This is a genomic window from Kingella bonacorsii, from assembly GCF_016623605.1.
GTDB lineage: Bacteria > Pseudomonadota > Gammaproteobacteria > Burkholderiales > Neisseriaceae > Kingella_B > Kingella_B oralis.
Genome location: NZ_JAEHNZ010000001.1, coordinates 728,969 through 841,735, shown reverse-complemented (window position 1 = coordinate 841,735; position 112,767 = coordinate 728,969). Strand labels below are relative to the sequence as shown.

Here is a 112,767-nt window from a genome sequence, read left to right as displayed (position 1 = left end):
AGGAAGTTTTAATGAAACCAAGCAAAACCTTAACCGCTCTTTTGCTTTCCACCGCCCTATTGTCGGGTTGCGGGGAAAATTCGGGTACAAGCTATGTTATCCGCGTTATGAATTTATTCTTCCCCAAAACGCCAAATATTGCCAAAGAAACCACTTGGAAAGAAGAAGTGCAGTTGCAGGATGGAACAAGAATTTGGGTGCGCCGAACGGTTGTCGGCAAAGCGCATCAGGATATGATGAACGGACCGGGCAGGGGCGAATACAGAGTTAGTGCATATAGATTGGAGGTGATTGATTCGGCGGGGCTTCCGCCGCCACCCGTATGGGAGAGCAAATGGTTTCATATAATTATTGACCGTGATAAGGAAGGTACATGGTATGTGGTTGTTACCCCCGTCAATACGAAAGGATGGTATGATATTAGCCCAAAATATCGTTACGCTCAATTTAAATCTAAAAATGGAAGGTGGTATCAAGTAGATATTGATAAAAATTTAGATGCACGGAACTCTAACTTATCTCCATATATCCGAATAGGAAAAATGCCGGAAAGTGTTTCACTTTACGATAAACCCCTATCTAAACTATGGGGATATGATACGCCACAAGTGAACTCGCAATATAAATATGTGAATTTAGATTTACGTTAGAATACATCTACACCTTTATAGTAGATTCTATTTCTTAACTTACCTTTAAATAAAGGAAACCAACATGAAACTTAATGAAAAAATCTACGCGCAACTAGCTAATCGCGTTTATGACCGTAAAGAAATTGTGAATAAAATGACACTTCCAGAAGGTATTACCGAGTTAAAATGGATGGATGATAATCCTTCAACCGGTTTTTCCGCAGGCGTTTATCGTGCGGAAGGCAATAAAATCATTATATCATTTACTGGTTCTAATATAGGAGATCACTCTTTGGGAATGGCGGGAGATTTTGCCGTTGCCAATGTTCCGTTGGGCTTGGGTCTTAACAGCCCGCAAATGATTCAGGCTGTTTCATTGGTGCTGGAAACCATACGCCAATATCCTGATGCGGAAATTTCGTTTACGGGGCATTCTCTCGGCGGTGGTTTGGCTTCCATTATGGCAATTCTTTTTGATAAAAAGGCGGTGGTGTTTGACCCTGCGCCGTTTAAGGCGGCTGTTTTGAACCCGTTCAGATTAAGGAGATTAAACGGATTTCTCATAAAAAACGGCTGGCAAAATTCTTTCAGGCTGCCTTACGATTGTGTTCCCGTTGTGGAAAACATCCGTAAGGCAGCCTGAAAGTTATATAACGGTAGGGTGGGCACTCGCTGCCCACGCGTTCCGAATCCTAAGGCAGCCTGAAAACGCGTGGGCAGCAAGTGCCCACCCTACCAATCTATCCTAACCGGAAGGAAGGAAGTTTTAATGAAACCAAGCAAAACCCTAACCGCTCTTTTGCTTTCCACCGCCTTATTGTCGGGATGTGGGGAAAATTCGGGTACAAGTTATGTTATCCGTGTTATGAATTTATTCTTCCCCAAAACGCCAGATATTGCTAAAGAAACCACTTGGAAAGAAGAAGTGCAATTGCAAGATGGAACAAGAATTTGGGTACGCCGAACGGTTGTCGGCAAAGCGCATCAGGATATGATGAACGGACCGGGCAGGGGCGAATACAGAGTTAGCGCATATAGATTGGAGGTGATTGATTCGGCGGGGCTTCCGCCGCCGCCCGTATGGGAGAGCAAATGGCTTGATATAGTTATCGATCGTGATAAAGACGGCACATGGTATGTGGTTGTTACTCCTGTCAATATTAAAGAGTGGTATGATATTAGTCCAAAATATCTCTATGCCCAATTCAAAGCAATAAATGGAAAATGGCAACAGGTAGAAATCGATCCAGCTTTGGATGCACGAACAGCCAATCTAGAACCTAGATTTCGGGCAGGAAAAATGCCAGAAAGTGTCCCTCTTTATGATAAACCCTTGTCTAAGATATGGGGGTACGATTCTCCAGTTGTTGATGCACAGTATCGTTATATAAATCTAGATTTACGTTAGAATCTAGCTACACCTTGTATAGCAAATTCTATTTTTTACACTTACCTTTAAATAAAGGAAATCAATATGAAACTTAATGAAAAAATCTACGCCCAATTAGCTAACCGTGTTTATGACCGTGAAGACATCCGCAACAAAATGACGCTGCCCGAAGGCGTTACCGAATTGGAATGGTATGATGACGACCCGGAGAGCGGTTTTTCCGCCGGTGTTTACCAAAACGGCAATCAGGCGGATATTTTGCTTTTCAGGCTGCCTTACGGATGCGTTCCCGCTGCGGAAAACAACCGTAAGGCAGCCTGAAAGCTATCCGAACTGATTTTTTTAACCAAGCAAGGAAACCAAAAAGTGGAAAGAACAGAAAGCAGAAGAATCCGAATCGAAAGAAAAGAACGGAAAACGAAACCGGCCCAATCCGCAAACGGTTTTCTGTTTTCCACCTTATCGGCAATATGGTTTTGTGTCCGTATCATATGGTTTTTTTTCCGTATCATTTTTGTGGGTATAATTCTAATGGTCGGCTATCTTGTTTATTCGTCTGGCGGCAATTCCGTTCCGAAAGAAACAACATGGAAAGAAGAAGTACTGTTGTCGGACGGAACAAGGATATGGGTTCGGCGCACCGTGGTGGGCGAGGCATATACCGAATTGGGCGGTTATGGCGAATATCAGGTATCAAAAGAAGTATTGGAAGTGATAAACGCCCCGGGGCTAGGGAAACCGCCCGTGTGGTCGGCAAAATGGAGTTTGCTGGTTTTGGACAGGGACAAGGACGGGGTTTGGTATATCGTGGTAACCCCGCTGGATGCGGAGGGGTGGACAAAGCTGGAACCCAAGCTGCTCTATGCCCAGTTTAAGGCAATCGACGGCCAGTGGCGGCAGGTGGAGATTGATCCCAAACTGGATGCACGAACGGCCAATTTGGAGCCGCGTTTCCGCGCGGGGAAAATGCCCGAAGCGGTTTCTTTAGACGACAAGCCCCTGTCCAAATTGTGGGGGTATGATTCGCCGGTAGTTGCCCCGCAGTATAAATACATTAATTTGGATTTGAGGTACTGATTCAAAACATTAACCTGTGTCAAAAAACCCTGTTCCCGCACGGGTTAGAATTTTTCCGAAAATTTATCGATTCATATGATTAGGAGACTGAAAATGACCGCCATTGATCCCAAAACCTATGCCCAACTGGCTTCCCGCACATACGACCGCAAAGACATCCGCAACAAGATGACGCTGCCTCAAGATTTTACCGAATTGGGCTGGCAGGACGATGACCCGTTGACGGGTTTTTCGGCAAATACAGATTCAGGCTGCCTTACGCATGTTTTTCCAAAAGGGAAAGCGTCCGTAAGGCAGCCTGAAAAATATTAAACCCAATCTAACCGACAGAAAGGAAACCTGAAATGAAATCCTCCCCAACTCTGACCGCCATGCTGCTGTCCGCCGCCCTATTGTCGGGTTGCGGGGAATCCGTTCCCACCGAAACCTCTTGGAAAGAAGAAGTACTGTTGTCGGACGGAACAAGGATATGGGTTCGGCGCACCGTGGTGGGCGAGGCATATACCGAATTGGGCGGGATTTCGGCATACGAAGTATCCAACCGCACGGTGGAAGTGATAAACGCCCCGGGGCTGGGGAAGCCGCCCCTGTGGTCGGCAAAATGGCGCACGCTGGTTTTGGACAGGGACAAGGACGGAGTTTGGTATATCGTGGTAACCCCGCAGGATGCGGAGGGGTGGACAAAGCTGGAACCCAAGCTGCTCTATGCCCAGTTTAAGGCAATCGACGGCCAGTGGCGGCAGGTGGAGATTGATCCCACATTGCATGCTCGGGATGCCAATTTGGAGCCGCGTTTCCGCGCGGGGAAAATGCCCGAAGCGGTTTCTTTGGACGACAAGCCCCTGTCCAAGATATGGGGGTATGATTCGCCGGTAGTTGCCCCGCAATATGAATATATCAATTTAAAACTGAGATACTGATTCAAAACATTAACCTGTGTCAAAAAACCCTGTTCCCGCACGGGTTAGAATTTTTCCGAAAATTTATCGATTCATATGATTAGGAGACTGAAAATGACCGCCATTGATCCCAAAACCTATGCCCAACTGGCTTCCCGCACATACGACCGCAAAGACATCCGCAACAAGATGACGCTGCCTCAAGATTTTACCGAATTGGGCTGGCAGGACGATGACCCGTTGACGGGTTTTTCGGCAGGGGTGTATCAAAACGGAAACCAAATAGTGATTTCCTTTACGGGGACAAACGAAAAGCAGCTGAAAGACTTTGTTGTCGCCAATATTCCTTCGGGCGCGGGGTTTGGCAGCGCGCAAATTACGCGGGCTGCCGAATTGGTATTGGAAACCATGCGGCAACATCCCGATGCGGAAATCAGCTTTACGGGGCATTCGCTGGGCGGCGGTTTGGCTTCGGTGATGGCGGTGCTGTTCGACAAAAAGGCGGTGGTGTTCGATCCCGCGCCGTTTCAGGCTTCGGCACTGAATCCCGTAACGCTGGCAATGCTCTATCTTTATCTGACACACAACGGTTATGAAAATGAGGCTTTGCGCCGCTATGTGCTGCCCACGGAAAAACCGCCCCTCATTCCGAACGTGAATAATTTGTCCGGTTATTTTGCCGAGAATATAGTGAAAATAGGCCAATTGTTTCAGCAACGGGAACAAAACGTGTCCAGTTGGCATGTCCGTGGCGAGGTGTTGCAGCTTACCCGAGATTATGCGGTGGAAATTGGCACGGTGGCGGCATTGCTCAGCAAGGGGATGTTGGGCATCAATTTTGGCGCGATTATCGGCGAAGGGCAGGCGCACGAACTGGACGTAGGCAAGGATTTGATACAAGGTTTCGGTGTCGGTTCGACAAGCGAAGAACGCTACCTTCGGGCAGTGCGGCAGGCCGTGGAACAGGAATCAACGTTAAGGGAGATGTACGGCGACAAGCAGGAGGGTTTGTGGGCCAAGGCATCCACTGCCTTTAACAAAGCCGTGGATCTGCATTCCATTGTGTTGTTGCAGGGGCTGATGGACAGCGAACACTTCCGCCAAAGCCTGCAAGCCATGCCGGACGCGCTGGATATCCTGTTCGACCGACAGATGTATGCCTTGGAAAGTACGGAAACAGAAGAGGGTGCGGATTTCTTTGCCCGCCTGATCAAGCAGCAGATCGGCGGGGTGGATAAGCGGCCTTCCGACACCTAAGGCAAACTGATTGAGAAAAAGCCGATTCTGGACAAATTTGCCGAAGCCTTGGACAGGGTTGCGCCCTTGGCCGACCCGGCCGCTCGGCAGGCATTGGTGGCACAGATGGCGGAATGGTTTTATTTCCAGGCCAAAGACTATCAATATAACGAAACCCCGTTTTTCAAAAACACCGCAAACGGCGTGCTGCAATACACCGCCGCATGGGGTGAGAATTATGACGGCCAGAAAGAAGCCAATACGGATGCTGAAGGAAAAGTCTTAGTAAAAGACCGCAAATCCGACAAATACACCGAAGCCTGGATAAAACAGATATTCGCCGCCAACGGCCTTTCGGGGCAGCCTGTAAGCTGGCGCGGCTGGCAGCAGTGGACGCTGGCCACAAACGGCATTGCTTCGTCGGCCGCCGCCTTGGATGCGGACAAATCGCAAATCATGGTTGGCGCGGACGGCAACGATGTGTTTTCGGGCGGCAACGGCGATGATTTGCTGATTGGCGGCGCGGGCAACGACACGCTTTCGGGCGAGAGCGGGCACAATGTGCTGGCCGGCGGCGCGGGAGAAGACACTTACTTTATCACTGCGGGCAGCAGCAACACGATTATCGATGCAGACGGCGCGGGCAGCATTGTGTGGAACGGCATGCGCCTGACTGGGGAATCCAAGGCAGACGGGGAAAACAGATGGGTGGACGCGGGGCGGAACATCACCTATTACATGGTGGGCAATGATTTGTATATCAGCCATTTTTCGCTGAAAGAGGCTTTCGGCATCCGCATCCGCAACTGGCAGAACGGAATGCTGGGGCTGAACTTGGGCAGCGAGCCTGCTTCGCAGTCGCACTACACGCGCATTTTAGGCGACTGGCGGCCGCGCCTTATCGGCACGGAAATCCAAACCAATGTGGGCAGGGACGACCCGCGCTACGGCACTTATGAATCGGGCGGCCGTTATCTGCCCGACGGGCGTTTGGAAAACGGTGTTTATGAAAAAGAGGGTTTTGACGATGTGATTAATATGTCGGGCGGCAGCGGCCACTACCATATTGAGGGCGGCAGGGGCGACGATGCGCTGGGCGGCGGTGCCGGCGGGGACTTGATTGAAGGCGGCGAAGGGCGAGACCTGATTGCGGGCGGCGGCGGTCCGGATATTTTGAAAGGCGGCGCGGGCGGCGATTTTATTTTTGCCGACAGCCGGCTTGCCGACGGGCAAGAGCGCGGCAGGCCCGACGAACGCTGGAAACAGACGGGCGGGAAAACGGGCAAACTTGAATTTGCCGGGCGCACCTGGGGTGCGGTTGTCCGGACTGGGGAGCAAGACAGCAAGGATTTTCGGGTCCACGGTGTGTCGGCGGTAGCCAATACAGGCGAAAGCAGGGAGGGTGCCCAAATTTACGGCGGCGACGGCGGCGACTGGATTACCGGAGACGATGCCGACAACTATATTGAAGCCGACGGTGCGGTTATGGAGAAGGGCAAAATCGTTTACGGCACGGGCGACGACATGGTGTGGGGCATGGGCGGAAACGATACGATATCCGGCGGCGCGGGCGACGACTTTATCTACGGCGACTCGCTTAAAACCGAGGCAGAACTGCACGGCCGCGACGTGATTGACGGCGGGGAGGGAGACGACCGGATTATGGGCGGCGGCGGCAGCGATGTGCTTTACGGCGGGGAAGGAAACGATGTGCTGGTTGGCGATATCGGATTTGTGCCCGGCTTCGACGAAGAAGCCTTACTGCCTGCCGTTTACCACGGTTCGGACGAAATTTACGGCGGTGTGGGAAACGACATTGTTGTAGGCGGGGGCGGGGGAGATTTTCTTTACGGCGGAGAGGGTAACGACCAGATATTCGGCGATGCCGAAGATGGGAAACTCCATCCCGCACTGAACGGTTGGGACTATATCGAAGGCGGCGCGGGAGACGATGTTGTTTCCGGCGGTTACGGCTGGGATGAAATTCATGGCGGCACGGGCAACGACTATATGTTCGGCGATGCCGGCAGCGATTTTATTTACGGAGACGAAGGCGATGATCAGATTCGCGGGGATAGTACCGAAACCCCTTATGCCGACCAAGGGGCAGACACCCTGCACGGCGGCAGCGGAAACGACCTGGTCATCGGCGACGGCGGCAGCGACCGGCTTTACGGTGATGACGGCGACGATACGCTTCACGGCGGTGCGGGCAGCGATATCGTTTACGGCGGAACGGGCAGCGATATATTGGTTGGCGATACTGATGCGATGGGAACGGGGGACTTGCAGCTTCCCGTGGACGAACTGCACAACGATATTCTTTACGGAGAAGAAGGCGACGATCAGCTGGCCGGCGGCATCGGCAACGATACGCTTTACGGCGGGGAGGGGAACGACCGTTTGTGGGGCGATTTGGGCGTATCCGACGACAGAGTTTCGGATATCGTCGGCGACGACACGCTTTACGGCGGTGCGGGCAACGACTATTTGGACGGCGGCATGGGCAATGATTTTTTGGACGGCGGCGAGGGCATGGATTCCCTGATTGGGGGATTCGGCAACGATACGCTTTACGGCGGGGACAACAGCGATGTTCTGAACGGGGGTGACGGAGACGACTATCTTTACGGCGGAAACGGCAACGATTCTTTGTCCGGCGGAACGGGGCAGGATTATTTGGACGGCGGTGCGGGCAACGATGTCTATTATTACCGCCGCCGCGACGGCATCACGACCGTCAACGACCAAGACGGCCCAACCGCCCTTGTGCTGGATTCTCTGGAAGGCCTTCTGTTTGAAGAATATGAAGAAGGCATTGCCATCCGCAACGGCGTGGAAGGCGATGTGCTTTATCTGGCGGGATACCACACCGCCCAAAGCGGCAAAGCCTCTGCCGACTGGAATAACGTGTTTCTGTTTGAAGGCAGTTTGGACGGAACTATGATTCCGCTTTCCGCTTTTGCAGACAGAGTGCGCGGCAGACACGCAGCGGCCGCCAATACCGCACCGTTTGTCCTACAGCCTGCCGAATCTTATACCGTCCGTCCGGCAGAACCGTTCCGCTACACGCTGCCTGAAAACTGGTTTGCCGACAGGGAAGATACTTCGCTGGCATACGGTTTGGCTTTGGCAGACGGTTCGCCCCTGCCCGAATGGCTGCAATATGACGGCAGCACGCGCACGTTAAGCGGCACGCCGCCCGCAGGTTTTTCAGGCAGCCTGAAATTTACCGTAACCGCCACAGACAGCGGCGGATTGAAGGCACGGCAGGAATGGCTGTTGTCCGTTTCGCCCCAAAATACCGTTTTAAACGGCAGCAGCGGCGACGACAGGATTGAAGGCACGCAAGCCGGCGAGACGTTGAACGGTTTGGACGGGGACGATGTGCTGCTGGGTTACGGCGGCAACGACACCTTGAACGGCGGCGAAGGCGACGATATTCTGGCAGGCGGCGAAGGTGCGGATACCTACGTGTTCTCCGGCCAGTTCGGTTCGGACAGGATTTATGCAGACGGGCAGGACAGCATGGTTTTTGAAGATGCCCGAATCGATGACCTGATCTTCGGACGGGAAGGCGACAATATGCTGATTATCCGTAACGGAACCGGCGACATTATGCGGATAATGGATCATTTTGCCTCCACCGACACCGTCAGAAACTGGACTTTTGCTGATGGGCAGACGCTGACCACGCCGGAACTTTACGAAGCGGCCGGAATGCTGGGAATGGCACAGCAGCACTATGCTGCAATGGTTCAGGCCATGGCTTCTTTCGGCGCACCTGCCGCCGCCGTGTCCGATACGGCTGCCGCAGCTCCTGCCGCTCCCCTGAATCCGCAGTTGGCGGCAGGCGTGCTTCCGTAACAGGAACGGACAGGCAGCCTGAAACCGCAAAATTCTCCCATAAAAGCAGGCGGACACCCGTTGCCCGCCTGCCTTGTTTTTCAGGCTGCCTGAAATTCCTTGCAGCCTTTATAATCTATAATCCGATTGTGCCGGAACGAAACTTTTGCAAACCCGTTTTGGGTACATTTTTTCGTGCCGCGCTTTCCGAATGCTTGAAAATATTTCAATATTCTCTCTATGTTTTGCGGTGCTGCCGCTTTGCACCGCACCCAAATCCGGAACGGAATTTCTGCGGCACGGCCTGCTTTCAGGCAGCCGGAGAACCGGACCGCGCCGAAAACAATATTAAAGAACGCACACCATGACCCCGCTTACCGATTCCTTCAACCGCCGCCTCAGCTATCTGCGCCTGTCCGTAACCGACCTGTGCAATTACCGCTGTTCCTACTGCCTGCCGCACGGCTATCAGGGCAAGGCATCGCCGGACGAGCTTTCGCTGTCCGAAATCGAAACTCTGGTTGCCGCCTTTGCTCAAAGCGGCACGCGCAAAGTGCGCCTGACAGGCGGCGAAGCCACGCTGCGTCGCGACTTGCCCGATATTATTGCCGCCTGCCGCGCCCAACCCGAAATCGAACACATCGCGCTCACCACCAATGCCTACCGTTTGGACAAGCTGTTTCCCGCCTACCGCGCTGCCGGGCTGGACAAAATCAACATCAGCATCGACAGCTTCCATCCCGAAACCTTCCGCAAAATCACGGGCAAAGACGAATGCCTCAACATTTTGCGCGATGTGGACGGCATTCTTACCACGGGTTTCCAAGTCAAAATCAACACCCTGCTGCTGCGCTAACATGCCGAAGCCACGCTGCCCGATGCGTTGGCATATATCAAAACCCACCCTGTTACCCTGCGCTTTATCGAACTGATGCAGACGGGCGACAATTTGGGCTATTTCAACCGCCAGCATCTTTCTGCCGCCGCCATAGAACGGCGTATTGCGGACGAGGGCTGGCAGTTGCGCCCGCGCAGCCCGCACGCGGGGCCGGCACGGGAATACACCCATCCCGATTTCTCAGGCAGCATCGGCTTTATCGCGCCGTATGGCAAAGATTTCTGCACCGCCTGCAACCGCCTGCGCGTTACTTCGCAAGGCAAAATGCACCTGTGCCTGTTCGGCGGCGTGTCGCACGATTTGCGCCCGTTTCTGCGTTCGGGCGATACGGAAGGTTTGAAAAAGCATCTGCGCGAACTGGTTATGCAAAAACCCGAACACCATTATCTGCACGACAAAAAAGTGGGGCTGATTACCAATCTTTCCATAGCGGGCGGATAAGGCGTTTCAGGCAGCCTGAAAGCACGGTCTGTCCTGTGTTTGCGGAATATGTCGCCAAATGATGGCGAATATAGTAAAATAAAATAGAAACCACCCGTACAACCTATCATAACCACACCCATCTTATCTTCCACCTATGGCCTACCCCACCGTCCTACGTCAAAAAGCCCTCGATTACTATCAGGAATGTAAAAATCTCAGCCAAGTGTCAAGAGTCTTCGGCATCAGCCTCTTTGCACTAAAACAATGGGTCAAACTCCAAAAGCAGACAGGCTCACTTGAACATCGGATCAAAGGCGGCAATGCCACCAAAGTAGATAAAGAAAAGCTGTTGCAATATCTAGCCGAGCATCCCGATGCCTACCAATACGAAATAGCCGAATACTTGGGTTGTACAGCCTCCAATTTCTGCTATCTGCTCAAGACACTGGGCATCACACGTAAAAAAAGACCACAAGCTACAAAGAGCAAGACCCAGTCAAAGTAAGCACATACCAGCAACAGCTAGAACAGCGTGCAGAAATGTCGAAAGTTTATTTGGACGAAACTGGCTTTGACACCTTTTTCTATCGACCCTATGCCTACGCTCATAAAGGCGTATCTGTAAAAGAGAGAATCAGCGGCCGTCGTTATCAAAGACTTTCTCTAGTTGCTGCTCAAACAAAAGAAGGGCTGATTGCCCCGATGGTCTACGAAAACACGATGGACAGTGCATTATTTGAGACATGGTTTGAACGGTTTTTGCTGCCAGCATTAAAACAGCCATCGGTGATTATCATGGACAATGCTCGCTTTCACAGGATGGCGGTATTACGCGAGATGGCAGAGAAAGAAAAACACATTGTTTTACCACTTCCTCCGTATTCGCCTGAGCTCAATCCGATTGAAAAGGTGTGGGCGAATATTAAACGGGCGTTACGGAAAATTGCGTCGGGACACTCTTGCTTGTTGGAAATGTTATTGGGTGTTTCTTATTTTGTTTAACTATAAAAATGCGAAAGGCACAAGGCAACAGCGTCTTTATTCACCCTATTTCGGACATCCATGCAGCTCCAGACACGACAAAGGATACGGCTTGCCGTCTATCGTAACCGTGTCTTTTTTTAGGCTGCTTTGGGGAGCGGTTTCCAGTTGCCGCTTTGCCCAATCGGGAAGGTCATACCATTTGAAGTCCTCCAGCCTGAGTTTGTTGTCTGACAGGACAACCCCGCCCAGGTCTTGTTGTTTTTCTCCATGCAACGGCTTTCCCGACAGATAAGGCACACACCGGATGCTTGGTGTTTTATATCCGGCAATCTGCTGTCCGTCGCTGCATTGCCATTCAATGCTGTTGATTGCCGCATCGGTTAAGCCCGAGTACCAGCCAGAGTGGGCGGTAAATCTGGATACCGTGTTGAGCAGCATCATATTTTCAGGCTGCGTTCCGTTGGCAGTGGCAGAGAATAAGGCGTTTTTGGGTGCGGCATCGGTCAGCACGATAGCGTTAAACTGCTTTTCAGGCTGCCTGAAAAACCATTCGCCGAAATCCTTACCCTCATAATCGGGCGGATAGATGTCGTAGCGGTTTAGCCGCACGCAGTCGTCGTGCAGTTCCTGTATATCGGCAAACGGTGTGAATGTGTCTTTATCGTCAGTGTAATTCGGCAAACCGAAAATCCGTATTTCTTTTTCGGACGATTCGGAATGCCAGCCGACAATCTGTTTGATTGTTGTGTGTCGCAGATTGCCCAAATACCAATTGGTCGGTTTTTCAGACAACAAAATCAAGCTGACAGACGGCGGTGCGCCGGCAAAATCCAAATACACGTTTTCGGCAGAGGTCTGGTTGCTTATGCGGTAAATATATTCGTTTTCTTGGGATGTCCACACAATTTTTTTGCGGACGCAATCTGCCGCTTTCTGCCGGAAAACCTGCCTGTGGTCCTCCATGGTCAGTCCTTTGACAACCTCCCTGTCGCTGCATTCGGCAATCTGCACAGACGGCTTTACGCCTGCAAAGCACCGCCAGCGTCCGTTTTCCGCTTTAAACCAAATACTGCGGCGCTCCAGTAAATCGGGAATGTAGCCTGATGTCGCACCGGTGGGGATGCCCCTGTCGTTATATTCATACCGTGGCAGAAACGTGTATTTATAGGCATTTAAACGCGGATAGTACAATACCTGCCGACGCAGATACGGGCTGAAATCCTGCGGCATTTTATCCGTCAAATCCGGAGATTCGGGGGGCGGCAGGCGTTCTTTCAGTGCGGCAACCGTTTGCGCCAACAAACTCTGTGCCTGCCGCCGCCGCTCTTCTGCTTTGTATTTTTGATACTGTTTTACAATTAAATCCGTGGCGTAAACCGCAATAGCGATGCCCGCCGCAAATACCGCTGTCCGCACTATTCTCGAAACGGTTGGATGGGTTTTCTCTGACATTTCTCAATCTTCCTGAAAATAGAAAGGTGCATTCCTTCACTGTAATAAGAAAGCCATTATGGGGAATGAATGTAAAGATGCGGTAAAATTGTTGTAAATATTTGATGAAGATTTTCAGGCAGGCTGAAAAGTGGGAAAGCCGTCCGCGGTTGGGGTGGCGGGCGGCTTTCAGGCTGTGTTGGTTGGGTGGCGGGGGGCTCTGCCACGCACGTGGTTTTGGGTGATTGGGGACGGCGTGCGTGGTGGAGCCGCACATATTGCATTTGCTTACATTAAGCCATAATATTTTGAAATCGCATTAGTTAATATTCCTGCAATAGTACCTACTGAAACATCAATCACACCGTTAGAAGCCTTTGTAACAATATTGCCAATCCATGCACTTACTTTTGAGCCGAATTTTTTATCTGTGGGCTGACCATCTTCTATCAGTGCATTTCGTAAATCTTCTAATTCGGCAGATGGAATCCCGTTTTTTGCTAAAAAGTTAGCCAGTTCATTGAAATTTTCTTTTTCAATATGAATACCGTCTTGAATATTTTGCTGAACATTACCGCCAAAAACATCCCCAATAAACCCTTGCATATTCTGAATATTGAATTGGTTTGACATTGCTTTCTCCTGTTCTGATTTTGTAAATTGGATACCGTCTCCTAAAATGCCTTCCTCTTCCAGTCGTAATGCCCAATCTAAAATTAGTTGTCTTACTTTTGATTGAATATTCATTAAGTTAACTGGATCAATAATTATTTTAGGTTCAAGTGGAAATGGAGTATCTTGTAAATTCATTAAAAACTGTTTTTCTTTACTAGATAGAATTCGTATAAATTCATTATTTTTTGTTTTTAGTAAGTTTCTTATTTCGCTAATTGATGAGGTATATTCAACTCTTGTTACTCGTTCTCTCAATTCATCAGGAAGCATAAATGGAACATCGCCACGATAAGGGTTAAAAGCTTTTAACTCTCCATAAAATATTCTATATTTTGGTAAATTTTCTGATGAATAACCTTGTAATTCATTATTACACCATTCAGTTAATTCATTAATTTTTAATTTTCTTGCAACCATTAATGTTTTACTCACTAACTCTTCTACATCACTATTTGGATTGGCAGCTAGGCTTTGTAGTTCTAAAATAATAGAAGTCATTTAATTCAATCTCCATGTTAAATAAAATTATTCCGCTCCAAACAACAGATTTTCCTTAATCCCTCGAATTCTATCCCGCAACACAGCCGCTTCTTCAAACTGCAAATCCCTAGCTGCCTGCTGCATGGCTTTTTCCAGTTTGGCAATTTCTTTAATCGCGTCTTCTTCGTTGTGGATTTCACCGACTTTAACCTTGTTCTTACCTTTACCTTTCAGACGGCCTTTGCCGCTGTCTTCTTCGTGGTACACGCCGTCGATGATGTCTTTGACCTGTTTTTTAATCTGCTGCGGTACGATGCCGTGTTCTTCGTTGAATTTCATCTGTTTTTCGCGGCGGCGTTCGGTTTCGTCGATGGCGGCTTTCATGGAGTCGGTGATTTTGTCGGCGTACAGGATGGCGACGCCGTTCACGTTGCGCGCGGCGCGGCCTATGGTTTGAATCAGGCTGCGGTGGGAGCGCAGGAAGCCTTCTTTGTCGGCGTCGAGGATGGCGACGAGGGAGACTTCGGGGATGTCGAGGCCTTCGCGCAAGAGGTTGATGCCGACGAGTACGTCGAACAGTCCGAGCCGTAAATCTCTAATGATTTCAACGCGCTCTACAGTGTCGATGTCGCTGTGCAGGTAGCGCACTTTGATGCCGAGTTCGCTGTAATAGTCGGTGAGTTGCTCCGCCATGCGTTTGGTGAGGGTGGTAACGAGCACGCGTTCGCCTTTTTGGATGCGGTCGTTGATTTCACTCATTAAATCATCGACTTGTGTAGCGACAGGGCGGATGATGATTTGGGGGTCGACCAGCCCTGTGGGACGGACGACTTGTTCGACCACTTGTCCGGCGTGTTCTTCTTCGTATTTGGCGGGGGTGGCGGAAACGAAGACGGTTTGCGGCATGACTTTTTCAAATTCGTGGAATTTGAGCGGGCGGTTGTCGCGGGCGGAAGGCAGGCGGAAGCCGTAGTCGACGAGGTTTTGCTTGCGCGAGGCGTCGCCTTTGTACATGCCGCCGATTTGGGTAACGGTAACGTGGCTTTCGTCGATGAACATGATGGCGTTGTCGGGCAGGTAGTCCATCAGCGTGGGCGGCGGTTCGCCTTCTTTTTTGCCGGAGAAGTGGCGGGAGTAGTTTTCGATGCCTTTGCAGAAGCCCATTTCGTAGAGCATTTCGAGGTCGAAGCGGGTGCGCTGTTCGATGCGTTGTTGCTCGACGGGGCGTTGTTCGCGGGCGAAAAACTCAATGCGTTCGCGCAATTCTTCTTTGATGGACTCGCAGGCGCGCAAGACGGTATCGCGCGGGGTAACGTAATGGCTGGACGGGAAGACGGTGTAGCGGCCGACGCGTTGGTGCAGGCTGCCTGAAAGCGGGTCGAACATATCAAGGCGGTCGATTTCGTCGTCAAACAGGCTGATGCGCAAGGCGTTTTCGGAGCTTTCGGCGGGGTACACGTCAATCACGTCGCCGCGCACGCGGAAGCTGCCGCGTTTGAAGTCCAAGTCGCCGCGTTCGTACTGCATGGAAACGAGCGTGGCGATGATGTCGCGCTGCTCGATGGTGTCGCCTTCTTTGACGGACAACACCATTTGTTGATACTCGGTCGGGTCGCCGATACCGTAAATGGCGGACACGGTGGCGACAATAATCACGTCGTCGCGCGTCATCAGGTTTTTGGTGGCGGAAAGGCGCATCTGCTCGATGTGTTCGTTGATCGCACTGTCTTTCTCGATGAACAAATCGCGGCTGGGCACATAGGCTTCGGGTTGGTAATAGTCGTAGTAGGAGACGAAATATTCCACCGCGTTTTCAGGGAAAAACTCGCGCATTTCAGCGTAGAGCTGGGCGGCAAGGGTTTTGTTGTGCGCCATGATGATGGCGGGGCGGCCGCTTTGGGCGATGACGTTCGCCATGGTGTAGGTTTTGCCCGAACCGGTTACGCCGAGCAGGGTTTGGAACGACAAACCGTCGTTTAAGCCTTCCAATAAGCCTGCGATGGCGGTGGGCTGGTCGCCGGCGGGGGGGAAGGGTTGGTTTAATTTGAAGGGGGAGTTGGGGTATTGGATAAAGGGCATTTTCAGGCTGCCTTGGGTGATGAAAAATAGCCGTGCATTATAGTGCATTGGTCTTTTTCAGGCTGCCTTTAAGCGGGGTAGGTATTTGCCGGCGCAGGCGTTTCGCCGCCTACCACGAGCAGGGCGGGGCTGTTTATATTGGGTTTGCGAAGCGGATTTTGTGCCAGAAAGCAGGCTATGCAAGGCGCAAACCGCAGCAAGGTTGAATACCTTGCGAGGATTGGCAACGCAGCAGAGACTGTTTTATGGTGCAAAATCCGCCGCAATACCCAATATAAACAGCCCCGTAGCCCCTGCACCCCACCGTAGCCTCACCCTTTCCAATAGCCCCAAAGGCAGCCTGAAAAACAAAACCGCTTGGTGTTAAACCAAACAATTTTTTACTGGATAGATTGACTTTCAGGCTGCCTATTCTCCCGCGTCTGTTTGATGCTAAGGAAGTCGCTGTGCCGCGATAAGGCACAAAGATAAGCACATCAGAAATATTAACGAAGCACAGCCAAACCCATTTTCAGGCTGCCTCTGCTGGCGACGGTGTGTTACGCCTTGCAAGGCTGCGTGGTCGCATCCGCCGTAGATTTGGCGGCAACCGCAGTCGTGCAAACGGGCAAAATCGCCGTTAAAGGCACAAGCGCGGCGGTGCGGGCAGTGATTCCCGATGGCAATGATGACGACAAGAAAGCCAAAAAAGAACAAAAACAGCGCGAACAAGCAGCGTGTGAGCAAGCGCAACAGCCGACTGCGCCCGATTTCAGGCTGCCCGAGATCATACAGCGCCCCATGCAGCAACCGATGCAGCCTGAAAACGACTAGGGTCTGCTGATAGCCGACAGCCCCTAAACCCCACAGAACCCAGCCAAAATAAGCTATAATCCGCCCGTTTCATTTTTCGTAAATCTCATCCTCAACCCAGACAAACGGAGTAACACCATGAGCGCAATCGTAGATATTTTTGCCCGCGAGATTTTGGATTCACGCGGCAACCCCACCGTAGAATGCGATGTTTTGCTGGAAAGCGGCGTAATGGGGCGCGCAGCCGTGCCCAGCGGCGCATCCACAGGTCAAAAAGAAGCCCTAGAACTGCGCGATGGCGATAAATCCCGCTACTTGGGCAAAGGTGTGCTCAAAGCCGTAGAACACGTTAACAACGAAATCGCCCAAGCCATCATCGGCATTGATGCCACCGAGCAAGCCTATATCGACCAAATCATGCTGGAACTGGACGGCACGGAAAACAAAGGCAATTTGGGCGCAAACGCCACCCTAGCCGTATCGCTCGCCGTTGCCCGCGCCGCCGCCGAAGACGCAGGCTTACCGCTGTACCGCTATTTGGGCGGCGCAGGCCCGATGGCGTTGCCCGTTCCCATGATGAACGTGATTAACGGCGGCGAACACGCCAACAACAGCCTGAATATTCAAGAATTTATGATTATGCCCGTGGGCGCAGAATCGTTCCGCGAAGCCTTGCGTTGCGGCGCAGAAATTTTCCACCATCTGAAAAAACTGTGCGATGCCAAAGGCTTCCCCACCACCGTGGGCGACGAAGGCGGCTTTGCGCCCAACTTGGGTAGCCATGAAGAAGCCTTGCAACTGATGGTGGAAGCCACCGAAAAAGCGGGTTACAAAGCAGGCGAAGACGTTTTGTTTGCGATGGATTGCGCATCCAGCGAGTTCTACCAAGACGGCAAATACCACTTGGAAGCCGAAGGCAAAGCCTACACCAGCGAAGAGTTCGCGCAATATTTGGCGGATTTGGTGGTCAAATATCCCATCATCTCCATTGAAGATGGCATGGACGAAAACGACTGGGCAGGCTGGAAACACCTTACCGAAAAATTGGGCGACAAAGTGCAATTGGTGGGCGACGATTTATTCGTAACCAACCCCAAAATCTTGGCAGAAGGCATTGAAAAAGGCGTGGCGAACGCGCTGCTGGTGAAAGTGAACCAAATCGGCACGTTGAGCGAAACCTTGGCGGCAGTGGACTTGGCAAAACGCAATCGCTATACCAGCGTGATGAGCCACCGCTCGGGCGAAACCGAAGATAGCACCATCGCCGATTTGGCCGTTGCCACCAACTGCATGCAAATCAAAACCGGCTCGCTCAGCCGCTCCGACCGCATGGCAAAATACAATCAGCTTTTGCGCATTGAAGAAGAACTCGGCTCAGCGGCTTACTATCCGGGTAAAAAAGCGTTTTATCAGTTGAAAAAATAATCGCTTTCCGCCGTGAATGGTTTTCAGGCTGCCTTAATCACACATCAATAGGCAGCCTGAAAACACAAAATGGAATCAAAACAATGAAATGGATAACATGGGGCTTGCTCATCACGCTGGCAGGCTTGCAATACAAAATCTGGCTACACAACGGCGGCTTGCGCAGCCAATACGCCCAAATGCAGCAGCAAGCCGAAAGCATCAAGCGCGAAAACGCCGTCATCCGCCACGACAACGCCATGCTGCGCGCCCAAGTGGACGACCTGCAAAACGGCTACGAAGCCCTATCCGAACTGGCCCGCAGCGAGCTAGGCTATATTGAAGAGGGCGAAACCTACTATAACCTTAAACGCGAATAACCACCGTGCCGTTGCCAGACCGCACGGTTTTCACATCTTGCCAACCGCGCCTAAAACCGCGCCCAAAAAGTACCCACCATGAGCCCAAAATTTCCCCCAGACGAAACCGAAAACGATCCCCGCTACAAAGCCTTTGTGCAACAAGTGGTGCAATACCGCACCGTTTACACCCTGCAAGACAGCGAAGACTATTTCGCCGAATGCCCATCCGAAGTGTATGACGACAACCTCGGCGAGCCCGAAGCCGTGTATTGCTTTTGGGACAACCTAGAAGACACCCAATCCTGCCAACACGACGAATGGCAAGACTACGAAATCGTGGAAATCCCGCTGGTGGATTTTATGGAAGACATCCTTATCGGCATGGACGAAGACGCGCATTTGGTGGGCGTGGCGTTTGATGAAGAGTTATACGGCACAGAAGTTGAACCCGTTGAGCTGCTGCGCGATTTGCTCAACGAAATCCGCGTGCAAAACCAATCGCACGAATACGAAAACTACGGCAAGCTGCGCCATTATTGCGACCTTTGGGAACAAGAAATCGCCGCGCAAAACGCCCCCATCATTCATTAGGCAGCCTGAAAACCATTAGGCAGCCTGAAACCATCCCTACAACCCTTTTCAGGCTGCCTCATCTTGATAGGCAGCCTGAAAACCCCGCAAGGAACATCATGGAAACCGAACACATCAACCAACTGCAAAACCAGCTCACCGACCTATCCCAGCGCAACAGCGACATCCGCGTGTATATGGACTACCAAGGCAAAAAAGAGCGGCTAGAAGAAGTTATCGGGCTATCCGAAGACCCCGAGCTTTGGAACGACCCCAAGCGCGCCCAAGAAATCGGCAAAGAGCGCAAAATCTTGGAAGGCATCGTGCTCACGCTGGACAACATTGAAAACGGCATCGCCGACAACCGCGAGCTGATTGACATGGTGGTAGAAGAAAACGATGCCGACGGCTTTGCCGCCATCGTTGCCGACGTTGCCGCGTTGGAACAGCAAATGGCGGATTTAGAGTTCAAACGAATGTTCAACCAGCCTGCTGACCCCAACAACTGCTTTGTGGACATCACCGCAGGCGCAGGCGGCACCGAAGCCGAAGACTGGGCAGGCATGCTGCTGCGGATGTACACCCGCTACGCCGAGCGCAAAGGCTTCAAAGTGGAAGTGATTGAGCAAGACGACGGCGAAATCGCAGGCATCAACAACGCCACCTTGCGCATCGAAGGCGAATACGCCTACGGCTTGCTGCGCACCGAAACAGGCGTGCACCGCCTTGTTCGCTATTCGCCGTTTGATTCCAACAACAAACGCCACACCTCGTTCGCCTCCGTGTTCGTGTATCCCGAAGTGGACGACAGCTTTGAAATTGAAATCAACCCCGCCGATTTGCGCACCGACACCTACCGCGCATCGGGCGCAGGCGGTCAGCACATCAACAAAACCGACTCCGCCGTGCGCATCACGCACTTGCCAACAGGCATCGTTGTCCAATCGCAATCCAGCCGCTCGCAACACGAAAACCGCCGCATCGTGATGGAAATGCTGCGCGCCAAACTGTTTGAACTGGAAATGCGCAAACGCAACGAAGAAAAACAAGCCTTAGAAGAAGGCAAATCAGATGTGGGCTGGGGCAGCCAAATCCGCTCTTATGTGCTGGATTCTTCGCGCATCAAAGACTTGCGCACCGGCTATGAAGTGGGCAACACCAAAGCCGTGTTAGACGGCGATTTAGACGGCTTTATTGAAGCGAGCTTGAAACAGGGCGTGTAGTCCAAAATCCAAAGGCAGCCTGAAAACGGGTTTAAAGCGTTTTCAGGCTGCCTTTTGGTTGGCGTTTAGATTAAACGCGGATTACAACACCGCCAGCGCGGCATCGTAATCAGGCTCTTGCGTGATTTCGGGCACCAAGCCAACGTGCAACACTTTATCGTTTTCATCCAGCACCACCACGGCGCGGGCGGTTAAGCCACGCAATGCGCCATCGGCAAGGGCAACACCGTAATCTTGTGCAAAGCTGCTGCGGAAGCTAGACAGCGTTACCACGTTATCCAAGCCTTCTGCGCCGCAAAAACGCGCTTGGGCAAAGGGCAAATCGGCAGAAATGCACAGCACCACGGTGTTGTTAAGCGCAGAGGCGCGTTGGTTAAACGTACGCACCGATTGTTGGCACACGCCTGTGTCAATGCTGGGGAAAATGTTGAGCACTTTGCGTTTGCCCGCAAAATCTGCCAGCGTTTTGTCGGATAAATCGGCAGCGGTGAGCGTAAACGCGGGGGCGGCTGCGCCTACGGTGGGCAATGCGCCTTTCAGTTGCACTGGGTTTCCTGAGAATGTAACGGTTGTCATCGTGTTTTCCTTGTGGGGTGTGGGTTAAATGTATTTCAGGCTGCCTCACATAGCCGCCTAAAACCAAATGCTTTTAGCGAGCCGTGTACAGCAAAATGGGCAGCCAAAAGCAGGCGAATAGTAGCGCAACGGCGTTGCCGGTTGCAAGCAGGCAAGGCAGCGGCAGCCTGAAAAGGCGGTTTTCTGTTTTCGGATGCGGAAAAGACCGACGAAAGGAAAAGGGCGTTTCAGGCTGCCCGAGCGCGGGCGCAAAAATGGGCAGTCTGAAAAGGCTGATTCGCGTTCCTACGGCTTGCTGGCAAGCCGTGCGCCGATTTTCCAATATTGCTGCTGAGGCGTTTCAGGCTGCCTCACACAGCGGCGGCAGCCTGAAAACAAATGATGCCGTTGCCATGTCATTAGGTTTTCAGGCTGCCGCAATGCGCTTACTCCACCACGCTCACGCCTGCCTGCGGCGTGCACACGAACACTTCTTCCTGCAAGCCCGTGCGCGTTTGGTAATGCGCGGCGATATGCGTTTTCACCGCATCCACCAAATCATGCGGCACAAGGGCGACGATGCAGCCGCCGAAGCCGCCGCCTGTCATGCGTGCGCCGCCGCGCTCGCCGATTATTTCGCTGGCAAGTTCCACCAGCGTGTCCACGGCGGGGTGGGTGATTTCAAATTCGTCGCGCATGCCCGCGTGGCTTTCTGCCATCAGGCGGCTGAGTGCGGGGATGTCGTTGCGGCGCATGGCTTCGGCGGCATCCAGCGTGCGTTGGTTTTCTTGGATGATGTAGCGGGCGCGGCGGGCGGCGGTTGCGTCCAAGCCTTGTTTGCCCGCTTCAAATTGCGCCAGCGACACATCGCGCAGGGCTTTCACGCCAAAATGGGCGGCAGCGGTTTCGCATTGGGCGCGGCGCGTGTTGTATTCGCTGCCCACTAAGCCGCGCTGTACATGGCTGTGGATTATCATAATCGCCAAGCCTGCGGGAATGGGCACGGCTTGGGCGTTCAGGCTGCGGCAGTCAATTAACACGGCGTGTCCTGCTTGCCCGCGCGCGCTGGTAAGTTGGTCCATGATGCCGCAGTTGCAGCCAACAAAGCGGTTTTCGGCGTATTGCCCGATTTGGGCGATTTCGGTCGCGCTCAAAGGCAGCCTGAAAACGTGTTGCACGGCTTTGCCGATGGCAACTTCCAGCGCGGCAGACGAGCTTAACCCCGCGCCTTGCGGCACATTGCCGCTCACGGCGATGTCCGCGCCTTCGGGCAGCCTGAAACCGTGTTCTGCCAACGCCCAAACCACGCCGCGAATGTAGTTTGCCCATTGTTTGTCGGATGGGGCGATGGGCGCGTCTAGCGAAAATTCGTCGCGCTCGCGGTAATCGGCGGCATACACGCGCACGCTGCGGCTGCCGTTGGGGGCGATGGCGACGTGGGTGGCGAAGTCTATGGCGCAGGGCAGCACGAAGCCGTCGTTGTAGTCGGTGTGTTCGCCAATCAGGTTTACGCGACCAGGGGCGCGAATGAGCGCGGTGTGGGGGCGGGCGAATTGTTGCTGGAAGGTTTGGGTGAGTTGTTCAGGAGTCATGGGGTTTCCTTTGAAGTAGTTTTCAGGCTGCCTGAAAACAGAGATACAAATCAATGGTGGGTTATTAAAGTTTCAGGCTGCCGTTTCAGACCAAAATTTCTTTACTCGGCGGTCGCTACAACACCAACGGCAATCGGTCTGCCGTTTTGTTGCAGCAGAAAACGCTGACCTTCGAATACTGCCAGTGGTTTTTCGGCTTCCAGCAACACTTCGGGGGTTTCGCCAGCTGCCACGGTTTGGGGCGAAACAAGTTTGCAGTGCACCGTTTGCCCGCCTATCCATATATCCATGCTGTCGCCTGCCGACATGGTATGACCGCCTTCTTCGCGGCTTAGGTTGTAGATATAGCTGTGCAGACGGCGGCTGTTTACTGTCAGCATGGTGGACGGCTGCTGCCGTGGTGTCAGCGTGGCAGCATCAGCAAGCAGCTGCTGCAAGCCCTGATAGCCGACATAAATGCGGGCGTGCTTGCCGTCCATATCATAGCTGTCAAGTAAATCGCGCATTTCCGTAATTTCAAGTTCCAGCAGGTCTTTCAGGTCTTTATTGGTCAGTACCTCGCTTTGGGTAAGAAAAACAGCCAGCGGCAGATAAGCCTGTCGCGCTATCAGTGTGTGTTCACGAATAATAGGTAGCGGTCCAGTTGCGGAATCAAGAACCAACACGCCAAGCGCAGCTTGGTGCGCCATATCAGCAGTTTGAGCGGCAGTGGCGTGCGGTGGCGGCACTAGAAATAACGCTTCGCTGCCGTCTGGGCAGATGTTTTGGGCGATGCAGTCGGGCAAAATATTTTTGCGCATTTCATCGCCCAGTAAAACGATGCGGCTGCTATTTGGCGCGGTGGTGGGGGGCGTATTAGCTGTTTTTTCACTGCTTGCTTTGTTTGGATAGCAGGCGACCAGCAGCAGAGAGAGTAGGGCAATACACAGAAAAGATATTTGAGACATAACGGTTTTTTAATCGGTTTAAGGCAGCCTGAAAATGGGTTTGGTGGTTTGCATTATGGTGGGCAACCAGTTGCCCACCCTACGCTTATTAAGGCAGCCTGAAAATCACCGCTCCAAATAATGCACCAACGACAACGCCGCCAGCTTCTCCGCCGCTTGCTCCGCCGTTAAATCGCGTTGCGCTTCGGCAAGCATTTCATAGCCCACCATAAACTTGCGCACCGTCGCCGAGCGCAGCAGCGGCGGATAAAAATGTGCGTGCAGCGTCCATTCGGGGTGGTCTTCGCCGTCAAATGGCGCGCCGTGCCAGCCCATTGAATAGGGGAAGCTGGTTTCAAACAAATTGTCATAACGCGTGGTGAGCTGTTTCAATGCCAACGCCAAATCGGCGCGTTCGGCGGCGGATAAATCGGTGATGCGCTGGGCGGGGAATTTGGGCAACAGCAGCGTTTCAAACGGCCACGCCGCCCAATAGGGCACCACCGCCAGCCAATGCGCGGTTTCCACCACAATGCGCTCGCGGCGGCGCAATTCTTCGGTGGCATAATCTTGCAGCAAATTGCTGCCATGCAGCCTGAAATAGTTTTGCTGCGCGGCGTGCGCTTTGGCGGGCAGGTCGGGCAGGAAATCGCTTGCCCAAATTTGCCCGTGCGGGTGTGGATTGGAGCAGCCCATCACCGCGCCTTTGTTTTCAAAAATTTGCACCCAGCGGTAGGTTGCGCCCAATTCCGCCGCCTGCGCTTGCCACACGGCTATCACGCGCTCAATTTCAGGCTGCGTGAGCTGCGGCAGCGTTTTGCTGTGGTCGGGCGAAAAGCAGATGACTCGGCTGATGCCGCGCACGCTTTGGCTTTGAAACAGGGGATTGGCGGTGTCGCTAAACGCGGGCGTGTCGGGCAGTAGCGCGGAAAAATCGTTGGTGAACACAAAGGGTTCGCTGTAATTGGGGTTGGTTTCGCCGCTGATGCGCGTGTTGCGTGGGCAAAGGTAGCAAGCGGGGTCGTGGGCGGGCTTGGGTGCGGTGTCGGCTTTTTCCTGCTGCCCTTGCCACGGGCGTTTGGCGCGGTGGGGGGAGACTAAAACCCAGCTTTCGGTGAGCGGGTTGTAGCGGCGGTGAGGGTGGTCGGTGGGGGAGAACATGGGACGGATACTCGTGTGTAGTGCTGTGAAACAGAATCTAGGCTCTGTTGATAATCAATATTTTGGCGGCTTTTTCGCCCTAAAACGGCATCTGCGGCGTTAAAAATACTCGCCAATGGACGGCATAGGCTCGCATTTTTGCCTTGTCTCTGCCCTTTTAGGACGCAAAATCCGCTGCAAAATTTGAATGGCAATAGACCTTAGGCTATTTTATGGCGAATTTTTACGAAAACATACATTTTTTTTCAATTTAAATTCAAATTGTTTGCAAAAAGGGGGAAATTTTTGGGTTTACAAAGTTTTTTGTTTGGGCGAAACTCGCCTGCTGTAATTTTGTGTAATTTGGTTGTTAACCAGCTAAATTCGTTCAATCAAACGTTTTCAGGCTGCCTTTGCCGGGCAGTAGGCAGCCTGAAAACGGTGCAAACCCACTTTTGGAGAGGTCATCATGCAATTCAAACCAACATTTTTGGCTACGGTTTTATGTGCAACTTTGGGCTTGGCGGCTTGCGGCAACGGCAACGGCAGCGCGCCTGCGGGCAACGCTTCGGGCGCACAAGCGCAGCAAAGCAGCGGCGCGGCAGCCGTGGGCGAGGGGGCAAAAGTCGGGGTTACGATTTATAAATACGACGATAACTTTATGTCGTTGATGCGCAAGGCTTTGGAAGCGGAAGCGGCAACGCAAAAAACCGCCGAGCTGCTGCTTAACGATTCGCAAAACAGCCAATCTACGCAAAACGACCAAGTGGACGTGTTGCTGTCCAAAGGCGTGAAAGTGTTGGCGATTAACTTGGTGGACCCCGCCGCTGCGCCCACCATCATCAGCAAAACCAAAGCGGCGGATGTGCCCGTGATTTTCTTTAACAAAGACCCCGGCGAAGCGGCGTTGAAAACCTACGATAAAGCCTATTTTATCGGCACGAACCCGCAAGAATCGGGCGAAATCCAAGGCAAATTGGTGGGCGATTCTTGGAAAGCGCACCCTGAATGGGATTTGAACAAAGACGGCGTGATTGATTATGTGTTGCTCAAAGGCGAGCCCGGCCATCCCGATGCGGAAGCGCGCACCAAATATGTGGTAGAAAAACTGAAAGCCGATGGCTACAAAGTGAAACAGCTGCAATTGGACACCGGTATGTGGGATGCCGCCAAAGCCAAAGACATTATGCAGGCTTGGCTGGCAGGGCCTAGCGGCAAGCAAATTGAAGTGGTGTTGTCTAATAACGATGCCATGGCGATGGGCGCGGTGGAAGCGATGAAAGCGCAAGGCAAAGTGTTGCCCACCTTCGGCGTGGACGCGCTGCCTGAGGCATTGCAAATGATTAAAGCCGACACGCTGGCGGGCACAGTGTTGAACGACGGCGACACGCAAGCCAAAGCGATTTACGCGCTGGCGGTGGATTTGGCAAACGGCAAAGACCCGAAACAAAACCCTGCCTTGAAGCTGGAAAACAGCATCATCCGCGTGCCTTATGTGGGCGTGGACAAAACCAATTTGGATAAATTCGTGAAATAAACGCTTACTGCGTATTAAATAGGCAGCCTGAAAACGGGGAGACGGATGCAATGTCTTTGCAAACCGTTTTCAGGCTGCCTTAAATAACGGCAACAATCAGGCAGCCTGAAACGCCCGACCCAACCGCACACCAATCAACGAGACCGAAAACATGACCGCTTCGCCTCAACCCCAAACGCAGCCTGAAAACGAAATCCTGCTCACCATGAGCGATGTGCACAAAGCCTTTCCCGGCGTGAAAGCGCTCGATGGCGTGAACCTCACCGTAAAAGCCCATTCGGTGCACGCGCTGATGGGCGAAAACGGCGCAGGCAAATCCACGCTGCTCAAATGCCTGTTCGGCATTTACGCCAAAGATTCGGGCAGCATTCAATTTTTGGGCAAGGAAGTCAATTTCAGCAGCGCAAAAGAAGCCTTGGAAAACGGCATTTCCATGGTGCATCAAGAGCTGAATTTGGTGAAACAGCTTACCGTGATGGACAATTTATGGCTGGGGCGTTATCCCACCAAAGGCTTGTTTGTAGACACAGCCAAAATGTTTGCCGACACCAAAGCGATTTTTGACGAGCTGGACATCCAAATCAACCCGCGCGAAAAAGTGGCAAAGCTATCCGTTTCCGAAATGCAGATGATAGAAATCGCCAAGGCTTTTTCGTATAACGCCAAAATCGTCATCATGGACGAGCCGACTTCATCGCTGTCAGAAAAAGAAGTCGCCCATCTATTTAAAATCATTGAAAAACTGAAACAACGCGGCTGCGGCATCATCTATATTTCGCACAAAATGGAAGAAATTTTCAAAATTTGCGATGAAATCACCATTTTGCGCGACGGCAAATGGATAGACACACTCGCCGTGGCGCAAACCAATATGGACGAACTGGTCGCCAAAATGGTGGGGCGCAGCTTAACGCAACGCTTCCCCGAAAAAACCAACACGCCCGGTGAAGTGGTGTTGCAAGTGAGCCATTTAACCGCGAAAAACCAGCCTTCCATCCAAGATGTGAGCTTTGAATTGCGCCAAGGCGAAGTGCTGGGCATTGGCGGCTTGGTGGGCGCAAAACGCACCGATATTGTGGAAACGCTGTTTGGCATCCGCGAAAAACAAGGCGGCGAAGTGCGCGTGCATGGCAAGCTGGTGGACAACCATTCGCCCGTGGATGCGATTAAAAACGGCTTTGCGCTGGTAACCGAAGAACGGCGCAGCACGGGCATTTTTGGCGGGCTAGACATCAGCTTCAATTCGTTGATTTCCAACATTCGCGGCTACGAAAAATCGGGCTTTTTAAACAATAAAAAAATGAAAGAAGACACGCAATGGGTGATTGATGCCATGCGCGTGAAAACCCCCGCGCACAAAACGCGCATCGGCTCGCTATCGGGCGGCAATCAGCAAAAAGTGATTTTGGGGCGTTGGCTGCTCACCAGCCCCGAGATTTTGATGCTAGACGAGCCCACTCGCGGCATTGACATCGGCGCGAAATTTGAAATTTATCAACTGATTAACGATTTGGCGGCGCGGGGCAAAGCGGTGATTATGATTTCATCCGAAATGCCCGAATTGCTTGGCATCACCGACCGCATTCTTGTGATGAGCGCGGGGCGCGTGGCGGGTATTGTGGAAACCGCCCAAACCAGCCAAGAAGAGATTTTGCAGCTATCGGCGAAGTATCTGTAAACCGTTTTTCAGGCTGCCTTAATCAGGCGATGGCAGAGCCGATAGGCAGCCTGAAAAAGCCAAATGAGCAGTTGCCCGCATCGCTGTTTAGATAGTCGTTCAACCTAATTAAAACTTCACAGGCAGCCTGAAACCCCGCGATACCGCGCAAGGCAGCCTGAAAAACCATCCCCCAAAGGAAACCCAATATGAGTACCGCTTCCAACCAAGCCTTTGAGCTATTTAAAAACTATGCGCTGTATTTTGTGCTGCTGATTTTGCTGGCTGTGATTGTCTCCAAAGACACCAGCTTTTTAAGCCTCACCAATTTCAGCAATATTCTCACCCAGTCTTCCGTGCGCGTGATTATCGCGCTGGGCGTGGCGGGGCTGATTGTTACGCAAGGCACGGATTTATCCGTGGGGCGGCAAGTGGGGCTGGCGGCGGTGGTTTCCGCCACGCTGCTGCAATCGGTGGACAATGTCAACAAAGTGTTCCCCAATTTGGGCGAAGTGCCGATTCCGCTGGTGATTTTGCTGGTGGCCGCCATTGGCGCGGTGATTGGCTTAGTGAACGGCATCATCGTAACCGTGTTGAACGTAACGCCGTTTATCGCCACGCTGGGCACCATGCTGATTATCTACGGCATCAACTCGCTGTATTACGACCACGTTGGCTCTGCGCCGATTGCGGGTTTTACCGAAAGCTATTCGCAGTTCACGCAAGGCTTTTTCCGCCTCGGTGGCTTTCGCTTGTCGTATATTACGGTGTATGCGCTGGTGGCGATTGGCTTGATGTGGGTTATTTGGAACAAAACCCGCTTTGGTAAAAACCTGTTTGCCATCGGTGGCAACCCCGAAGCGGCGCGGGTGTCAGGCGTGAACGTAACGCTCAATTTACTTGGCGTTTACACGCTGTCGGGCGTGTTCTACGCATTCGGCGGCTTGCTGGAAGCGGGGCGCATCGGCTCGGCAACCAACAACTTGGGTTTTATGTATGAAATGGACGCGATTGCCGCGTGTGTGATCGGCGGCGTGTCGTTTAGCGGCGGCGTGGGCACGGTGATTGGCGTGGTGATGGGCGTGGTGATTTTCACGCTGATTAACTACGGTTTGAGCTACATCGGCGTGAGCCCCTATTGGCAATACATCATAAAAGGCGCGATTATCGTGATGGCGGTGGCGATTGACTCGCTGAAACACGCCAAGAAAAAATAGGCGGCCTGAAAACGCAAAAACAGCACGCGCAAAACGTGCTGTTTTTTGTTTGCCACATGGCGGGCGGTGCGCAGAACGGCTAAACGCCGTTTCAGGCTGCCGATTGTCGTTTACCGTTTCAACATCATAATCACGTTAAACAAGCTGGCGCACAGCAAAAAGATAATGGAAATTTTCAGCAGATTACCGCGCAAAATGCTGGTGTGTTTCAGGTTTTCGCGCTTGTGGTTCAGATTGCTAATCAGCGATTCTTGCTGCCCATTGGCGCGGGGTTTGGGTTTAGTTGCCATCGTTTTGTCCTTTGAAAAGAAAGGATTATAACACAACCGCGTTTTCAGGCTGCCTTTGTATCTTTAAACACACAGAAACGCGCCAAGGCTGCCCGAAAATAGGGGCATCTGAAAAGATATGTTAAAATGCTGCGCGTTCAATTCATTAGAAACAGAAGGAATACATTATGGCAGCAAACGATTCAGGCAAAACCATTGCCGTTCTCGCCCTTGTGGGCATTTTGGGCGCGGGCGCGTTTATGGGCAATTCGTGGCTGAACGCGCAACACGCTGATTACAACATCTTGCTCAATGATTTTGGCGCGTTCCAAAGCGCGTTGTCGGGCGATGCCGAAGCGCAATACACCGTGGGCAAGTTTTATGCCGATGCGGGCGAGTGGCAAAACGCCATTTTTTGGCTCAACAAATCCGCCGACCAAAACAACGCCCAAGCCCTGAGCGAAGCCGCGATGGCGTATTTGGACGGCAGAGACGGCGTGCCCAAAGATGCCAACCATGCCTGCCGCAATCTGGAAAAAGTGTACGGCTTGCATAAAGATGCCGCCAACGCCGCCAACGCGGGCTTCTGCTACGACGAAAGCATGCAGGCCTTCGCCCAAGCCTTGCCGTATTACCAAATCGCCGCTAAAGCGGGCAACAACGCCGTGCGCTACAAACTCGGTCGTTTATATGATTTAGGGCAGGGCACCGACCAAAACTACGACACCGCCGCTTATTGGTACCGCCAAGCCGCCAAGGGCAACAACGCGCCTGCTTTGTATTCGCTCGCGCTGATGTATATGCAAGGGCATGGCGTGCCCAAAAGCCCATTTGCGGCTTATGTGCTCGCCAAATCCGCGCAAGCCAAGCAAAGCGGCAACGATGCCAACGAGCTGACCCGCCGCAATTTTGACGGCAAACTATCCGAGATTGAAACCGCCTATCTGCCCAACGCGCCCAAAGCCAAAGCCGAAGTGGAGCAATATGTGAAATCGCACAGCGGCGAGGAAACGCTGGCATTGATTGACAGCCGCGTGCCTTACACCGAAACCGTTCCCGAATAACTTGCGGCATCACTGAGGCAGCCTGAAAACCGTTTTGCCCTTTCAGGCTGCCTGGGGTAACACATCAAAGGCAGCCTGAAAAGCCCGAAGTGGTGGTTTTCAGGCTGCCGCTTCGTTTACAATCAGACCGTTTGCCAACCATTTTGCAGGAGAAAACTGTGAATACCCCCGCCCCTAAACCCGCCGTAAGCTCCGCCAAAGCAGGAAAAGCCCTGTTGCTCGGCACCATTGCGCTGATTGCCGTGCTGCTGCTGATTTTCATCCGCCCCTTCGCCCGCATTGACACAGGGCAGGTGGGCGTGGTGCGCACCTTCAACGGTAAAATCAACGACGAGCCCGCCAATGTGGGCTGGCACACCACCTTCACCAGCCGCATCGACAAATACACCGTCAAAGAAATCCCCGTGCAGCTGCAAGATTTGCGCCCCACCACCAAAGAAAACATCTCCCTGCGCGATTTGGATTTTGAAATCCAATATTCCGTCAACCCGATGAAAGTGCCGATGATTGCCGCCAAATATTCCAATATGAACGGCTACGAGCAAAACAGCAAAATCTACATCCCCGCCTATATGCTGGTGGAAAAACAGGCAAAATCCGTTTCCGCCGACGCAGTTTCCCGCTTTGAAGCGCTCGCCATCAATTCCAAACGCAACGAATTGGAAAACATCATCCGCACCAATCTGCAAAAAGACTTGGATGCCAACGACCCCGACACCTTTATCGTGAGCCGTGTAACCATTTCCAACCTGCTGCCCGACGAGAAAATCCAAGAATCCATCCGCATGATTGCCGATTCGGAAAACCGCAAGCAGGTTGCCATCAACAAGCTGGAAATCGCCAAAACCGAAGCCGAAGAAAACCGCGTGCGCTCGCAGTCGCTGGACGACAAAATCCTCGCCGAGAAAACGCTGGAAGCGCTGATTAGAATGGGCGAAAAAGGCAACGTGGTCGTGGTGCCGCTGGATTTTAAAGGCACGATTATGACCGGCACGGGCGGCGCCCATGCGCCAAACAGCCCCGCGCGTTCGCAATAGGCGGGGCGGCGTTTCAGGCTGCCTTGCAGACGGCATCAGAGGCAGCCTGAAAACGTTGCCAAACCTGCAAACGATGGCGCGTCGTCGGCTCGCCGACAGCATGCCAAGCGGCAACACCTTATTGAATACGCCAGCCGTTGCCGCGCCATTTCGGTTTTCAGGCTGCCTTGGGGCTGCAAAGGTTTCAGCCTGAACGCCCTGTCAATCACCCAAAGGCAGCCTGAAACCGCCCCCAACCCTTTTCAGGCTGCCTATCCGCCCGCCCCCCAAGGCAGCCTAAAACCCAAAAAACAAGGAATCTCCATGGCAAAAGCCCCCAAAACCCTTTACCGCTGCACCGAATGCGGCGGCACCGTGCCCAAATGGCAGGGCAAATGCCCGCATTGCGGCGAGTGGAACACCCTGCAAGAAGACATCGCCGCGCCCGAGCCGAAAAACGCCCGTTTCCAATCGTGGGCGGCAGACAGCGCGCAAGTGGTGGATTTGTCGCAAGTGAGCGCGGTGGAAGTGCCGCGCCAGCCCACCGGCATGGGCGAGCTGGACCGCGTGCTCGGCGGCGGGCTGGTGGACGGCGCGGTGATTCTGCTGGGCGGCGACCCCGGCATCGGCAAATCCACCCTGCTGCTGCAAACCGTTGCCAAAATGGCGCAGAGCCGCAAGGTGCTGTATGTGTCGGGCGAGGAATCGGCGCAGCAGGTCGCCCTGCGCGCGCAGCGGCTGGGGCTGCACAGCGAGGGCATCAACCTGCTGGCGGAAATCCGCTTGGAGGCGGTTCAGGCTGCCTTAAAGCAGCACCAGCCCGCGCTGGTGGTCATCGATTCCATCCAAACCATGTATTCCGACCAAATCACGTCCGCGCCCGGCAGCGTGTCGCAGGTGCGCGAGTGCGCCGCACAGTTCACCCGCATCGCCAAGCAGATGGGTATCGCCATGATTTTCGTCGGCCACGTTACCAAAGACGGCGCCATCGCCGGCCCGCGCGTGCTGGAACACATGGTGGACACCGTGCTCTATTTTGAGGGCGACCAGCATTCCAACTACCGCATGATACGCGCCATCAAAAACCGCTTCGGCGCGGCGAACGAGCTGGGCGTGTTCGCCATGACCGAGCAGGGCCTGAAAGGCGTGTCCAACCCCTCCGCCATCTTTCTGGCGAGCTACCGCGACGACGTGGCCGGCTCCTGCGTGCTGGTAACGCAGGAAGGCAGCCGCCCGCTTCTGGTGGAAATCCAAGCGCTGGTGGACGATGCGCACGGCTTCACGCCCAAGCGTTTGAGCGTCGGCTTGGAGCAAAACCGCCTTGCCATGCTGCTGGCGGTGCTCAACCGCCATGCCGGCATCGCCTGCTTTGACCAAGACGTGTTCCTCAACGCCGTCGGCGGCGTGAAAATCGGCGAGCCGGCCTCCGATTTGGCGGTGATACTGGCGATGGTATCGAGCTTCCGCAACAAACCGCTGCCCGAGAAAATGGTGGTGTTCGGTGAGATTGGTCTCAGCGGCGAAGTGCGCCCCGTCTCGCGCGGGCAGGAGCGGCTGAAAGAGGCGGAAAAGCTCGGCTTCCAACGCGCCATCGTGCCCAAAGCCAACCTGCCGCGCAACGCCAAAGAGTTTCCCAATCTGCAGATTTACGGCGTGGAGCGGCTGGATGAAGCGGTGCAGCTGTGTCGGGATTTGGCGGAATAAACGTTTAAAAGGCAGCCTGAAAAGGGGGGATTTTCCTGTTTCAGGCTGCCTTTTAGCCGTAGGTCGGGCATTGATGCCCGACAACCCCGCTCGCAATGTCGGGCATCAATGCCCGACCTACTGCTATTCCTGTGGTACATTAGGTAGTGAAGAATTACGAATGTCACTAAATGGATTAATATGACGTTATCAGGTGAGCGCAGCTCGTCTTGCCCACCTCAACAAAAAGCAGCAAGCGTAGCCTGCATGGGGTAGCGGGCTAGCTTACATGCCGTAGTATCGGCGAAATCCTTTAACAACTTCAAGGCGGATGCCTTGAAAAACAATCTTTCGGGAGATGCAATGCACGAATTTATCTACAAACAGGCCAAAGAAAACGCCCTGTCCTCCGGCATGGGCTGCTTTATGAAGGGCACCTTGGTGGAAACGGAAGAAGGCTGGACGCCGATAGACGAACTGAAGGTAGGCGATTGGGTGATGTCGCGGCCGGAAAACGGCATCGGCGAGGCCGTGCCCAAACGGGTGGTGAACACCTTCCGCTACGAAGACAAGGAAGTGGTAATGTTGAATTTTTCTTGTTTTCCTAACCGAAATGGGAGGGGGGCAACCCTGGTCGCTACTCCGAACCACCCGTTCTGCGTGTACGGCGTGGTTACCAACCTGATTCTTGAGCATCCCAAATTCGGTAAGCTCGGTGCCTATTGGAAGGGCTGCGATTACGACGACGGCGAAGACGTGTTTGCCGGGGATGAAGGCAGGGCGAGATACGAAGCCCTGTGGGCATTTAAGCACACGCCCTACGAAATGCGGCTGTACGAACAGCCGGTGTGGAAGCGCGCCGACCAGCTTGAGCGCGGCGATGTAGTTCTGGGTCTTGAAAACGATTATTGCGTGGTGGAGGATTACCGCCCGCTGTATGCCTACCGCGATACCGACCAGGCTTGGATACAGCAGACCAATCTGGCTTACGGCTGGGAGCAGTCGGATCAGGGAGAAAATTATGATATGGTGCTGAATGAAGAATCGCGGCATAGTCCGACATGGGATTTGATGGATATGCCGAACGACGAGAACCTGCTGTATGTGGATGAGGACGGACAACGGCATTACCGCCGCTACCGCACCACGGTCTACAACATTGAGGTTGAGGATTACCACACCTATTGCGTTGGTTATCAATGTATCCTGGTGCATAACTAGAATTTATGTCGCCCTGCGACGCACGCAGTTTCTGAACTCAAAAGCAAGCGTAGGTTGGGTTGCAAAACCCGACAAAATGCAGCCTGAAAACCCCATCCCGTTTCAGGCTGCCGCCTCCTTTTTTTACCACACGGAGTTCCCATCATGAAACGCACGCTTATCAGCCTGAACATCGCCGCCGCCCTGTTACTCACCGCCTGCGGCACGCATCCGCCCGCCGCGCACAAAACCGCCGCGCGTCCCGCCATTTCATACGAAACCCCCGCCGACAAATTCATCATGTTTGAACGCAGCAATGCCGCCGCGGTGAAAGAATACGCAGGCGCGCCCGCCTATGCCGCGCTGGAAAAAACCGCCCGCATCGCACCCGCCCCGAGCCTGCCGCAAAACACCGAAAAATACGGCAAGATTGAATCCAACCCCGTGCAAGCCGTTGCCCGAAACCCCGTGTCCACATTCAGCATCGATGTAGACACCGGCAGCTATGCCAATGCGCGCCGCTTTTTAAACGACAACCGCCTGCCGCCCGCCCATGCCGTGCGGATTGAAGAGCTGATTAACTATTTTGACTACGGCTACGCCCCGCCCAGCGACGGCAAACCCTTTGCCGTGTACACCGAAACCATCGATTCGCCGTGGCAAGCCGATGCCAAGCTCATCAAAATCGCCATTAAAGCCAAAGAAATCCGCAGCAGCGCATTGCCGCCCGCCAACCTGGTGTTTCTGGTGGACGTTTCAGGCAGCATGCAGGCGCAAGACAAGCTGCCGCTGGTGAAAAAAACGCTGCGCATCCTGACCAAGCGCCTGCGCGCCGAAGACAAAGTTACCCTGATTACCTATGCCAGCAACGAAAAACTGGTGCTGCCGCCCACATCGGGCAAAGACAAAGACACCATCCTGCAAGCCATCAACCAACTGGAAGCAGGCGGCTCAACCGCGGGCGAACAAGCCCTGCAAATGGCATACGCCCAAGCGCAAAAAGCCTACATTAAAAACGGCATCAACCGCATCCTGCTGGCAACCGACGGCGATTTCAACGTCGGCATCACCGATTTCAATACTCTGAAAGACACCGTTGCCGAAAAACGCAAGGCAGGCATCTCGCTCACCACGCTGGGCTTTGGCACGGGCAATTACAACGAGCAGCTGATGGAACAGCTTGCCGATGCGGGCGATGGCAATTACAGCTACATCGACAACGAAACCGAAGCCAAAAAAGTGTTGCAGCGCCAGCTCTCGTCCACCCTGGCCACCGTTGCCCAAGACGTGAAAATCCAAGTGGAATTCAACCCCGCCACCGTGAAAGAATACCGCTTGGTGGGCTATGAAAACCGCATGCTCAAACAAGAAGACTTCAACAACGACAAAGTGGACGCGGGCGACATCGGCGCAGGGCACAGCGTAACCGCCCTTTACGAAATCATCCCCGCCGGCAAACAAGGCTGGCTCGACGAATCGCGCTACCAAGCCGCCCCGCCCCGTTCGGACAGCCTGAAAGAATACGCATTCGTGAAACTGCGCTATAAAAACCCCAACGGCAAACACAGCATCCTGCTGCAACAGCCCGTCGCCGCGCAAAGCCAGCCCCTCGCCCAAGCCTCTTCCGCCACACGCCTTGCCGTTGCCGCGGCCGCCTACGGGCAACAGCTGCACGGCGGCCAATACAACGGCAAAATGGGCTGGCAAGACATCATCGCCCTTGCCCGAACCGTTAAAAAAGACGAATACGGCACGGTGAACGAATTTGTCGATTTGCTCAACGAAGCCGCCGATTTGAGCGCGAAAGAACCCGCGGGCAAAGCGAAATAACATTTGCGCCCAGCCAAAGAAAGGCAGCCTGAAACCTGCTTTGCCCGTTTTCAGGCTGCCTTTGGATTGAATTTCAGGCTGCCTTAGGTTAAGGAAACCCGCTATGGAAGACATCAAACGGCAATATAAAGAAGCCGCCGCCGTGTTTCGCCGCCGCCCCAATCAGCATAATCGCGAAGGCATCGCCCGCCTGTATGACCTGAAAGCTGCATAGGGCAGGGCAGCCTGAAACCCCATCCATCCAACAGAAAACCGTTTGGCGCGACCGCAAACGGTTTTTGTTTTTCAGGCTGCCGTTGGGGCTTGGCAAAGGTTGCAACCCAAGCAGGTCGGGCATCCTGCCCGGTCTGCCGGTAAACGACAGCTTGTTTTTCCGATATAAAAAGGCAGCCTGAAAACGGAGAAATCCATTTTCAGGCTGCCTTGTTTATTGGCTGTCAGCTATGGTTAGAACTTCAAGCCCACGCCGAAGTTGGCTTGCCAGTCGCTGCGCGATTTGCGGATGCTGTCGGCAAGACCGGCGCGAAGCACCAAGCCGCCCACCGATTCGTATTCCGCGCCCACGCCCGCGCGCACAGTGGATTTGTTTTTCGCGGTGCGAATCGCAAAGCCGTTTTGTGCACCGTTAAAGCGTGCGGTCAAGTCTTTCTGACCGGAGGTGTGGATGTAGTCCAGCGACACTTTGGCAGACAATTTGCCCGCCGGCAGCTGGTGGGTGAAGCGCAAATCTTGGCCGATGCCCGCATCAACGGTGTTGAAGCTGCGGCCGGACACTTGCAAGCCGCCCACGCCGTTTTCAGACACGCTGTCGGTGCGCACGCGGTTGTATGCCAGCATCACTTTGGGTTCGTAGCTAATCGCGTCGTTCAAGCGGAAGGCGTATTTTCCTTCGGCAAACACGCTGGCGACCGAGGGTTTGATACGCGCATCGTATGAGCCGCTGTCATAGCCGTTGCTGATGTTGCGGCTACCTTTCAGGCTGCTTCTGCCATAAGCCGCGCCGCCTGTGAGCGTGAAATCGCCAAAGCCTTTCACCGCAAACACGCTGCCGAACACCGCGTTGCCTTTGAGCTTGCTGTTGAGCTCGCCGTCCAATTTTTCACGGCCGCCGCTCACGGCTGCGCCAACGGTGAAGCTGTCGGTAACGCCGTAGCTTACGCCTGCGCCCAAGGTGGTATCACGCGCGTGGTCGGCAATGCCGTTTAACGCGTTGTTTTGCGTGGCGCGACCGGACACGCTGGTATACACCGTGCCGCGCGGCAGCAGGCGCGCGTTGTTGTCCAACACTTCGCTGCGCGTGTCTTGGTGGTTTGCCAAGGCGGCGGCAGGCACCGCGCCGTAGATGTTTTTGTCCACGGCTTGCACCAAGTAATCGCGGATTGCCAAGGCTTGCGTTTGCGCCGTGCCTTGCGCCACGGTGTTGGCAAACGGGTCTTTGCCGTTTAACGCCGCGTTGTCCGCGCTGTTGAACGCATCTCTGTACGCGCTGATGTATGCCAGCGCGTTCACGCGGTCAAACGCAGTTTGTGATGGCTGCGGAACGGGTGTGGGCGTTGGAGTGGGGGTTGGCGTTGGGGTAGGCACAACGGGAACAGGTGTCGGCGCTGGTGTCGGAGTAGGGGTTGGAGTGGGCGTTGGTGTTGGTGTTGGTGTTGGTGTCGCAGGTTTGCGAATCAAACGCTCAATCACAGGGTTGGGGTTACGCACATCGCTGCTCACCACATTGGGGCTGGTGGTGGCGGGCGCGTTGGGGTCTTCCGACAAACCGTCGTCCACATCGCGGCCAAAGCTCAATTTGCTCGGCGTATCGCTGCGGCCCGACGAAGCCACTTGCACTTTGCCTTGCACATCCAGCGTGAGCGTGCCGCCGTTGGCGTTGTACAGCGCGTGTTGCGTTTCGCCGTCTGCTTGGTAGGTCAGCTGCGCATTGCTTGCCACCGCCAGTTTGTTGGTGTCGCGCATGTTCACGTCAGACGCAATCAGCGCATTGCGGTTCACGTTTACATTGGTCGCGCCCAGCACATCGTAATTCACCACAATCGCTCCCGCAGGGGTTTCCCGTTTGCCGCGGTTAGAGCGGCCTGCGTTGTTGGCGCGACCCAAGTTAAACGTGTTTTCGCCCGCGCCCAAATCAACGGTGCGGCCGTTCATGCGAACGTGTTCGTCGGCAATTGTCAGGCTGTCGTCGCCGTCGCCAAAGTTCATGTTGCCGTTGATAACGCTGCTGCCTGAAATATCCAGCACGTTTTTGCCCGTATCGCCGCGCACCGCCAAGGGGTTGCGGTTAACGCGGAAGCCGTTGGCGTTGAACGTGGTGTCGTTGGCGTTCACGGCCGCGCCGTCCGCCAGATACAGCGCATGGGCATAGCCGTTCACAATGCTGTTGTCCAGTTTGATGTTTTGGTTGGCAACCAACGCGCCTTTATCCACGCCCGCGCCGTTGACGATTTTGCCTGCCAAATCGTTCGTTGCGGTGTAGCTGCTGTCTTTGCCTGAGGCATCTACTGCGCCGTTGATAATGTCAAACTCTTTGGTATGGCCGTCGGCGGGAATGGACACTTTGCCGCCCGCGCCCACTTCAACGCGTTCAATCAGCTCTTCTTTGCCGTTGCGGACGGGGACGAGTTTTTTGCGTTTGCCGCTGACCAGCCATGGGTCTGCCACTTCAATTTCCTGATAGTCGTAACCTCGGTTCAGGTAAACCTTGGTGCCCAAGTTTTCCAGCGGGTCTTTTTGGTTGTATTGCGTAACCAGCGACGAATCGAAGTAGCCATAAGTCGGCGTTTGGCTGTTGCCGCCTTCGGAGCGGTACACGCCTGCAATCAGGGTGCCCGCCATCAAGCCGTAGTTTTTCAGCTTGTCGGTGCCGTAAGTGTGCACCGGCAACGGGTTGCGGTAGCTATACGCATCGTTTTTGCCGCCCGGGGTCAGAATCGCGGCGTGGCTGCCTGAAATCACCCCTGTGTTGGTGATGCTGTGCGACAGTTTGGTATCGGTGAAGATACCTGTGCCTGCGCCGACCACGTTGTAGCCGTTACTGTATCCGCTGTCGTTTTCATAGCCGTGGTAAATTTTGGCGTAACCGCTCACCACGCCTTGGTTGTAAACCGTGCCGAGCTGTTGCGGCAATTCGTCCGGTTTTCTGGCTTCCAAATCCAAAATATGACCGTTGGAGCTGAACACGGAAATGCCGCTGCCGCTGCCGCGCACATCCAAGCCTGCGCGGTGGTTGTTGCTGTTCAAAATGCCGCCGTAGCCGCTGTTTTGCGCGTTATCGGGTTTGGCGGGGGTGGTGTTGCCTTTGTCGGTTAATTGAACGTTGTCTTTGTCGGTCAACAGCGGCACCACGGGCATATCGGGGATTTCCGTGCCGCGTTTGGCGGCGTTGTATAACACGCCGGGTTGCGCTTCCAGATTGCCGGTAATCATGCCCATGTTGTTCACGCCATACAGGCGCAGCTGGGTGGCAAGCGGTTTTTGACCCCAGCCCGACCAGCTAACGGGGCCGGATACTTTGCGGTTGTTGTGCAACGACACGCCGTTGCCTGTGGCGGCGATATTGATGCTGCGGTCGCCCGCGCCGTCGCTCGCGCGAATGTGGGCTTCGCCCGAAATGCGCCCGGTGTTGTTCAAGCCGGTGATGGTGTTGCCGTTGGCTTCGCCCAAAGAGGCGTAGATTTTGGGGATTTGCGCGTTTTCGGCATACGCCAACACCGAAATGCCGTTGCCGCTGGATAGGGCTTCGGCGGTGCCTTGGATGAACACGGAATTGTTGCTGGACGTGTTGCCGGAAACCTGTTTCAGGCTGCCTGAAATGCGTCCGCTGTTTTCTACCGCGCCCAAGGTAACGGTGGTGCCGTGTTTGGCGTTGCGGCCCGAGTCTGCCATCAGCGACACGCCGTTGCCCACGGCTTTGGTTTTGGTGTAGGTGTGCGTTACGTTCGCGCCGCCGCGCACTTCCGCTTCGCCGCTGATGTCGCCGCTGTTTTTCAGGCTGCCCATATACAGCGTGTTTTCTTTCTCTTGCGAGAAGGTGTAGCGGTCGGGTGTGTCCACATAAGTCGCCAGCGACACGCCGTTGCCCGAGGCAACGGGCGTTACATCGTAGAACATGGGCACGAATTTATTCGGCTGGCGGTTTTTAATGCCTTGGAATGCCTGCGCGTTCAGGCTGCCTGAAAGCGTGCCGGTGTTTTCCACTTTGGCGATGCGCACATTCAGGTCTTTGCCATACATATCGGTTTGGCTGGTGTCTTTGGGCGGACGGGGCGTGCTGCCGTCGTCAATCAGCAAATCGTCCAAATCGTCGTCGTCCAGCTCGTCGTCGTTGTTATTGATGGCTGCGCTGCCGGATGATTTGCTACCTGACGCGCCGCTTGCGCCGCCGATGCTGTCTTTGCCGAAATCGGTGATAGTGGCCAGCAAAATGTCGTTGGCGGTGGCAAAACTTTGCACTTTGCCGTGCACGCCGCCCAAGCCGCCTTGCAGCTTGGCTTCGCCCTCGGCGATGCCGTTGTTCACAATGCCGCCAGTGAGCGAATATTCCACGCTGTTGGGGTTGGTGTGCGGTGTCCAGCCCAAAGCGTCAATCGCGTTTGCCATGCCGTTGGCATCAATGGTTGAGCCTTTTTCGCTTTTGCTGGTGGTACGGGTGGCTTCCACGTTTACTTTGCCGTGGATAAAGCCGTTGTTCAGCGCGCCGGTTTGCGCGATTTTGCTGTCGTTATCTTTCGGGTTGCCATACCAGATAATCCGCACGGGATTGCCGGCGCGGTTGAAATCGGTTTCGGATGAGCCGACAGCGGGTTTTTTGTTGATGGAGCCGTCGCGCTTTTTCGCGGCGGTGATGTCGGTGGTTTTTTTCCACGCGCTCGCCCGCATCAACGGTGGCGATGGCGCTGGAACCTTGTTGGTAAGGCACGGCGTGGGCAGACATAGCAAAAAGTGCCGCAGCAGTGTGCAGCACCAATGCCTTCTGGCTGAATTTTTTGGTGTTACTCATATATTTCCTTATTAAATAAAAGGTTATTGGCGTTAATAAAAACGGCGCGCATTATAAATTATCATTTCTTTACAATAAATGAAAATTATTCGTACAATCGTTAATTTGTTAAATAGAAATTGTTTTTATTTGTTTTGGTGTGGAATTGGCGCAACAAAAAGCCCTGCGCGTCGGCAGGGCTGATGGGGTAAGTGTTTATTTTGGCTGGATAAACGCTGCGAATTCGTCTGTGTAGGCCGTGTGCAGCGCGCCGTCCCGCCGCTCAATGATGCAAACGGCCAAATGCTCTTGCCGCGCCAAAGCCAATGCGTCTGCCGCGCCCAATGTGGTCAGGCCCGTTGCCAAGCCGTCTGCTTCCATGCTGGTGCGGGCAATCACCGACAGCGAGGCGATGCTGTTGTGCACGGGTTTCAGCGTGCGCGGGTTGATTAAATGCGTGTGCGTGTCGCCGTTTTCGTCTTGGCGGAAATTGCGGTAGCCGCCCGATGTTGCCAAGCCGTGATGCGGCAGGGCGATGATTAGATGCGGATGGTGCGGCGGCTCGGGGTGTTCAATGGCGATGCGCCACGGCTCGCCCGCGGGGCTTTTGCCTGCGCTGCGTATTTCGCCGCCGATTTCCACCAAATAATCAGGGATGCCTGCGTCTTCCAACACTTGCGCCACGGCATCCACGCCAAAGCCTTTGGCGATGGACGATAAATCCAGATACAAATCGGGGTGTTTTTTGCGCAGCAGCGTTGCATCGCCTTGCTGTTGCAGTTCAAATTTATCCATGCCCACGGCGGCGGCGCGGCGGGCGGTTTCTTCTGCGTCGGGTAATGCGCCGCGCGGCTCAGGCCCGAAGCCCCATGCGTTCACCAGAGCGCCTAGGGTAACGTCCAGCCCGCCTTGCGTGATGCGGTTGATGCGTAGGGCAGCCTGAAAAACATGGGCGAAGTCGCGCGGCAGGGGGGTGTAGCTTTCGGTGTCGCGCAGTTGGTTGATGCGGCTGATGTGGGAGCTGGGGATGTAGGTGGACATTTCGTCATTGACTTGCTGCAAGCGGGCATCAATGGCGGCTTTGAGCGTTTCGGGCGCGGGCTGGGGCGTGCAGTCTGCCTAGTTGATGTATTTGATGGTGTAGTCCGAACCCATGGTGTGCCCGCTGAGGGTGATTTGCACGGGGTCTTTGCCGATGGTGAGTGTGGTCATGATGATTGAGAATGGTTATTGAAAACGGGCGGATTGTAAATGAATTGGGGGATAAAGGCAGCCTGAAAATGGGGGGAGGGACTTCAGGCTGCCTCAGTTACGCTTTAATCACAAAATCATCATACGGCAGCGCTTCATACGTTGCCAAATCGCCCACATCACACGCTTCGCCGTGAAACAAATCTGCCCAAATTTGCTGATAAATTTCCCGCGCTGTGATGCCGCGTGGCAAGGCGAAGGTGCAATTGGTTTGCAGGAAGCAATTTTGCAATGTTGCTTCCGACTACATCACCATGCCGTAGCGCAAACTTTCTTTCACGCGAAATTGCTCGCCGGGCGAAAGCTCATCAAAGCGCGGTATTTAAATAGCCATTGACCAGTTGCCGCACGCTGGCGCGATTAGCCAGATTGAGCCCTTCAAATTGCGCCAAATCGGGGTGCATGGCTTCCATAAGCCAGCTTAAAAATTGTTCTAGGTAATGCGTGCTGATTTTTTTCTTTTTCATACGAGATTCCTTTTTCAGGCTGCCTCATTTGTTTTATTTTCGCATTAAAGGCAGCCTGAAAACGTCTTTTCATGCTGTTTTCACTTCGCAAGTTGTCTCAACCCTGCGTGCAGTGGCTAGGAAAAGCGGCTAAATAAACCCTCATACGCCATCCCCCTTGACTTTACCACGGGGTAAACCGTTATATTGCGCACTTTCCAACTCATCCACGAAAGGATAAATCATGGCAACCACCACCCTAAACATTCAAGGCATGACGTGCAACGGCTGTGTGAACAGCGTAACCCGCGTGTTAACGGGCATTGCGGGCGTGAGCCGCGCTGATGTGGATTTGGCGGGCGCAAAAGCCGTTGTGGAATACGATGCCGCGCAAACCAACCCCGCCGCGCTGGCGGAAGCGGTGGACGATGCGGGGTTTGACGCGCAAGTGGCGTAATCCTGTAAACAACAATAGGCAGCCTGAAAACGTGTGGAATGCGTTTTCAGGCTGCCTTTGTGTTGTGCGGCAGGGCGTATGCAGTTTTCAGGCTGCCTATTCTTTGGCGCGCTGCAAATAAACGGTGGCTTCTTTTTGGTTGTCGGATAGGGCGATGGTTTCGCTGGTAACGGTTTCGCCGGTGTCCAGCTGCACATAGCGGATGGTGTAGCTGCCTGCTTCCAGCGCGGTGAGCGGGAGCTGGCTGCGCTCTTCAATAAAGAAGGTGCGCAGGGGTTGGGGGGCGTTGGCTTGGTGTAGCTCGGCGAATACGTCGGAGGTGTTGCGGATGTTGTCCACGAAGATGGTGAGCTGCTTGGTGGTGCTGCGGGTGTAGGGGTAGTTTTTCACATAGCCTGATGTGCTGGGGAAGGGCTCGCCGTTGGGCGCGGTGCTGGGGCGAACGTAGTTGCTGGGGGTGGCTTCGTTGGCCGGTGCCGGCAGGGGGGCGGCAACGGCGGGCGCTTCGTTTTCAGGCTGCGTTGCATCGGCTGGGGCGGTGCCGGCGGTTTCAGGCTGCGTTGCGTGGGTTTCTTCTTCGGCGGCTTGGGTTTTGAGGTAGCTGTTCAGTTGCCAAAAAAACAGGGCGACAAGGGCGCAGCAGGCGATGATGAAGAGGGGCTGCCACAGTTTTTGCTTGGATGTTTTGGGTGCGGGGGCGGCGGTGTTGGACGCGCTGCATTCGTTTTCAGGCTGCCTTTGGGGTTGCGGGGCAGATTGCCACCGCAGCGTGGGCTGTTGGGGGATGCGGAGAGTTTCCTGCTGTTGTATCCAGCGGTCGTGTTCGGCGCGTTGTTCGGGGTCGGACAGGACTGCGTAGGCGCGGTTGATGAGCTGCATGATGCGGCTGGCATCTTCGCTGGGGTTTAAATCGGGGTGGTATTGCTTGGATAGGCGGCGATAGGCTTGGCGGATGGTTTGCTCATCGGCATCGCGGGGGATTTGCAGGTTGTCGTAATGGGTTCGCATAGTGGGGTGGGGCGGTGTTTTGAGTCGTATTGGTTTTCAGGCTGCCTGTTGTGCGTCAAAACACAATCAGTTTTAAGGCTCAACGCTGGCTACGCCTTGGTTGGCAAGCGCATCGGCGCGTTCGTTTTCGGCGTGCCCTGCGTGTCCGCGCACCCATTGCCATTGGATTTGGTGTTGCGCGGCGAGCCGGTCTAGCTGTTGCCAAAGGTCTTCGTTTTTAACGGGTTGCTTGGATGCGGTTTTCCAGCCGTTTTTTTTCCAGCCGTGTATCCATTTTTCCATGCCGTTTTTCACATATTGCGAGTCGGTGTAAATGACCACGGCGCAGGGGCGTTTGAGCGCGGCAAGCCCTTGGATGATGGCGGTGAGCTCCATGCGGTTGTTGGTGGTGTGCGCTTCGCCGCCGAACAATTCTTTTTCGTGGCTGCCATAGCGCATCAGCACGCCCCAGCCGCCTTTGCCGGGGTTGCCTTTGCATGCGCCGTCGGTGTAGAGCGATACGGTTTTGTCTTGGGTCATAAATTTTTTAGCTTCGCTAAATTATTGTGTTTTTAGCCTTGCGCGTTGCGCTGCGGCATACCCCTTTGTTCCCCAATCAAAGATTTGGACAAAGGGGCAAGACTGCCTCAGGCTGATGAAAGCCAACAGCCGTTTGGCAAAATCGGGTAAAATTTGCCGTCTTAACTACCGCTTATCGCGGAAAAACGCATCCACCGCTTCTTGAAACAAATCGGCGTGAACGCTGTTGCTGTAACCCAACTCCGCCACTTCGTCTTCAAAAGCAGCCTGAACGGATTCCACGATGTTTTCCGCCATCTCCGGCGGCATGGCACGCAAAAAGCCCTGCAACGCCGCCGCCAACACACGATTTTGCATCAGCAGCATATCATTGGTTTCTTCCAAATAATCCAAACGCTGTTCCAAATCTTCCATTTTGTCTCGCTTTTCGGCAAAAAAGCGGTATTGTAGCAAAACCCCTTTTTATGGACACGCCCAGAATGAATCAAAACAACCCGTTTGCTTCCGACATGGTTTTCACATTAAGCGAAGACAACGATTTTCGCCCCGCCCCCGCGCCGCAAACGCCCGCCCTGAGCGACAACGATTGGGAGCGCAATCTCAACGCGCTGCGCAGTCGCCAAGAAACCGACCATGCCAACGATCGCGCCTCGTTCCCCGACATCACCATCACGCTGCCCAGCGAGCGCGAGCACAACCTGCGCGATTTGTCCGACATCTATCCCAACACCAACGAGCTGCGCCCCTTTGGCGACAAAGAGCTGGATGCCGCCTACCGCGAATATTTGAGCCAAAGCGTAGCGGAGCACAACTGGCGCGACAGCATCACCGACACCGAAGTGGACGTGCTGATTCAAGAAGACTGGCTTGCCGCGCAAACCGCGCTGCAAAGCGAGCGCACGCGCCGCTACGCGCACGAAACCAAAACCGTGCTGCTCAAAAGCACAGCCGGCGAATCCGCCGCCGAAGCCGCCTCCGCCAGTTTAGGCAGCCTGAAAAACGATGCGCCCGTTGCGCTGCCCGATGTGGCGGTGCATGTGTACGAATTGCCCGATTTGCCTTCCACCCGCCGCGTGCGCGTGCTATCCGAGCAAGAATTGATGCAAGGCATCCGCGATAAGCTGCTGCCGCATTTAAGCAACGCCGTGGCGGGCATGGTGCGCCAAGCCTTGCAGAAAAAACTCGCCATGCTGTCGTATGATTTGCAAACCATGCTCAACGAAGAAACCCCGCAGCTGGTGGAAGATGTGCTAGACCACAATTTGAACGCGATTTTCCGCTCGGTGAAGGATGCGGCGGCGTTTAAGAAATAATGCTGATTGATGGGAAGAGGCAGTCTGAAAAATCCGAAGTGGTGGTTTTCAGGCTGCCTAAACTATTCCCCTGCCCCAAAAGGCAGCCTGAAAACGACCTCCCGCCCAGCCCAAACGGAGTTCCCATGCGCCACTTATTTCCGCTAATTTGCCTGCTCGCCCTCCCGCTTACCGCTCACGCAGGTGGCGACTACACCCCCGCGCAAATCAGCCAGTTTTCAGGCAGCGGCGGGCATTACCAATTTATTGTAACCCAGCAGGGCGACCGCCTGCTCTACAACGACTACTGCCGCAGCTATCGCGTTCTGATTGAGCCGCGCAAACGCACCCTGCGCGACATCATGCTGCCGTTTCTTTCGTCTAACGACCACCCCGAGCCGCACGAAACCGAAGCCGCTGCGCAAGCGTTGCAAAACGCCGCCGCGCACAAACGCACCGTTCACTTTGGCTACATGGGCGGTGGGCTGTTCCCCGACAAACGGCAAAAATGCCTGTATCACGGCATGGGCATGGAGCTGCACCACGGGGATATTTTTGTGCATCAAGATGCGCGCGAGGGGTTGTATCCTTATTTGGATGGGGGATAGGTAGCCTGAAAGTTCTATTTTGCCCTGTTGTTTTGGTTTCGCAGAAACCCACTTCATTCGTTTTCAGGCTGCTTCATCCCACCGCGTAACCCGCCCCCAAAGGCAGCCTGAAAACAATCCCCAACCCGCGTATAATCCCGCCCCTTCCCCGTTCCCCAATACCCCCACCATGCAACTTTCCGATTTTGACTTCATCCTCCCCGAGCATCTGATTGCGCAAAACCCACCCGCCACGCGTGGCAACAGCCGCCTACTGGTCGCGCTGCCCGATGCGCCATTTGCCGACAAACAATTCGCCGATTTGCCCGCCTACATCAACGCAGGCGATGTGCTGGTGTTCAACAATACCAAAGTGATGCGCGCGCGGCTGTTTGGGCAAAAAGCCAGCGGCGGCAAAATTGAAGCGCTGATTGAGCGCGTGTTGGACGCGCATACTGCGCTGGCGCACATTCGTTCGTCCAAATCGCCCAAGGCAGGCGCGGAGTTGATTTTTGACGGCAGCATCCACGCCACCATGCTGGAACGCGCCGATGAGCTGTTCAAAATCCAGTTTGCGGGCGAGCAAACCGTGTATGAGCTGTTGGAACAGCACGGCAAATTGCCGCTGCCGCCGTATATCGTGCGCGCGGCTGATGCGGCGGACGACGAGCGTTATCAAACCGTGTACGCCAAATTTCAAGGCGCAGTCGCCGCGCCCACCGCAGGTTTGCACTTTACCGACGCGCTGTTGGGCAGCCTGAAAGCCAAGGGCGTGGAGTTTGCCGAGGTAACGCTGCACGTGGGCGCGGGCACATTCCAGCCCGTGCGCGTGGACAACATCGCCGAACACAAAATGCACAGCGAATGGTTTGACGTGCCCGCCGACACGGTTGCCAAAATCGCCGCTGCCAAACAGCGCGGCAGCAAAGTGTGGTCGGTGGGCACCACTTCGCTGCGGGCGATTGAATCCGCCGCGCGTTCAGGCAGCCTGAAAGCGGGGCAGGACGACACGGATATTTTTATCACCCCCGGTTTTCAATTCCGAGTGATTGACCGCTTGATTACCAATTTCCACCTGCCCAAATCCACGCTGCTGATGCTGGTGTCGGCGTTTTCAGGCTGCGATAAAATCCGCGCGGTGTATCGCCATGCGGTTGCGCAGGAATATCGTTTTTTTAGCTACGGCGATGCAATGATTTTGGCGCGCGAAACGGCAGCCTGAAACGCCGTTTTGCCTATTGATAAGGAAGCACTCATGTTGCGTATTGCTTTATTTTTCGCGCTGGCAACCAGCTTGGCGGCGTGTTCGTTTAACAAAGCCGCGCCCACTTGGGCAGAAAAAGCGCCCTTTATCAACCGCATGGAAATTCACTCGGTGGACAAAGAAGCCAACGAATTGCTACACAAAACCAGCCATCTCACGCTGGGCGCAAGCGCCAGCCATAATGTGAAACTGGCGGCGGGCAAGCACTACGCCTTTTTTGCCGACTGCGCGGATGAATGCAGCAATTTGGATTTGTCGTTGCAGCAAGACGGCGCAACGCTCAAAGCCGATACGGCGGAAGATGCTTCGCCGATGTTTGGCTTTTATGCCGCGCAGGCGGGCAACTATCAGCTTGTGCCGCTGATGACTTCGTGCGTGAGCGCGGATAAAAAGGGCTGCAAATACACGGTGCAGGTGTTTGAAAGCGAACGGCAGTTGATTGCGGATTAAGCCGCGCGGGGAATGAAGGCAGCCTGAAACTGGGTTTGAGCGTTTTCAGGCTGCCTCAAAAGGAGAACCAACATGAACAGCAAAACTTTTTACAAACACATCGCTGCGGCGGTGAACACCACCATGAGCGAGCGCGGCTTTGAGCGCAACAAACGCTCCTATCCTTGCTGACAGCAGCGCATCGGCAGCCAAGTGCTGCATTTGATGATTAAAACGGACAAATATCCGTGGCAGGACTACATTGGCGGCAATTTTTCGCTATACGCCTTTTTGCGCGCGCCCGATGCCGAGTTGCCACAAGCGGGCGAATGGGGCGCGTTGTATGTGTTTGATTATGCCGATGAGCCGTTGCAACAGTGCATTTTGGCGCAAAACCGCACGGCGTATAAAAAGGCGGTGGCGTGGGATATGAACCAATTGAGCCATTTGAGCGACTCGGAGCAGCAACTGGCGCGTTCGCAGCGGGCGTTGTTTTTGCCAATTTGGCGCGATGAAGTGGAAAGCGATCGCCCGTGGATGGTGGTGAACAAGCAATTGCTTTATACCGATGAAGCGGATATTCAGGCGTGGGGCGAGATTGTGCTGGCGGTGTTTGCGCGGGTGGCGGAGCAAGTGCGCGGCGGGGTGGTGTTGGGGGGATGATGGCGAATAATAAGGCAGCCTGAAACGATGGTTTTAGCGTTTCAGGCTGCCTTATTTGCATTCCCTTTTCCCCACCCTTATAATCGCGCGGCAAACCGCAAATAACTGAAAAATAGGATAAAAATGACTGATATTCAATCTCAAAAAGTAACCGATGAACCGAACGAAAACACCATTTTTATGGTGTGGAATTTCAAAGACGGCATGGATGTTGCCCCTGCATTCAAACGCTTGTGCGCGCTGGTGGGCAATTTAAACAATTCCGCCACCAACCGTTTCCCGCAGCAAAAAGCCAGCGTGGTGCTGGGCATCAGCCACGGCGCATGGCAACGCTTGGATTTGCCCAAGCCGCTGCCGCGCGAATTAGCCGAGTTCGCCCCGATTAAAGGCGCGAAACACACCGCCGTTGCCACGCGCGGCGATGTGCATCTGCATTTGCGCGCCGAGCAGCAAAGCGTGTTATACGATATGGCGGCGGTGCTCACCGATTTGCTCACACCTGCGGCGGACTGCGCGGAAGAAGTGCACGGCTTTCGCTATTGGGATGGGCGTTCCATCTTGGGCTTTGTAGATGGCACGGAAAACCCGCACGACCCCGCCGAGCGCGCGCATTTTGCAATTATTGGCGAGGAAGACGCCGCCTATCAGGGCGGCAGCTATTTGTTTGTGCAAAAATACCTGCACGATATGAACGCATGGCGCAAGCTGCCTGTTGCCGAGCAAGAGAAAGTGATTGGGCGCAGCAAGCAAGACGATATTGAAATGGACGATGATGCCAAGCCCGCCAATTCGCATATTGCGCTGGCGAATGTGGGCGATGAGTTTAAGGTGGTGCGCGACAATATGCCGTTTGGACGTGCGGGGGCAAACGAAATGGGCACATATTTTATCGCCTACGCCCGCACGTTTAGCACGGTGAAAAAGATGCTGGACAATATGTTTATCGGCAACCCAGAGAGCAATTATGACCGTATTTTGGATTTCAGCACCGCGCACACGGGCACGCTGTTTTTTGTGCCGAGTATGGATATGTTGGATGAGTTTGCTGAGTAGAGAGTAAGCAAAATGGACAGCCGCTGATTGTTGAGCGGCTGTTTTTTGTGGAGCAGGGTTGGGCAAGAGTGAGGCAGCCTGAAACTCAAAATGGCGCGTTGGCAGTTCGCCGACATTTGGCGGACAAACCCCGCGCTACTGGCTTGTACCAAGTTTTCAGGCTGCCTCTGTTTACTGCGTAAGGTGCATTAAGCCAAAGGTTAAAACCGCCAGCACGCCGCTGATGGCGCTCATGGCAATGCAGCCTTTTACAAAGCCGACAAAGTGGAAACGAAAATCGCGCCTGCCCGCGCAATGCGTGGTGTTGGGGAAAATAAACAGCGGCGAGGCGAGCGTGCAAATCAGCAGCCAGTCCACCAGCAGCAAATCCACCGCATTCCACGCCATGCCCATTAGCCACAGATGGCAAAGCACGGTGGCAAACGATGCGCTGCGCTCTGCGTAAGCCAGCAGCGTGGTGGCGATGACAAAGGCAAACAGCAGCGTGAACGCCAGCGCGGTAAATAGCGCGGCGTGCCTTTTTTGCGCGGGGCAGGGCGCGGGCAGGGCGGTGGCTTGTTGCATATCGGGCGGGTAGTCGTGTGCCATCGTCCACGGGAAATGGCGCACGCTGATTGCGACAAAAATCATCCACAGCAGCGACCAAATGATGCTGGATAGGAGTAGGGCGGAGGTGTTGAGCATGGGGTGGTATTCTTTTGAACAAGGGGGTGATTTGGGGTAGAGGCAGCCTGAAAATGGGTTTGCGATGCGATGGCTTAGGGGCAAAAGCAGGCAGAGGGCAGCTAAATCATTGAAAAAGCCCTATAATGCCCACGGAGTATTCCATTTGTTCAACCTCATAGGAGATTGCCATGTTGTTTCCCAATCCATTTGTTTATCAGCGCACACTTGAAGCCGACATCAAAAGCGCCACCATTCCTTCCATGCTGGAACAGCATTACGGGCAATGTGGCGAAGATTTAATCATTTTTTCTATCGCCCGCGTCCTGCAAACACAAGGGCATATCGGGAATTGGGCGGATTATGTGTATGTTGAAATCGGTGGGAATCACGCCTTTGCGGGCAATAACACCTATTTGCTGCATATTTGCACGGGCATGACGGGTATTTTGGTTGAAGCCAATCCTGCGTTGCTGCCCGATTTGCAAAAAGGCCGCCCCGCTGACCAGATTATCCACGCCGCCATCACCAACGAAGACGTGGAAACGGTGGAATTATTCGTTTCCAATCATCACGAGCTTTCATCGCTGCACAAAGAATTTATTGAAATTTGGCATGGCGGGCAGGTGGGGATTAAAAACAGCGTGCAAGTGGCGGCGATGCGCCCCAATCGCTTGTTTGAAAACCATATTCCAGCGGACAAAAAGATTTTGCTGTTGTCGATTGATGTGGAAGGCAAAGATTTGGATATTGCCAAAGATATTGATTTTGCGCGCTGGCGACCGTTGTTTGTGCAGCTTGAACCATCGGAGCATTTTGCTTCGGGCGAGGGCGAGCGCATGACGGCGTTTATGCAGCAGCAAGGCTATGTGTTGATTGCGCGCACCAATGTGAATTTGATTTATATTGACCAAGCGATGCTGACAAAATTGGCAAGTGGCAATCGTTAAGCCAATGCAATATAGGCTGGGCAAATAGGCAGCCTGAAAATCGCCAAGCAAGGGATAAGCCTGATGGGTTTATCCCTTTTGTTGTCTAGTTTGTAGATGCGCCAGCAGTTTTTCACCATCGGCAAGGCGGATGAGGGTTTGCACGAAGGCGATGGAACGTCCGAGCGCGGCTTTGATTTCGCTGGCGGGTAGGGGGATGTGTTCTAGGATGAAAAAGGGGGCTAATTTTTGGTAGTACGTTTGGTTGGAGATGCCGAGGTGGTCGGTTTGTTGTACGTTGCCGTCGGCGCGTCCGTAGGCGACGATGCCGCACTTTGATGCGTAGAGGAAGACGTAATCGCCTTGGCTGATGCGGGTGATTTTTTCTTTGTAGCCGTCTTCAAAGGCGGCGGCGACGTGGTTGTCTAGCATAAAGCGGTGGTCTTGGGGGTGGTGGGCAAGGTTGGTGTTGAGCAGGAAGTATTGGGTCATGGTTGGGGCTGAGGGTTGGTTTTGCTGCGGATGATTTGACGAATAATTAGGCGGTTGGGGTTGAGGGCTTGGCGTAGGCGTTCGGAGAGGGGGCGGGGGGTGTGGCAGATTTGGGCGGCGATTTCGGCGGCGCAAAGGGGGGTGGCGAGCCCACGGCTGCCGTGTGCGGTGTTGGCGTAGGCGTTGGGCAGATAGGGGCAGGGGGTGGCGATGCGGTAGTTTTTGTCTAGGGCGTAGGCGGCGTAGGTGGTGCGTAGGGCGGTGGGGTTGCTGATTGCGCCGACGGCGGGGAGGTGGTCGTGGCAGTCGCAGCGGGTAGCGGTGTGTCCTTTTTGTGGGAACTCGTTGCGTTCGTTTTCAGGCTGCCTTAATAGCTGGGCTTGGGCTTGATTGGGTTTACATGGGGTTTGATTGCGTGGAAATTTGTTGTACTCGTTTTCAGGCTGCCTTTGGGTTTTCAGGCTGCCTAAATAGTCGTGGCTTGGTTCGTTTACGTTTTGCCGAAACTCGCTGCATTCGTTTTCAGGCTGCCTAATGGGATGGGCGGCGTAGTAATCGGCAAACTGTTGGGCGAGGTAGGGGGAAAGTTGGGCGAGGGCTTGGCGGTTGCGGGCTTCGTCTTCGGCGTGCCAATCTCGGCTGGGGTTGTTGGGGGCGAAGGTGGCGCCGTAGCAGTGTTCGCCTTGCCATGCGGGGGAGATGTAGGAGGCGGCGGATAGGGCGGTTTTCAGTTTCAGGCTGCCTTTTGTGGCGGGGGCGATGCTGGTTTGCCCGCGGATGATTTGGAAGGGATAGTGTTGGATGATGGGGGTGTGGGCGTTGTCTGCGCCTGTGCAGAAGACGATGTGGCTGCCTGAAAAGATGCCGTTGGGGGTGTGGACGTGCCATTGGTTGCCGCTGTGGTGGATGCTTTGGGCTTTGGTGTGGGGGTGGAGGGTGATGTTGGGGTGGCGCAGTAGGGCGTGGATAAGCGCGGGCGGGTTGAGCCATGCGCCGTGTTGCCAATATAAGCCACTTTGGGCGATGGGGATGCCTGCGATTTGGCTGGCTTGGGCGGGGGAGACGGGGCGGTAGAGGTGTTGATAATGCTGGTTTTGGGCGAGCTGCGCGTTGCGCTGGGTTTCGCTTGGGTTGTGGTTGAGATGCAGCACGCCGCTTGCTCCCCAGCTTTGCTGCATGGGGAGCAGGCGTTGCAGCAGGCGGCGGGTGTAGCCGTAGCCTGCGAGCAGGAGCTCGGTTTGGGCGGTGGGGTGGGGGGAGATTTTGGCGTAGAGCAGCCCTTGCCGGTTGCCTGATGCGGCTTGGGCAGGGGCGTGGGCTTCTAGCACGGTTACGCGCGCGCCGCGGGTGGCGCATTCGTGGGCGGTGGCTGCGCCTGCGATGCCTGCGCCGATGATGAGAACGTGGGGCTGGGCGGTTGTATTTGTTTCAGACTGCCTTGTGGGGGGCTGTTGCCATGCTTGGCGCGGCGGCGCGGGCTGTTGGGCGACGGGCGGAGTGTGCCAGATGATGTTTTCGGGCTGGGGGAAGTGTTCGTGCAGATGGCGGGCGGCGTAGGGCGGCAGCAGCCACAGGTCGGTTTCAGGCTGCCATTGGCGGATGTAGTTCACGGCATCGTGCGCCAAGCAGCGGGTGGCTTCTTGCCATGCTTGGGCGAGGGCGTGTTGCGATGGAGCCGCTGCCTGCCATTGGGGGATAACGTGGTTGGCGGGCAGGCAGAAGATAAGGTGTCGGCTATCGGGATGCGCGGCAAGGTGGCTTTGGATTTGGGCAAGGGTGGGGATGTTTGCCCATGCGTGGGTGTGGTGTGTCATGTCATGGTGTGTGCGGTGGGGGCGCATGGAATGTTTGCGGTCTACTCCATGCAATCATGGGAATAAAAAGGCAGCCTGAAAACGAGAAATACCGTTTTCAGGCTGCCTTTTGATTATTGGGCGGGGGCGGGAGATGCGTCGCCTTTTTCAGGCTGCCCTTGCAAATATTTCAACGCTTTTTCGGTGTCGGTGGCGGTGTGCAACACCGAGGTTTCATCGGCTAGGGTAAACATATCGTGTGCTTTCATTGCGTCGCTGTATTGCACGATGGCTTTGGCGTAAACGCGGTTGGCTTCTGCCATTTGCGCGGCGGCGGGCGCGAGTTTTTTCGCAAATTCGGCTGTGCCGCAAGCGTCCCAATCCAGCAGCACCATTTGGTCGGAAGCATCGGCGATTTTTTCCAGCGCAGGGGCAAGGGTTTCCACCAAGCCTTTACCCAAAGCGGTTTGCAATTTTAAGGCTTGGATTTGCGGGGCGGTGTCTGCATACAGCAGGCGTTGGGAATTGTAAAACGATTGGTAGGCGCTGCAACTGGGTTCAAAGCCTGCTTTGTAGCTCCAATTTTTAGCGTTTTGGCGCACTTCCATGTTGCTGATGTTGGAAGCGGCGAAAATATCTTGAATGGCTTGCAAATCGGCGTTTTCCAGGTCGTCCAATTTGGCTTTTTTGTTGGCTTTTTTATAGCCTTGGTTGGCGGCGGAATGACCGCTGCTGTCCCCGCCGCTTGATGTCGGCACGTCTTCCGATTGACCGCACGCTGCCAGCAGCCCCGCTAATACCAAAGCAGAAAGAGTTCGCAAGCTGTTCATAAATTTTCCTTATTCTTTAGAGTGTAAAAGGCAATAAACATTGTAGAGAAAAAAAGCAATCTTTACAAACGAATAGATAATCAACTTGATACGCAAAACCGTTGGGCAGCCTGAAAACACGGGTTTGCGAGAAACCGTGTTAAAACGTGTAAAATAACCTTTTTTACCCAAACGAGGCCGCGCCATGAACCCTTTGATGACCGATTACCCGCTTTCCACCCAGCCCACGCCTGTGATTGTGGCGCTGGATTTTGCTAACGAAGCCGAAACCTTGGCGTTTGTGCGCCGCTTGTCGCCCGAATTGTGCCAGTTAAAAATCGGCAAGGAATTGTTTACCGCAACGGGGCGTTCGCTGGCAGAAAAGCTCATCAACCAAGGCTTTAAGCTGTTTTTGGATTTGAAATACCATGATATTCCCAACACGGTGGCCCATGCGTGCAAAGTGGCGGCGGAGATGGGCGTGTGGCTGGTGGATATGCACGCTTCGGGCGGGCGGCGCATGATGGAAGCGGCGGCAGAGGCGGTGGCAAATTGCGCGTATCGCCCGAAACTGATTGGCGTAACGGTGCTCACCAGCATGACGGCGGAGGATTTGCGCGAGATTGGTTTGAATCGGCAGCCTGAAACGCTGGTGTTGCAATGGGCGCAGCTGGCGCAGTCGTCGGGGCTGGATGGCGTGGTGTGCTCGGCGCAAGAGGCGCGCCTGCTGCGGCAGCAGTTGGGCGACGCGTTTTTGCTGGTTACGCCGGGGATTCGCTTGGACACGGCGCATAATCGGGACGACCAGCGGCGCATCATGACCCCGCTGGATGCGTTGAACGCAGGCGCGAGCTATTTGGTGATGGGGCGGCCGATTACGCAGGCGGCCGACCCTGCGGCGGTGTTGCGCGGGATTAACGCGGATGCGGCGCAGCTGATGCGCGGCGAAAGCTAAACGGCAGAAAACGCTGGTTGTGCGCCAGCGTTTTTTTATAGCGGATTAAAAATTGTTGCCTTGCGGCAGCCTGAAAAAGCACAAACCGTTTTGGCTCCGCCACTACGCTGCGCTGCGCAGGCTGCCTTGGCGCCTTATTCGGGCAGCCCGTCCCACGCCGACACCGCCGCTGCGTCTTGCCGCAGCGTGCGGTGTCCGCGCTCGGCGCCCTTGCCGAGGGCAATCAGCATCACGTCCAGATAACGTTCGGACAGGTTCAGCACGCGGTGCAGGCCGTCGCGGCGGTAGCCGGTCATCGGCACGGTTTGCCAGCCGGCTGCTTCGGCGGCGAGCATAAACGCCATCGCCCACAGCCCGCAGTCGAGCGCGAGGCTGCGCTGGGTGTTGGTTTCATCGAAGGGTTGGTAAAACTGCACGGCAGCCTGAATCAGGAAATCGCGCACGTTTGCATCGAAGCAGCCGTCTGCAAACTCCTGCTGGTGGATGCGGCGCAGGTTCGGCTCGCGGTAGGCTGTGCGGTCGCCCAACAGCACCAGCACGGCGGAGGCGGTGATGATTTGCTCCTGCCCGTAGGCTTCGGGCAGCAGGCGCTGGCGCAGGACGGGGTCGGTCAGTACCATAATGCGCCACGGCTGGGCGTTGTTGCTGCTGGGGGCGCGGTTAGCTTGGCTGATGAGCGCGTTTAATTCGGCGCGGTCGATGGGGGCGTCGGGGCGGAAACGGCGGGTGGAGCGGCGGTTTTGCAGCAGGTCGTTAAGCGGCATCATGGCTTCCTTCTGAGTGGAAAACCGTTATACTAACGCTTTTAAAATCAAATAAAAACAACGCACTAAAAGGTGCTCTACGCACTTTTTGGTAAGTTTTCCAACAAAATAGGAGCTTAACGGAGCATGCTTTCGGCAATTGAACTGACGATGAAACTGGTGGGCGGCAAATGGAAATGCCTGATTCTTTACCATTTGGGCGGCGGGGCGCGGCGCACGCGCGATTTGCTGGAACGGCTCGGCGGCATCAGCCCGAAGGTGCTCACCGAGCAGCTGCGCCAGCTGGAAGCGGACGGCCTGGTGGCGCGCGAAGTGTTCGCCGAAGTGCCGCCGCGCGTGGAATACCGCCTGAGCGAGGAGGACAAAACCTTTCTGCCCGCGCTCTATACGCTGTGCGACTGGGGCAAGGCATACGGCCTGCGCCACGGAACGGCAACCAGCCCCTGCCCGCCGCCTGCCGAGTGAGACAGTTGAAATTGAGGCAGCCTGAAACAAAGGCAGCCTGAAAACCCCTTGTTTGACGAAAGGAAGACACATGAAACCCATCTTAACCGTTCTGATGCCGCTGCTGCTGGCCGCCTGCGGCGTTTACCTGCCCGAGCAGATAACGATAGACACGCGTGGGCCAAGCCATCGCAGCCCCCGCACCGAGCGCGATGCCGACGGGCTGATTCGCACCCAGCGCGGCGAATGCCTTGACATCCACGGCAACGACCGCCGCAGCCTGATTCGCCACCGCTGCCACGGGCAGGCGAACCAGTTGTTCCGCTTGGATGCGAAGAGCGGCACCATCCGCCAAAACGAGCGCTGCCTCGACGTGGCCGGCGGCGAAACCCGCGACGGCAGCCGCGTCATCCTGTTTTCCTGCAACGGCCGGGACAATCAGCGCTGGTATCGCGACGGCGCGCGCATCCGCAGCGCCGATTCGGGCAAATGCTTGGATGCGTCCGAAAGCTATCTCGCCATCCGCACCTGCAACGGCAGCCGCGAGCAGCAGTTTGAGTGGGGCGGACGTTAGGACGTGGGCGCGGCATTCGTTTGAGTTTAGTGAAAACGGCAGCCTGAAAATCAAAAAACGGTTTTCAGGCTGCCGATTGGTTTTCAGTTTGTAGGTCGGGCATTCATGCCCGACAAACGCTGACCTACTTATCTTTAAGATACACCAAAAATTTAAAACGTCGGGCATGAATGCCCGACCTACTGAGGCTTTACCAAGGTTTCAGGCTGCCTTGTGTGGGAAGGCAGCCTGAAAGCTAGTCGGGCAGGGCGATGGTTTCGCCGCCGTGTTTGGGCTGTTTGCCGGTGAGCAGGTCCAGATACATTTTCATGCGCGCGCCGTATTCGCGCACGCGGGTTTTGAAGCCGCCGGCGTAGAGGTGTACGTCGGCGGCGTTGTAGCCGACGGCGCGGATGCCGTGGGCGCGGGCGAGGTACACGGCGCGTTCGTTGTGGAATTTTTGCGAGACGACGATGTAGCTTGGCTGCCCAAAAATGCTGCGGGCGCGCAGCACGGAGTCTAGCGTGCGGATGCCTGCGTAGTCGGGGATGATGCGCTCGGCGGGGATGCCTTGGGCAATCAGGGCGGCTTTCATGGCTTCGGGTTCGTTGTAGCCGTGTTTGCGGTTGTCGCCGCTGGCGATGATGTAGCGCACTTTGCCTGCGCGGTAGAGTTCGGCGGCGGCGCGGATGCGGTAGGTGAAGTAGAGGTTGCTGCGCCCGTCGGCGAGGGTGGGGGATGTGCCCAGCAGTAGGGCGGCTTTTTGCGCGGGGATTTGCGCGGCGTTGTCGTAGAGATAGGCGGCGGTTTGGCGTTGGGTGTGCCAGTTGGCGAGCAGGGCGATGGCGGTGAGCAGGGCGAATAGGGCGATGGCGAGAATAAGCGGGGTTTTCATGGGGCGGGTTGGGTTTTGTGGGGTGAATGGGGCAGGGCAGCCTGAAAACCGTTTTTTGTTTTCAGGCTGCCTATTGGTTTTCAGGCTGCCTTATCCTACTCGCCAATGCAATACTCCACTTCGTGCGCTTCGTCGTAAAACGGGATTTCCAGTTTGCTGAGCAGACGGCGGATAACGGTTTCGGGGACGCTGTGTTCGCGCTGTTTGTTTTGGCGCAGGAGCTGTTGCCACGGCACTTCTAGGTAGCTGATGCAGATGCGGGCGCGGTAGTCGGCGAAAAGTTGCGTCCATTTGCCGCGCAACTCGCGGGTGAGGTTGGTGGCGTTGAACACGAAGTCTTGTTGGTCGCGCAGGTATTGGCGGGCTTGTTCTTTGCCAAGCTGTATCACGCGCCCTGCGGTTTTTTTGTCGGCGGGGTCGATGCGGTGGGCGCGGCGGATGTCGTCGAGCGAGAGCACGGGCAAATCGGGGAAATGGCGGGCGATGTGGGTGTCTTTGCCGCTGCCGGGCAGCGCGCTCATCATGTGGACGGTGCAGGAAAAATCGTCGTAGGGCTGGTAATCGGGGCTGCTTTCGGGGTGGTTGAGATAGTGGTAGCGGGCGTGGCAGCCTGAAAAGGGGTAGGTGGTGCCCCAGCTTTGGTTTTCTTCGCACAGGGCTTGGAATAGGGCGATTTTGTCCAGCAGCTCGGCGGTGTCGGGGCAGATGCGCCCGAGTGCGTCGGCTTTGGCGAGGATGGCGAGCCATTGGGTGTTCACTTGCAGGGCGGCGGCGATGGCGGCGTGTTCGGGCTGGGGTTTGTTGATTGCCTACAGCGGCAGCCCGTGCCAGCGCACCAGTTTGGCGACGGCTTCGCGCACGGCAAAGGGGGCGGCTAGGTCGCAGTAGAGGATTTGGCGGGCGGTGTGCTCGCCTTTTTTGGCGTGGCGGGGGGAGACAATGCGGATGCGCCCATCGCGCTCTTTGGTTGTGGTGGTGCTGCGTTTTTCCACGTCGTGCAGCAGGGCGGCGGCGAAGAGGATGTGTTGGGCTTGCGCGTCTAGGGCTTGGTATTCGGGCAGCCTGAAAAGCGCGTCGGCAACCATTTTGGTGTGGGTGAGCACATCGCCTTCGCCGTGCCATTCGGCATCTTGCGGCACGGCAGCCATGTCGGCAAGCCAGTCAAAACGGGCGGTGAGCGCGTGCCAGTCGGGGTCGTGGTTGGGGGTGAAATGGGGGAATGTCCACATGGTTGTTTCCTGATGGATGATTTGGATTGGGGCTGGTGTGATTGGGATGGGCAGCCTGAAAGATGATTTTCAGGCTGCCTTTACGTTTGCTGCATCGGTTGGTAAGGATGGCGGATAAACACCCACAGGAAAAGCAGCCACACCGCCAACAAGATGGCGCAAAAAACGGTGCTAATCCACGCCATGTTGTCTTGCCCTGCTTTCCAAAAGCGGAACACATCGGGGTTGTCGGGCAGATATTGCACGGGGATGGTTTTGCCTGCGTTCAGTTGGTCGCGCTCCATCGGGCTGACGGGATAATCGGCGATGGTGATGGTTTTGCCGTTTTGGGTAGTGAAGCGCAAATCTACGGCGTAGGTTTTCAGGCTGCCTTGGCGAAATGCGCCGTGTGGCGCGGCGTGGGCGATGGGCGCATGTTGAAAGGTTTGTTTTTCCTGCCATGTGGTCAGGGCGAGAAAGCCAGATATGCTGCCCAGCGCAAGGGCTGCCAGCGTTACGCCCAGCAGGGTAATGATGTTGCCCCGCAGCACGCGGCGCGGGTTTTCTGCGGATTGCAGCGGGTATCGGGCGGCTGGGGGCATATCGTTGGAGGCGATGGGCGCGGGCAATACGCGGGTTTTTATGTGGATAACCAGCGCAACGGGCAGCAGGGCAATCATCAGCCAGTCTGTTATGTCTAGGGTTTCTGCGGCTTTGTCGCGCAGGATTTCGCTATGGTCTTGGGTAATCAGAAATTCGCGGGTGATGGGAATATGGCGGCGCATTTGCGCCTGTTCGTCGGCAGAAACGCGGGCTTGGGCAGTGTGGGTTTTGCCTTGCACGTCTTGAAAAATCACAAGGGTGTTGCTATCCGTGCTTCCTCGGATGCTTTGGTAGTTTTCCGAATAGGGCATTGCCTGCACGGTTTCGTGGTGGGCGGCGGTGCTTACTAAATGCTGCTGGTTGATAACGGGCAGCAGCCTGAAAACGGCAAACGCGCCAAAGACGATGATGAGGAATAGGTTATTGAGCAGGGAGCGCAGTTTCATTTTCAGGCTGCCTTTATGGTTTGCTTTGGTATTGGTAGCCGTGCCAGCCGTATTTGTCGTAGTCAATCAGCGTGGCGGGCTGCCATGTTTTTGTCCAATGCACATCGGTTTTGACGTGTTTGGCGCGCACGAGTTTGAACAGGTTGTCAAATTCGTTGGGCTGCACGGGCAAGTTGCCGTTGTTGGTGGCAAAGCCGTCGCGGTTGCGGATGACCAAGCCTTCGCAGCAGGGCGCGCCTGTTTTTGGGTCGTAGCCGCCGAGTGCGCCTGCGGTTTCCACATAATCCAGCTAGCTCATGCCGAGGTTGGCGGCGAGCCAGTCGGCAAGCTGGCGGTCTTCGTTGGCATCGGCGCGGTACACATCGCGCAGCGGCTGGGTAATCGGCAGCTCGGGCACGGTGGGGAGGTCAAACAGGGCGGCGTAGAACTGCACTTCGTCCCAGCCGAGCCAGCGTCCGCCTTGGCGCACGGCGAATAGGTAGAAGTAGGATTCGAGGCGGCGGTAGGCGATGGAGTGGATGCCGTAGAGGTTTTCGCCAAAGAGTTCTAGGTCGCCGAGGTCGTGTTTGATGCGCTGCCAGCGGTCAAGCAGGGGTTTGTCCCACGGATGCTGGGTGGGCGCGGCGTGGGAGCGGGCGAATACGCCGTGGCGGCTGAGGCAGTTGTTTTGCCCGTCCAGCTTTTCGGTGAGCACCAGCGCGTCTTTGGCGGCGAAGGCGGCAAGGTAGCCTTTGGGCATAAAGCGGTCGTCGGAGGTGGTGCCGAGGCTGATGGGGGCGTGTAGGCTGCGGCTGTATTTGGTGGAGTAGGGCATGGTGTTTGGGGGATGGTTAGAGGCAGCCTGAAAATTGGGTTGGATGGGTTTTCAGGCTGCCTCTGTTGCGGCTTGTAGTAGGCAGCCTGAAACCGTTGTGAAATCTGCAACCGATGGTGCGTTGGCGGTTTGCGGGCATCTTGGCAAGCAGTCAAACTATTTTGCATACCAGTTGGCGACGAGCCGTTGCCGCTTCATATTGCGTTTCAGGCTGCCGATTGTGTTTATCCATAATGAGGCAGCCTGAAAATAGCTTGAACCATCGCAATAGCAATATGTATGCACTTGCGCTTGCCCTGCCAAATACATTTTCAGGCTGCCTCTGTTTACAGGCTGTGGCGCATCACAACGCGCGGTCAAAGTAAGTATTGATTTGGCTGCGCTGCGCCATATTGACGATGTAGTCTTGCACGGCGGCGGGGAACTGGATGCCGCGCACCATAGTGAGATTGCGCAGTATGGGGAAGATCAGGATGTCTTCCATGCTGAGATCGCTGCCGTTAAGGGTGTCGCCGTGGATTTGGCTGGCGAGCGTTTGCAAATCGTTGTGGATTTGGGCGAGCAGCTCGGGCGTTTTGTCCAGCATTTGGGCGATGCCTGTGCCGATTTGGGCTTCTTTTTTGCGGATGAAATACACCACGGCGGATGGGGTGGCAAATTCGGGCAAGCCAAGCTGGATGCTGCGGGGGAACAGCAGCTGGTTGTAATACTCGCCCACTTTGTCTGCCCATGCTTGGATGCTGGGGCGGATGGTTTCGTTGATGGGCGCGTTGGCTTGGGCGGCGATGTAGCGCACGATGTCTAGGCTTTCGCCCATGTGGCTGCCGTCGGATTTTTGCAGGATGGGCACTTGTTTTGCGCCGATTAAGCCGATGGGGGTGGTTTCGTCGTCGTTGGCTAGGGGGATGAGTTCCACGGGGATTTGGGTGAGCCCGAATGCCATACGGGCGCGTACGCAAAAGGGGCAATGGTCGTAGATGTAGAGTTTCATGGGGTGTCCTTTGTGGGTGGATGTTTATGGGATAGAAGGGGTTTTCAGGCTGCCTATTGGTGTGGATTCAATAGGCAGCCTGAAAACGTATTTACCGCGCGGGAATCATACCCAGCCGTTGTTTCAACGATGTTTTGGGTTCGCCCAAGATGCTGGCGTAGTAAACCGAATTGGTGAGCACTTTTTTCACATAATCGCGCGTTTCGTTAAACGGGATGGTTTCGGCGTAGATGGCGCCTTCCATGCTGGCGCCTTGCCATTTGCGCGCGCGCCCAGGGCCGGCGTTGTAGCCTGCGGTGGCGAGCACGTCGCTGTTGCCCAGGCTGTTGCGCGCGTCTGCCATATACCATGTGCCCATGCGGATGTTGCCGTTCATGGTGTATAGCTCGCTGTTGTCCATGCCGATTTTGCGGGCAATCATGCTGGCGGTGGCGGGCATCACTTGCATCAAGCCTTGCGCGCCTACGCTGGATTGCGCGCCCATCACAAAACGGCTTTCTTGGCGGATTAAGCCGTAAACCCATGCAGGGTCCACGCCGTTTTCGTTGCCGTATTGGGTAACCAGTTCGCGGAAGGGCGTGGGATAGCGCAGGTTGTAGTTGAGCAGGTTGTGGGTTTTATCCGCGCTGTGGATGGACATTTCGTAAAACTGGTGGTTGGACGCGAGCTGGGCAGCGGTTAAGAGCGTGCCTTCGTTCATGCCGCGCGTGGCGTATTTCCATTCGTTTTGCGCTTGACGGCGCATTTTCCAGTTGCCCGATTGTTGGCTGGTGTGGAAAAGATGCAAGGCGCGTTGGATTGCACCGTCTTTGCCCAGCTGGGCGATGTGGTTGTCTTGCGCGGCGGGGGCGTTGTTTTGCGCATTAACGCGGCCGCCCAGTTCTTCGGTCGCCAGCACGGCATAGAAATTGCGTCCGCTGGTGGCGGCTTTTTGATAGAGGGCTTGCGCTTCGCTGCGTTTGCCTTGCGCGGCTAGGGCGCGGGCGAGCCAGTATTGCCATGTGGGGTCGTTTTGCAATTTGGGCGGCATGGTTTGGATGATGTTGGCAAGCTCCGTCCAATTTTGCTGGCGCAGCGCGGCACGGGCAAACCATTCAAATTGTTCGCTGTTAAGCTGGTTGCGGTCGGCGTTGCGGTAGTAGCTCAATGCGCCGCCCATATTGAGATTTTTGGCGTGCACCAAACCGAGTACGCCCCATGCGAAGCCCGATTGCTCGCTGTTCAGGCTGCCTGAAAGCTGTTGCAGGCGGGCGGCGGCGGTGTCGGGCGATTTTTGCGCGTTTGTGCCGATGACATCGCGCAGGGAATTTTCTTGCGCACCAAAGCCTGTGGGGCTGTCCAGCGGGCTGCCAAGCGCGGCGGCGAGGTTGGCGGCATCGGTGGTTTGCCCTGCGCTAATCAGCCCGCGCACGCGTCGCCATGCGCGGCTGGGGTTAAGCTGGCTGGCGCGCGCTTGCAATAAGCTGTTGCAGCCTGCGGGCAGTTTGCCTGTTTCTTCAACCAGCTCGTTGATGAATTTGCTGTCGTTTTCCATGCCCAGCAGGTTGGCATAACAGCGCGTTTCTTGGCTGCGCCCTGCGGGGTCTAGCTGGGCGTATTGCTGCTGAAATTGCGCGGTTTGCCCGCGTTTGGCAAGGTTTTTGAGCCATTCGTTGCGCACGCTCTCGCCCATCGCGCTTTGCCCTTGTTGGGCGAGAAATTGGGCGGGCTGGATGTCGTCGCCATTTTTGGCGGCGGCTAACACACTTTCATACACGCCGTAGGTTTGCAGGGCTTGGTCTGCCGACTGCGCGGGGCGCATATTGGGATGCGAAAACGCCGCTTCGCCTGACACGGGCGGCAGGGGCTGCTCTTGCACGGTGGGCGCGATGTGATGCGAGGCGCAGGCGGCTAAAAAGGCAACGGCAAGACCGCTGACGCTTTGAGAAAGAAAACGCAGAGCTGTCATTATTATTTCCATCATGGGCTTGATTTTTCGGGGGAATTGAAAGGGGCGTATCATAGCATTTTTTGCGCTTTCAGGCTGCCTTTGGGGTGCGGGGCGGATGGAGGCAGCCTGAAAAATGAGAGTGGTTTTATTTGGGTGGAATGGGGTTTCAGGCTGTCTTTGGTAAGGCGCAATTCTTGTTTACAAGCGATGGCATGGTTTGCGAAATCTAGCTAATCGTTTAACGCTTTTCAGGCTGCCTCTGCGTCATAGGGCAGCCTGAAAAAATAAAATGGCTTGGTGTTGAGCCAAACGATTTTTTTTGCTGGATAGATTGGGTTTCAGGCTGCCTCAACGCGGGCGGGATGGTTGGGCAGCCTGAAACGCTACCCCGCGTCCCTACGGCTTGCTTGCAAGCCGTGCGCTGGTTTGAAAATGGGTTTTAGGCTGCCTTTGGCGGAGCGCAATTCCTGTTTACAAGTGATGGCGCAGTTTGCAAAGCCTAGCTAACCGCTCAACCCATTTTCAGACTGCCTCAAAGCATAAGGCAGCCTGAAACTGCTATACTCCCCGCATCTCACGTTTCACTAACCCCTACCAAAGGAAATGCTATGAGCAAACTGTTCCCCACCGCCACCCCGCGCACCCGCGCCCCCTATCGTTTTGACATCGTCGGCAGCTTTTTACGCCCCGAAGCCCTAAAACAAGCCCGCCACCAATGCGCGTGCGGCGAATGCAGCATGGAAGCCATGCACGCCGTGGAAGATGCCGAAATCCACAAAATCATAGAAAAACAAAAAGCCATCGGCTTGCCCGCCGTGAGCGATGGCGAATTCCGCCGCACATGGTGGCATTTGGATTTTCTGTTTGAACTGATTGGCGTGGAACTGCGCGACACCGAAACATACAGCACTCAATTCAAAGCCCATATGCACCGCCCCGTTACACTAGAAATCATTGATAAAATTCAATGGCCTAACGTGCATCCTTTCTTGGAGCACTACAAACGCCTGCACGCCGAAGCAAACGGCTACCCCGTTAAATTCACCATCCCCTCGCCCAGCATGCTGCACCTCATCACCTGCGTGCGCACCGCCGAGCCCAAGCTGCCCCCCGTTTACGCCGATAACCAAGAGCAGCTTTTCGCCGACCTCACCGCTGCTTACATCCAAGCCGTGCAAGCGTTCTACAACCTAGGCTGCCGCATCTTGCAGCTCGACGACACCTCATGGGGCGAATTCTGCTCCGAAGAAAAACGCGCCCTCTACGCCGCGCAAGGCGTGGACGTAGATGCCACCGCCCGCCGCTATGTGCAAATGCTCAACGACATCCGCGCCGCCGCCCCCGCCGACATGGCGCTCACCATGCACATTTGCCGCGGCAACTTCCGCTCCACATGGTTCTCATCAGGCGGCTACGAGCCGATTGCCGAAATTCTGTTCGGCGGCTGCAACATCGACGGCTTTTATTTGGAATACGACAGCGACCGCGCAGGCGATTTCAAACCGCTGCGTTTTATTAAAGACCAGCAAGTCGTGCTCGGCTTGGTAACCAGCAAAACAGGCGAATTGGAAAACAAGCAAGACATCATCGCCCGCATCCAAGAAGCCGCCCAATACGTTGATATTAACCAGCTTTGCCTCAGCCCCCAATGCGGCTTCGCTTCCACCGAAGAAGGCAACGTGCTCACCGAAGAAGAGCAATGGCGCAAGCTGGAATTTATCCGCGAAATCGCCGAAGAAGTGTGGGGCAAATAAGCGCGTAAGCGTTGCGCTGTAAACGCCTCCCTGTAAACACAAACACGCGCCAAGGGCAGCCCTAGCGCGTGTTTTTTTGCAAGATAGAGTAGGGTAGGCGCAAGCATTGAGATTTGAGATGCAAGCATTCACGCCAGCCCAAGGCAGCCTGAAAACGCTTTTTCCAACCAAGCGCACGGCTTGCCAGCAAGCCGTAGGAACGCGGGGCAGCGTTTCAGGCTGCCGAACCGTTGCCCCCGCGCTTAGGCAGCCAGAAACCCAAAATGGAACGGCGACGGCTCATTGCCAAAAATGGCAACATTGCCCGCAAAATACCCATTGCCCAATCGCTACACGTTTTCAGGCTGCCTCAAACCATCATCCAAGGCAGCCTGAAAATAGCACGGCGACGGCTCGCCGCCAAATGGTGTACTCAACAAGACTTTGCTGGTTGGCAAAATATCGACGAGCCGCCGACGCGCCATCGCGCATCCCGTTTCAGGCTGCCTCAGCAGCGCAATCCCCCGAAGGCAGCCTGAAAAACAAAAACCGCTTGGTATTGCGCCAAACGGTTTTTTGTTAGATAGATTGGTTTTCAGGCTGCCCAATCTAAATGCCAATCACAAAGCCCAACCCTTTTTCAGTCTGCCTACTCCACTTACATCAAAGCAGCCTGAAACCCGCATTTACACCCCCTGCAACACCATTCCCTCAAAATCCCCCGCCCATTCCACATCCCCCCCCAGCCGCACCCCCCCCGCTTGCTCAACACCACCCCATACACCGCCGCGTTTCTCGCCCACAAAAGCTGCCCCGCCGTCTCCACCAGCTGCCAATTTTCAGGCTGCCCCACAGGCGGCAAATGCACCATAAACCGCCCGCCACCCACCTGCCAGCCCACCATCCGCGCCAAGCGCCGCAGCCGGTTAAAAGACACCCCGTTGCGCACGTCAGGCAAGCCCTCGTCCCGCCACCAGCGCCACACCGAATGCGGATTCAACCCTGTAACCAACACCGCCCCCAGCGGCTGCACCACCCGAAACAACTCCGCCAACGCCAACAACAGCGGCGCGTCGCCATCGGGCAAATGCGGCGCAAGCACGCAATCAAACGACTCGTCGCGCCAAGGCAAGCGCCCCGCCGAAGCCACCACATCCGCAGGCAACGCATCGCATTGCAACACCGCATCAAGGCAGCCTGAAAACGCAGGCAACGCCTTCACCCCCGCCGCCGCCAAACGCCCGCCGTCGCCCAAACACAACACATCCCGCCACACCCGCTCCCCCAAGGCAGCCTGAAAAAACCCCCACTCCTCCTGCCACACAAACCGCCCCAAGCCATCCCCCGCCAACCAAGCGCATAAATTCCGCGAATTCATTATCTTTAGAACCTGTATTCATTATTTTCATAGGTAGATTTTATGACATAAAAGCGTGGATACAAGGCAAAAAGCGCAGCAAGGTTGGACACCTTGCCAGCATTTTTAACGCGGTAGCCGCGTTTTTAGGGCATAAGATACCTATGAGAGTGATGAATATAGGCTCTTAACCCCGTAAAGCACATATTTACCTTTTAAAGCCAAGCACTTAGCTTGATACAACACGCTAATATCATTACGATGCGAACCTATTTTTTCGCACGAGCCCCCTCCCGTCAATATGAAAACCATAAAAAACATTGCCCTAGCCGTCAGCAGCCTGTTCATCCTCCCCACCCTAGCGCACGGCGAAACCTACAAACCAGCCCAAACGGGCGCGGCAATGATGCAACTGCAAAACACCCCGTTCAGCAAAAACCCCATCGCCACCTTCCTATCAGGCGGCAGCGTGTGGGACAACCTGCGCAAAAACTTCCGCATGCAAGAAGTCAATTCAGGGCTGGTGCGCAGCCACGAAAGCAAATTCGCCCAAAACAGCGCCTATTTCAACCGCACCATCCAGCGCAGCACCCCCTATATGTACTACATCACCGACGAAGTCAAAAAACGCAATATGCCCGCCGAAGTGGCGCTGCTGCCGTTTATTGAAAGCGCGTATGTAACCAAAGCGCGCTCACACGTTGGCGCATCAGGCTTGTGGCAATTCATGCCCGCCACAGGGCGACACTACGGCTTGGAGCAAACGCCGCTATACGACGGGCGACACGATGTGCACGCTGCCACCAACGCCGCGCTCGACTATCTGCAATATCTTTACGGCTTATTTGGCGACTGGTCGCTTGCGCTTGCCGCTTACAACTGGGGCGAAGGCAACGTAACCCGCGCCGTCAATCGCGCCATCGCGCAAGGCTTGCCGCCCACCTACGAAAACCTAAAAATGCCCGCCGAAACGCGCAATTATGTGCCCAAGCTGCTGGCAGTGCGCAATTTGGTGAACAATCCCAGCGCATTTGGCTTAAAGCTGCCTGAAATCAAATCCGAACCGTATTTCAAAACCGTAACCGTGAAAGCGCCGCTGGATATTCGCGCCGCTGCTTTTCTTGCCAACATCCCCGAGAGCGAATTTCTCGCGCTCAATCCCGCCTTCAAAACCCCCGTGTTCATCCCCAAAGGCAACAGCCGCCAAATGCTGCTGCCCGTTCAGGCTGCCAAAACCTTTGAAAGCAATTATAAAAATTCCGACCTGAATACATTGTTATCATGGGATGTTTACACGCCCAGCAGTCGCATTTCTCTGCAAGACATCGCCGCGCAAACAGGTAGCAGCATCAGCGAAATCCAACGCCTTAACGGCATTCGCTCCACTTATTTAGAAGCAGGGCGTACCATTTTGGTGAGCAAAAACCGCGCATCGGGCATCAAGCCGGCATCCGAATTTGCCAAAGCCGATGTGGACCCCATGCCCGACACATTTAAAGAACAAGCGCCTGTGCTAGGCAAGGGCGCAACCAATATGGCGACTTCCGCGCCAACCACCGCCAGCTTCCCCGCGCCCACGCCCGTAGTGCTTGCCACGCCGCATCCCGATGCCTTCAAGCAGCCTGAAAAACCTGCGATTGTGGTTACGCAAAGCAGTATAAGGCAGCCTGAAAAAGCTACTGCAACCACAACCGTGGTCGCCCAAGACAACAAGCAGCCTGAAAAAACCAGCATCCCCACCACGCCCGTTGTGGTCTTTAAACCGCACGCGCAGCCTGAAAAAGCAACCAGCGTTGCCCAAAGCAGCAAGCAGCCTGAAACGCCCGTGATTGTGGTTACACAAAACAGCGTTAAGCAGCCTGAAAACGCCATCGTCGCCAGCGCACCCACGCAGCCTGAAACGCCAGCCAGTGCCAGCGATGTTGCCCATGCTGTTGCCAGCAACGAAAAGCAGCCTGAAACCGTCCATCATGCCGACAACGCCGCTGAAGACGAACTCATGCAGCTTGCTCGCGCTTCGCAAGAGCGCATCCGCGCCGCCGAAGCCGCCAAGGCAAATCACGCCAGTGAAACGGTTAAAGCCAGCCTAGCGCAATCCGAAGCGCAAGAAGTCCGCGCCCGCGCCACCAGCGAACAGCGTGCTGCCAAAGAGCGCCAACGCCAGCAAGTCGCCAGCGCCGAAAAAGCCAAAGCCCCTGTCGCCAAAGAACCCGCCACCAGCACCCACAAAGTCGGCAGCGGCGACACTCTATACAGCATCGCCAAACGCTACAACATGGACGTAGCTGAGCTCGCCGCGCTCAACAAAATCAAAGGCAACAACATCAAAACAGGGCAAACGCTGAAAGTCGCTGGCAGCGCGCATTCTAGCAAGCCTCAGCTGGTTAAAGCCGTCGCCAAAGGTAAAGCCGAAACCAAAGCACACGATAGCCGCGAAAGCGACAGCCGCCACAAAAACGCCAAGCCCGACAACAAAAAGGACAGCAAAAACGACAATAAACAAAGCGCGCGCAAACCCGAAGCCGCCAAAAAAGACAAAGCCAAAAACGAAAAACCTGCCGCCAAAACACAACGCAAAAAATAAGCCCAGCATACGCGTTATCCCAAAGGCAGCCTGAAAGCGAGTTTACGAGCTTCTGCGAAGCTAAAACAGCATTGCAAGCCAAGCAACACCAACACTTGCCGCGCCACCTTTTTCAGGCTGCCTTATCCAGTCGGATTCCCATCCGACTTTTTTATTGCTCAACCGCTTGTGTCGCGCAAATCCCCACAATCCCACGCCGCAATGTAAATAAACTTGTTGCCCACGCTAACAAAAGTTTACAATCCCCGCATTCAGGCTGCCCATCCAAAGGCAGCCTGAAAAACACCCTAAGGACACGCCATGCCACTAAACATCCCAATATACCTTACATGGGCGCGTATACTGCTTATCCCCATATTCACCGCCCTGTTTTATCTCCCTGCAAACTGGCTCACACCCCAAGCCATCAACATCGCCGCCGCCGCCACTTTCGCCGCCGCAGGCATCACCGACTGGTTAGACGGCTTTCTCGCCCGCTATCTCAAGCAAACATCCGATTTCGGCGCATTTCTAGACCCCGTTGCCGACAAGCTCATGGTCGCCGTTGCCCTAATTTTATTGGTCAAACTAGACCGCACGCTCGCCATCTACGCCATGATCATCATCGGACGCGAAATCACCATTTCCGCCCTGCGCGAATGGATGGCACAAATGGGCAAACGCAACAGCGTTGCCGTCGCCTATATCGGCAAACTCAAAACCGCCGCCCAAATGGCCGCCATTTTCGCCCTGCTGTTGCACGAAATCCCGCTATGGGGTTTGCAGCTTTCCTTCATCGGCAACGCGTTAATGTTCATCGCTTCCGTGCTCACCGTTTGGTCTATGTGTTACTACCTTAAAATGGCTTGGCACGAATTCAAATAATTTTACAAACCAACTTGACACAAAAACAGAAGTCGCTATAATGGCGGCTTCTTTGCTTTTAGCGCAAAGACAAAGCGGGAATAGCTCAGTTGGTAGAGCGCAACCTTGCCAAGGTTGAGGTCGCGAGTTCGAGACTCGTTTCCCGCTCCAATTTTTTTGCTTCATCAAACAGGGCGGGAATAGCTCAGTTGGTAGAGCGCAACCTTGCCAAGGTTGAGGTCGCGAGTTCGAGACTCGTTTCCCGCTCCACTTCTGCTTGATGATGTTCACGCGGGAATAGCTCAGTTGGTAGAGCGCAACCTTGCCAAGGTTGAGGTCGCGAGTTCGAGACTCGTTTCCCGCTCCAAGTTCTAGTTGTTTATCCCATTATCAATAAACAATTCAATATTTTGGGCGAGATAGCAAAGTGGTTATGCAGCGGATTGCAAATCCGTCTACGCCGGTTCGATTCCGACTCTCGCCTCCATCTTAATTTATGGCGGAGTGGCAGAGTGTTTATGCTGCGAAAGGTGCAACTTTCGTATAGGTCGGTTCAAATCCGTGCCTCCGCCTCCAATTAGTTAGTGTCCATTATGCCCGAGTGGTGGAATTGGTAGACACAACGGACTTAAAATCCGTCGTTCCTAATACGAACGTACCGGTTCGATTCCGGTCTCGGGCACCAAGCATCAATAAAACTACTACTCATTTGGGTAGTATTTTTTTTATCTAAATTTGCCTGCTGGCGGATGATTGCGCACCCGAAAATTGGAGCGCAAGGGTTGGATGATGAAGATAATGGCAACGAATAAATCCGCATAAAAGGCAGCCTGAAAACGGAGTTTCCCTTTTTTCAGGCTGCCTCAATTATCATTCGGGCAGGGCAAGCAACTATTGCGAACAACCGCGCTGCTTTTGTTCAACCACTTGCGTTTGTTTCGTGCCGTGCAATACTGGCAACGTCGTAGAAAAACTGTTCACGGCAGCAAGCGCCATTTCGCCCAGCCATTTGCAAATCAGCGCAATGAACGGGTAGGCAGCCTGAAAACGCATTTTAAAATGCAGCTTGTTTCGCCAAACCACGCCACACCCATTTTCAGGCTGCCTTTGTCCCACCAACCATAACCCCAAAAGGAGTCGCCATGAGCATCAAAGATTGGGCCGCCAGCGAGCGCCCGCGCGAGAAACTGCTGGAACGCGGCGCAAGCGCGTTAAGCGATGCCGAATTGCTGGCGATTTTGCTGCGCGTGGGCACGCAGGGCATGAGTGCGGTGGATTTGTCGCGCTCGCTGCTGGATGCTTACGGCGGCTTGGGCGGCGTGATGCACGCTTCCGCCACCGAGTTGGGCAAACACAAGGGCATGGGCTTGGCGGCTTATGCCCAGTTTGCCACCGTGTTGGAAATCGGGCGGCGCGTGTTGGGCGAAGAGTTGCGCCAAGCCTCGCTGCTGAACACGCCGCAGGCGGTGGGCGATTATTTGCGCCTGCGCATCGGACATGAGCGGGTGGAAATCAGCTTCGCTTTGTTTTTGGATGCGCACAACCGCCTGCTTGCCGCCGAAGAAATCGCGCGCGGCACCTTGTCCGAAAGCGTTGCCTATCCGCGCGAAATCGCCCGCTTCGCGCTGCAACACCACGCTGCCGCGGTGATTTTTGCCCACAACCATCCTTCAGGCAGCCTGAAACCGTCGCCCGCCGATTTTGCCTTTACCCAACGTCTCCATGCCGCGCTCGCGCTGCTGGATATTGTGTTGCTGGATCACATCATCGTTACCGCCGCCGCTACCGTATCGTTTACCCAGCAAGGCTGGTTACAGCCTTTTCAGGCAGCCTGAAAAGAAATTTAGTACAATCCACTCCTTTCTTTGCACAAGCCAACGCCATGACTCAACACCAAGCCCGCAAACGCTTCGGGCAAAACTTTCTGCAAGACACCCGCATCATCACCGACATTGTGAACGCCGTGCGCCCCCAACCCGATGATATTGTGATAGAAATCGGCCCGGGGCTTGCCGCGATTACCGAGCCGCTTGCCCGCAAACTCAACCAGCTACACGTTTGCGAAATTGACCGCGACATCATCGCCCACCTAAAAAAACAGCCCTTTGCCAGCAAACTCGTCATCCACGAGGGTGACGTGTTGAATTTTGATTTTCGCAGCATTGCAGGGCGCAAAAAAATCGTTGGCAACCTGCCCTATAACATTTCCACGCCGCTGCTGTTTAAGCTCGCCGATGTGGCGGACGAAGTGATCGACATGCACTTTATGCTGCAAAAAGAAGTGGTGGAACGCATGGTGGCCGCGCCCAAAACCAACGACTACGGGCGGTTGAGCGTGATGCTGCAATACTTTTTTGACATGGAAAGCCTAATCGACGTGCCGCCCGAAAGTTTTATCCCTGCGCCCAAAGTGGATTCGGCGGTGGTGCGCATGATTCCCGTGGCAGGGCGCATCGGCATCGCGCGGGATTTCGCCCGATTTGCCGATTTGGTGCGCTTGGCGTTCCATCAACGGCGCAAAACGCTGCGCAATAATCTGAAAGGCGTTGCCGGCGATGAGGATTTGCAAGCGGTCGGCATTTCGCCCGCGCAACGGGCGGAAGAAGTGGCGGCGGAAAAATATGTGGCGTTGAGCAATCGGCTGGCGGACAAATGATTTTCAGGCTGCCTGATATGTTGAAAAACGCGATTAAATCAGCCCATTATCTTTCTATCTTGCTGCCTGTGTGCTGGTTGCTGTGGGCTTGGCATCGCGGCGGCGCGATAACGCTTGCCCTGCATTTTCCGCTGGCGGCGGCAGGTTTTTTGATGCTGAACAATGCTTTTGCCATGCCGCTGTCTGCCATTTATTCGCAGCGATATGATGCCGAACCGCGCCATTTTTCCGGCGTGCCGTTGGTAGGCGAAATCATGATTTATATTTTTAAAATGGCGGCGGGGCAAGCGCAAAAATGGCAGCCGAGCCACGATTGGCTGGATGTGTCGGCTTGGATTTTGCTGCCGCCGGTGGTGGCATCTTGGCTGATTGCGCCGTGGCTGTGGCATCGTTTGGTAAAATGATTCGCTTGCGCGGTAGGCAGCCTGAAAACCGTAAATACCTAATTTTTCATTCATACAACACGGAAGTTTTAAACCATGACCAACCAAATCAACCCCCAGAAACTCATGCTCAGTTTCAAAGCCGTAAACAAGCATTTCGGCAGCAACCATGTGATTAACAATGTGAATTTGGACATCCATCAAGGCGAAGTGGTGGTGGTGTGCGGGCCTTCGGGCAGCGGCAAATCCACGCTGATTCGCACGGTGAACCAGTTGGAAAAAATTGAAAGCGGCGAAATTTGGGTGGACGGCGTAAACGTTGCCGATTCCAAAACCGATTTGAACAAAATCCGCACCGAGGTGGGCTTTGTGTTCCAGCATTTCAATTTGTATCCGCATTTAACGGTGTTGGAAAACATCACCTTATCGCCGATTAAGGTGAAAAACATGGATGTCGCCGCTGCTGAAAAGCTGGCGATGGAATTGTTGGATAAAGTGGGTTTGGCGCACAAAAAAGACGCTTATCCCACCGAGCTGTCGGGCGGGCAGCGGCAGCGCGTGGCGATTGCGCGCGGTTTGGCGATGCAGCCTGCGGTGATGCTGTTTGACGAGCCGACTTCCGCGCTTGACCCCGAAATGGTGGGCGAGGTGTTGAAGGTGATGAAGGATTTGGCGCAGTCGGGCATCACCATGATGTGCGTTACGCACGAGATGGGTTTTGCACGCGAGGTGGCGGATCGGATTATTTTCTTGGACCACGGGCAGATTTTGGAAGACCGCAAGCCCGATGAGTTTTTTGAGCATCCGCAAACGGAGCGCGCGAAGCAGTTTTTGAGTCAGATTATGTCGCATTGATTGCAGATTAAAAAGGCAGCCTGAAAACGTGTGATGGCGTTTTCAGGCTGCCTTTTTTGGTTTTTCCGAACTGCGTTTCAGGCTGCCTATGCGGCGGGCGCAACGGCTACCGCGCTTGAAACTTCTTCAACCGCAGCGCATTGCCCAACACGGACACGGAACTCATCGCCATCATCGCGCCTGCAATCACGGGCGTGAGCAGCCCAAAGGCGGCGAGCGGGATGCCGAGGATGTTGTAGATAAAGGCGAAAAACAGGTTTTGCTTGATGTTTTTCAGCGTTTCGCGGGCGATGAAGATGCCGTCTGCCAGTTGGTTGACGGATTGGCGCACCAACACGGCATCGGCGCTGTGTTCGGCGATGTCGGTGCTGCCGCGCACGGCGAAGCCTACGTCTGCGAGCGCAAGGGCGGGCGCGTCGTTGATGCCGTCGCCCACCATCGCCACGCTGCGCCCTTGTGCTTTGAGTTGGGCGATGAAGTCGGCTTTGCTGCGCGGCGATTGGTTGCCGTGGGCGTGTGGGCTGTCTATGCCGAGCGCGTTGGCGATGTGCGACACGGTGGCGGCATTGTCGCCGCTGAGTATGTACACGCTGATGCCGTGCGCGTGCAGGCGGGCGATGGCTTCGGCGCTGTCGGGTTTAAGCGGGTCGGCAAGGGCAAACGCGCCTGCGGCTTCGCCGTTGATGGATACGGCAACGAGGCTGGCGATTTGCCAGATGTCGTCTGCATTATTTTCAGGCTGCCTATTGCCCACGATGGTGGCTATATCCAAATTCGCGAAATCGGGCTTGCCCACTTTCACCAAGCCAATGCCGTCCACTTGCGCTTGCAAGCCTGCGCCTGCTTCGGTTTCAGGCTGCGTGGCGGTGGGGATGGCGATGCCGCGCTCGGCGGCGTGCGACACGATGGCTTTGGCAAGCGGATGGGCGGCGTGTTGCTCCACGGCGGCGGCAGCCTGAAACAGCGTATCTTCGCTGATATTCGGCGCAGTCCAGATGGCGGCGATGTCGGGCTTGCCTTGCGTGAGCGTGCCTGTTTTGTCCAGCACCACGGTGTCAATATGCCCCGCTTGCTCCATGGCGGCGGCGTTTTTGAACCACACGCCATGTCGCACGGCAACGCCCATGCCCGCCATGATGCCGGCGGGCGTTGCCAAGCCCAGCGCGCAGGGGCAAGCCACCACCAGCACGGCAACGGCGTGCACAAGGGCTTTTGTTGCGCTGCCTGTGAACAGCCATGTGGCGATAAAGGTAAGCGCGGCGATGGACAACACGGTGGGCACGAACACGGCGGCGACTTTATCTGCCAGCCGCGCGATGGGGGCTTTGCTGCCTTGCGCGTCTGATAGCGCGTTCATCATGTCGCCCAGCAGCGTATTGCTGCCCAACTGCTCGGCGCGGTAGTCCACGCTGCCCGATAGGATAGACCCCGCCAGCACTTTGCTGCCTGCGGTTTTGTAAACAGGTTGGCTCTCGCCTGTTAAATGGCTTTCGTCTGCCCATGCTTCGCCCGATAGCACCACGCCATCCGCCGCGATGCGCTCGCCTTGCACGGCGCGCAGCGTGTCGCCGATTTGCACGTTTTCCAGCTTTTCAGGCTGCCATTGTGTGCCGCGCAACACGGTTACTTGGCGCGGCGTAAGCTGCATCATCAGCCCCAAGCTGTTCAGGCTGCCGCGTTTGGTGCGCTCTTCCAAAAATTTGCCCAGCGATACAAATGCAATCACCATCACGCCCGCTTCAAAGTAAACATGATGCACGGGATGACCCGCCAGCATCATGCCGATGGAATAGAGATAAATCGCCAGCGTGCCGATGGAAACCAGCACATCCATATTTGCCAAGCCGCCGCGCACGCTGGCAATCGCGCTTTTATAAAACGGCACCGCCAGCCAAAGCTGCACAATGCTGGCAAGGGCGATTTGCAGCCAAGCGGGCAGTATCAGCGCGTGCGAGCCAAACAGCATCCCCGCCATGCCCAGCATAAACGGCGCGGCAAGGGCAAGCAGCAGCCATGTACGCCAATGGCTGCGCCATAGGTTTGCGTTTTCAGGCTGCGTTTCGGGCAGCGCGCTGGTTTTAAGGGCAGCCTGATAACCTGTTTTCTGGATGATTTGCATCAGCTCTTCGGGCGTGGTTTGCGCGTCGTCGTATTCTACTTGCGCGGTTTCGCCCGCAAAGTTCACGCTGGCGTTGGCAACGAAATCTTTTTTGTTGAGCACTTTTTCAATGCGGCTGGCGCAGGCTTGGCAGGTCATGCCGTCAATTTGCAAATTGATGTGTTGGGTGGACATTTGGCTTCCCCTTGTGGATTAGATGGCGACAAGCGTAAGGGTTTACTCGGGGGTAGGGTCAAGAGGCAGCCTGAAAATGCTGTTGGGGGTGGTTTCAGGCTGCCTTTTATGCGCGGATTATTGAAACAGCCGCTGCAAGCGTTTTTTCAAACGCGGCTGCTCGTCTTGACAATAGGCGGCGATTTTTTGCTCGCGCGCCTTGTCAGAATCGGACGGGCTGATTTTGTATCGGCTCGCCAGCAGCCGTTCCACCTTTTTCTCTTCGGCTTGAAACCACGCTTTTTCTATTTCGCGCGTCATGCCCAGCTTTTCGCAGGCATCCAAATAGTCTTCGTTTGCTGGGGCGAATCTTGTAACCAGTTCTTCCAGCTCGGCATCTTGGGTTTTTTCGCAAGCGATGGCAACGGCGTAAACCTGCACCATGTTTTGGGCGTGCGCCTTGCAGTCGTTTAAATTGACAGGCGGTTTTGCTTGGATAAACGGCGCGGCAAGCAGCAGCGCGGTGAGGATAAGCGGTTTGGGGTGGGCGAACATTTTGGGTTTCCTTGTTTACGGTTGAGGCAGCCTGAAAACGGTTTGGGCGTTTCAGGCTGCCTGAAAATCCGTCTCCCAGTCAAAGGGGTAAACGCGCTCGGGCGGCAGCAGGGCTTGCGCGGCGGCGAGCTTGTCTTGGGCGATAAGCGCGTGGATTTCTTGCGCTACATCGGTGATTTCGCTGATGTTTTGTATCCATTCGTTTACATAGCGCGGCACGGCTTCGCCTGTTAGCCCGATTTGGATGCTGCGGTGCGGCAGCGGTTCTAGTTTCAGGCTGCGTTCGGGGTCCCATTGGATGCGCACGGGGTGGGCGGCTTTGGTTTGCTGCCATGTTGCGCTGTCCATGCCTGTGGGCGGGTGGCTGAGGCAGGCGTGGCGCAATGCCCATTCAAAGCCGCTGCGGCTGATGTCTATCGCCAGAATGCGTTTTTGGTTGTCGTCTTTGTTGCCCCAGCCTGCGCGGTACATCATCCACAGGAAAGAGGGCTTAATCCATGTCATGCGCTCCATTTTAAACGGTGGCGACACAAACCGCCCTGCCGCCAGCGCGGTATCGGCAATGGCATCGCTGTATGCCTGATAGACGCGGATGGTGGTGTCGGTGTACACGGCGCGGATTTGTTTGGGCGGGGTGGTCATGTTGTTGTTCCCTGATTGGTTGGGAGGCAGCCTGAAAAACGGTTTGGGCGTTTCAGGCTGCCTTAGTTATGGTTTGTATTTGGCTTTTCAGGCTGCCTCAATGCAATCCCAACTGGTTTTGGTGTTGGCGGCAATGTCGCGCGTTACCCGTTTGCCGATTAGGTCGTCATAACACTTGGGCGGCAAGCCAAAGCCAGGGCGCACGCTGCGGATGCAGGTTGCGTCGATGGTGTCGCCCGCTTTCATGTCGCGCACGAAATACAGCGAGCGGCGAAATTGCGCGTTGCCTTGTTCGCTGGATTTCAAGCCGTATTCCACGCGCCCGAGTGCTTGCCATGCGGTGCGGCTGTCGCGGCAGAGGGCGGCTAAATCGGCGGGTTCTAGCGAGAAGCTGTCGTCTGCGCCGCCGCCGTTGCGGTCTAGCGTGAAGTGTTTTTCGATGACGCACGCGCCCAAGGCGATGCTGACGATGGCGGTGGTGTTGTCGAGCGTGTGGTCGGACAGCCCGACCAATGTGCCGTAGCGGGCTGCCATGTCGGGCAGGGTGCGCAGGTTGTAATCGGCGGCGGGGGCGGGATAGCCGCTCACGCAATGCAGCACAACGAGCTGGGTGCAGCCGTTGTCTTGCGCGGTGGCGACGGCTTCGGCGATTTCGTCTGCGTTTGCCATGCCGGTGGAGATAATCATGGGCTTGCCGGTTTGGGCGACGTGGCGAATCAGCGGCAAATCGATGGCTTCAAACGAGGCGATTTTGTAGGCGGGGGCGTTCAGGCTTTCCAGCAAATCGACGGCGGTGAAGTCAAAAGGGGAGCTGAAAATGGTGATGCCGATTTCGCGGGCGTAGTCAAACAGGGGCGCGTGCCAATCCCACGGCATGTGGGCTTTTTGGTAGAGCTCGTGCAGCGATTGCCCGTGCCACAGCCCGCCGTTAATCATGAATTCGGGGGCGCGGCTGGGGAGCGTGATGGTGTCGGCGGTGTAGGTTTGGATTTTGACGGCATCGGCGCCTGCGGCTTTGGCTTCGGCGATGATGCGCAAGGCGGTTTTCAGGCTGCCGTTGTGGTTGGCGGACATTTCGGCGATGATGTAGGGGGGGTGGTTGTTGCCGATGGGGCGGTGGTTGATTTGCATGGTGGGAATGTTAAGAAAAGAAAATGGGATTTTAGCGTGTTTGATGGTTTTTAGGCTGCCTATTTGGGAGGACAACCAAGATAGTAGGCAGCCTGAAAACAGAGTTTTGTGAAGTCAAGATGGCGTTGGCTGTGCTTCGTTTTATGTTTCTGATGGATTGGGCTTTGCGCCTTATCGCGGCGCGGGCGACTTACTTTCTTTGCTTCGCCAAAGTGTGAACCTGCATTCATCATCCACGCGACAGCTTTTGCGTCCTAAAAATATGGCTACGGCGTTGCAAATGCTCGCAAGGTGCCCAACCTTGCTGCGCTTTGCGCCTTGTATTCATGCTTTTATGCCGCAAAAGCTGTCGCGTGGACAATGAATACAGGTTGAATACAGGTTCAAAGCAAAAGAAAGGCGACCCCGACGTGCAGGTCTGCTTCGCAGACTTCCCTCACTGCGCATCCTTTTTTCGGCGCGTGCGAACTAGCCGCACTTCGTGCGTCGTCGAACAAGCGCACGCTTTTTTCCGAAAAAAGGATGCTCCATTCGGCTGGACGTAGGGGAATGGGCAGTAGCATTAAACATTTGTGAAGCGTTAGGCAGCCTGAAAGCCAATCTATTCAGCAAAAAACCGCGTGGTAAAACACCAAGCGGTTTTGTTTTTCAGGCTGCCTTTGCCATGCTTAAAGGCAGCCTGAAACGGTTGAGATACGGCAACACAAAGAGTGGGTATGGCGGCGATACGCCATGTTCTGCTTCAAACTGCGCAAATGGTAAGGCAGCCTGAAAACGAGCGCAGGAGTTTCAGCGAAGCTAAAACGTGCCCCCTATTTTAGCTTCGTAACTCCGCTTTGCAGGCTGCCTTTGCCTAATTTGCCATTTGGCAGCGAGCCGTCGCCGCTCCATTTATGTTTCAGGCTGCCTTTGGCGTTCCACGAAAATTTCCCACTTTCGCCCCAACAATTTACACCCGACAATTTGCGGCAGCCCGCCCGCTTGTATTACAATTCTTAACAGTAGCGTTTGGCAGCTTTCAGGCTGCCTCAATTCTTTTAAGGACGTTTTATGTATAACAAAGATATTGCTTGCTTTTCGCAAGATGGGTTGGTGAACGCCGTGCATTGCGCGGTGAACACCGTTAGCGAGCCGCTTTGGGCGTGGCTGTTGTGGCTGCTGTTGGGCGTGGGCGTGTTTTTCAGCGTTACCACGGGCTTGGTGCAGTTTCGCCTGTTTGGACGCAGCCTGAAAGAGATTTCAGGCAGCCGCCAAGACCCGAACGACCCGCACGGGATTACTTCGTTCCAAGCGTTTGTAACGGGGCTGGCGAGCCGCGTGGGCACGGGCAACATTGCGGGCGTGGCGATTGCCATTTCCATGGGCGGCGCGGGCGCGGTGTTTTGGATGTGGCTGGTGGCGCTGATTGGCATGGCTTCGGCGTTTGCAGAATCATCGTTGGCGCAGCTGTATAAAGTGCGCGATAAGAAAACGGGCTTGTTTCGCGGCGGGCCGGCGTATTACATCGCGCACGGGCTGAACCTGCATTGGCTCTCGGTGCTGTTTTCGGTGAGCCTGATTGTGTGTTTTGGCTTCGTGTACCAGTCCATCCAAGCCAATACTATTGTGCAGGCGGTGCAATCGGCGGCGAATATGACGGCGGAAGACGGCGTGTCGGCAGAAGTTTGGAACACTTATAAACACGCCATCGGCGCGGTGTTGGTGTTGCTGGCGGCGCCGATTATCTTTGGCGGCGTGCGGCGCGTGGCGAAGGTGGCAGAAGGCGTTGTGCCGCTGATGTCGGTGGTTTATTTGCTGGTAGCGCTGTATGTGATGATTGTGAACGCGGGCGAGATTCCGCGCGTGTTGGGCTTGATTTTTCAGGATGCGTTTAACAGCAAGGCGGTGGGCGGCGGCTTGCTGGGCGGCATCGTGTCGCAAGCGATGATGTATGGCATCCAGCGCGGTTTGTATTCTAACGAGGCGGGGCAAGGCTCTGCGCCCAATGCCGCAGCGGCGGCGGATGTTAAGCATCCCGTGTCGCAAGGGCTGATTCAAATGCTGGGCGTGTTTATTGACACGATTGTGGTGTGTTCGTGCACGGCGTTTATTATTTTGCTCTCGGATGTGCCGATGGATACGAAGTTAAGCGGCATTCAGCTCACGCAAGCCGCGCTGGAAAGCCAAATTGGCAGCTGGGCGCAGCAATTTTTGGCGGTGGTGCTGTTTTTGTTTGCCTTCACCACGATTATCGGCAACTATGCCTACGCCGAAACCAATGTGAAATATTTGCACGGCAACCGCTTTGTGTTGCTGGTGTTTCGCTTGCTGATGCTGGGTTTTGTGTATTTTGGCGCGGTGGCGGAGATGTCTGTGGTGTGGGATATGGGCAATTTGACCATGGGCGTGATGACGCTGATTAACTTGGTGGCGATTGTGCTGATGTATAAAACGGTGCTGCTGCTGTTGAAAGATTACAGCGTGAAAGTGCGCCGCGGCATTAAAGAGCCTGAATTTAAGCTGTCTGAGCATCCTGTGTTGAAGCGGAAGATTAAGTCTAATATTTGGTGATGCTGTTGCGATGCAAAGGCAGCCTGAAAACGAGTTTTTTTTTTCAGGCTGCCTTTTTGTTGGGCATGAGCGGGATGTTTTAGCTTCGCTTGTTTTGGCTTCGCCACTCCGCTTCGCTACGCAGGCTGCCTTGTTTGCATGATGAGGCGGCCTGAAACTTTTGCATAACGCGCAACCGATGGAGCGTCGGCGGCTCGCCGACATTTGAGAGCCACTTGCACTTGGCGATGAGCCGCCGTGCCATTTTAGATTTCATGCTGCCTTTGGGTGTTTGCGCGTACCCGAGGCAGCCTGAAACCGGATTTTGCAAGCCCAAAACAAACAACCGTTATCTCGCGATAACGGTTGTTGTGCTTAAAACGGCTGGAACTTATTTCTTCGCAGCGGCTTTCAAAATGCTGTATAGCTCGTCTTTCAACGCCAATTTTTTCTGTTTCAACACAGCCACTTCGGCATCGGCGGTGGCGCTGGTAACGGGGTCGTTTTCCAAGCCGGCGATTTTGTCGTCCAACTCGTTGTGTTCGTCAAACAAGCGGGCGAAGTGTGCGTCTTCTTGTTTCAATTTGCTGATTAGGTCGCGGAATTCTGGGAACATGGTCAAATCCTTTGCTAAGGGTGGAGAAATCTTGTTTTCTTGTTAGCATTTTATAACAAAGCCCCTTGTTTTGCCATACAATAGCCAGCGATTTTTGACAAAAGGACCGGCAATGTTAGCAAAATTTATCACTTTGGACGGCATCGACGGCGCGGGCAAAACCACGCAGTTAAACGTGATTCGCGATTGGTTTGCCGCGCAAGCGCTGCCCGTGCTGTTTACGCGCGAACCGGGCGGCACGCCGCTGGGCGAGGCGTTGCGCGCTTTGCTGCTCAGCCCCGCCACCCAAGTTTCGCTGCACACGGAAACGCTGCTGATGTTTGCGGCGCGGCGGCAGCATTTGGACGATGTGATTTTGCCTGCGCTGGCACGGGGTGTGAGCGTGGTGTCCGACCGTTTCACCGATGCCACGTTTGCTTACCAAGGCGGCGGGCGCGGTTTGCCTGATGCAGAAATTGAAGCGTTGGAAAACTGGGTGCAAGGCAGCCTGAAACCCGATTTGACGATTTTGCTGGATGTGCCGCTGGAAGTTTCGTTGCAGCGGATTGAGCGCAGCCGCGAGAAAGACCGCTTTGAGCGCGAAGCGGCGGATTTTTTCACCCGCGTGCGCTCGGCATATTTGCGCCGCGCGGCGGCTGCGCCCGAGCGTTATGCGGTGGTGGACAGCAATCGGGATAAGGCGGTGGTGCGCGCGGAGATTGAGCAGGTGTTGGACGGGCTGTTTGGGGTGAATGAGGCAGCCTGAAACGGAGGAAATCGTTTTCAGGCTGCCTTTGGGTAATGGGGGCAATGGCGGCGAAAGATTGGGCTACACGGGGTGCAGGGGCTTGCCCCTGCTCGTGGTAGGCGGCGAAACGCCTGCTCGGGCAAAAATAAAGGGCGGATAGGCAAACACAAAACGCTGGCGGATAACCAGCGTTTTGTTGTTTATGGTGAACGCCAACCTGTGCGGCATCAGGCAGCCTGAAACGCTTGTTTGAGCGTGGCGACCACGGTGTCTTGCTCGGCTTCGCTAAGGTCAAAATACAGCGGCAGGGTGATGGCGCGGGCGTAGTAGGCTTCGGCGGCGGGGAAGTCGCCTTGTTGAAAGCCGAAGCGTTGGCGGTAATAGGGCTGGGTGTGCACGGGGATGTAGTGCACGTTCGCGCCGATGCCGTGGCTTCGCAGGTAGTCAAAGATTTGCCGGCGCGTTTTGCCGCTTTCAGGCTGCATATTTTCAGGTTGTATTTGGACGGGGTAGAGATGCAGCGCGGATTGGTTGGCGGGATTGCGGTAGGGCAGGATAAGGGGCAAATCGGCAAGCAGTTTGTCGTAGCGGGCGGCAAGCGCGTGGCGGCGTTCGACAAATTCGTCCAGCCGCGTCATTTGGCTCACGCCGAGGGCGGCTTGCAGTTCGGTCATGCGGTAGTTGTAGCCTAAATCAATCTGTTGATAAAACCATGCGCCGTCGGGTTTGCCGTGCATTTCGGCGGGGTTGCGGGTGATGCCGTGGCTGCGTAACAGCGCCATTTTCTCGGCGAGTTCGGCGTGGTTGGTGAGGCAGGCGCCGCCTTCGGCGGTGGTGATGATTTTAACGGGGTGGAAGCTGAATACGGTGATGTCGCTGTATTGGCAGCTGCCGACTTTGCCGCCGCGGTAGCTGGCGCCGATGGCGTGGGAGGCGTCTTCGATGATTTTGAAGCCGTATTGTTGGGCGAGTTGGTGCAGGGCGGCCATGTCGCAGGGTTCGCCGCACAGGTGCACGGGGATAAGGATTTTGGGCAGGCAGCCTGAAACTTGGGCTTGGCGCAGTTTGGCTTCCAGCGCGGGGACGGAGAGGTTGAGCGTGGCGGGGTCGATGTCCACAAAATCCACCGTTGCGCCGCAGTAGAGGGCGCAGTTGGCGCTGGCGACGAAGGTGATGGGCGTGGTCCATACGATGTCGCCCGGTTTTAAGCCGAGCGCAAGGCAGGCGATGTGCAGGGCGGATGTGGCGCTGTTTACGGCAACGGCGTGCGCGGCGCCGCAATAGCTTTTCAGGCTGCCTTCAAAGGTGGGTACCTGCGGCCCTTGGGTGAGAAAGTCGGATTGGAGCACGGAAACGACGGCGTCGATGTCGTCTTGGGAAATGGTTTGGCGGCCGTAGGGAATCATGGGGTGTCCTTTGGGGATTTTGCGGATGGGCTGAGTGGCATTGAACGGATGTGTTAGGCAGCCTGAAAAGCCGTTTGGGTGATTTTCAGGCTGCCTTTGGTCTTGGCTTCATTATGCAGGCTGCCTTTGGGGGTTGTGGCGTTTTCAGGCTGCTTAGGCGCGGGCGCGATGTGAGGCAGCCTGAAACTTTTCCCGCGCTCCTACGGCTTGCTGGCAAGCCGTGCGCTGGCAAAAGCAAACGGTTAATTCAAGTCAATGGCAGGATTGTCGGCAGTCAAAACAGCTTGGCGCACAACGCTTGCGCCCAGCTCGGCTTGCGCGTGGCGGGCGATGTCGGCAAGCGCGGCTTCCAAATCGGCGCGGCGGCTGGCGTTGGGATATTCCAGCACGACAAACGCGCGGCGGCTGGTTGCTGTAATCATGGTGCGTTTGCCGTCGCGCCAGTTGAAACAGCGGCACACTGCGCCCGCATCGTCGGTGTAGCAGAGTTCGCCTGCCAGCGTGGGCGAGTTTTCTTCGTCGCCGAGTGCGTAAAATTCGTCGCCGCCTTGGGTGATGTGCAGTTTCAGGCTGCCTACAAAGGTGTCAATATCTTCCGCGCCGCAGGGCAAGCCGTATGTGAGACTAGCGGCGTTGTAGATGTCCACCAACGGGTTGATGCTGCCTACGCCTTTGCCTTGCTCTATGCGTTTGAGCAGGGCTTCTATGCTGCTGCGTACGCCTTTTTTGGTTTTAAATTGCTGATAGGCTTCCCGCCACACGGCAACGGCGGGGTTTTGGCTTAGCTGTTCGGCGGTGAGATACTTTTTGGCGGCGAGGTTGGCTTCTGCCAAAAGCTGTTTGATGGCGGGGCTGGATTCGCCTTGGTTGTTGATGTTGTCTAATATCAGCACGGCGAGCTGGGCTTGTGGGAACAGTTGCCAAAAGCTGGCATCGGCGATGAATTGTTGGGTCATGGGGTTTCCTTTTTGGATGGATAACAATATGTGCGCCTTGCTCTGCTTGCGTTTTCAGGCTGCCTATTGTTTACGCGCAATAGGCAGCCTGAAAATCTGCTTTAAACCGTCTGCGAATACTTGGCTTTGGTTTCCTTATGCCGCAAGTAGTAATCAAAAATCATGGCGATGTTGCGAATCAAAAACCGCCCTTTTGGGGTAACTTTCAGGCTGCCTGTTTCAGGCTGCCATTCAATCAAGCCCAGCGCGGCGAAGCGCTGCAAATCGGGGATTTCCTCGGCAAAGTATTCGGCAAAATTGGGCTGATAATCCACCAGTTCCAGCGCAAAGCGGCACATCAAATCTTGGATAATTTGGCGGCGCATCACGTCATCAGCGTTCAACTCATAGCCGCGCATTACAGGCAGTTTGCCCGCGTCCAAATCGGCGTAGTAATCGTTTAAATCGCGCTGGTTTTGGCTGTATGTGTTGCCAATTTTGCCGATGCTGCTCACGCCAATCGCCACCAAATCGCAATCGGCATAAGTGGAATAGCCTTGGAAATTGCGCTGCAAACGCCCTTCGCGCAACGCAATCGCCAGCTCGTCTTCGGGCTTGGCAAAATGGTCCATGCCGATAAACACATAGCCGCGCTCGTCCAGCAGCTGCACCGCGTATTGCAGAATGTCCAATTTTTCTTCGCTGCTGGGCACGGCGTTGGTGTCGATGCGCCGCTGCGGCTTGAAAATATGCGGCAGATGCGCGTAGTGATACAGCGCAAGGCGGTCGGGCGAGAGCGAGAGCACGGTGTCCAGCGTGGGCTTGATGCTTGCCACCGATTGATGTGGCAGCCCGTAAATCAAATCCACGCTGATGGATTTGAACCCTGCTTCGCGCGCGGCATCAATCACTTCGCGCGTTTCTTCCACCGTTTGGATGCGGTTTACGGCAGCCTGAACTTTGGGGTCAAAATCTTGGATGCCCACGCTCATGCGGTTAAAGCCCAGTTCGCCCAGTTTGAACACGCTCTCGCGGCTCACCTTGCGCGGGTCGATTTCAATGGAATATTCGCCGTCGGGCAGCAATTCAAAATGCTCGCGGATTAGGCGAAATACGCGCTCCAACTGCGCATCGCTCAAAAACGTGGGCGTGCCGCCACCGAAATGAAGTTGGGCAAGTTGGTGCTTGCCGTGCAAATGCGGGGCGAGCAGAGCCATTTCTTTTTCCAGATAGGTTAAGTATTCATCGGCTTTGCGGGTGTCTTTGGTGATAACTTTGTTGCAGCCGCAGTAGTAGCAAATCACGTTGCAAAACGGAATGTGCACATACAGCGAAACGGGTTTCAGGCTGCCTGAAAGCGTGTTTTCCAGCACGGAAACGTATTCAGGCTGCCTGAAACCGTCATGGAAGCGGTCGGCGGTGGGGTAAGATGTATAGCGCGGGCCGCTGGCGGGCAGGCTAGCAATGAGTTCGCGGTCAAAGTCAAACAGCGTGGGTGTGTGTGGTGCGATGGTGATGGTTTTCATGGTGGTGGTTAAGTAAATGATTTTGCTTTTAATCAAATTTTGTTAAAATTAGCGTTGGCTTTACAAGCAATGTAAAGTTTTATCAATTAGACAATATAACTAGACCAACTAACTATTCAGGACTACAAAGAATTATGTCAAGGCTGCCCATTTGCAAAACGCAATGCACACACTGTTCATTAAAAGAAATCTGTATGCCCGTTGGGTTTCAAGAGGAGGATTTTAACCAAATTGGCGCAGTGTTGAAACAAAATCGCCGTGTAAAGAGAGGAGAATTCTTATTTCATGCGGGGGAAACGTTCACTTCTTTGTTTGCCATCCGCACGGGATTTTTCAAAACGGCGGTGAGCACGCAAGACGGGCGCGACCAAGTTACGGGCTTTTTTATGTCGGGCGAATTGGTGGGCACGGACGGGATTTGCTTGGGCAAATATGCTTGCGACGCGGTGGCGCTGGAAGACAGCGAGGTGTGCGAGCTGCCATTTGACCAAATCGACGAGTTGAGCGAGAAAATCCCGCAGCTTTATCTGCACGTTTTGCGCTTGATGAGCCGCGAGATTGTGCGTAACCAAACGGTGATGCTGCTTTTGGGCAATATGCGGGCGGAAGAGCGGCTGGCGATGTTTTTGCTGAATTTGTCGGATCGTTTGTATGTGCGCGGTTTTGCGGCGAACGATTTTATTTTGCGGATGTCGCGCGAGGAAATCGGCAGCTATTTGGGGCTGAAACTGGAAACAGTGAGCCGCACGCTGTCTAAATTTAAGCAAGATGGCTTGATTGATGTGGAGCATAAGCATATCCGTATTTTGTTGCCGCGCGATTTGCAGGCGTTGGTTTCTGGCTGCCAAGAGCGGCGGGAGTATTAGAACCTGTATTGCTCGTTAAGCATACGATAATTTTTGTTAAGATTTCTGTTTTTAGGTTAAAATTCAGGCTGCCTCTGATATTGAGGCAGCCTGAAAACGTTTTTAGCCTCGTGTTGGCATGGGATGCACGCGGTTCTTATTTTGAAAGATGATTTTATGACTACATTGAATCAGAAAAAATTGGCTGGCGCGGTTTTGTGTGCGCTGTTGGCGTTGTCTTCGGCGGCGGGTGTTGCGGCGAATCAGGCGGGCGATGAACCGAATACGGCGGGGCAATCGCAGTTGGAAAAAAGTGCCCAAGAGGCGGCGCGTAAGCATGCCAACCGAACCAAACAGGCGAATAACGGCAAGCAAGCCGAAAAAGCCGCCTCCAAGCCAGCCGAAGAAAACGGCGTGGATGAGGACACCATCAAAGGCCCTGCCACCATTCCTTTGGGCGCGGAAGGCAGCCTGAAACTGCCTGCGGGGATGTTGTTCATCAAAAAAGACGCGGCGAATGCGCTGATGGTGGAGCATGGCAACAGTTCTAATCCCAACCGCTATGGCTTGATATTGCCCGAGGTAAAAGAGGGCGAAGATGTTACTTGGTGGGTGGATTTGGATTATGTGGATTCAGGCTACATCAAAGACGATGACGCAAAAGAATGGGACACGGAATCCATGCTCAGCGAGCTGAAAGCGGGCAACGAAGAGCAAAATAAAGTGCGCAAATCCAAAGGGTTGGCGGAAACGGAAACGCGCGGCTGGATTGAAAAACCGCAGTATGATGCGGCAACGCATCGTTTGATTTGGTCCATTGATGTGTATGAAAAAGGCGGCAAGGATGAAAACCCTGCGGTGAACTACAACACGTTTCAACTGGGCAGAAAAGGCTACATCAACCTAACGCTGATTACGGATTTGAAAGAGATTGACAAGATGAAGCCTGTGGCGCGGGAGCTGTTGAGCAATATTGAGTTCAACCAAGGCTTGCGCTATGCGGACTTTAACGCGACCACGGATAAGGTGGCGGAATATGGTTTGGCGGCGTTAATCGGCGGCGTGGCGGCGAAAAAGCTGGGCTTGCTGGCGGTGATTGGCGCGTTTTTTGTGAAGTTTGGCAAGATTATTGCGCTGGCAGCGGTGGGCTTGGGCGCGGGGTTGAAGGGGCGGTTTGGGCGGAATAAGGATAAGTAGGCAGGGATGGTTTTCAGGCTGCCTTTGGTGATTGCGGCAGCCTGAAAACGTATCAATCAAAATAATAACGATACACGTAGAGTGTGTGGCTTTGCCATGCACCGTTTAGCCATTGCCAAGCGGTGCGTGAACAAGTTCACACACCCTACACGCTTTTGTTATCGTCCTATTTTAATTTTCAGGCTGCCTTTTGCGATTAAGGCAGCCTGAAAACGTTTTCCGCTTGCAATTACGGCATCACTTGCTCGGGATTAGGACTATCAGACAACACAATCGGCAGCAGGGTTTGCTCCACTTGGTCTTTGAGCAAGAAGCGGTCGCGCTCGGGCAAATCGCAGGGCAAGAGCTGCGGGGCGATGGTTACTTTGACGTTGATTTGCTCAATGGAAACGATGCGCCAGAGCGATTGGAATAGGTTGGCGTTGGCAAACGAGACGGCAGTGGTGCGTTCGCCGTCATCGTAGTAACGCACGGCGATGGGCTGCACGGGGGCGTTGCTGTCTAAGGCAGCCTGAAACAGGGCGGCTTTGAGCGGGAGCATGCCGTTGCCCAGCGTGGTTCGGGCTTCGGGGAAGAAGCAGACGTTGCCGTCGGCATCCAGCACGCGGGAGATGGCGGCGTTGATAATGTTGATGTCTTTGCGGTTGCTGCGGTCGATGTATACCGTGCCTGCGTTGGTAACCATTTTGCCGATGACGGGCCAGTTTTTGAGTTCCTGCATGGCGATGAAGCTGGCGGGATAGAGGGCGGTAATCACGAAGATGTCCAGCCATGAGACGTGGTTGGCGGCGATAAGCAGACCGTGTTGCGCGGGGCTGGGGCTGGGGCTGGCGTGGATTTGGATGCCGAGCGTGTCTAGGCAGCTTTGCCCCATGTGGCGCAGGGTGGCGGCGCGTTGTTCGTCGGTGGCGTTGTCAAGCTGGCGCAGGTTGCGTCCTGTGTGGTAGAGCCAAATCAGGAGTTTGAAAATACGGGCGATGCGTTTGCGGATGGGGGCTTTTTGGGGCATGGCGGTTGGGGATGGTTTGGGTGGATGGGTTGGGCTTCGCTGAAATTGCTGTGTTCGTTTTCAGGCTGCCTTTGGGATAATGATTGGGCAAATGAGCCGTTGCGGTTCTATTTTGGTTTTCAGGCTGCCTATTCAATAATCACGTCTGCGCCTGCGGCGATGGCGAGCCGGCGCAGGGTGGCGACGGGCATATGGCGGTGGGCGAGCGTGCTGATGTTTGCCAGCACGGGCAGGTGGCTTTGCTGCTTGGCTTGGGCGATGGCTTCCACGTCCAGGCGGACGGGCGCGCTGTGCAGACTCAGCGTGCCGGCTTCGCCCAGCAGGATGTGCTGGTTGCCGCGCAGCGCGATTTGTTCGGCGGCAATCAGCCAGTCGCGCACGGTGTGGTGGATGTCTTTGCAAACGACAACGGGCACATTCAGGCTGCCCAGTTCGTGCAGGATATGGCGGTTGTTGATGAGTTCGCCGCCCAAATAGAGCAAATCGGCTTCGGCGTTGAGCGCGGCTTGGATGTGCGCGCTGTCGCGGATGCGAACGGCAACGGCTTTTTGCGCGCGGTGCCAATGGGCGCTGATGTGTTGCAGTTGGCGGGCGATGTCGGCTTCGCCGGCGTTGTTGTCGGGGGCGTAGGGATTGGCGGGGAGATAGAAGGGGTCCAGCAGCACGGCGGGGGCGTGCACTTCGCTTATTTCAGCCGTGTGGGATTGGGGTTTGCTTGTTTCGGTTTCGTTGCCGCCTTCGGTTTCTGCTGCGCAGGAACTCGCTTTGCCCGTTTTAACTTCGTTGAGACCTGTGGTTTTCAGGCTGCCGATGTAGGCGATGGTTTGCGGCGCGTTTGTGCCGCCGAACGGAATGCCGCGGATGATGATTTGGCTGTCATCCGCCCATGCTTCGCGGCTGATGATGCGCCAGTCTTGCATGATGCGGATGGCGCGTTCCACTTCGGGCAGGGCTTCGATTTGGGCGGCGTCAAACACGCGCTCGTCGCCGACCGCGCCGATGATGGTGTGTTCGGTGCCGCGCGACAGGTGTTCGGTCAAGCCTTGGGCGCGGATAAATTGGACGACGTTTTGCACGGCGGCTTCGCTGGCGTGCGGTTGCATCACGATAATCATGGGTGGGCTGCTTTCGGTTTGGGCTGGATTGCGGTATTGGGTTTTCAGGCTGCCTCCCTTGCCCTATTAGGCAGCCTGAAAAACAAAAACAGGCAAGGAAACCATCCCCTTGCCTGCTGTGCTGCCCGTTTAGAACGGGATGTAGTTGCTCGGGTTTACAGGCGTGCCGTTTTCGCGCACTTCAAAATGCAGTTTGCCTGCGCTGCCCAGCCGCGCGAGCGATTGCCCGCGTTTCACGCGCTCTTGCTCTTTCACAATCAGGTTGTCGCCGTTGCTGTATGCGGTGAGCAAATTGGGGCTGTGTTGCACCACCACCAGCTTGCCGTAGCCGCGCGGGCCGTTGCCGCTGAAAATCACTTGCCCGTCGGCGGCGGCGACAACGGTTTGGTTTGCCGAGCCTTGCAGCTCTACGCCGCGCGTGCTGCTGCTAAACGCTTTGCCGATACTCGCGCCCGCCAGCGGGTTTTGCCATGTCAGCCCTGCGTGGCTGGCGGTTTTGCCGGATGCGGCAATAGTTGGCGTTGGCGGGGGGGTTATGTTGGTTGTGGCGGTAACCGCAGGCGTTGTGTGCACAACGGGTGTGCCGGCAACGGCTGCGCTGGTTACGCGCAAGGTTTGTCCCACGCGTAGGTTTTCGTCTTGCAGATGGTTTACCGCGCGAAGCTGGCTTACGGTCATGCCGTGGCGTTGGGCGATGCTGTACAGCGTGTCGCCTGAAACTACTCGGTAGCTGCCTGTGGCTGAACTGGTGTTCCCGTATGATGCGCCGCTCGCGCTAGTGGGCTTTACCCGCAGGCTGGTCCCCAATTTTACGGTGTCGTCGGGCAGGTTGTTCCATGCGCGGATGTTGTCTTGGCTCACGCCATAGCGTTTGGCGATGTTGTATAAGGTGTCGCCGGGGGCGACTTGGTGGAAGGTGGCGTTCACATCCACGCTGGGGTAAGCGCCTGCCGGGTGGCTGTATGCGCTGCCGCTGGCAACGGGCGTGCTGGGGGTGCTTGGGGTGTAAACGGTGGACGGGGTGGGCGTGTAGGGCGTTGCGCCGTAGGGATTGCCCGCGCCGGCGGTTGTGCCTGCGCCGGTGCCGTCGTAGGGGGTGGCGGTGCTTGGGGTGTAGGGCGATGCGGTGCTGCTGCCGCCTACGCCATTGCCCGCCACAACGGGCGCGGAATTTTTGGCAGCGGAACACGCAGTCAATAAGGCTGCGGCTGTTGCCAAAGTTAAAATGGAGCGAAGTTTCATAGAGCTACCCTTTTCTAGATAAAAACACGCGCAGCAAATGGCTGCAAACGGGCGTAATCATACCGTTTTGCTGGGGCGTTGGGCAAGTTTTCGCTTTGCCGGGAGGGCTGCTTGTGTGCGGGCATGGGGCGTGTTGGGAAGGCGCAAGCGAAATCCTGTTTTCAGGCTGCCGCAATGTTTGGGCGGGCGGGTTTGCCTATGCTTGCCCATGCCGGGAACTGCAATGCCGCCCATGCAAAGGCAGCCTGAAAATTATCCTGCATACTGTGAATCAAATTTGCGCGATTACAATGCTTTGCCGCCTTGTGCCCATTCCAATTGAATTCACTATAAACGGCGCGATTTCGGTAAAATGTGCACTTTTGCTTTGGGCTAGAACGATGTCGATGGATAATAAATTGTTGCCACACCGCAATGCGATTGATGCGATTGACCGGCAAATTTTAACTTTGCTCAACGAGCGGGCAACGCATGCGCGGGCGATTGGCGCGCTGAAAGGCACGGGGGCGGTGTATCGTCCCGAGCGCGAGGCGCAGGTGTTGCTGCGGATTAAGGATTTGAACGAGGGGCCTTTGCCGGATGAGGGGGTGGCGCGTTTGTTCCGCGAGGTGATGAGCGAGTGTTTGGCGGTAGAACGTCCGCTGACGATTGCTTATTTGGGCCCGATGGGCACGTTTACGCAAATGGCGGCGATTAAGCATTTTGGTCATGCAGCGGTTACCGTGCCTTGCACCACGGTGGATGACAGCGTGCGCTTGGTGGAGGCGCGACAGGCGGATTATGTGGTTGCGCCGGTGGAAAATTCTACCGAAGGCTCGGTGGGGCGCACTTTGGATTTGCTGGTAAACACGCCGTTGCGCGCTTGCGGTGAAGTGGTGCTGCGGATTCATCATCATTTGTTGAGTGTTTCAGGCAGCCTGAAAAACGTGAAGAAGGTGTATGCGCACGCACAGGCGTTGGCGCAATGCCAATTTTGGTTAAACGCGCATTTGGGCGGCGATGTGCAGCGCGTGGCGGTGTCCAGCAATGGCGAGGCGGCGCGCTTGGCGCAGTTGGATGAGAATGTGGCGGCGATTGCCAGCCAAACGGCGGCGGAAATTTATGGCTTGACGAAAATCGCGGAAAACATTGAAGACGAGCCGAACAACACCACGCGCTTTTTGGTGCTGGGGCATCAGGATACGACGGCGAGCGGCAAGGATAAGACCACGCTGATTGTGAGCGCGCCCAATCAGGTGGGGATGCTGCATCGCGTGATTGAGCCTTTAACGCGGGCGGGCATTTCGCTCACGAAATTTGAAAGCCGCCCCAGCCGCACGGGGCTTTGGGAATACCTGTTTTTCATTGATATTGAGGGGCACGAGCTGGATGAGCGCGTGCAGGCGGCGTTGGCGCAACTGTGCGAGACGGCGGCATTTGTGAAGGTGGTGGGGAGTTATCCGATGGCGGTGTTGTAGTTTGAATGTGAACAGGCAGCCTGAAAATGCGTAAACAACGCGACGGTTTCCAACATCAAGCGACAACGCCTGCCGTGTGCGAATGTCGCACAAGGGCTTGGCAACGTTGAATCATCGCTATTTTAATCAACGGTAAAAGCCATCTGCCCCAATATTGCCCACTCTATCCCAACTTATAAGGACATTATCATGAGCCAATTCCGCCAAGACTTCCTGCAATTTGCCCTGCGCCAAAACGTACTCAAATTCGGCGAATTCACCACCAAGGCAGGCCGCCAATCGCCCTATTTCTTCAACGCAGGCTTGTTTAACGACGGCGCGTCCACGCTCGCGCTCGCCAAGTTTTACGCCCAAGCGATTGTGGAAAGCCAAGTTCGGTTTGATATGCTGTTCGGCCCTGCCTACAAGGGCATCATCCTCGCTGCCGCCACCGCCATGATGCTGGCGGAACGCGGCATCAACGTGCCCTTTGCCTACAACCGCAAAGAAGCCAAAGACCACGGCGAAGGCGGTACGCTGGTGGGCGCGCCGCTCCAAGGGCGCGTTTTGATTATCGACGATGTGATTTCCGCGGGCACTTCCGTGCGCGAAAGCGTGAACCTTATCCGACAAGCGGGCGCAACCCCCGCGGGCGTGGCGATTGCGTTAGACCGCATGGAAAAAGGCACGGGCGAGCAGTCTGCGGTGCAAGAAGTGCAAACGCAATACGGTTTGCCCGTGGTGGCGATTGCCAATTTGCTGGATTTGTTTGCGCTGTTGGAACAAGGCGGCAGCGCGGAGTTGGCGCAGTTTGTTGAGCCGATGCGGGCGTATCGCGCGCAATATGGCGTGGTGTAGGCAAGCGGTTTTCAGGCTGCCTACTCGTCTTCTGCGGCTTCGTATTCCCGATAGCCCAGCTTGCTGCCTGCGCGGTAAGGCAGATACAAAAACAGCACAATAAACGCAGCCGCCATCGCCATAGTAAACAATATATTCAGCAACGGCGCGCTGCTCATGGCTATCAAGGGCAGCAGTACAAGCAACGCTAAGAACACTTTGCCAATCCAGCCTGCGGTTAAGCCTTTTTTGCCACGGCTATGCCCGTAAACAAAAGCGATGCTGGCTGCGCCTAACACGTTGAGCGCGAACACCAACAACTCCCCTTGTTGGTTCAACGATTGGAGCGACGGGAGAATGGTGATGGCAAAGACAAACCACAATACGCCGATGATTTTAGCGGGTAGTACAAGATGTCTCATGAGTTGTTCCTTTTATGATTTCAGGCTGCCTATTATGTGAGCAATAAAGGCAGCCTGAAAATATATTCAGCAATCAACAGCCCAACCTACTTCGCCTGCTGTTGCTGCTCTTTTTTCGCAGCCTCTTTCGCCGCTTGCCATTCTTGTTCTTGCTTGGCGATTTTGGGGTTCACTTGATACTGCGCCGCCTCGCGCAAAATCTCGGGCTTAACGATGCCTTTTAACTGCTGGCTGGAAAGGAAAATCTCGGGGCGGCCAATCGCATACGCGCCGATTTCATAGCTTTGGAACAAGAACACCAAGCCGCCTTTGGCAAAACGCCAGTTGTCCGTGCCTTTGAAATCTTGGTTGTATTCGGCCACATATTCGCGCGCTTCTTTTTCGCTGTATTCGGCGTCGGTTTGCAAATAGTTCACATAGCCCGCTTTTTGCAACGCCACCAGCTTCGCCATCTGCTTGGGCAGCAAAATGTCTTTTAACGCAACGGGTTTGATTTTGGCTTCGCCGCGCTTCAATACGATGAAACCATGGTTGCCGTTGCCGTGTGCGCCGCAGGTGTATTCCCATTCTTCCATGCCGAACACCGCGTATTGCGGCGTTTGACCTTCCAGTTCCAGCGTGCGGATGTAATCCAAGAAGCAGGGGTATTCGCCTTGGCGCAATGTTCTGTTTTCTTTATTGGTTTCCGCAACGTCTTTGCTTCTCGTTAAAAATTTTTTCAAACCGTTGGCGGACAAGTCTTTGGCGCCGACAGATTTTCTGATTGCTGCCAACGCCCATGCGTCCAGCGTTTTGTCGCCCGTTTGTGGATAGGCAACGGTGAGCTCGTGGCAGCGTGGTTCTTTTTCGTCGCTCACTTTGGTGCAGTTGGTTTTGGCATGCGCGGTTTGGGTTTTGTAGGACAACGGCGCGGCCTGAACGCCGATGGTGGCGAACAGGGTTACGGCTAATAAGGATTTGGCAAACATGGTTTTTCCTTTAAAAACGATGATAAATGGATTTCAGGCTGCCTTGCGCGCCTGACGGGCAAATGCAAGGCAGCCTGAAAACGGTTTAGCCTTTAAACACGGGCAAAATCTCGGCGCGGCTGAGCAGCTGGGCGACGATATTTGCCAAGCCGAACAGCAGCACCCAAATCACCAGCCAAGTGCCGCCGAATACTTGGAAGCCTTTGCCTGCGCCAAACTTTTTGCGCACCGCGCGCAGCAGCAGGGCAGGCACGATGGCAACCCATATCGTCGCCGCCAAGCCCACATAGCCGATAACGCCCACAAAGCCCAAGGGATACAGCAGGCAGGCAACCAGCGGCGGCAGGAAGGTGATGGCGGCGGTTTTGGTGCGCCCGATGCGGCTGTTGTCGAAGCCGAACATATCGCTCAAATAGTCAAACAAGCCGAGCGTTACGCCCAAAAACGAGGTGGCAATCGCCATATAGGAAAAGAATGCCAAGATTTTCGCCATGCTGCCGGTGGTAACAAATTTAGACAGCTCGCCAATCAGCACAGCAACGTCGCCGTCGGCTTGGATAACGGGCGCGAAGGCGTTGCGCGGCAGGTTGCCTTGGATGGCGAGCTGCCACAGCGCGTAAATCACCAGCGCGATGAGCGTGCCTATCCACAAGGCGCGGGCGACTTTGGGCGCATCGCCGTTGAAGTATTTATACAGGCTGGACACGTTGCCGTGAAAGCCGAACGAGGCAAGGCACACGGGCAGCGCGGTGCCGAGGTAAATCCAATAGCTGGTGTTTTCGGGGGCGGCGCTGTTGAGCAGGATGGGCAGTTGCGCGGTGTTCAGCAGCCCGCCGGTTGCCCAGATAAAGGTGATGACCATGCCGCCGATGAGAATGCTGGACAGTCTGTCCACCAAGCGCGCGGAATACCACACGCAGCCTGCAAAGATGATGAAGAAAGCGAGTTGCCCAATCCAGAGCGTGCTATCGGGGTTGAAGCCGAGCGCAACGGTGGTGAGCCGCCCGCCCACGAAAATATAGGCGTAGGTAAGCAGATACAGCACGAAGGCAACGCCCAGCCCGTTGACGATGTTCCAGCCTTTGCCGAGCGAATCGCGCACGATGGTGTCAAAACTTGCGCCCACGGGGTAATGGGTGTTGGCTTCCAATATCATCAGCCCCGAGGCGAGCATGGAAAACCATGTGTACAGCAGCACGGCGAGCGAGCCGATGAACCATACGCCTGATGTGGCGGTGGGGTTGGCGAGCATGCCGGCGCCGATAATCGTGCCTGCGATAATCATCGCGCCGCCGAGTAGGGTGGGGGTTTTGGTGGTCATAGGGGATTCCTTATGGATTTCAGGCAGCCTGAAAAGGGGTTTTGCAAAGGGTGTATTTTACGATATTGCACACGATTTTAACCTAACTTTGCAGAATATTTTTCGCGCGGGGCATTGTTGCGTTTTCAGGCTGCCTATGCGTTGCCATCAAGGCAGCCTGAAAACGCAAAAGCAAAACGCCGTGTTGGCATGCGACACGGCGTTGGGGTTATTGCTTGGCGGTTAGTAAAAAGCGAAGTGGGCGGCAATGGCGGCGAGCCACAGCCAGCCGATGCGGTTGTTGTCCAAAAAGGCGGCGTGGCAGGCTTGGCGGTTGCGGCTTTCCACGCGCAGGTATTGCTGCCATTGCCAGTAAACCACCAGTATCAGCGCCGCCCAATACACCCACGCCGCGCCCAGCTGGCTGCCCACTTGTATCATCAGGATGTCGGCGATGCCGTGGCAGAGCATGGCGGCTTCGGCATCGTAGCTGCCGAAGGTGATGGCGGAGGTTTTGATGCCGATTTTGAGGTCGTCTTCTTTGTCTGCCATGGCGTAGAGCGTGTCGTAGGCGAGCGTCCAGAATACGTTGGCGAAAAACAGCCACCATGCGATAGCGGGCACGCTGCCTGTGATGGCGACAAACGCCATGGGGATGCCGAACGAGAACGCCAGCCCGAGATAAAGCTGCGGGATGGGGAAAAAGCGTTTGGCGAAGGGATAGGTGAACGCGAGGCACAGCGCGGGGATTGCCATCAGCCATGTGGTGTAGCTGAACGGTATCAGGCAGAGCGCGGCGAGCAGGCAGAGGATGATGATGAGTCGCTTGGCTTCGCGCCCGGTTACGGCGTTGCGGGCGAACGGGCGGTTTTGCGTGCGGGCGACGTGACGGTCGATGTCTTGGTCTGCCCAGTCGTTGGCAACGCAGCCTGCACTGCGCATCAGGAATGTGCCCAGCGCGAACAGGACAACGGTGGAGAGCTTGGGGCGGCCTGCAGAGGCAATCCAGATTGCCCACAGGGTGGGCCATAACAGCAAGAGCGTGCCGATGGGTTTGTCGGCGCGCATCAGTTGGAGGTAGGTGGGAAATTGGGTGCGCCAGTTGGGGGCGGGTGATGGACGGGGCGGATGGTGATTGGGCTGGTGGGCATGGTTGTTTTGAGTAAATGTTCTTTTGGGGGATTATAGTGGGTCTTGTTAGGATTTTGTTGGGTTTTGTTAAGGGGTAAGCAATTTTTGTTCCATTGCTGGGGTGGGGGTGTAAAGATGGGTTTCAGGCTGCCTTTGATGCTGGGGTTATCAGAGGCAGCCTGAAAATGGGTTGGTGCTTTGTGGCAAGCATCCGATTAGTTTAACCATGCGCTTCATGCCAGCGGGGCACTTACTTTTCTTTGCTTCGCCAAAGAAAAGTAAGCAAAAGAAAGGCGACCCAGACGTGCAGGTTTGGCTGCGCCAAACTTCCCTCACTACGCATCCTTTTTTCGGCGCGTGCGAACTAGCCGCGCTTTGCGCGTCGTCGAACAAGCGCACGCTTTTTCCCGAAAAAAGGATGCTCCGTTCGGCTGGACGTAGGGGAGGGGATAGCAGCATTAAACAGTCGTGAAGCGTTAGGCAGCCTGAAACGCCAATTTATTTAACAAAACTCTGTTTGATACAACACCAAGCTGGGTTTTTGTTGAATGGCGCAAGCAAGTGTTGGCAAGCTGCCACCGCGCCATTATTGGGCGGATTGGTTTGACAGGGTTTTCAGGCTGCCTTTAACACGCCAAAACACCAAAGGCAGCCTGAAACGCTATTGTTGTTTACCCCCCCCCTCGCCCACCGTCTCCGCCAGAAACCGCAACACGCAGGCGAGTTCTTCGGCGGTTTCTTGTTGCGTGCCGTTGCCTGTGTGTCCGCCGCTGGCGGGGGCGTAAAGATGGCTGGGGGCGTGGTGGGCGCGCAGTTGGGCGTGGAATTTGAGCGCGTGGGCGGGGTGCACGCGGTCGTCGGCGAGGCTGGTGGTGATGAGGGCGGGGGGGTATTTCAGGCTGCCGCTGATGTTGTGATAGGGGGAGAAGGCGGCGAGGTAGTCGCGCATTTCGGGGTTGGCGGGGTCGCCGTATTCTTCTATCCAGCTTGCGCCTGCGTAGAGCTGCGGGTAGCGCAGCATATCGGTGAGCGGCACTTCGCACACCATGGCGCCGATGTTTTCAGGCTGCCTTGTGTACGCGCTGGCGACGATTAGGCCGCCGTTGCTGCCGCCTTGGATGGCGATGCGTTGGGCACGGCTGTAACCTTGTCGGCAAAGGTGGGCGACGACGGCGAGCAGGTCGTCCACGGATTTGTGTTTGTGTTGGCGTTGGGCGGCTTCGTGCCAGCCGGTGAATTCGCCGCCGCCGCGGATGTTGGCCAGCACAAAGGCGTTGCCTTGTTCCAGCCAATGCTTGCCAATCGCGCCCATGTAGTGCGGCAGCTCGGGCACGTTAAACCCGCCGTACACATAAACCAGCGTGGGCGTTTCAGGCTGCCTCGGGGTTTTGCCCACCCAATAATAGGGGATGGGCGTGCCATCGGCGGATGGGGCGTGATGCTGTTCTACGGTGATGCCTTCGGCGTTGAACTGGGCGACTTGGCGGCGCATCACGCTCAGCTCCATCACGCTCAAATCCAGCGCATAGAGCGTGAGCGGGGTGGTGAAATCGCTGGCGGCCAGATACAACACATCGCCGCCCCAAGGCTGGTCGGTGAGCTCAATCGCGCCTTGTGGCAGGCTGGGCAGGGCAACGGCTTGCCATGCGCCCTCTTGCCATTGCCATGCTTTCAGGCTGCCTGAAACGTTGTCCAGCAGGTTGGCGATGATGTAGCGGCGGGTGGTTTCCACGCTTTCTATCGCTTGCTGGGCGTTGGGCGTAATCAGGCATTGGGCTGCGCCCAGCGTGCCTTTGTTGAGTTTCACCGCAATCAGGCTGCCTGCGGGGTAGCTTTGGTTGGCGCGATGCCACGCGCTTTTGAGCTGCACCACCAGTTGCCCCGCAATATAGCCCGCGATGTCAGCATCGCTGGGCAGGGCGAGGGGCTGGGGGTCGCCTGTTTTGCTTACTTGGTAATAGGTTTTTTGGAAAAAGCTGGTGGCAGATTCCACAAGGTCTATCGGCGCGCCTTGCGGGTCTAGGTAACGCCATGCTTGCACCATTACGCCGTTTTCAGGCTGCCTGAAAATGGCTTGGGCTTGGTCAAACGTTTGCCCGCGCCGCATCAGCCACACTTCGCGCGGGTAGCCCGATGGCGTAAGCTGGCGTTCGTCCCACGCGGGGCACACCCACGCGCTGTTTTCATCGCGCCACGCAATATGGTTTTTGCCCAGCGGAAAGTGAAAACCGTTCGGCACAATTTGGCGCGTGGCAAGGTTAAATTCCACCGTATAAGCCGCGTCCGAGCCTGCGGGTGAGAGCGTGAGCAAGGCGATTTCAGGCTGCTCCACATAGTGCGACACGCCGTCTAAATACACATCGTCGCCCAAAATCTCATCAAAATCCGCCACCGAAAACAGCGTTTGCCACTCGGGCAGCCCCGCGCGATAGCTGGCGGCGGTGCACACGCGATACACACCCTTGGGGAACTCGGGCGATTGGTGGAAGTGATACATCCGCGCACGGTGTTCTTGGCAAAACGGGATTTGGCGCTCGTCTTGCAGCTGGGCAAGGATGGCATCGCGCAGGGCGGCGTATTCGGGCGATTGACAGAAGCGGGCAAGCGTGGCGGCGTGTTCTTGCGCGATAAATTGCTGCGTGGCGGGGGCGGCGAGGTTTTCCAGCGATTGGTGCGGGTCTTGCATGGGTGGCTTTCGGGGATGAGGTTAGGTTAAAAAGGGGGCGATTTTAGCATGGCGGCGGGGCGGGTTTCAGGCTGCCAAAAATGGGCGGCGACGGCTCATCGCTCAAATAGTGTGTTGAACCAAATTGCGCAGTTGGTAAACAAGATGTCGGCGAGTCGCCAATGTTTCATTTAGGCAGCCTGAAACGCCTCATCATGCAGCATCCCGCCTTATTTTTGCCAGCGCACGGCTTGCCAGCAAGCCGTAGGGGCGCTGGGCAAGCGTTTCAGGCTGGCTTATGTTTGCGCCCGCGTTTAAGCATCGTATGTAACAGTAGTAGATCGGGCATTGATGCCCGACGTTTTTCGTTGCGGCGTATATAAATGTTCGTGTTTGTCGGGCATCAATGCCCGACCTACGGATAAACATTTGCTAAACCGCGTTTCAGGCAGCCTGCGTAGCGAAGCGGAGTGGCGAAGCTAAAATGGAACATCGGCGGCTCGCCGACAAGATGGCAATCAGTGCAACGCTATTCAATACATCATTGGGCGATTGGGCGACGAGCCGTCGCCACGCCATTTTAGATTTCAGGCTGCCATTGTGGTTAAGCCAAAAAGGCAGCCTGAAAACACAAAACCGCTTGGCACAACACCAAACGGTTTCCATTGAATAAACGCGCTTTCAGGCTGTCTCTGCCCCCGCCTCACCCCACCTCCCGCCCCAACGCCACCGACCGCGCCGCTGCCGCATTCACCCCCTCGCGCAAATGTTCCGCCACCGCCCGCCGGCGGAACGTTTCCAGCGCGGCAAACGTCGTGCCGCCCTTGCTGGTAACCGCATCTTGCAACGTGGCAAAATCCGCGCCCGATTGCGCCGCCAGTTCCACCGCGCCGCGAAACGTTTGCAAGCTCAACGCCCGCGCCGCGTCCGCGCCAAAGCCCAAGCCCTGCGCCGCCTGCTGCAAGGCGTGCATCAAGTAAAACACATACGCTGAACCGCTGCCCGACACCGCCGTAACCGCGTGCATCTGCGCCTCGTCGTCCAACCAAAACGTCAAACGGCACGACGCGGCGATAATCGCTTCGGCGGCAGCCCTGTCCGCCGCGTTCACCGCGCCATCGGCAAACAGCCCCGCCACGCCCTCGCCCACCTGCGCAGGCGTGTTCGGCATCACGCGCACCAGCCGTCGCGTGCCGCCCAAATAGCGCGACAGCGTTGCCACGCTCAACCCCGCCGCTAGCGAAATCACCAACGCGCCATTGGGCTGCACATCCGCGCAAGCCGCCCGCATATCCTGCGGCTTCACCGCCAAAATCAACACATCATCCGCGCCGATTTCAGGCTGCCGCTCCGACACCGCCACGCCATAGCGCGCCGCCAACGCCTCGCGCTTGGCTGCGCCGCGATTGGTAACGTGCACTTCGCCTGCTCGCCCCGCGCGATGCAAGCCCGCCACAATCGCCGCCGCCATATTGCCGCCGCCGAGAAAATAAATCGTCATACTGTTGCCTTTCGTTATCTATCAAAATGTTATCCATCCCCACGCGCCATCATCAGGCAGCCTGAAAACGGCATTGCAACCATAAGCCCCCTTTCAGGCTGCCTCAACGCGCTTGCCCTGCCGCCATAAAATACGCATTGTAAACAAACCCAGCCCGTTAAAAAACGTTAAAATACGCCCCATCAACACACAAGCCCACCGCCATGCAACCCCTAGACTACTGCCGCGAAAAAGCCCAAACCAGCCATTCCAACTTCCTCGCCAGCTTCCGCTTCCTCCCCCCCGCGCAACGCGATGCCATCACCGTCCTTTACGCCTATTGCCGCGAGCTGGACGACATTGCAGACGAATACAGCGACCCTAGCGTTGCCCGCGCCACGCTCGCATGGTGGCGACAAGATTTGTCCAAAGTCTTCCAAGCCAACGCCGCGCCCGAGCATCCCGTCAACCAAGCCCTGCGCGCCATCCAACCCGTTTTCAGGCTGCCCGAAAGCGAGCTTGCCGACATCATCAACGGCATGGAAATGGACTTGCACCACAGCCGCTACGCCACCTTTGACGACCTGCAATACTACTGCTACCGCGTGGCAGGCGTAGTCGGGCGGCTCATCGCCCGCATTCTCGGCTACATGCAAGATGCCACCCTGCGCTACGCTGAAACACTCGGGCTTGCCCTGCAACTGACCAACATCATCCGCGATGTCGGCGAAGACGCACGCATGGGGCGCATCTACCTGCCGCAAGACGAACTCTCCCAGTTTGGCGTCAGCGAAACCAGCATCCTCGCCGCCACGCCCACGCCCGAATTTGCCACCCTGATGCAATTTCAGTTCAACCGCGCCCGCGAAAGCTACCGCCAAGCCGTCGCCCTGCTGCCCGCTGCCGACAAAAAAGCGCAAAAAGCAGGGCTCATCATGGCAAGCATCTACCACGCGCTGCTGCTAGAAATAGAACGCGACGGGCTCGCCAACGTGTTGCGCTACAAAATCCGCATCCCCAACCCGCGCAAAATGCGCATCGCCCTGAAAACATGGCTGTTTGGGTTTAAGCCATAAAGCCATTTCAGGCTGCCTTATCACGCACACCAAAGCAGCCTGAAACGCCTCATCCAGCCATTGCCCGCCCCCAATTTTGCCAGCGCACGGCTTGCAAGCAAGCCGTAGGGAGCGCGGGGTAAGCATTTCAGGCTGCCTCCCTCTCGCGCCCGCGCTTAATCAGCGCATTTATTTACGCCACACCAAACAACGTTTCAGGCTGCTTTTGGGGGAGGCAGCCTGAAAATAACTCGGCGAAAGGTGGGCATAGCTGGCTTATTCAACATTTTGGCGACGAGCCATCGCTGCTCCATTTGAGGCAGCCTGAAACCTTTGCCACACGATAAACGCACCCACCCGCCGTCATTCCCGCGCAGGCGGGAATCTTGTTGGATATTCAGAAACGATTGTAAAAACTGTTGTTGTAGGTCGGGCATTTATGCCCGACACTTAGAATACACTACACCTAAAAATGTCGGGCATAAATGCCCGACCTACCTGCAAAGGTTTCTATCTAGCAATGCTTAACAAACGGTGTGTGGCAAAGCCATACACCCTATGCCGATTGAAATAAATGTTAATTAAATAACGGCTCGCTTGCGGCAGCCTGATTGGATGATGATGAAGAAACCTAAAATTGCGGTGATTGGCGCAGGCTGGGCGGGGTTGTCCGCCGCCGCGCATTTGGTTGAACATGCGGACGTGGCGTTGTATGAAGCGGGGCGTGTGGCGGGCGGGCGCGCGCGCGGCGTGTCCGGCGATGCGTTTTCGTTTTTGGACAACGGGCAGCATTTGCTGATTGGGGCGTATCAGGGCGTTTTCAGGCTGCTGGATAAGGCGGGGGCGGATTGGCGGCGGTGTTTTTTTCATCAGCCGTTGCGCTGGTATTTGCACGATGGGCTGCGTTTTGAGGCGGCTTGGTCGCTGCCTGCGCCGTTGAATTTGCTCACGGGGCTGTTGCGCGGGGAAAATGCGTCGCTGGGGGAAAAAACGGCGCTGGTGCGGCAGTTGAAACGTTTGCAGTCGCATCATAAACGCCATCTGCCCGACCAAAGCGTGCAGTCGTGGCTGGATGCGCAGGGGGTGTCGCGCAAATGGCTGGCGGAATTTTGGCAGCCGATGGTGTGGGGGGCGCTGAATACGCCGTTGGATGAGGCGAGTTTGAATGTGTTGTGCGCTGTGTTGGCGGACGGGGTGTGGGCGCAGTGCGAGTTGAGCGATTATTTTGTGCCGAAGGTGGATTTGACGCGGGCGTTTGCCGCGCCGGTTGTGGCGTATTTGCAGCGGCAGGGGGCGGCTTGGCTGCCCAATCAGCGGGTGAGGCGGGTGTTGCTGGATAATCGGCGCGGGGTGCGCGTGGATGGGGAGCGCTTTGATGGGGCGGTGGTTGCGACCGCGCCGTATCATGTGGAGGGCGTGTTGCCGCCGTCGCTGGGGGAGGAGGTGCGCTTGGCAATCAGGGATTTGCGTTATTACCCGATTACCACGGTGTATTTGAAATATGCGCGCGCTTTCAGGTTGCCTGCGCTGATGACGGGCTTTGCGGAGGGGACGGCGCAATGGTTGGTTGACCGCCGCCGTTTGACGGGGGCGAATGAGATTGCGGCGGTGGTGAGTTTGTCGCATCGCATCCGCGCCACGCCGCTGCAATGGGCGCAGCGCGTGCATGGCGATGTGCTGCGGGTGTGCCCTGATGTGGGCAAGCCTGTGGCGTGGCAGGCGATTACGGAAAAGCGGGCGACGATTGCCTCGCGGGTGGGGCGCGTTGTGCCATCGCAAGATGTGTTGAATCGGTATGCGATTTGGTTGGCGGGGGATTGGTTGCATCCGCGCTATCCTGCGACTTTGGAAGCGGCGGTGCAATCGGGCGAGATGGCGGCGCAGGCAGTGTTGCAGCGGTTTGCGGCTGGGGGTGAGGCAGCCTGAAAATGTGGCGGCTGCGCAAAAGGACGGTCGGGTTAAACGCCATCTTGGTTCGGGTTGCGCCGGCAGCGCGGTGAACCGAGACGGTGTTGTTTCGTTTGGTATTAGGGCAGCCTGAGAACGGGATTTGGCTTTGCCGGAACTCGTTTCGCTTGTTTTCAGGCTGCCTTTAATCGTTCCGATTATTGAACCGCTTGTTCCCACCACACATTGCCGTGATAAGTATCGCCGCGCAAATGGTAACGCCGCCGGCAACGGGTGCATTCAAAATACAGCGATAGGCTGTCATACCAGCCGAAGCGGTCGCGCCCGCTGCCCAAGGCACGGCATTCTGCCAGCGATTCGCTCCATGCGGGGTCGATTTCTTTGCCCACATCGCGCAAAATGCCCTGCGACACGGCGGTTTCAACATGGCACAGCGTGCGCTGCAAATGCGCCGCGCCTTCCATTTTCACGCGTGTTTTAAACTCGGCGCATTGCGGGCAGTCTATGCCTTTGCGGGAAAAAACGGGCATGGTGGGGCTCTTGGAATAATAGGCAGCCTGAAAACGGCTTGGAAATGCTTTTAGCTTTGCTGAAACGCGTTTCATTCGTTTTCAGGCTGCCTGTGGTTTATTGCCCGGCTTCTTTTACCTTGTCGGCAACGGCTTTCAGATACGGGAAGACATCAGGGCGCGGGGGTTCGCCGCTGTGGGCGTATGGCGGCGTTTCGTCTGCCTCGATGGCAACGGCGGCGCCGCCCATCAGCGAGGCATCCACGGCGTTGTGGCGGTTTTGCCCGTCCCAAATGCCGATGTGCCAATTGGCGGTACGCAGTTTTTCGGCATCGTTTTGCGCGGAGAGGTAATAGCGGTTGTAATTCAACACGGTGTAGCCCGCTTGAATCAAATCCAGCACGCTGGCGGGGCGGGCGTTTTCATCGCTCTGGGCGGGGGTTTCGCGGTTGCCGTCTCTGCCGTGGTAGGTGATTTCCACGCTGTTGTCCAGCAGGGCGAGGCTGGCGGGGAGAATGGCATCGTTCCACACGCGCACGGTGCGGTTTTTGCCTTTAAGGTGTAGCACGATGCGGTTGAGATAGGCGATGTAGTGTGCGTTGCGGCTGACGCTGCCTGAAAACGCGTCGCCGCCGATGTGGATATGCGTGCCGCTGTCGGCAAACATATCGGCTGCTTCGCCATAGAGCGTTTGCATGAATTGCTGTCCTGCTTCGGTTTCGTAGTGCAAGGTGTCGTTGCTGTCGAAGACTGCGCCTGCTTGGGCCGGGTCTTTGCGCGCGAGCAGGTTTCGGATGGCATTCATCTGCGCGGGGGCGTTGATTTCGGGCACGAGTTCCACGCCTTTTTGCTTGGCGTATTGCGCCAGCTCTTGGATTTGCGCCGCGCTGTAAAACGGTTTGCCTGTGGCGAGGTTGGTGTAGCTGCCGTTGGCGTTTTGTTTGGCTTGGCGGGCAAGCTGGCCGAGCGTAACGCTTTCCAGCGTGTAGTTTTGTTCGTCGGACAAGCGCAGGTGGAGGAATGTGCCGCCTGCGCGCGCCACGTCGTCCACATAGCTTTTGAGCATGCCAAGCGGATAGAAGCGGTGCGCGGTATCCAGCATCAAGCCGCTTTGTTTGCGGTGCTGGGCGGCGGGCATGAAGGCGGCGGCATTTGGGTTTTGCCGCAATGCGCCGCGCTCGTTTTCCGGCTGCCTTTTCTGCGGTTCGGATGCGGGCGCGGGTGGCGACGGGGGGTGTGGCGCATAGACTGGCGGCGGGCGGGGTTGGAGTAGGCGTTGGTGTTGGAGTGGGCGTTGGTGTTGGAGTGGGCGTTGGTGTTGGAGTAGGCGTTGGTGCAATATGCCCGCCGGCATGGTTGCGTTTGTTGTTCACCATAATGCTGTTGTTGCGTTTGGCGGGTTGCGGCTCGGGCGGGGGGCGATGTGGATATGCCCGCCTGAGCGGTTGGCTTGGTTGCCGTGCACCATGATGTTGTTGGTGTGCGTGTTGGGTGTGCGGTTGGGCGCGGGTTGCGGGGCGGGGGAGGGCGAAGGAGCAGGCGTGCGGTGTGTGCGTGCGTTGCCATCGCCGCGTTTGCTGTTGTGGACGATGTTGGGATGGGTGAATGCGTTGTGTTTGTCGGTGTGGATGGTTGGGCGTTTTTCGTCGTTGCAGGCGTTGAGTGCGAACAGGCTCGTCAGCACGAGGGCGATGGTTTTGCGTGTCATTGGGTTTTCCTCGCAGAGGGGTTTTCAGGCTGCCTTAACGGGGTAGGCGGACAACATGGGGCGAGCAAAATTGATGCCCGTTGCCGTGACGGATGCGGTGAGGGCAGCCTGAAACTCCGTTTTGCCAAACAAAACCGCCGTAACCCATTTTCAGGCTGCCTTAATGCGGTATTTTCGCGTAAAATCTGCGCTTTCCCCCAACTTGCAAAAGGAATCCCCAAATGACCGAAATCACTGCCGAAAAACGCATGAACGTGGAAAGTTTCAATTTGGACCACACCAAAGTGAAAGCGCCTTATGTGCGCCTTGCCTGCGTAACCGATGGCGACCACGGCGACATCATCTACAAATACGACTTGCGCGTGTGTCAGCCCAACCAAGACCACATGGAAATGCCGTCTTTGCATTCGTTGGAGCACCTGATGGCGGAGCTGTCGCGCAACCACAGCGACAAAATCGTGGACATCAGCCCGATGGGCTGCCAAACGGGTTTTTATGTAACCCTGCTCAATATGTCCGAATACCAAGACGCGCTGGATTTGATTGAAGCCACGCTAAAAGATGTAATCGTTGCCAAAGAAGTGCCCGCGTGCAACGTGGTGCAATGCGGTTGGGCGGCGAGCCACAGCTTGGAAGGCGCGCAAAAAATCGCGCAATATCTGCTGGATAAACGCAGCGAATGGACGGAGATTTTTGCATGAGCCGCGAGCCATTGGTTGCCAACACCATCGCCATCATCGGCGCGATGGAAGCCGAAGTCTCCCATTTGAAAACGCTGTTGGGCAGCCTGAAAACGCACAGCTTCGGCAAAGCCGCCACCATCTACACAGGCACGCTGCATGGCAAAGACATCGTGTTGTGCCAAAGCGGCATCGGCAAAGTAAACGCCGCCATCGCCACCACGTTGGTGATTGAGCATTTTTCGCCCGATTGCGTGATTAACACAGGCAGCGCAGGCGGTATCGGCAAAGGCTTGCAAGTGGGCGACGTGGTCATCGGCACGCAAGTGGCGCATCACGATGTGGACGTAACCGCGTTTGGCTATGCCATCGGGCAAGTGCCGCAGCAGCCTGCCAGCTACGAGAGTGAACACAGCTTGGTACACGCCGCCGAGCGCGCCGCCAAGGTTTTTCAGGCTGCCCACATCCGCCAAGGCTTGATTGTGAGCGGCGACCAGTTTATCAACGACACATTCAGCATTGAAACCATTTGCCGCGAATTTGCCAGCCCGCAAGCGGTGGAAATGGAAGCCGCCGCCATCGCGCAAACGTGTTACCAGCTTGGCAAGCCATTTGTGATTATCCGCGCCATTTCCGATAGCGCAGACAGCGAAGCGAGCATCAGCTTTGACGAATTTCTCGCCACCGCCGCGCTGCATTCGGCGCAAATGGTGGAGGAGTTGGTGAAAGAGTTGTGATGCCATCGCCTATCGCCGCCCATAAAAGGCAGCCTGAAAACGGGTTTGATTGTTTTCAGGCTGCTTTTATTTGTTGATAGCAGCGGTATGGTTGGCAATATTAGGCAGCCTGAAAAAGCCAAACCGTTGTCGTGGATAAATTGATTTTCAGGCTGCCTTATCGGGCGCGGGCGTGTGAACGTTTATCTGTAAACAATAAGGCAGCCTGAAAACAGAAAAACCCATTTTCAGGCTGCTTCACCCCCCCCCCTCACGCATCAGGAAACCGCGCCATATAAATCCCCACACACAAACACACTACCCCCACGCTCGCCCCCACATACCACCGCTCAGGAAACCGAATCAACAGCCCCACGCACGACAGCGACATCATCCCCCAAGCCATATACTTCCCCCGCCGCGGAATCGCCCGCTTCTCCTGCCAATCGCGCATCATCTTGCCAAACCTCGGATGGCGATACAGCCAAGCCTTAAAACGCGGCGACGCTTTTGCCCAGCAAGTAAACGTAATCAACAAAAACGGCACAGTCGGCATCACAGGCAACACCGCCCCAATCCCCGCCAACACCAAAGCCACCGCCCCCGCCAGCCACAGCAAACCATTGCCCAACATCGTTTTCAAATTGCTCGGCGGCAACAGCAACACCAAGCCCGCCGACAGCATCAGCAGCAGCACCGACAGCAACGAAAAAAAACGCCAGCCATGCAAAAAATGGCTATCAGGCGGCAACAGCAAAGGCAGCAGCAACACAAGGCAGCCTGAAAGCCCCGCCCCAATCAGCAACACGCCCAAATAACCGCGCAGCCAAAGCTCCCGCACACGGCTCTTGGGCATCAGCCCCAGCAGCAGCAACGGCGCCAGAGCCAGCCCCGCCGTCGCCCACCAATCAAAATTGTCATTCATATAGGCAGCCTGAAAATAAAAAGAAGCGGATTATACCAACCCGCAAAATTGGTAAAATATGCCCGTTTAATGCAACAAGGACACCGTGATGAAACAACCCCCCGCCACCATGCGCCTAGACAAATGGCTTTGGGCCGCCCGCTTTTTTAAAACACGCTCTCTCGCGCAAAAACAAATTGAACTCAACCGTGTCAGCGTAAACGGCGCAAAAGCCAAAACCAGCAAATACATCACAGTCGGCGACGTGATTGATTTAACGCTGAACTCGCTGCCCTACAAGCTCACCGTGCTCGCGCTCAACGAACAACGCCGCCCCGCGCCCGAAGCGCGTTTGCTGTACCAAGAAGACGAAGCCACCGCGCAAAACCGCGAAGTGCAAAAACTGCTAGACCAAGCCAGCCGCATCACCGCCGCCTACCCCGACGGCCGCCCCACCAAACGCGACCGCCGCCAGCTGGACAAAATGAAGCGGGATAGTTGGTAACGCCGCCACCGCCCGCCAAGCAAGTTAAGGCAGCCTGAAACGCAGTAAACGGTTTCAGGCTGCCTATTGTTCACAAAGCTAAACAGGGCAGGGCGCAGCAACAGGCGTAGGGTGTGCAGCTTTGCTGCGCACGCGGGTTGCTTAAATGGAACGACAACGGCTCATCGTCAAGATGCTAAATCAAGCCAGCCATGCCAACATTTCGCCCAATCGTTTTCAGGCTGCCTCATCCCCCACCCCAAGCCAGCCCGCAACCAACCTACCCCTCTTCATCCCCCTCCCCACCCTTCGGCGGCATCGGCGCAAACCAGCCCACCAGCAGCAGCAACACCCCCACCACAATAAATGACACAATCCGCGCCACGCCGCCACTGTTGCCCAGTTCCACCAAAAACAGTTTGCCCACCACCACGCCCATCAGTCCCGCGCCCGTAAACCACAGCGGTCGCGCCGCCTGTTGGTTGCCGCGCACCATCAAACCGATCGCCAGCAACGCCCACACAATCGACAAGCTCGCCTGCAAGCCGAACGAAGCCAGCAAATCGCGCAGCCGCCAAGCCACGCCGCCATATTCGTGCCACACGCGCATCACCAGCGCGCTCACCGCAAACAACGCCAACGTCGAAGGCAGCGCAATCTGCACCTTTTTTGCATCGGGGTCGTGTTCGGGCAGCCATGCGCCGCACCAACGCCACGCCTGCCACACAATCGCCGCCGTTGCTAATTCCAGCGGGTTCAGCAGCGGCAGATAAGGCAGCCCGCTGGCGCGCGGCGCAGACCAGTTTGCCCACAGCAGCCAAGCCAGCGCAAACACCACCGCCGCCATGCTGCCCCACCGCCAATACACCGTGCGCGGCTGCAAACGCGGATGATTGCGCCACGCGGTAAACGCCGTCCACAGCAGCATCGGCACCGCCAGCCAAGCCAGCTGCGCCCACACGCCATCCGCGTATCGCCCGCCCAGCTTGCCCAGCCAAGCCGTCCACGCCGCGCCGAACACCGCTAGCGCAATGCCGTGCCACGCCGCGCTGCGCCGCAGCTTTTCAGGCTGCCAAGTCATCGCCCGCAGCGACAGCACCGTCATCATCGCCAAAGTCAGCGTATGGGCAACGGGCGCATCCATTTGCTCATCCCCCACATTCAACAGCAGCCCCGCATACGCCCAGCCCGCCACCGCGCACGTTTGCAAACCCTGCGTCCATCTGCCCCCGCGCGAAACCGCCAGCAGCGGCAGCCACACCAGCCACCACGTTATCCAAAAATAAGCCAACGAGCGCGTAAACGGCAACAGCGCCCACGCCCCGCCCATCGCCAGCAGCGCGGCAAACGGCAGCAACGCCCAGCCTGCCAACGTATTCAGCGTAACCTCGTTTTCAGGCTGCCAACGGCTGCGGTGCAGCAAAAATGCCGCCGCCAACGCCAACACCGCCGCCGTTAATTGCAAACCGCCATTGTTGCCATCCGCCGCCAACAGCATCCCCCACGCGCCCGTGCCCGCCGCAAACAGCGATACCACCTTGTTCTGCCGACGAAACTGCGCTGCCGCCAACGCCAGCGCGTAAGCCGCCATCGCATACGCCGTGCCCGTTGCGCCCCAAAGCATCATCGGCAACGCCACCGCGTTTGCCAACGCCAACGCCTGCACGGCAGCCTGAAAACCGTTTTCCCACGCCGCCAGCTTTTCAGGCTGCCTAAACCATGTCCACGCCATCGCCGCGCTGCCGCCCATCAGCCACAGCGTGCCAGCAACAGAACCGCCCATCAGCGTTTCACTGCCGCGCGGGAACAACTGCCAGTCGCCCAACTGCGCCACCGCCGCCAACACAAACACCGCCAACGCCGCCAAGCGCGTGTGCGGCTGGCGCAGCTTCATGCCAAACGCATACACCAACGCCGCCTCCAACGCCCACGCGCTCGCCGTCCACACGCCATCCAGCCCCAGCGGCACCGCCAGCGTAACAAACAGCAGCGCCAACGCCGCAAACGCCTGTTTCATCACGGCAAAATCATCATCCTGCCGCGCAAACCACAACGCAAAGACGGCATACACCGCCGCAAA

General features: G+C 55.6%; 112 protein-coding genes, 6 tRNA genes and 1 pseudogene (1 of these 119 running past the window's edge). 62 read left to right on the top strand and 57 right to left on the bottom strand.

Annotated elements, in window-relative coordinates:
- The first annotated feature begins 11 nt into the window (after positions 1-11).
- The 12 genes and pseudogenes from JDW22_RS04405 (at position 12) to JDW22_RS04355 (ending at position 11,403) form a co-directional block, all read left to right on the top strand.
- Positions 12-650: a hypothetical protein gene (locus tag JDW22_RS04405; RefSeq protein ID WP_200521865.1), complete on the top strand. Its 639-nt coding sequence runs from the start codon at positions 12-14 to the stop codon at positions 648-650.
- Between the two features lie 64 nt (positions 651-714).
- A complete protein-coding gene (locus JDW22_RS04400; RefSeq protein ID WP_200521864.1) occupies positions 715-1,275 on the top strand; it encodes a YqiA/YcfP family alpha/beta fold hydrolase in 561 nt (186 codons plus the stop codon).
- A gap of 126 nt (positions 1,276-1,401) precedes the next feature.
- Complete coding sequence (locus JDW22_RS04395) at positions 1,402-2,040, top strand: hypothetical protein (protein WP_200521863.1); 639 nt, start codon at positions 1,402-1,404, stop codon at positions 2,038-2,040.
- Positions 2,041-2,106: 66 nt separating this feature from the next.
- On the top strand, positions 2,107-2,343 hold the full coding sequence (locus JDW22_RS04390) for a hypothetical protein (RefSeq protein WP_200521862.1): 237 nt from the start codon (positions 2,107-2,109) through the stop codon (positions 2,341-2,343).
- A gap of 195 nt (positions 2,344-2,538) precedes the next feature.
- Positions 2,539-3,099 (top strand): hypothetical protein, encoded by a 561-nt coding sequence (locus tag JDW22_RS04385; RefSeq protein WP_200521861.1) that lies wholly within the window; start codon positions 2,539-2,541, stop codon positions 3,097-3,099.
- A 93-nt stretch (positions 3,100-3,192) separates the two neighbouring features.
- A complete protein-coding gene (locus JDW22_RS04380; RefSeq protein ID WP_200521860.1) occupies positions 3,193-3,411 on the top strand; it encodes a hypothetical protein in 219 nt (72 codons plus the stop codon).
- A 32-nt stretch (positions 3,412-3,443) separates the two neighbouring features.
- Positions 3,444-4,019 (top strand): hypothetical protein, encoded by a 576-nt coding sequence (locus JDW22_RS04375; RefSeq protein WP_200521859.1) that lies wholly within the window; start codon positions 3,444-3,446, stop codon positions 4,017-4,019.
- 93 nt (positions 4,020-4,112) lie between these two features.
- Positions 4,113-5,255: a lipase family protein gene (locus JDW22_RS04370; protein WP_200521858.1), complete on the top strand. Its 1,143-nt coding sequence runs from the start codon at positions 4,113-4,115 to the stop codon at positions 5,253-5,255.
- A 66-nt stretch (positions 5,256-5,321) separates the two neighbouring features.
- A complete protein-coding gene (locus JDW22_RS04365) occupies positions 5,322-9,101 on the top strand; it encodes a putative Ig domain-containing protein (RefSeq protein WP_207748803.1) in 3,780 nt (1,259 codons plus the stop codon).
- Positions 9,102-9,444: 343 nt separating this feature from the next.
- Positions 9,445-9,936: a radical SAM protein gene (locus JDW22_RS13635; RefSeq protein WP_235964771.1), complete on the top strand. Its 492-nt coding sequence runs from the start codon at positions 9,445-9,447 to the stop codon at positions 9,934-9,936.
- A gap of 27 nt (positions 9,937-9,963) precedes the next feature.
- The gene (locus tag JDW22_RS13630; RefSeq protein WP_235964769.1) at positions 9,964-10,419 is read left to right on the top strand and encodes a GTP 3',8-cyclase MoaA family protein; all 456 of its coding nucleotides are present in this window, start codon (positions 9,964-9,966) and stop codon (positions 10,417-10,419) included.
- Between the two features lie 136 nt (positions 10,420-10,555).
- A pseudogene (locus tag JDW22_RS04355) lies at positions 10,556-11,403 on the top strand (IS630 family transposase).
- 45 nt (positions 11,404-11,448) lie between these two features.
- Here JDW22_RS04355 and JDW22_RS04350 read toward each other — a convergent pair.
- The 3 genes from JDW22_RS04350 to uvrB all read right to left on the bottom strand — a co-directional run bounded on the left by JDW22_RS04350 (position 11,449) and on the right by uvrB (position 16,050).
- Positions 11,449-12,837: a hypothetical protein gene (locus JDW22_RS04350; RefSeq protein ID WP_200521856.1), complete on the bottom strand. Its 1,389-nt coding sequence runs from the start codon at positions 12,835-12,837 to the stop codon at positions 11,449-11,451.
- 267 nt (positions 12,838-13,104) lie between these two features.
- Positions 13,105-13,989 (bottom strand): AbiTii domain-containing protein, encoded by an 885-nt coding sequence (locus tag JDW22_RS04345; protein WP_200521855.1) that lies wholly within the window; start codon positions 13,987-13,989, stop codon positions 13,105-13,107.
- Between the two features lie 27 nt (positions 13,990-14,016).
- A complete protein-coding gene (gene uvrB, locus JDW22_RS04340; RefSeq protein WP_200522000.1) occupies positions 14,017-16,050 on the bottom strand; it encodes an excinuclease ABC subunit UvrB in 2,034 nt (677 codons plus the stop codon).
- Positions 16,051-16,557: 507 nt separating this feature from the next.
- On the opposite strand from uvrB, the gene JDW22_RS04335 reads away from it, so the two are divergent.
- From JDW22_RS04335 to prfB, 5 genes are all read left to right on the top strand, one after another.
- Positions 16,558-16,863 (top strand): NF038104 family lipoprotein, encoded by a 306-nt coding sequence (locus JDW22_RS04335; protein WP_200521999.1) that lies wholly within the window; start codon positions 16,558-16,560, stop codon positions 16,861-16,863.
- A gap of 117 nt (positions 16,864-16,980) precedes the next feature.
- On the top strand, positions 16,981-18,267 hold the full coding sequence (gene eno, locus JDW22_RS04330; RefSeq protein WP_200521854.1) for a phosphopyruvate hydratase: 1,287 nt from the start codon (positions 16,981-16,983) through the stop codon (positions 18,265-18,267).
- An 83-nt stretch (positions 18,268-18,350) separates the two neighbouring features.
- Positions 18,351-18,626, top strand: a complete 276-nt coding sequence (locus JDW22_RS04325; RefSeq protein WP_003794245.1) for an FtsB family cell division protein — start codon at positions 18,351-18,353, stop codon at positions 18,624-18,626.
- 78 nt (positions 18,627-18,704) lie between these two features.
- Entirely contained in the window at positions 18,705-19,199 is a 495-nt protein-coding gene (locus tag JDW22_RS04320) for a DUF2750 domain-containing protein (RefSeq protein ID WP_003794247.1), read from the top strand.
- A gap of 98 nt (positions 19,200-19,297) precedes the next feature.
- Positions 19,298-20,401 (top strand): peptide chain release factor 2, encoded by a 1,104-nt coding sequence (gene prfB, locus JDW22_RS04315; RefSeq protein WP_003794249.1) that lies wholly within the window; start codon positions 19,298-19,300, stop codon positions 20,399-20,401.
- Positions 20,402-20,482: 81 nt separating this feature from the next.
- Here the strand turns inward: prfB and tpx are convergent, their stop codons facing one another.
- From tpx to galT, 4 genes are all read right to left on the bottom strand, one after another.
- On the bottom strand, positions 20,483-20,977 hold the full coding sequence (gene tpx / locus JDW22_RS04310) for a thiol peroxidase (RefSeq protein ID WP_200521853.1): 495 nt from the start codon (positions 20,975-20,977) through the stop codon (positions 20,483-20,485).
- A gap of 425 nt (positions 20,978-21,402) precedes the next feature.
- Complete coding sequence (galK, locus tag JDW22_RS04305; RefSeq protein WP_200521852.1) at positions 21,403-22,548, bottom strand: galactokinase; 1,146 nt, start codon at positions 22,546-22,548, stop codon at positions 21,403-21,405.
- Between the two features lie 101 nt (positions 22,549-22,649).
- Positions 22,650-23,495 carry a hypothetical protein gene (locus JDW22_RS04300; RefSeq protein ID WP_200521851.1) on the bottom strand — a complete coding sequence of 282 codons (846 nt, stop codon included), beginning with the start codon at positions 23,493-23,495 and terminating at the stop codon, positions 22,650-22,652.
- 105 nt (positions 23,496-23,600) lie between these two features.
- Complete coding sequence (galT, locus tag JDW22_RS04295; RefSeq protein WP_200521850.1) at positions 23,601-24,635, bottom strand: galactose-1-phosphate uridylyltransferase; 1,035 nt, start codon at positions 24,633-24,635, stop codon at positions 23,601-23,603.
- Positions 24,636-25,083: 448 nt separating this feature from the next.
- Here galT and mglB point away from each other — a divergent pair, with 448 nt between their 5' ends.
- Positions 25,084-26,151, top strand: coding sequence for a galactose/glucose ABC transporter substrate-binding protein MglB (gene mglB / locus JDW22_RS04290; protein WP_200521849.1), 1,068 nt, complete (start codon positions 25,084-25,086; stop codon positions 26,149-26,151).
- A gap of 151 nt (positions 26,152-26,302) precedes the next feature.
- Positions 26,303-27,829: a galactose/methyl galactoside ABC transporter ATP-binding protein MglA gene (mglA, locus tag JDW22_RS04285; RefSeq protein WP_200521848.1), complete on the top strand. Its 1,527-nt coding sequence runs from the start codon at positions 26,303-26,305 to the stop codon at positions 27,827-27,829.
- 22 nt (positions 27,830-27,851) lie between these two features.
- Here the strand turns inward: mglA and JDW22_RS04280 are convergent, their stop codons facing one another.
- Positions 27,852-28,034 (bottom strand): hypothetical protein, encoded by a 183-nt coding sequence (locus JDW22_RS04280; RefSeq protein WP_200521847.1) that lies wholly within the window; start codon positions 28,032-28,034, stop codon positions 27,852-27,854.
- On the opposite strand from JDW22_RS04280, the gene mglC reads away from it, so the two are divergent.
- A complete protein-coding gene (gene mglC, locus JDW22_RS04275) occupies positions 28,018-29,025 on the top strand; it encodes a galactose/methyl galactoside ABC transporter permease MglC (RefSeq protein ID WP_200521846.1) in 1,008 nt (335 codons plus the stop codon). The genes JDW22_RS04280 and mglC overlap by 17 nt on opposite strands.
- Positions 29,026-29,135: 110 nt before the next feature.
- Here mglC and JDW22_RS04270 read toward each other — a convergent pair whose 3' ends face one another.
- Positions 29,136-29,315 (bottom strand): hypothetical protein, encoded by a 180-nt coding sequence (locus JDW22_RS04270; RefSeq protein ID WP_200521845.1) that lies wholly within the window; start codon positions 29,313-29,315, stop codon positions 29,136-29,138.
- A gap of 167 nt (positions 29,316-29,482) precedes the next feature.
- Between JDW22_RS04270 and JDW22_RS04265 the strand changes: the two genes are divergently transcribed.
- The 6 genes from JDW22_RS04265 (at position 29,483) to JDW22_RS04240 (ending at position 36,087) form a co-directional block, all read left to right on the top strand.
- Complete coding sequence (locus tag JDW22_RS04265; protein WP_200521844.1) at positions 29,483-30,358, top strand: tetratricopeptide repeat protein; 876 nt, start codon at positions 29,483-29,485, stop codon at positions 30,356-30,358.
- A gap of 158 nt (positions 30,359-30,516) precedes the next feature.
- The gene (locus tag JDW22_RS04260) at positions 30,517-31,395 is read left to right on the top strand and encodes an SPFH domain-containing protein (RefSeq protein ID WP_329610699.1); all 879 of its coding nucleotides are present in this window, start codon (positions 30,517-30,519) and stop codon (positions 31,393-31,395) included.
- Positions 31,364-31,588: a hypothetical protein gene (locus JDW22_RS04255; RefSeq protein WP_200521842.1), complete on the top strand. Its 225-nt coding sequence runs from the start codon at positions 31,364-31,366 to the stop codon at positions 31,586-31,588. The genes JDW22_RS04260 and JDW22_RS04255 overlap by 32 nt, the downstream gene beginning before the upstream one ends.
- A gap of 110 nt (positions 31,589-31,698) precedes the next feature.
- Entirely contained in the window at positions 31,699-33,078 is a 1,380-nt protein-coding gene (gene radA / locus JDW22_RS04250; protein ID WP_200521841.1) for a DNA repair protein RadA, read from the top strand.
- Between the two features lie 342 nt (positions 33,079-33,420).
- Positions 33,421-34,278: a Hint domain-containing protein gene (locus JDW22_RS04245; RefSeq protein ID WP_200521998.1), complete on the top strand. Its 858-nt coding sequence runs from the start codon at positions 33,421-33,423 to the stop codon at positions 34,276-34,278.
- A 144-nt stretch (positions 34,279-34,422) separates the two neighbouring features.
- Positions 34,423-36,087 carry a VWA domain-containing protein gene (locus JDW22_RS04240; protein ID WP_200521840.1) on the top strand — a complete coding sequence of 555 codons (1,665 nt, stop codon included), beginning with the start codon at positions 34,423-34,425 and terminating at the stop codon, positions 36,085-36,087.
- 447 nt (positions 36,088-36,534) lie between these two features.
- Here JDW22_RS04240 and JDW22_RS04235 read toward each other — a convergent pair whose 3' ends face one another.
- From JDW22_RS04235 to JDW22_RS04220, 4 genes are all read right to left on the bottom strand, one after another.
- Entirely contained in the window at positions 36,535-40,968 is a 4,434-nt protein-coding gene (locus tag JDW22_RS04235) for an autotransporter family protein (RefSeq protein ID WP_200521839.1), read from the bottom strand.
- Between the two features lie 316 nt (positions 40,969-41,284).
- On the bottom strand, positions 41,285-42,142 hold the full coding sequence (locus JDW22_RS04230; RefSeq protein ID WP_329610706.1) for an FAD:protein FMN transferase: 858 nt from the start codon (positions 42,140-42,142) through the stop codon (positions 41,285-41,287).
- Between the two features lie 235 nt (positions 42,143-42,377).
- Positions 42,378-42,551: a hypothetical protein gene (locus JDW22_RS04225; RefSeq protein ID WP_200521837.1), complete on the bottom strand. Its 174-nt coding sequence runs from the start codon at positions 42,549-42,551 to the stop codon at positions 42,378-42,380.
- Between the two features lie 76 nt (positions 42,552-42,627).
- The gene (locus tag JDW22_RS04220) at positions 42,628-42,786 is read right to left on the bottom strand and encodes a hypothetical protein (RefSeq protein WP_200521836.1); all 159 of its coding nucleotides are present in this window, start codon (positions 42,784-42,786) and stop codon (positions 42,628-42,630) included.
- A gap of 223 nt (positions 42,787-43,009) precedes the next feature.
- Between JDW22_RS04220 and JDW22_RS04215 the strand changes: the two genes are divergently transcribed.
- Entirely contained in the window at positions 43,010-43,222 is a 213-nt protein-coding gene (locus JDW22_RS04215; RefSeq protein WP_200521835.1) for a heavy-metal-associated domain-containing protein, read from the top strand.
- Between the two features lie 96 nt (positions 43,223-43,318).
- Here the strand turns inward: JDW22_RS04215 and JDW22_RS04210 are convergent, their stop codons facing one another.
- The 3 genes from JDW22_RS04210 to JDW22_RS04200 all read right to left on the bottom strand — a co-directional run bounded on the left by JDW22_RS04210 (position 43,319) and on the right by JDW22_RS04200 (position 45,163).
- On the bottom strand, positions 43,319-44,230 hold the full coding sequence (locus JDW22_RS04210; protein ID WP_200521834.1) for a J domain-containing protein: 912 nt from the start codon (positions 44,228-44,230) through the stop codon (positions 43,319-43,321).
- Positions 44,231-44,302: 72 nt separating this feature from the next.
- Entirely contained in the window at positions 44,303-44,749 is a 447-nt protein-coding gene (gene rnhA, locus JDW22_RS04205; protein ID WP_200521833.1) for a ribonuclease HI, read from the bottom strand.
- 165 nt (positions 44,750-44,914) lie between these two features.
- Complete coding sequence (locus JDW22_RS04200; protein WP_040558338.1) at positions 44,915-45,163, bottom strand: NGO1151 family protein; 249 nt, start codon at positions 45,161-45,163, stop codon at positions 44,915-44,917.
- A gap of 65 nt (positions 45,164-45,228) precedes the next feature.
- On the opposite strand from JDW22_RS04200, the gene JDW22_RS04195 reads away from it, so the two are divergent.
- The 6 genes from JDW22_RS04195 to JDW22_RS04170 all read left to right on the top strand — a co-directional run bounded on the left by JDW22_RS04195 (position 45,229) and on the right by JDW22_RS04170 (position 50,037).
- Positions 45,229-46,062 carry a hypothetical protein gene (locus tag JDW22_RS04195; protein ID WP_235964767.1) on the top strand — a complete coding sequence of 278 codons (834 nt, stop codon included), beginning with the start codon at positions 45,229-45,231 and terminating at the stop codon, positions 46,060-46,062.
- The gene (locus tag JDW22_RS04190; protein WP_200521831.1) at positions 46,062-46,649 is read left to right on the top strand and encodes a hypothetical protein; all 588 of its coding nucleotides are present in this window, start codon (positions 46,062-46,064) and stop codon (positions 46,647-46,649) included. Before JDW22_RS04195 ends, JDW22_RS04190 begins: the two co-directional genes overlap by 1 nt.
- Positions 46,650-46,818: 169 nt before the next feature.
- Positions 46,819-47,850, top strand: coding sequence for a tRNA preQ1(34) S-adenosylmethionine ribosyltransferase-isomerase QueA (gene queA / locus JDW22_RS04185; protein WP_200521997.1), 1,032 nt, complete (start codon positions 46,819-46,821; stop codon positions 47,848-47,850).
- A gap of 33 nt (positions 47,851-47,883) precedes the next feature.
- Positions 47,884-48,342 (top strand): hypothetical protein, encoded by a 459-nt coding sequence (locus JDW22_RS04180; RefSeq protein ID WP_200521830.1) that lies wholly within the window; start codon positions 47,884-47,886, stop codon positions 48,340-48,342.
- A gap of 204 nt (positions 48,343-48,546) precedes the next feature.
- Complete coding sequence (locus JDW22_RS04175) at positions 48,547-48,984, top strand: hypothetical protein (protein WP_200521829.1); 438 nt, start codon at positions 48,547-48,549, stop codon at positions 48,982-48,984.
- 123 nt (positions 48,985-49,107) lie between these two features.
- Positions 49,108-50,037, top strand: a complete 930-nt coding sequence (locus JDW22_RS04170) for a Dyp-type peroxidase (RefSeq protein WP_200521828.1) — start codon at positions 49,108-49,110, stop codon at positions 50,035-50,037.
- Positions 50,038-50,208: 171 nt separating this feature from the next.
- Here JDW22_RS04170 and JDW22_RS04165 read toward each other — a convergent pair whose 3' ends face one another.
- A complete protein-coding gene (locus JDW22_RS04165; protein WP_200521827.1) occupies positions 50,209-50,721 on the bottom strand; it encodes a hypothetical protein in 513 nt (170 codons plus the stop codon).
- Between the two features lie 170 nt (positions 50,722-50,891).
- Here JDW22_RS04165 and JDW22_RS04160 point away from each other — a divergent pair, with 170 nt between their 5' ends.
- A complete protein-coding gene (locus tag JDW22_RS04160; RefSeq protein ID WP_200521826.1) occupies positions 50,892-51,650 on the top strand; it encodes an FkbM family methyltransferase in 759 nt (252 codons plus the stop codon).
- Positions 51,651-51,719: 69 nt separating this feature from the next.
- Here JDW22_RS04160 and JDW22_RS04155 read toward each other — a convergent pair whose 3' ends face one another.
- The 3 genes from JDW22_RS04155 to JDW22_RS04145 form a co-directional block, all read right to left on the bottom strand.
- Complete coding sequence (locus tag JDW22_RS04155; RefSeq protein ID WP_200521825.1) at positions 51,720-52,121, bottom strand: hypothetical protein; 402 nt, start codon at positions 52,119-52,121, stop codon at positions 51,720-51,722.
- On the bottom strand, positions 52,118-53,935 hold the full coding sequence (gene mnmC / locus JDW22_RS04150; protein ID WP_200521824.1) for an FAD-dependent 5-carboxymethylaminomethyl-2-thiouridine(34) oxidoreductase MnmC: 1,818 nt from the start codon (positions 53,933-53,935) through the stop codon (positions 52,118-52,120). Before mnmC ends, JDW22_RS04155 begins: the two co-directional genes overlap by 4 nt.
- A gap of 113 nt (positions 53,936-54,048) precedes the next feature.
- Positions 54,049-54,744 carry a hypothetical protein gene (locus tag JDW22_RS04145; protein WP_200521823.1) on the bottom strand — a complete coding sequence of 232 codons (696 nt, stop codon included), beginning with the start codon at positions 54,742-54,744 and terminating at the stop codon, positions 54,049-54,051.
- A 184-nt stretch (positions 54,745-54,928) separates the two neighbouring features.
- Here JDW22_RS04145 and pyrF point away from each other — a divergent pair, with 184 nt between their 5' ends.
- The gene (pyrF, locus tag JDW22_RS04140; protein WP_200521822.1) at positions 54,929-55,678 is read left to right on the top strand and encodes an orotidine-5'-phosphate decarboxylase; all 750 of its coding nucleotides are present in this window, start codon (positions 54,929-54,931) and stop codon (positions 55,676-55,678) included.
- Positions 55,679-55,812: 134 nt separating this feature from the next.
- Here pyrF and JDW22_RS04135 read toward each other — a convergent pair whose 3' ends face one another.
- The gene (locus tag JDW22_RS04135) at positions 55,813-56,442 is read right to left on the bottom strand and encodes a nitroreductase family protein (RefSeq protein WP_200521821.1); all 630 of its coding nucleotides are present in this window, start codon (positions 56,440-56,442) and stop codon (positions 55,813-55,815) included.
- Between the two features lie 126 nt (positions 56,443-56,568).
- On the opposite strand from JDW22_RS04135, the gene JDW22_RS04130 reads away from it, so the two are divergent.
- Positions 56,569-56,907, top strand: coding sequence for a winged helix-turn-helix transcriptional regulator (locus JDW22_RS04130; RefSeq protein WP_200521820.1), 339 nt, complete (start codon positions 56,569-56,571; stop codon positions 56,905-56,907).
- 70 nt (positions 56,908-56,977) lie between these two features.
- Positions 56,978-57,460 (top strand): ricin-type beta-trefoil lectin domain protein, encoded by a 483-nt coding sequence (locus JDW22_RS04125; protein ID WP_200521819.1) that lies wholly within the window; start codon positions 56,978-56,980, stop codon positions 57,458-57,460.
- A gap of 235 nt (positions 57,461-57,695) precedes the next feature.
- On the opposite strand, the gene JDW22_RS04120 is transcribed toward JDW22_RS04125, so the two are convergent.
- The 11 genes from JDW22_RS04120 to JDW22_RS13865 all read right to left on the bottom strand — a co-directional run bounded on the left by JDW22_RS04120 (position 57,696) and on the right by JDW22_RS13865 (position 64,517).
- Complete coding sequence (locus tag JDW22_RS04120) at positions 57,696-58,334, bottom strand: SanA/YdcF family protein (protein WP_200521818.1); 639 nt, start codon at positions 58,332-58,334, stop codon at positions 57,696-57,698.
- Positions 58,335-58,429: 95 nt separating this feature from the next.
- Complete coding sequence (locus JDW22_RS14075) at positions 58,430-59,092, bottom strand: ATP-binding protein (RefSeq protein WP_329610696.1); 663 nt, start codon at positions 59,090-59,092, stop codon at positions 58,430-58,432.
- 51 nt (positions 59,093-59,143) lie between these two features.
- Positions 59,144-59,563: an HD domain-containing protein gene (locus JDW22_RS13620; protein ID WP_235964765.1), complete on the bottom strand. Its 420-nt coding sequence runs from the start codon at positions 59,561-59,563 to the stop codon at positions 59,144-59,146.
- An 80-nt stretch (positions 59,564-59,643) separates the two neighbouring features.
- Positions 59,644-60,591, bottom strand: coding sequence for a DUF3592 domain-containing protein (locus tag JDW22_RS04110; RefSeq protein WP_200521817.1), 948 nt, complete (start codon positions 60,589-60,591; stop codon positions 59,644-59,646).
- Between the two features lie 13 nt (positions 60,592-60,604).
- Positions 60,605-60,871 (bottom strand): hypothetical protein, encoded by a 267-nt coding sequence (locus tag JDW22_RS13615; protein WP_235964763.1) that lies wholly within the window; start codon positions 60,869-60,871, stop codon positions 60,605-60,607.
- A gap of 9 nt (positions 60,872-60,880) precedes the next feature.
- Positions 60,881-61,405 carry an RNA ligase family protein gene (locus tag JDW22_RS04105; protein WP_235964760.1) on the bottom strand — a complete coding sequence of 175 codons (525 nt, stop codon included), beginning with the start codon at positions 61,403-61,405 and terminating at the stop codon, positions 60,881-60,883.
- Positions 61,406-61,421: 16 nt separating this feature from the next.
- The gene (locus JDW22_RS13870; RefSeq protein ID WP_268884209.1) at positions 61,422-61,544 is read right to left on the bottom strand and encodes a hypothetical protein; all 123 of its coding nucleotides are present in this window, start codon (positions 61,542-61,544) and stop codon (positions 61,422-61,424) included.
- A gap of 17 nt (positions 61,545-61,561) precedes the next feature.
- On the bottom strand, positions 61,562-61,765 hold the full coding sequence (locus JDW22_RS04100; RefSeq protein WP_200521816.1) for a hypothetical protein: 204 nt from the start codon (positions 61,763-61,765) through the stop codon (positions 61,562-61,564).
- Positions 61,749-62,396, bottom strand: a complete 648-nt coding sequence (gene grxB, locus JDW22_RS04095; protein WP_200521815.1) for a glutaredoxin 2 — start codon at positions 62,394-62,396, stop codon at positions 61,749-61,751. The genes JDW22_RS04100 and grxB overlap by 17 nt, the downstream gene beginning before the upstream one ends.
- Before the next feature lie 91 nt (positions 62,397-62,487).
- Complete coding sequence (locus tag JDW22_RS04090; RefSeq protein ID WP_235964753.1) at positions 62,488-64,344, bottom strand: lytic transglycosylase domain-containing protein; 1,857 nt, start codon at positions 64,342-64,344, stop codon at positions 62,488-62,490.
- Between the two features lie 50 nt (positions 64,345-64,394).
- On the bottom strand, positions 64,395-64,517 hold the full coding sequence (locus tag JDW22_RS13865; RefSeq protein WP_268884208.1) for a hypothetical protein: 123 nt from the start codon (positions 64,515-64,517) through the stop codon (positions 64,395-64,397).
- 417 nt (positions 64,518-64,934) lie between these two features.
- Between JDW22_RS13865 and JDW22_RS04085 the strand changes: the two genes are divergently transcribed.
- Positions 64,935-66,080, top strand: coding sequence for a 5-methyltetrahydropteroyltriglutamate--homocysteine S-methyltransferase (locus JDW22_RS04085; protein ID WP_200521813.1), 1,146 nt, complete (start codon positions 64,935-64,937; stop codon positions 66,078-66,080).
- A gap of 329 nt (positions 66,081-66,409) precedes the next feature.
- Here JDW22_RS04085 and JDW22_RS04080 read toward each other — a convergent pair whose 3' ends face one another.
- Together JDW22_RS04080 and JDW22_RS04075 are read right to left on the bottom strand one after the other, a co-directional pair.
- Entirely contained in the window at positions 66,410-66,679 is a 270-nt protein-coding gene (locus tag JDW22_RS04080; protein ID WP_155802974.1) for a hypothetical protein, read from the bottom strand.
- A gap of 38 nt (positions 66,680-66,717) precedes the next feature.
- Positions 66,718-67,437, bottom strand: a complete 720-nt coding sequence (locus JDW22_RS04075; RefSeq protein WP_200521812.1) for a class I SAM-dependent methyltransferase — start codon at positions 67,435-67,437, stop codon at positions 66,718-66,720.
- A gap of 280 nt (positions 67,438-67,717) precedes the next feature.
- Here JDW22_RS04075 and JDW22_RS04070 point away from each other — a divergent pair, with 280 nt between their 5' ends.
- The 8 genes from JDW22_RS04070 (at position 67,718) to JDW22_RS04035 (ending at position 71,528) form a co-directional block, all read left to right on the top strand.
- Entirely contained in the window at positions 67,718-70,000 is a 2,283-nt protein-coding gene (locus JDW22_RS04070; protein ID WP_200521811.1) for a lytic transglycosylase, read from the top strand.
- 300 nt (positions 70,001-70,300) lie between these two features.
- Positions 70,301-70,864, top strand: a complete 564-nt coding sequence (gene pgsA / locus JDW22_RS04065) for a CDP-diacylglycerol--glycerol-3-phosphate 3-phosphatidyltransferase (RefSeq protein ID WP_200521810.1) — start codon at positions 70,301-70,303, stop codon at positions 70,862-70,864.
- A 74-nt stretch (positions 70,865-70,938) separates the two neighbouring features.
- Positions 70,939-71,014, top strand: a tRNA-Gly gene (locus JDW22_RS04060).
- Positions 71,015-71,037: 23 nt separating this feature from the next.
- Positions 71,038-71,113 (top strand) — tRNA-Gly (locus JDW22_RS04055).
- Positions 71,114-71,134: 21 nt separating this feature from the next.
- Positions 71,135-71,210: transfer RNA gene (locus JDW22_RS04050), tRNA-Gly, on the top strand.
- Between the two features lie 46 nt (positions 71,211-71,256).
- A tRNA-Cys gene (locus tag JDW22_RS04045) sits at positions 71,257-71,330 on the top strand.
- 11 nt (positions 71,331-71,341) lie between these two features.
- Positions 71,342-71,419, top strand: a tRNA-OTHER gene (locus tag JDW22_RS04040).
- 19 nt (positions 71,420-71,438) lie between these two features.
- Positions 71,439-71,528 (top strand) — tRNA-Leu (locus JDW22_RS04035).
- Between the two features lie 206 nt (positions 71,529-71,734).
- Here JDW22_RS04035 and JDW22_RS04030 read toward each other — a convergent pair.
- A complete protein-coding gene (locus JDW22_RS04030) occupies positions 71,735-71,974 on the bottom strand; it encodes a hypothetical protein (RefSeq protein ID WP_200521809.1) in 240 nt (79 codons plus the stop codon).
- An 11-nt stretch (positions 71,975-71,985) separates the two neighbouring features.
- On the opposite strand from JDW22_RS04030, the gene radC reads away from it, so the two are divergent.
- The 4 genes from radC (at position 71,986) to JDW22_RS04010 (ending at position 74,737) form a co-directional block, all read left to right on the top strand.
- Positions 71,986-72,678, top strand: a complete 693-nt coding sequence (radC, locus tag JDW22_RS04025; RefSeq protein WP_200521808.1) for a RadC family protein — start codon at positions 71,986-71,988, stop codon at positions 72,676-72,678.
- Positions 72,679-72,725: 47 nt separating this feature from the next.
- Positions 72,726-73,499, top strand: a complete 774-nt coding sequence (gene rsmA, locus JDW22_RS04020) for a 16S rRNA (adenine(1518)-N(6)/adenine(1519)-N(6))-dimethyltransferase RsmA (protein ID WP_200521807.1) — start codon at positions 72,726-72,728, stop codon at positions 73,497-73,499.
- A 17-nt stretch (positions 73,500-73,516) separates the two neighbouring features.
- Positions 73,517-73,903: a hypothetical protein gene (locus JDW22_RS04015; RefSeq protein WP_200521806.1), complete on the top strand. Its 387-nt coding sequence runs from the start codon at positions 73,517-73,519 to the stop codon at positions 73,901-73,903.
- Positions 73,904-74,008: 105 nt separating this feature from the next.
- A complete protein-coding gene (locus tag JDW22_RS04010; protein WP_200521996.1) occupies positions 74,009-74,737 on the top strand; it encodes an amino acid ABC transporter ATP-binding protein in 729 nt (242 codons plus the stop codon).
- Between the two features lie 106 nt (positions 74,738-74,843).
- Here JDW22_RS04010 and JDW22_RS04005 read toward each other — a convergent pair whose 3' ends face one another.
- The 4 genes from JDW22_RS04005 to pseI form a co-directional block, all read right to left on the bottom strand.
- On the bottom strand, positions 74,844-77,030 hold the full coding sequence (locus JDW22_RS04005; RefSeq protein WP_200521805.1) for a heavy metal translocating P-type ATPase: 2,187 nt from the start codon (positions 77,028-77,030) through the stop codon (positions 74,844-74,846).
- Positions 77,031-77,147: 117 nt separating this feature from the next.
- Positions 77,148-77,564 carry a hypothetical protein gene (locus JDW22_RS04000; RefSeq protein ID WP_200521804.1) on the bottom strand — a complete coding sequence of 139 codons (417 nt, stop codon included), beginning with the start codon at positions 77,562-77,564 and terminating at the stop codon, positions 77,148-77,150.
- Positions 77,565-77,615: 51 nt separating this feature from the next.
- Complete coding sequence (locus tag JDW22_RS03995) at positions 77,616-78,206, bottom strand: DUF4291 domain-containing protein (protein ID WP_200521803.1); 591 nt, start codon at positions 78,204-78,206, stop codon at positions 77,616-77,618.
- Between the two features lie 87 nt (positions 78,207-78,293).
- The gene (gene pseI, locus JDW22_RS03990; RefSeq protein WP_235964729.1) at positions 78,294-79,412 is read right to left on the bottom strand and encodes a pseudaminic acid synthase; all 1,119 of its coding nucleotides are present in this window, start codon (positions 79,410-79,412) and stop codon (positions 78,294-78,296) included.
- A gap of 975 nt (positions 79,413-80,387) precedes the next feature.
- Between pseI and JDW22_RS03985 the strand changes: the two genes are divergently transcribed.
- Positions 80,388-81,887 carry an alanine/glycine:cation symporter family protein gene (locus JDW22_RS03985; RefSeq protein ID WP_200521802.1) on the top strand — a complete coding sequence of 500 codons (1,500 nt, stop codon included), beginning with the start codon at positions 80,388-80,390 and terminating at the stop codon, positions 81,885-81,887.
- A gap of 370 nt (positions 81,888-82,257) precedes the next feature.
- Here the strand turns inward: JDW22_RS03985 and JDW22_RS03980 are convergent, their stop codons facing one another.
- On the bottom strand, positions 82,258-82,482 hold the full coding sequence (locus JDW22_RS03980) for a YdcH family protein (RefSeq protein ID WP_200521801.1): 225 nt from the start codon (positions 82,480-82,482) through the stop codon (positions 82,258-82,260).
- A 112-nt stretch (positions 82,483-82,594) separates the two neighbouring features.
- On the opposite strand from JDW22_RS03980, the gene tmk reads away from it, so the two are divergent.
- Positions 82,595-83,227, top strand: coding sequence for a dTMP kinase (tmk, locus tag JDW22_RS03975; RefSeq protein WP_200521800.1), 633 nt, complete (start codon positions 82,595-82,597; stop codon positions 83,225-83,227).
- 209 nt (positions 83,228-83,436) lie between these two features.
- Here tmk and pseC read toward each other — a convergent pair whose 3' ends face one another.
- From pseC to hemN, 3 genes are all read right to left on the bottom strand, one after another.
- Positions 83,437-84,615: a UDP-4-amino-4,6-dideoxy-N-acetyl-beta-L-altrosamine transaminase gene (pseC, locus tag JDW22_RS03970; RefSeq protein ID WP_200521799.1), complete on the bottom strand. Its 1,179-nt coding sequence runs from the start codon at positions 84,613-84,615 to the stop codon at positions 83,437-83,439.
- Between the two features lie 242 nt (positions 84,616-84,857).
- Positions 84,858-85,571 carry a B3/B4 domain-containing protein gene (locus JDW22_RS03965; protein ID WP_200521798.1) on the bottom strand — a complete coding sequence of 238 codons (714 nt, stop codon included), beginning with the start codon at positions 85,569-85,571 and terminating at the stop codon, positions 84,858-84,860.
- 101 nt (positions 85,572-85,672) lie between these two features.
- On the bottom strand, positions 85,673-87,076 hold the full coding sequence (hemN, locus tag JDW22_RS03960; RefSeq protein WP_200521797.1) for an oxygen-independent coproporphyrinogen III oxidase: 1,404 nt from the start codon (positions 87,074-87,076) through the stop codon (positions 85,673-85,675).
- A 134-nt stretch (positions 87,077-87,210) separates the two neighbouring features.
- Here hemN and fnr point away from each other — a divergent pair, with 134 nt between their 5' ends.
- Both fnr and JDW22_RS03950 read left to right on the top strand, forming a co-directional pair.
- A complete protein-coding gene (gene fnr, locus JDW22_RS03955) occupies positions 87,211-87,942 on the top strand; it encodes a fumarate/nitrate reduction transcriptional regulator Fnr (protein WP_040558134.1) in 732 nt (243 codons plus the stop codon).
- A gap of 156 nt (positions 87,943-88,098) precedes the next feature.
- Complete coding sequence (locus JDW22_RS03950; RefSeq protein ID WP_200521796.1) at positions 88,099-89,118, top strand: DUF2167 domain-containing protein; 1,020 nt, start codon at positions 88,099-88,101, stop codon at positions 89,116-89,118.
- A 229-nt stretch (positions 89,119-89,347) separates the two neighbouring features.
- Here JDW22_RS03950 and JDW22_RS03945 read toward each other — a convergent pair whose 3' ends face one another.
- The 3 genes from JDW22_RS03945 to JDW22_RS03935 all read right to left on the bottom strand — a co-directional run bounded on the left by JDW22_RS03945 (position 89,348) and on the right by JDW22_RS03935 (position 92,484).
- The gene (locus tag JDW22_RS03945; RefSeq protein WP_200521795.1) at positions 89,348-90,127 is read right to left on the bottom strand and encodes a 1-acylglycerol-3-phosphate O-acyltransferase; all 780 of its coding nucleotides are present in this window, start codon (positions 90,125-90,127) and stop codon (positions 89,348-89,350) included.
- Positions 90,128-90,255: 128 nt separating this feature from the next.
- A complete protein-coding gene (locus tag JDW22_RS03940) occupies positions 90,256-91,242 on the bottom strand; it encodes a 3-deoxy-D-arabino-heptulosonate 7-phosphate synthase (RefSeq protein WP_200521794.1) in 987 nt (328 codons plus the stop codon).
- Between the two features lie 129 nt (positions 91,243-91,371).
- Positions 91,372-92,484, bottom strand: coding sequence for a LysM peptidoglycan-binding domain-containing protein (locus JDW22_RS03935; protein ID WP_200521793.1), 1,113 nt, complete (start codon positions 92,482-92,484; stop codon positions 91,372-91,374).
- Between the two features lie 380 nt (positions 92,485-92,864).
- Between JDW22_RS03935 and pheA the strand changes: the two genes are divergently transcribed.
- A complete protein-coding gene (gene pheA / locus JDW22_RS03930; protein WP_200521792.1) occupies positions 92,865-93,941 on the top strand; it encodes a prephenate dehydratase in 1,077 nt (358 codons plus the stop codon).
- Between the two features lie 189 nt (positions 93,942-94,130).
- Complete coding sequence (pyrE, locus tag JDW22_RS03925; RefSeq protein ID WP_003794426.1) at positions 94,131-94,778, top strand: orotate phosphoribosyltransferase; 648 nt, start codon at positions 94,131-94,133, stop codon at positions 94,776-94,778.
- 20 nt (positions 94,779-94,798) lie between these two features.
- On the opposite strand, the gene JDW22_RS03920 is transcribed toward pyrE, so the two are convergent.
- The 5 genes from JDW22_RS03920 to JDW22_RS03900 all read right to left on the bottom strand — a co-directional run bounded on the left by JDW22_RS03920 (position 94,799) and on the right by JDW22_RS03900 (position 101,264).
- Complete coding sequence (locus tag JDW22_RS03920) at positions 94,799-95,179, bottom strand: hypothetical protein (protein ID WP_200521791.1); 381 nt, start codon at positions 95,177-95,179, stop codon at positions 94,799-94,801.
- Positions 95,180-95,265: 86 nt separating this feature from the next.
- Positions 95,266-96,147 (bottom strand): RsiV family protein, encoded by an 882-nt coding sequence (locus JDW22_RS03915; RefSeq protein WP_200521790.1) that lies wholly within the window; start codon positions 96,145-96,147, stop codon positions 95,266-95,268.
- 85 nt (positions 96,148-96,232) lie between these two features.
- Positions 96,233-97,468: an aromatic amino acid transporter gene (locus tag JDW22_RS03910; protein ID WP_200521789.1), complete on the bottom strand. Its 1,236-nt coding sequence runs from the start codon at positions 97,466-97,468 to the stop codon at positions 96,233-96,235.
- Positions 97,469-97,690: 222 nt separating this feature from the next.
- A complete protein-coding gene (gene ubiA / locus JDW22_RS03905; protein WP_268884212.1) occupies positions 97,691-98,518 on the bottom strand; it encodes a 4-hydroxybenzoate octaprenyltransferase in 828 nt (275 codons plus the stop codon).
- A 721-nt stretch (positions 98,519-99,239) separates the two neighbouring features.
- The gene (locus JDW22_RS03900; RefSeq protein WP_200521787.1) at positions 99,240-101,264 is read right to left on the bottom strand and encodes a prolyl oligopeptidase family serine peptidase; all 2,025 of its coding nucleotides are present in this window, start codon (positions 101,262-101,264) and stop codon (positions 99,240-99,242) included.
- 463 nt (positions 101,265-101,727) lie between these two features.
- Here JDW22_RS03900 and JDW22_RS03895 point away from each other — a divergent pair, with 463 nt between their 5' ends.
- Complete coding sequence (locus tag JDW22_RS03895) at positions 101,728-101,916, top strand: hypothetical protein (protein WP_200521786.1); 189 nt, start codon at positions 101,728-101,730, stop codon at positions 101,914-101,916.
- Positions 101,917-101,946: 30 nt separating this feature from the next.
- On the opposite strand, the gene proC is transcribed toward JDW22_RS03895, so the two are convergent.
- On the bottom strand, positions 101,947-102,744 hold the full coding sequence (gene proC, locus JDW22_RS03890) for a pyrroline-5-carboxylate reductase (protein WP_200521785.1): 798 nt from the start codon (positions 102,742-102,744) through the stop codon (positions 101,947-101,949).
- A 203-nt stretch (positions 102,745-102,947) separates the two neighbouring features.
- Between proC and hpnD the strand changes: the two genes are divergently transcribed.
- Positions 102,948-103,799: a presqualene diphosphate synthase HpnD gene (hpnD, locus tag JDW22_RS03885; protein ID WP_200521784.1), complete on the top strand. Its 852-nt coding sequence runs from the start codon at positions 102,948-102,950 to the stop codon at positions 103,797-103,799.
- Between the two features lie 594 nt (positions 103,800-104,393).
- Positions 104,394-105,704 (top strand): hydroxysqualene dehydroxylase HpnE, encoded by a 1,311-nt coding sequence (gene hpnE / locus JDW22_RS03880; RefSeq protein WP_200521783.1) that lies wholly within the window; start codon positions 104,394-104,396, stop codon positions 105,702-105,704.
- A 179-nt stretch (positions 105,705-105,883) separates the two neighbouring features.
- On the opposite strand, the gene JDW22_RS03875 is transcribed toward hpnE, so the two are convergent.
- From JDW22_RS03875 to JDW22_RS03865, 3 genes are all read right to left on the bottom strand, one after another.
- Positions 105,884-106,216 (bottom strand): hypothetical protein, encoded by a 333-nt coding sequence (locus JDW22_RS03875; RefSeq protein ID WP_235964726.1) that lies wholly within the window; start codon positions 106,214-106,216, stop codon positions 105,884-105,886.
- Positions 106,217-106,313: 97 nt separating this feature from the next.
- Entirely contained in the window at positions 106,314-107,549 is a 1,236-nt protein-coding gene (locus JDW22_RS03870) for a family 20 glycosylhydrolase (RefSeq protein WP_200521781.1), read from the bottom strand.
- A 15-nt stretch (positions 107,550-107,564) separates the two neighbouring features.
- On the bottom strand, positions 107,565-107,903 hold the full coding sequence (locus tag JDW22_RS03865) for a hypothetical protein (protein ID WP_200521780.1): 339 nt from the start codon (positions 107,901-107,903) through the stop codon (positions 107,565-107,567).
- Positions 107,904-108,124: 221 nt separating this feature from the next.
- Between JDW22_RS03865 and JDW22_RS03860 the strand changes: the two genes are divergently transcribed.
- Both JDW22_RS03860 and JDW22_RS03855 read left to right on the top strand, forming a co-directional pair.
- A complete protein-coding gene (locus JDW22_RS03860; RefSeq protein ID WP_200521779.1) occupies positions 108,125-108,604 on the top strand; it encodes an S-ribosylhomocysteine lyase in 480 nt (159 codons plus the stop codon).
- Positions 108,605-108,615: 11 nt separating this feature from the next.
- Positions 108,616-109,320 (top strand): 5'-methylthioadenosine/adenosylhomocysteine nucleosidase, encoded by a 705-nt coding sequence (locus tag JDW22_RS03855; protein ID WP_200521993.1) that lies wholly within the window; start codon positions 108,616-108,618, stop codon positions 109,318-109,320.
- A gap of 250 nt (positions 109,321-109,570) precedes the next feature.
- On the opposite strand, the gene JDW22_RS14070 is transcribed toward JDW22_RS03855, so the two are convergent.
- On the bottom strand, positions 109,571-110,224 hold the full coding sequence (locus tag JDW22_RS14070; RefSeq protein ID WP_329610694.1) for a YbaN family protein: 654 nt from the start codon (positions 110,222-110,224) through the stop codon (positions 109,571-109,573).
- An 88-nt stretch (positions 110,225-110,312) separates the two neighbouring features.
- Between JDW22_RS14070 and JDW22_RS03845 the strand changes: the two genes are divergently transcribed.
- A complete protein-coding gene (locus JDW22_RS03845; RefSeq protein ID WP_200521778.1) occupies positions 110,313-110,708 on the top strand; it encodes an RNA-binding S4 domain-containing protein in 396 nt (131 codons plus the stop codon).
- A 259-nt stretch (positions 110,709-110,967) separates the two neighbouring features.
- Here JDW22_RS03845 and JDW22_RS03840 read toward each other — a convergent pair whose 3' ends face one another.
- Positions 110,968-112,767, bottom strand: partial view of a DUF2339 domain-containing protein gene (locus tag JDW22_RS03840; RefSeq protein WP_200521777.1) — the 3' portion only. Its footprint extends 1,512 nt past the window's final position; the window shows 1,800 of its 3,312 coding nt (coding positions 1,513-3,312); the start codon falls outside the window, past its right edge; it ends in the stop codon at positions 110,968-110,970.

Bases quoted from the DNA above. Each gene is read 5' to 3' on its own strand.
- pseC (WP_200521799.1), bottom strand. From the start codon at position 84,615: ATGATTCCCTACGGCCGCCAAACCATTTCCCAAGACGACATCGACGCC.
- JDW22_RS04190 (WP_200521831.1), top strand. From the start codon at position 46,062: ATGCTGATTGATGGGAAGAGGCAGTCTGAAAAATCCGAAGTGGTGGTT.
- mglB (WP_200521849.1), top strand. From the start codon at position 25,084: ATGCAATTCAAACCAACATTTTTGGCTACGGTTTTATGTGCAACTTTG.
- JDW22_RS04155 (WP_200521825.1), bottom strand. From the start codon at position 52,121: ATGACCCAATACTTCCTGCTCAACACCAACCTTGCCCACCACCCCCAA.
- JDW22_RS04090 (WP_235964753.1), bottom strand. From the start codon at position 64,344: ATGACAGCTCTGCGTTTTCTTTCTCAAAGCGTCAGCGGTCTTGCCGTT.
- radA (WP_200521841.1), top strand. From the start codon at position 31,699: ATGGCAAAAGCCCCCAAAACCCTTTACCGCTGCACCGAATGCGGCGGC.
- mglC (WP_200521846.1), top strand. From the start codon at position 28,018: ATGAGTACCGCTTCCAACCAAGCCTTTGAGCTATTTAAAAACTATGCG.
- JDW22_RS03965 (WP_200521798.1), bottom strand. From the start codon at position 85,571: ATGACCCAACAATTCATCGCCGATGCCAGCTTTTGGCAACTGTTCCCA.
- rsmA (WP_200521807.1), top strand. From the start codon at position 72,726: ATGACTCAACACCAAGCCCGCAAACGCTTCGGGCAAAACTTTCTGCAA.
- JDW22_RS03950 (WP_200521796.1), top strand. From the start codon at position 88,099: ATGACTACATTGAATCAGAAAAAATTGGCTGGCGCGGTTTTGTGTGCG.
- JDW22_RS03875 (WP_235964726.1), bottom strand. From the start codon at position 106,216: ATGCCCGTTTTTTCCCGCAAAGGCATAGACTGCCCGCAATGCGCCGAG.
- JDW22_RS04220 (WP_200521836.1), bottom strand. From the start codon at position 42,786: ATGAAAAAGAAAAAAATCAGCACGCATTACCTAGAACAATTTTTAAGC.
- JDW22_RS04010 (WP_200521996.1), top strand. From the start codon at position 74,009: ATGCTCAGTTTCAAAGCCGTAAACAAGCATTTCGGCAGCAACCATGTG.
- queA (WP_200521997.1), top strand. From the start codon at position 46,819: ATGCAACTTTCCGATTTTGACTTCATCCTCCCCGAGCATCTGATTGCG.
- JDW22_RS04135 (WP_200521821.1), bottom strand. From the start codon at position 56,442: ATGCCGCTTAACGACCTGCTGCAAAACCGCCGCTCCACCCGCCGTTTC.
- JDW22_RS04245 (WP_200521998.1), top strand. From the start codon at position 33,421: ATGCACGAATTTATCTACAAACAGGCCAAAGAAAACGCCCTGTCCTCC.
- JDW22_RS04125 (WP_200521819.1), top strand. From the start codon at position 56,978: ATGAAACCCATCTTAACCGTTCTGATGCCGCTGCTGCTGGCCGCCTGC.
- JDW22_RS04405 (WP_200521865.1), top strand. From the start codon at position 12: ATGAAACCAAGCAAAACCTTAACCGCTCTTTTGCTTTCCACCGCCCTA.
- JDW22_RS13635 (WP_235964771.1), top strand. From the start codon at position 9,445: ATGACCCCGCTTACCGATTCCTTCAACCGCCGCCTCAGCTATCTGCGC.
- JDW22_RS03845 (WP_200521778.1), top strand. From the start codon at position 110,313: ATGAAACAACCCCCCGCCACCATGCGCCTAGACAAATGGCTTTGGGCC.
- JDW22_RS03945 (WP_200521795.1), bottom strand. From the start codon at position 90,127: ATGCCCCAAAAAGCCCCCATCCGCAAACGCATCGCCCGTATTTTCAAA.
- JDW22_RS04110 (WP_200521817.1), bottom strand. From the start codon at position 60,591: ATGAAACTGCGCTCCCTGCTCAATAACCTATTCCTCATCATCGTCTTT.
- pyrF (WP_200521822.1), top strand. From the start codon at position 54,929: ATGAACCCTTTGATGACCGATTACCCGCTTTCCACCCAGCCCACGCCT.
- JDW22_RS13620 (WP_235964765.1), bottom strand. From the start codon at position 59,563: ATGTGGACATTCCCCCATTTCACCCCCAACCACGACCCCGACTGGCAC.
- JDW22_RS04235 (WP_200521839.1), bottom strand. From the start codon at position 40,968: ATGCGGGCGAGCGCGTGGAAAAAAACCACCGACATCACCGCCGCGAAA.
- galT (WP_200521850.1), bottom strand. From the start codon at position 24,635: ATGTTCTCCCCCACCGACCACCCTCACCGCCGCTACAACCCGCTCACC.
- JDW22_RS04375 (WP_200521859.1), top strand. From the start codon at position 3,444: ATGAAATCCTCCCCAACTCTGACCGCCATGCTGCTGTCCGCCGCCCTA.
- JDW22_RS04085 (WP_200521813.1), top strand. From the start codon at position 64,935: ATGAGCAAACTGTTCCCCACCGCCACCCCGCGCACCCGCGCCCCCTAT.
- JDW22_RS04320 (WP_003794247.1), top strand. From the start codon at position 18,705: ATGAGCCCAAAATTTCCCCCAGACGAAACCGAAAACGATCCCCGCTAC.
- JDW22_RS03935 (WP_200521793.1), bottom strand. From the start codon at position 92,484: ATGAAACTTCGCTCCATTTTAACTTTGGCAACAGCCGCAGCCTTATTG.
- JDW22_RS04195 (WP_235964767.1), top strand. From the start codon at position 45,229: ATGAATCAAAACAACCCGTTTGCTTCCGACATGGTTTTCACATTAAGC.
- JDW22_RS04240 (WP_200521840.1), top strand. From the start codon at position 34,423: ATGAAACGCACGCTTATCAGCCTGAACATCGCCGCCGCCCTGTTACTC.
- JDW22_RS04380 (WP_200521860.1), top strand. From the start codon at position 3,193: ATGACCGCCATTGATCCCAAAACCTATGCCCAACTGGCTTCCCGCACA.
- JDW22_RS04075 (WP_200521812.1), bottom strand. From the start codon at position 67,437: ATGAATTCGCGGAATTTATGCGCTTGGTTGGCGGGGGATGGCTTGGGG.
- JDW22_RS04370 (WP_200521858.1), top strand. From the start codon at position 4,113: ATGACCGCCATTGATCCCAAAACCTATGCCCAACTGGCTTCCCGCACA.
- tpx (WP_200521853.1), bottom strand. From the start codon at position 20,977: ATGACAACCGTTACATTCTCAGGAAACCCAGTGCAACTGAAAGGCGCA.
- JDW22_RS03860 (WP_200521779.1), top strand. From the start codon at position 108,125: ATGACCGAAATCACTGCCGAAAAACGCATGAACGTGGAAAGTTTCAAT.
- JDW22_RS14070 (WP_329610694.1), bottom strand. From the start codon at position 110,224: ATGAATGACAATTTTGATTGGTGGGCGACGGCGGGGCTGGCTCTGGCG.
- JDW22_RS03900 (WP_200521787.1), bottom strand. From the start codon at position 101,264: ATGCAAGACCCGCACCAATCGCTGGAAAACCTCGCCGCCCCCGCCACG.
- JDW22_RS03995 (WP_200521803.1), bottom strand. From the start codon at position 78,206: ATGACCACCCCGCCCAAACAAATCCGCGCCGTGTACACCGACACCACC.
- JDW22_RS04145 (WP_200521823.1), bottom strand. From the start codon at position 54,744: ATGAACAGCTTGCGAACTCTTTCTGCTTTGGTATTAGCGGGGCTGCTG.
- JDW22_RS04390 (WP_200521862.1), top strand. From the start codon at position 2,107: ATGAAACTTAATGAAAAAATCTACGCCCAATTAGCTAACCGTGTTTAT.
- JDW22_RS04005 (WP_200521805.1), bottom strand. From the start codon at position 77,030: ATGTCCACCCAACACATCAATTTGCAAATTGACGGCATGACCTGCCAA.
- JDW22_RS04350 (WP_200521856.1), bottom strand. From the start codon at position 12,837: ATGTCAGAGAAAACCCATCCAACCGTTTCGAGAATAGTGCGGACAGCG.
- hpnE (WP_200521783.1), top strand. From the start codon at position 104,394: ATGATGATGAAGAAACCTAAAATTGCGGTGATTGGCGCAGGCTGGGCG.
- JDW22_RS04300 (WP_200521851.1), bottom strand. From the start codon at position 23,495: ATGTCTCAAATATCTTTTCTGTGTATTGCCCTACTCTCTCTGCTGCTG.
- JDW22_RS04400 (WP_200521864.1), top strand. From the start codon at position 715: ATGAAACTTAATGAAAAAATCTACGCGCAACTAGCTAATCGCGTTTAT.
- JDW22_RS03915 (WP_200521790.1), bottom strand. From the start codon at position 96,147: ATGTTTGCCAAATCCTTATTAGCCGTAACCCTGTTCGCCACCATCGGC.
- radC (WP_200521808.1), top strand. From the start codon at position 71,986: ATGAGCATCAAAGATTGGGCCGCCAGCGAGCGCCCGCGCGAGAAACTG.
- JDW22_RS04170 (WP_200521828.1), top strand. From the start codon at position 49,108: ATGACTGATATTCAATCTCAAAAAGTAACCGATGAACCGAACGAAAAC.
- JDW22_RS04200 (WP_040558338.1), bottom strand. From the start codon at position 45,163: ATGGAAGATTTGGAACAGCGTTTGGATTATTTGGAAGAAACCAATGAT.
- mnmC (WP_200521824.1), bottom strand. From the start codon at position 53,935: ATGACACACCACACCCACGCATGGGCAAACATCCCCACCCTTGCCCAA.
- uvrB (WP_200522000.1), bottom strand. From the start codon at position 16,050: ATGCCCTTTATCCAATACCCCAACTCCCCCTTCAAATTAAACCAACCC.
- JDW22_RS04345 (WP_200521855.1), bottom strand. From the start codon at position 13,989: ATGACTTCTATTATTTTAGAACTACAAAGCCTAGCTGCCAATCCAAAT.
- JDW22_RS03985 (WP_200521802.1), top strand. From the start codon at position 80,388: ATGTATAACAAAGATATTGCTTGCTTTTCGCAAGATGGGTTGGTGAAC.
- JDW22_RS04120 (WP_200521818.1), bottom strand. From the start codon at position 58,334: ATGAAAACCCCGCTTATTCTCGCCATCGCCCTATTCGCCCTGCTCACC.
- JDW22_RS03910 (WP_200521789.1), bottom strand. From the start codon at position 97,468: ATGACCACCAAAACCCCCACCCTACTCGGCGGCGCGATGATTATCGCA.
- JDW22_RS04180 (WP_200521830.1), top strand. From the start codon at position 47,884: ATGTTGCGTATTGCTTTATTTTTCGCGCTGGCAACCAGCTTGGCGGCG.
- pgsA (WP_200521810.1), top strand. From the start codon at position 70,301: ATGCCACTAAACATCCCAATATACCTTACATGGGCGCGTATACTGCTT.
- JDW22_RS13870 (WP_268884209.1), bottom strand. From the start codon at position 61,544: ATGCCCGCAAACCGCCAACGCACCATCGGTTGCAGATTTCACAACGGT.
- JDW22_RS04255 (WP_200521842.1), top strand. From the start codon at position 31,364: ATGCGCCAAACAGCCCCGCGCGTTCGCAATAGGCGGGGCGGCGTTTCA.
- JDW22_RS04210 (WP_200521834.1), bottom strand. From the start codon at position 44,230: ATGCGAACCCATTACGACAACCTGCAAATCCCCCGCGATGCCGATGAG.
- JDW22_RS03895 (WP_200521786.1), top strand. From the start codon at position 101,728: ATGGAACATCGGCGGCTCGCCGACAAGATGGCAATCAGTGCAACGCTA.
- JDW22_RS04395 (WP_200521863.1), top strand. From the start codon at position 1,402: ATGAAACCAAGCAAAACCCTAACCGCTCTTTTGCTTTCCACCGCCTTA.
- JDW22_RS04130 (WP_200521820.1), top strand. From the start codon at position 56,569: ATGCTTTCGGCAATTGAACTGACGATGAAACTGGTGGGCGGCAAATGG.
- JDW22_RS04325 (WP_003794245.1), top strand. From the start codon at position 18,351: ATGAAATGGATAACATGGGGCTTGCTCATCACGCTGGCAGGCTTGCAA.
- proC (WP_200521785.1), bottom strand. From the start codon at position 102,744: ATGACGATTTATTTTCTCGGCGGCGGCAATATGGCGGCGGCGATTGTG.
- JDW22_RS04160 (WP_200521826.1), top strand. From the start codon at position 50,892: ATGTTGTTTCCCAATCCATTTGTTTATCAGCGCACACTTGAAGCCGAC.
- tmk (WP_200521800.1), top strand. From the start codon at position 82,595: ATGTTAGCAAAATTTATCACTTTGGACGGCATCGACGGCGCGGGCAAA.
- JDW22_RS04000 (WP_200521804.1), bottom strand. From the start codon at position 77,564: ATGTTCGCCCACCCCAAACCGCTTATCCTCACCGCGCTGCTGCTTGCC.
- eno (WP_200521854.1), top strand. From the start codon at position 16,981: ATGAGCGCAATCGTAGATATTTTTGCCCGCGAGATTTTGGATTCACGC.
- JDW22_RS03920 (WP_200521791.1), bottom strand. From the start codon at position 95,179: ATGAGACATCTTGTACTACCCGCTAAAATCATCGGCGTATTGTGGTTT.
- fnr (WP_040558134.1), top strand. From the start codon at position 87,211: ATGTCAAGGCTGCCCATTTGCAAAACGCAATGCACACACTGTTCATTA.
- JDW22_RS04215 (WP_200521835.1), top strand. From the start codon at position 43,010: ATGGCAACCACCACCCTAAACATTCAAGGCATGACGTGCAACGGCTGT.
- JDW22_RS03980 (WP_200521801.1), bottom strand. From the start codon at position 82,482: ATGTTCCCAGAATTCCGCGACCTAATCAGCAAATTGAAACAAGAAGAC.
- JDW22_RS03870 (WP_200521781.1), bottom strand. From the start codon at position 107,549: ATGCCGGCGGGCATATTGCACCAACGCCTACTCCAACACCAACGCCCA.
- JDW22_RS04105 (WP_235964760.1), bottom strand. From the start codon at position 61,405: ATGCCCTACTCCACCAAATACAGCCGCAGCCTACACGCCCCCATCAGC.
- JDW22_RS04270 (WP_200521845.1), bottom strand. From the start codon at position 29,315: ATGGCAACTAAACCCAAACCCCGCGCCAATGGGCAGCAAGAATCGCTG.
- hemN (WP_200521797.1), bottom strand. From the start codon at position 87,076: ATGAAAACCATCACCATCGCACCACACACACCCACGCTGTTTGACTTT.
- mglA (WP_200521848.1), top strand. From the start codon at position 26,303: ATGACCGCTTCGCCTCAACCCCAAACGCAGCCTGAAAACGAAATCCTG.
- pyrE (WP_003794426.1), top strand. From the start codon at position 94,131: ATGAGCCAATTCCGCCAAGACTTCCTGCAATTTGCCCTGCGCCAAAAC.
- pheA (WP_200521792.1), top strand. From the start codon at position 92,865: ATGTCGATGGATAATAAATTGTTGCCACACCGCAATGCGATTGATGCG.
- galK (WP_200521852.1), bottom strand. From the start codon at position 22,548: ATGACTCCTGAACAACTCACCCAAACCTTCCAGCAACAATTCGCCCGC.
- JDW22_RS03865 (WP_200521780.1), bottom strand. From the start codon at position 107,903: ATGACACGCAAAACCATCGCCCTCGTGCTGACGAGCCTGTTCGCACTC.
- grxB (WP_200521815.1), bottom strand. From the start codon at position 62,396: ATGAAACTCTACATCTACGACCATTGCCCCTTTTGCGTACGCGCCCGT.
- rnhA (WP_200521833.1), bottom strand. From the start codon at position 44,749: ATGACCCAAGACAAAACCGTATCGCTCTACACCGACGGCGCATGCAAA.
- prfB (WP_003794249.1), top strand. From the start codon at position 19,298: ATGGAAACCGAACACATCAACCAACTGCAAAACCAGCTCACCGACCTA.
- JDW22_RS04070 (WP_200521811.1), top strand. From the start codon at position 67,718: ATGAAAACCATAAAAAACATTGCCCTAGCCGTCAGCAGCCTGTTCATC.
- JDW22_RS04165 (WP_200521827.1), bottom strand. From the start codon at position 50,721: ATGCTCAACACCTCCGCCCTACTCCTATCCAGCATCATTTGGTCGCTG.
- hpnD (WP_200521784.1), top strand. From the start codon at position 102,948: ATGCAACCCCTAGACTACTGCCGCGAAAAAGCCCAAACCAGCCATTCC.
- JDW22_RS04015 (WP_200521806.1), top strand. From the start codon at position 73,517: ATGTTGAAAAACGCGATTAAATCAGCCCATTATCTTTCTATCTTGCTG.
- JDW22_RS03940 (WP_200521794.1), bottom strand. From the start codon at position 91,242: ATGATTATCGTGATGCAACCGCACGCCAGCGAAGCCGCCGTGCAAAAC.
- JDW22_RS04265 (WP_200521844.1), top strand. From the start codon at position 29,483: ATGGCAGCAAACGATTCAGGCAAAACCATTGCCGTTCTCGCCCTTGTG.
- JDW22_RS04175 (WP_200521829.1), top strand. From the start codon at position 48,547: ATGATTAAAACGGACAAATATCCGTGGCAGGACTACATTGGCGGCAAT.